The organism is Candidatus Accumulibacter aalborgensis, from assembly GCF_900089955.1.
Taxonomy (GTDB): Bacteria; Pseudomonadota; Gammaproteobacteria; order Burkholderiales; family Rhodocyclaceae; genus Accumulibacter; species Accumulibacter aalborgensis.
Genome location: NZ_FLQX01000127.1, coordinates 1 through 110,973, shown reverse-complemented (window position 1 = coordinate 110,973; position 110,973 = coordinate 1). Strand labels below are relative to the sequence as shown.

The 110,973-nt window shown below is 63.0% G+C and carries 109 protein-coding genes, 1 tRNA gene and 4 pseudogenes (1 of these 114 only partly in view); 57 read left to right on the top strand and 57 right to left on the bottom strand.

Annotation, left to right across the window (positions count from 1 at the left end; genetic code table 11):
- The 7 genes and pseudogenes from ACCAA_RS14450 to ACCAA_RS14420 form a co-directional block, all read right to left on the bottom strand.
- A protein-coding gene (locus ACCAA_RS14450; protein WP_186407941.1) for a restriction endonuclease crosses the window boundary here: on the bottom strand, positions 1-704 show its 5' portion. The gene continues 172 nt to the left of window position 1, outside the view; only the first 704 of its 876 coding nucleotides appear in the window; the start codon lies at positions 702-704; its stop codon lies beyond the left edge, outside the window.
- Between the two features lie 93 nt (positions 705-797).
- Positions 798-1,331, bottom strand: a complete 534-nt coding sequence (locus tag ACCAA_RS14445) for a hypothetical protein (RefSeq protein ID WP_186407940.1) — start codon at positions 1,329-1,331, stop codon at positions 798-800.
- A gap of 566 nt (positions 1,332-1,897) precedes the next feature.
- The gene (locus ACCAA_RS14440) at positions 1,898-2,479 is read right to left on the bottom strand and encodes a hypothetical protein (protein WP_186407939.1); all 582 of its coding nucleotides are present in this window, start codon (positions 2,477-2,479) and stop codon (positions 1,898-1,900) included.
- 410 nt (positions 2,480-2,889) lie between these two features.
- A complete protein-coding gene (locus tag ACCAA_RS14435) occupies positions 2,890-3,330 on the bottom strand; it encodes an NAD(+)--dinitrogen-reductase ADP-D-ribosyltransferase (protein WP_186407938.1) in 441 nt (146 codons plus the stop codon).
- Between the two features lie 23 nt (positions 3,331-3,353).
- Positions 3,354-3,577: pseudogene (locus tag ACCAA_RS14430) on the bottom strand (type II toxin-antitoxin system HicA family toxin).
- A 2-nt stretch (positions 3,578-3,579) separates the two neighbouring features.
- Positions 3,580-3,789: a type II toxin-antitoxin system HicB family antitoxin gene (locus tag ACCAA_RS14425; protein WP_186407971.1), complete on the bottom strand. Its 210-nt coding sequence runs from the start codon at positions 3,787-3,789 to the stop codon at positions 3,580-3,582.
- 288 nt (positions 3,790-4,077) lie between these two features.
- Positions 4,078-4,962 (bottom strand): NAD(+)--dinitrogen-reductase ADP-D-ribosyltransferase, encoded by an 885-nt coding sequence (locus tag ACCAA_RS14420; protein ID WP_186407937.1) that lies wholly within the window; start codon positions 4,960-4,962, stop codon positions 4,078-4,080.
- Between the two features lie 116 nt (positions 4,963-5,078).
- Here ACCAA_RS14420 and nifH point away from each other — a divergent pair, with 116 nt between their 5' ends.
- The 7 genes from nifH to ACCAA_RS14385 all read left to right on the top strand — a co-directional run bounded on the left by nifH (position 5,079) and on the right by ACCAA_RS14385 (position 11,500).
- Complete coding sequence (gene nifH / locus ACCAA_RS14415) at positions 5,079-5,981, top strand: nitrogenase iron protein (RefSeq protein WP_186407936.1); 903 nt, start codon at positions 5,079-5,081, stop codon at positions 5,979-5,981.
- A 93-nt stretch (positions 5,982-6,074) separates the two neighbouring features.
- The gene (gene nifD, locus ACCAA_RS14410; protein WP_186407935.1) at positions 6,075-7,547 is read left to right on the top strand and encodes a nitrogenase molybdenum-iron protein alpha chain; all 1,473 of its coding nucleotides are present in this window, start codon (positions 6,075-6,077) and stop codon (positions 7,545-7,547) included.
- 69 nt (positions 7,548-7,616) lie between these two features.
- The gene (gene nifK, locus ACCAA_RS14405) at positions 7,617-9,185 is read left to right on the top strand and encodes a nitrogenase molybdenum-iron protein subunit beta (RefSeq protein WP_186407934.1); all 1,569 of its coding nucleotides are present in this window, start codon (positions 7,617-7,619) and stop codon (positions 9,183-9,185) included.
- Positions 9,186-9,282: 97 nt separating this feature from the next.
- Positions 9,283-9,510, top strand: coding sequence for a putative nitrogen fixation protein NifT (nifT, locus tag ACCAA_RS14400; protein ID WP_186407933.1), 228 nt, complete (start codon positions 9,283-9,285; stop codon positions 9,508-9,510).
- A gap of 20 nt (positions 9,511-9,530) precedes the next feature.
- Positions 9,531-9,722, top strand: a complete 192-nt coding sequence (locus ACCAA_RS14395) for a 4Fe-4S binding protein (protein WP_186407932.1) — start codon at positions 9,531-9,533, stop codon at positions 9,720-9,722.
- Between the two features lie 87 nt (positions 9,723-9,809).
- The gene (locus tag ACCAA_RS14390; RefSeq protein WP_186407931.1) at positions 9,810-10,535 is read left to right on the top strand and encodes a dinitrogenase iron-molybdenum cofactor N-terminal domain-containing protein; all 726 of its coding nucleotides are present in this window, start codon (positions 9,810-9,812) and stop codon (positions 10,533-10,535) included.
- Positions 10,532-11,500 (top strand): hypothetical protein, encoded by a 969-nt coding sequence (locus ACCAA_RS14385; protein ID WP_186407930.1) that lies wholly within the window; start codon positions 10,532-10,534, stop codon positions 11,498-11,500. The genes ACCAA_RS14390 and ACCAA_RS14385 overlap by 4 nt, the downstream gene beginning before the upstream one ends.
- 133 nt (positions 11,501-11,633) lie before the next feature.
- On the opposite strand, the gene ACCAA_RS14380 is transcribed toward ACCAA_RS14385, so the two are convergent.
- Together ACCAA_RS14380 and ACCAA_RS14375 are read right to left on the bottom strand one after the other, a co-directional pair.
- On the bottom strand, positions 11,634-12,164 hold the full coding sequence (locus tag ACCAA_RS14380; RefSeq protein ID WP_186407929.1) for an REP-associated tyrosine transposase: 531 nt from the start codon (positions 12,162-12,164) through the stop codon (positions 11,634-11,636).
- Positions 12,165-12,296: 132 nt separating this feature from the next.
- On the bottom strand, positions 12,297-13,607 hold the full coding sequence (locus ACCAA_RS14375) for a glycerate kinase type-2 family protein (RefSeq protein ID WP_186407928.1): 1,311 nt from the start codon (positions 13,605-13,607) through the stop codon (positions 12,297-12,299).
- A 213-nt stretch (positions 13,608-13,820) separates the two neighbouring features.
- Here ACCAA_RS14375 and nifV point away from each other — a divergent pair, with 213 nt between their 5' ends.
- The 5 genes from nifV to nifM all read left to right on the top strand — a co-directional run bounded on the left by nifV (position 13,821) and on the right by nifM (position 17,599).
- Positions 13,821-14,960, top strand: a complete 1,140-nt coding sequence (nifV, locus tag ACCAA_RS14370; protein WP_186407927.1) for a homocitrate synthase — start codon at positions 13,821-13,823, stop codon at positions 14,958-14,960.
- Entirely contained in the window at positions 14,953-15,741 is a 789-nt protein-coding gene (gene cysE / locus ACCAA_RS14365) for a serine O-acetyltransferase (RefSeq protein WP_186407926.1), read from the top strand. The genes nifV and cysE overlap by 8 nt, the downstream gene beginning before the upstream one ends.
- 229 nt (positions 15,742-15,970) lie before the next feature.
- Positions 15,971-16,312 carry a nitrogenase-stabilizing/protective protein NifW gene (gene nifW, locus ACCAA_RS14360; protein WP_186407970.1) on the top strand — a complete coding sequence of 114 codons (342 nt, stop codon included), beginning with the start codon at positions 15,971-15,973 and terminating at the stop codon, positions 16,310-16,312.
- Complete coding sequence (locus ACCAA_RS14355; RefSeq protein ID WP_186407925.1) at positions 16,309-16,803, top strand: nitrogen fixation protein NifZ; 495 nt, start codon at positions 16,309-16,311, stop codon at positions 16,801-16,803. Before nifW ends, ACCAA_RS14355 begins: the two co-directional genes overlap by 4 nt.
- Positions 16,784-17,599, top strand: a complete 816-nt coding sequence (nifM, locus tag ACCAA_RS14350) for a nitrogen fixation protein NifM (protein ID WP_186407924.1) — start codon at positions 16,784-16,786, stop codon at positions 17,597-17,599. The genes ACCAA_RS14355 and nifM overlap by 20 nt, the downstream gene beginning before the upstream one ends.
- 230 nt (positions 17,600-17,829) lie before the next feature.
- Here the strand turns inward: nifM and ACCAA_RS14345 are convergent, their stop codons facing one another.
- The 8 genes from ACCAA_RS14345 to ACCAA_RS14310 form a co-directional block, all read right to left on the bottom strand.
- Positions 17,830-20,739 carry a putative bifunctional diguanylate cyclase/phosphodiesterase gene (locus ACCAA_RS14345; RefSeq protein ID WP_186407923.1) on the bottom strand — a complete coding sequence of 970 codons (2,910 nt, stop codon included), beginning with the start codon at positions 20,737-20,739 and terminating at the stop codon, positions 17,830-17,832.
- A 59-nt stretch (positions 20,740-20,798) separates the two neighbouring features.
- Complete coding sequence (locus ACCAA_RS14340) at positions 20,799-22,376, bottom strand: B12-binding domain-containing radical SAM protein (protein ID WP_186407922.1); 1,578 nt, start codon at positions 22,374-22,376, stop codon at positions 20,799-20,801.
- Positions 22,377-22,394: 18 nt separating this feature from the next.
- Entirely contained in the window at positions 22,395-23,708 is a 1,314-nt protein-coding gene (locus ACCAA_RS14335) for a patatin-like phospholipase family protein (protein ID WP_186407921.1), read from the bottom strand.
- A 249-nt stretch (positions 23,709-23,957) separates the two neighbouring features.
- Positions 23,958-25,682: a potassium channel family protein gene (locus ACCAA_RS14330; RefSeq protein ID WP_186407920.1), complete on the bottom strand. Its 1,725-nt coding sequence runs from the start codon at positions 25,680-25,682 to the stop codon at positions 23,958-23,960.
- A 13-nt stretch (positions 25,683-25,695) separates the two neighbouring features.
- Positions 25,696-26,079: a DUF6394 family protein gene (locus ACCAA_RS14325; protein WP_186407919.1), complete on the bottom strand. Its 384-nt coding sequence runs from the start codon at positions 26,077-26,079 to the stop codon at positions 25,696-25,698.
- Positions 26,080-26,303: 224 nt separating this feature from the next.
- Positions 26,304-28,106 carry a chorismate-binding protein gene (locus ACCAA_RS14320; protein WP_186407918.1) on the bottom strand — a complete coding sequence of 601 codons (1,803 nt, stop codon included), beginning with the start codon at positions 28,104-28,106 and terminating at the stop codon, positions 26,304-26,306.
- A gap of 92 nt (positions 28,107-28,198) precedes the next feature.
- Positions 28,199-28,426: a sulfurtransferase TusA family protein gene (locus ACCAA_RS14315; protein WP_186407917.1), complete on the bottom strand. Its 228-nt coding sequence runs from the start codon at positions 28,424-28,426 to the stop codon at positions 28,199-28,201.
- 19 nt (positions 28,427-28,445) lie between these two features.
- Positions 28,446-29,918 (bottom strand): M48 family metalloprotease, encoded by a 1,473-nt coding sequence (locus ACCAA_RS14310; protein WP_186407916.1) that lies wholly within the window; start codon positions 29,916-29,918, stop codon positions 28,446-28,448.
- Positions 29,919-30,096: 178 nt separating this feature from the next.
- Between ACCAA_RS14310 and moaC the strand changes: the two genes are divergently transcribed.
- Positions 30,097-30,579 (top strand): cyclic pyranopterin monophosphate synthase MoaC, encoded by a 483-nt coding sequence (gene moaC / locus ACCAA_RS14305; RefSeq protein WP_186407915.1) that lies wholly within the window; start codon positions 30,097-30,099, stop codon positions 30,577-30,579.
- Positions 30,580-30,681: 102 nt separating this feature from the next.
- On the opposite strand, the gene ACCAA_RS14300 is transcribed toward moaC, so the two are convergent.
- Positions 30,682-31,191, bottom strand: coding sequence for a DUF1269 domain-containing protein (locus ACCAA_RS14300; RefSeq protein ID WP_186407969.1), 510 nt, complete (start codon positions 31,189-31,191; stop codon positions 30,682-30,684).
- A 578-nt stretch (positions 31,192-31,769) separates the two neighbouring features.
- Between ACCAA_RS14300 and ACCAA_RS14295 the strand changes: the two genes are divergently transcribed.
- Entirely contained in the window at positions 31,770-32,891 is a 1,122-nt protein-coding gene (locus ACCAA_RS14295) for an alkene reductase (RefSeq protein WP_186407914.1), read from the top strand.
- Between the two features lie 63 nt (positions 32,892-32,954).
- Here the strand turns inward: ACCAA_RS14295 and ACCAA_RS14290 are convergent, their stop codons facing one another.
- Positions 32,955-34,406, bottom strand: a complete 1,452-nt coding sequence (locus tag ACCAA_RS14290; RefSeq protein WP_186407913.1) for a hypothetical protein — start codon at positions 34,404-34,406, stop codon at positions 32,955-32,957.
- Positions 34,407-34,445: 39 nt separating this feature from the next.
- Positions 34,446-35,348, bottom strand: a complete 903-nt coding sequence (locus ACCAA_RS14285) for a glycosyltransferase family 2 protein (protein ID WP_186407912.1) — start codon at positions 35,346-35,348, stop codon at positions 34,446-34,448.
- A 390-nt stretch (positions 35,349-35,738) separates the two neighbouring features.
- On the opposite strand from ACCAA_RS14285, the gene ACCAA_RS14280 reads away from it, so the two are divergent.
- The 9 genes and pseudogenes from ACCAA_RS14280 to ACCAA_RS22515 all read left to right on the top strand — a co-directional run bounded on the left by ACCAA_RS14280 (position 35,739) and on the right by ACCAA_RS22515 (position 43,525).
- Positions 35,739-36,638: a GNAT family N-acetyltransferase gene (locus tag ACCAA_RS14280; protein WP_186407911.1), complete on the top strand. Its 900-nt coding sequence runs from the start codon at positions 35,739-35,741 to the stop codon at positions 36,636-36,638.
- 123 nt (positions 36,639-36,761) lie between these two features.
- A pseudogene (locus ACCAA_RS14275) lies at positions 36,762-37,842 on the top strand (nitrogenase component 1).
- Complete coding sequence (locus tag ACCAA_RS14270) at positions 37,835-38,338, top strand: nitrogenase component 1 (RefSeq protein WP_186407910.1); 504 nt, start codon at positions 37,835-37,837, stop codon at positions 38,336-38,338. The pseudogene ACCAA_RS14275 and the gene ACCAA_RS14270 overlap by 8 nt, the downstream one beginning before the upstream one ends.
- Positions 38,339-38,415: 77 nt before the next feature.
- Entirely contained in the window at positions 38,416-38,913 is a 498-nt protein-coding gene (locus ACCAA_RS14265) for a SoxR reducing system RseC family protein (protein ID WP_186407909.1), read from the top strand.
- Entirely contained in the window at positions 38,903-39,328 is a 426-nt protein-coding gene (locus ACCAA_RS14260) for a NifX-associated nitrogen fixation protein (protein WP_186407908.1), read from the top strand. The genes ACCAA_RS14265 and ACCAA_RS14260 overlap by 11 nt, the downstream gene beginning before the upstream one ends.
- A gap of 75 nt (positions 39,329-39,403) precedes the next feature.
- Positions 39,404-40,100 (top strand): annotated as a pseudogene (nifU, locus tag ACCAA_RS14255) (Fe-S cluster assembly protein NifU).
- Positions 40,101-40,148: 48 nt separating this feature from the next.
- Positions 40,149-40,848 (top strand): annotated as a pseudogene (locus ACCAA_RS14250) (cysteine desulfurase family protein).
- A gap of 39 nt (positions 40,849-40,887) precedes the next feature.
- Positions 40,888-41,127 carry a hypothetical protein gene (locus ACCAA_RS14245; RefSeq protein ID WP_186407907.1) on the top strand — a complete coding sequence of 80 codons (240 nt, stop codon included), beginning with the start codon at positions 40,888-40,890 and terminating at the stop codon, positions 41,125-41,127.
- Positions 41,128-41,218: 91 nt separating this feature from the next.
- The gene (locus ACCAA_RS22515) at positions 41,219-43,525 is read left to right on the top strand and encodes a FecR family protein (RefSeq protein WP_186407906.1); all 2,307 of its coding nucleotides are present in this window, start codon (positions 41,219-41,221) and stop codon (positions 43,523-43,525) included.
- A 219-nt stretch (positions 43,526-43,744) separates the two neighbouring features.
- On the opposite strand, the gene ACCAA_RS14235 is transcribed toward ACCAA_RS22515, so the two are convergent.
- The 3 genes from ACCAA_RS14235 to ACCAA_RS14225 all read right to left on the bottom strand — a co-directional run bounded on the left by ACCAA_RS14235 (position 43,745) and on the right by ACCAA_RS14225 (position 47,323).
- Positions 43,745-44,719, bottom strand: a complete 975-nt coding sequence (locus ACCAA_RS14235) for a threonine dehydratase (RefSeq protein ID WP_186407905.1) — start codon at positions 44,717-44,719, stop codon at positions 43,745-43,747.
- A gap of 307 nt (positions 44,720-45,026) precedes the next feature.
- Positions 45,027-45,254, bottom strand: a complete 228-nt coding sequence (locus ACCAA_RS14230) for a hypothetical protein (protein WP_222104812.1) — start codon at positions 45,252-45,254, stop codon at positions 45,027-45,029.
- The gene (locus ACCAA_RS14225) at positions 45,239-47,323 is read right to left on the bottom strand and encodes a C13 family peptidase (RefSeq protein WP_186407903.1); all 2,085 of its coding nucleotides are present in this window, start codon (positions 47,321-47,323) and stop codon (positions 45,239-45,241) included. The genes ACCAA_RS14230 and ACCAA_RS14225 overlap by 16 nt, the downstream gene beginning before the upstream one ends.
- 157 nt (positions 47,324-47,480) lie before the next feature.
- Here ACCAA_RS14225 and ACCAA_RS14220 point away from each other — a divergent pair, with 157 nt between their 5' ends.
- A complete protein-coding gene (locus ACCAA_RS14220; RefSeq protein ID WP_186407902.1) occupies positions 47,481-48,014 on the top strand; it encodes a bacteriohemerythrin in 534 nt (177 codons plus the stop codon).
- A gap of 185 nt (positions 48,015-48,199) precedes the next feature.
- Here the strand turns inward: ACCAA_RS14220 and ychF are convergent, their stop codons facing one another.
- The 8 genes from ychF to ACCAA_RS14180 all read right to left on the bottom strand — a co-directional run bounded on the left by ychF (position 48,200) and on the right by ACCAA_RS14180 (position 55,130).
- On the bottom strand, positions 48,200-49,291 hold the full coding sequence (gene ychF, locus ACCAA_RS14215) for a redox-regulated ATPase YchF (protein WP_186407901.1): 1,092 nt from the start codon (positions 49,289-49,291) through the stop codon (positions 48,200-48,202).
- 8 nt (positions 49,292-49,299) lie between these two features.
- Positions 49,300-49,875, bottom strand: a complete 576-nt coding sequence (gene pth / locus ACCAA_RS14210; protein ID WP_186407900.1) for an aminoacyl-tRNA hydrolase — start codon at positions 49,873-49,875, stop codon at positions 49,300-49,302.
- 81 nt (positions 49,876-49,956) lie between these two features.
- Positions 49,957-50,574 (bottom strand): 50S ribosomal protein L25/general stress protein Ctc, encoded by a 618-nt coding sequence (locus ACCAA_RS14205; protein WP_186407899.1) that lies wholly within the window; start codon positions 50,572-50,574, stop codon positions 49,957-49,959.
- Between the two features lie 82 nt (positions 50,575-50,656).
- Positions 50,657-51,607, bottom strand: a complete 951-nt coding sequence (locus ACCAA_RS14200) for a ribose-phosphate pyrophosphokinase (RefSeq protein ID WP_186407898.1) — start codon at positions 51,605-51,607, stop codon at positions 50,657-50,659.
- Positions 51,608-51,693: 86 nt separating this feature from the next.
- Positions 51,694-51,770, bottom strand: a tRNA-Gln gene (locus ACCAA_RS14195).
- A gap of 104 nt (positions 51,771-51,874) precedes the next feature.
- The gene (gene ispE / locus ACCAA_RS14190) at positions 51,875-52,747 is read right to left on the bottom strand and encodes a 4-(cytidine 5'-diphospho)-2-C-methyl-D-erythritol kinase (protein WP_186407897.1); all 873 of its coding nucleotides are present in this window, start codon (positions 52,745-52,747) and stop codon (positions 51,875-51,877) included.
- Between the two features lie 5 nt (positions 52,748-52,752).
- Positions 52,753-53,292 (bottom strand): lipoprotein insertase outer membrane protein LolB, encoded by a 540-nt coding sequence (gene lolB, locus ACCAA_RS14185; RefSeq protein WP_186407896.1) that lies wholly within the window; start codon positions 53,290-53,292, stop codon positions 52,753-52,755.
- 80 nt (positions 53,293-53,372) lie between these two features.
- Positions 53,373-55,130 (bottom strand): tetratricopeptide repeat protein, encoded by a 1,758-nt coding sequence (locus ACCAA_RS14180; protein WP_186407895.1) that lies wholly within the window; start codon positions 55,128-55,130, stop codon positions 53,373-53,375.
- A 97-nt stretch (positions 55,131-55,227) separates the two neighbouring features.
- Here ACCAA_RS14180 and mutM point away from each other — a divergent pair, with 97 nt between their 5' ends.
- Complete coding sequence (gene mutM, locus ACCAA_RS14175; RefSeq protein WP_186407894.1) at positions 55,228-56,055, top strand: bifunctional DNA-formamidopyrimidine glycosylase/DNA-(apurinic or apyrimidinic site) lyase; 828 nt, start codon at positions 55,228-55,230, stop codon at positions 56,053-56,055.
- An 85-nt stretch (positions 56,056-56,140) separates the two neighbouring features.
- Complete coding sequence (locus ACCAA_RS14170) at positions 56,141-58,096, top strand: dynamin family protein (RefSeq protein ID WP_186407893.1); 1,956 nt, start codon at positions 56,141-56,143, stop codon at positions 58,094-58,096.
- A 49-nt stretch (positions 58,097-58,145) separates the two neighbouring features.
- On the opposite strand, the gene ACCAA_RS14165 is transcribed toward ACCAA_RS14170, so the two are convergent.
- From ACCAA_RS14165 to ACCAA_RS14150, 4 genes are all read right to left on the bottom strand, one after another.
- On the bottom strand, positions 58,146-58,466 hold the full coding sequence (locus ACCAA_RS14165) for a hypothetical protein (protein WP_186407892.1): 321 nt from the start codon (positions 58,464-58,466) through the stop codon (positions 58,146-58,148).
- Between the two features lie 124 nt (positions 58,467-58,590).
- A complete protein-coding gene (fumC, locus tag ACCAA_RS14160; protein ID WP_186407891.1) occupies positions 58,591-60,012 on the bottom strand; it encodes a class II fumarate hydratase in 1,422 nt (473 codons plus the stop codon).
- Positions 60,013-60,021: 9 nt separating this feature from the next.
- The gene (locus ACCAA_RS14155) at positions 60,022-60,699 is read right to left on the bottom strand and encodes an MBL fold metallo-hydrolase (protein WP_186407890.1); all 678 of its coding nucleotides are present in this window, start codon (positions 60,697-60,699) and stop codon (positions 60,022-60,024) included.
- 105 nt (positions 60,700-60,804) lie between these two features.
- Positions 60,805-61,818, bottom strand: coding sequence for a zinc-dependent alcohol dehydrogenase family protein (locus tag ACCAA_RS14150; protein WP_186407889.1), 1,014 nt, complete (start codon positions 61,816-61,818; stop codon positions 60,805-60,807).
- 432 nt (positions 61,819-62,250) lie between these two features.
- Here ACCAA_RS14150 and ACCAA_RS14145 point away from each other — a divergent pair, with 432 nt between their 5' ends.
- Positions 62,251-62,550, top strand: coding sequence for a BrnT family toxin (locus ACCAA_RS14145; RefSeq protein WP_186407968.1), 300 nt, complete (start codon positions 62,251-62,253; stop codon positions 62,548-62,550).
- Positions 62,540-62,830, top strand: a complete 291-nt coding sequence (locus ACCAA_RS14140) for a BrnA antitoxin family protein (RefSeq protein WP_186407888.1) — start codon at positions 62,540-62,542, stop codon at positions 62,828-62,830. Before ACCAA_RS14145 ends, ACCAA_RS14140 begins: the two co-directional genes overlap by 11 nt.
- A 180-nt stretch (positions 62,831-63,010) precedes the next feature.
- Here ACCAA_RS14140 and ACCAA_RS14135 read toward each other — a convergent pair whose 3' ends face one another.
- From ACCAA_RS14135 to ACCAA_RS14110, 6 genes are all read right to left on the bottom strand, one after another.
- Complete coding sequence (locus ACCAA_RS14135) at positions 63,011-64,000, bottom strand: NAD(P)H-dependent glycerol-3-phosphate dehydrogenase (protein ID WP_186407887.1); 990 nt, start codon at positions 63,998-64,000, stop codon at positions 63,011-63,013.
- A 6-nt stretch (positions 64,001-64,006) separates the two neighbouring features.
- Positions 64,007-64,441, bottom strand: a complete 435-nt coding sequence (locus ACCAA_RS14130; protein WP_186407886.1) for an SH3 domain-containing protein — start codon at positions 64,439-64,441, stop codon at positions 64,007-64,009.
- A 12-nt stretch (positions 64,442-64,453) separates the two neighbouring features.
- Positions 64,454-64,924 carry a protein-export chaperone SecB gene (gene secB / locus ACCAA_RS14125; RefSeq protein ID WP_186407885.1) on the bottom strand — a complete coding sequence of 157 codons (471 nt, stop codon included), beginning with the start codon at positions 64,922-64,924 and terminating at the stop codon, positions 64,454-64,456.
- A 51-nt stretch (positions 64,925-64,975) separates the two neighbouring features.
- On the bottom strand, positions 64,976-65,227 hold the full coding sequence (gene grxC, locus ACCAA_RS14120) for a glutaredoxin 3 (RefSeq protein WP_186407967.1): 252 nt from the start codon (positions 65,225-65,227) through the stop codon (positions 64,976-64,978).
- Positions 65,228-65,247: 20 nt separating this feature from the next.
- Positions 65,248-65,667, bottom strand: a complete 420-nt coding sequence (locus ACCAA_RS14115) for a rhodanese-like domain-containing protein (protein ID WP_245754583.1) — start codon at positions 65,665-65,667, stop codon at positions 65,248-65,250.
- Positions 65,668-65,806: 139 nt separating this feature from the next.
- Entirely contained in the window at positions 65,807-66,115 is a 309-nt protein-coding gene (locus ACCAA_RS14110) for an ArsR/SmtB family transcription factor (RefSeq protein WP_186407884.1), read from the bottom strand.
- A 62-nt stretch (positions 66,116-66,177) separates the two neighbouring features.
- On the opposite strand from ACCAA_RS14110, the gene ACCAA_RS14105 reads away from it, so the two are divergent.
- The 23 genes from ACCAA_RS14105 to ACCAA_RS14000 all read left to right on the top strand — a co-directional run bounded on the left by ACCAA_RS14105 (position 66,178) and on the right by ACCAA_RS14000 (position 87,826).
- Entirely contained in the window at positions 66,178-67,599 is a 1,422-nt protein-coding gene (locus ACCAA_RS14105; RefSeq protein ID WP_186407883.1) for a murein hydrolase activator EnvC family protein, read from the top strand.
- 22 nt (positions 67,600-67,621) lie between these two features.
- A complete protein-coding gene (locus ACCAA_RS14100; protein WP_186407882.1) occupies positions 67,622-69,034 on the top strand; it encodes a S41 family peptidase in 1,413 nt (470 codons plus the stop codon).
- 21 nt (positions 69,035-69,055) lie between these two features.
- The gene (locus ACCAA_RS14095; protein WP_186407881.1) at positions 69,056-69,475 is read left to right on the top strand and encodes a hypothetical protein; all 420 of its coding nucleotides are present in this window, start codon (positions 69,056-69,058) and stop codon (positions 69,473-69,475) included.
- 18 nt (positions 69,476-69,493) lie between these two features.
- On the top strand, positions 69,494-70,243 hold the full coding sequence (locus ACCAA_RS14090; RefSeq protein WP_186407880.1) for a HesA/MoeB/ThiF family protein: 750 nt from the start codon (positions 69,494-69,496) through the stop codon (positions 70,241-70,243).
- A gap of 109 nt (positions 70,244-70,352) precedes the next feature.
- On the top strand, positions 70,353-70,631 hold the full coding sequence (locus ACCAA_RS14085; protein WP_186407879.1) for a phosphopantetheine-binding protein: 279 nt from the start codon (positions 70,353-70,355) through the stop codon (positions 70,629-70,631).
- 73 nt (positions 70,632-70,704) lie between these two features.
- Positions 70,705-72,078, top strand: a complete 1,374-nt coding sequence (locus tag ACCAA_RS14080) for an AMP-binding protein (RefSeq protein WP_186407878.1) — start codon at positions 70,705-70,707, stop codon at positions 72,076-72,078.
- Positions 72,075-72,437: an ApeI family dehydratase gene (locus ACCAA_RS14075; protein ID WP_245754582.1), complete on the top strand. Its 363-nt coding sequence runs from the start codon at positions 72,075-72,077 to the stop codon at positions 72,435-72,437. The genes ACCAA_RS14080 and ACCAA_RS14075 overlap by 4 nt, the downstream gene beginning before the upstream one ends.
- On the top strand, positions 72,434-73,342 hold the full coding sequence (locus ACCAA_RS14070; protein WP_186407877.1) for a lysophospholipid acyltransferase family protein: 909 nt from the start codon (positions 72,434-72,436) through the stop codon (positions 73,340-73,342). The genes ACCAA_RS14075 and ACCAA_RS14070 overlap by 4 nt, the downstream gene beginning before the upstream one ends.
- Entirely contained in the window at positions 73,339-73,905 is a 567-nt protein-coding gene (locus ACCAA_RS14065; protein WP_186407876.1) for a LolA-related protein, read from the top strand. Before ACCAA_RS14070 ends, ACCAA_RS14065 begins: the two co-directional genes overlap by 4 nt.
- Positions 73,902-76,241, top strand: a complete 2,340-nt coding sequence (locus tag ACCAA_RS14060; protein ID WP_245754581.1) for an MMPL family transporter — start codon at positions 73,902-73,904, stop codon at positions 76,239-76,241. Before ACCAA_RS14065 ends, ACCAA_RS14060 begins: the two co-directional genes overlap by 4 nt.
- A gap of 82 nt (positions 76,242-76,323) precedes the next feature.
- Positions 76,324-77,136: a polysaccharide deacetylase family protein gene (locus ACCAA_RS14055; RefSeq protein ID WP_186407875.1), complete on the top strand. Its 813-nt coding sequence runs from the start codon at positions 76,324-76,326 to the stop codon at positions 77,134-77,136.
- A 45-nt stretch (positions 77,137-77,181) separates the two neighbouring features.
- Complete coding sequence (locus ACCAA_RS14050) at positions 77,182-78,375, top strand: beta-ketoacyl-[acyl-carrier-protein] synthase family protein (protein ID WP_186407874.1); 1,194 nt, start codon at positions 77,182-77,184, stop codon at positions 78,373-78,375.
- Positions 78,372-79,217, top strand: a complete 846-nt coding sequence (locus ACCAA_RS14045; protein WP_186407873.1) for a beta-ketoacyl synthase chain length factor — start codon at positions 78,372-78,374, stop codon at positions 79,215-79,217. Before ACCAA_RS14050 ends, ACCAA_RS14045 begins: the two co-directional genes overlap by 4 nt.
- Entirely contained in the window at positions 79,211-79,681 is a 471-nt protein-coding gene (locus tag ACCAA_RS14040) for an ApeP family dehydratase (RefSeq protein ID WP_483771142.1), read from the top strand. Before ACCAA_RS14045 ends, ACCAA_RS14040 begins: the two co-directional genes overlap by 7 nt.
- Positions 79,678-80,397: a 3-oxoacyl-ACP reductase FabG gene (fabG, locus tag ACCAA_RS14035; protein WP_186407872.1), complete on the top strand. Its 720-nt coding sequence runs from the start codon at positions 79,678-79,680 to the stop codon at positions 80,395-80,397. Before ACCAA_RS14040 ends, fabG begins: the two co-directional genes overlap by 4 nt.
- Positions 80,398-80,501: 104 nt before the next feature.
- On the top strand, positions 80,502-80,786 hold the full coding sequence (locus ACCAA_RS14030; RefSeq protein WP_186407871.1) for a type II toxin-antitoxin system Phd/YefM family antitoxin: 285 nt from the start codon (positions 80,502-80,504) through the stop codon (positions 80,784-80,786).
- 29 nt (positions 80,787-80,815) lie between these two features.
- Entirely contained in the window at positions 80,816-81,010 is a 195-nt protein-coding gene (locus tag ACCAA_RS14025; RefSeq protein WP_186407870.1) for a hypothetical protein, read from the top strand.
- Complete coding sequence (locus ACCAA_RS22510) at positions 80,991-81,125, top strand: PIN domain-containing protein (RefSeq protein ID WP_281193200.1); 135 nt, start codon at positions 80,991-80,993, stop codon at positions 81,123-81,125. The genes ACCAA_RS14025 and ACCAA_RS22510 overlap by 20 nt, the downstream gene beginning before the upstream one ends.
- A gap of 98 nt (positions 81,126-81,223) precedes the next feature.
- Positions 81,224-83,602, top strand: coding sequence for an EcoAI/FtnUII family type I restriction enzme subunit R (gene hsdR, locus ACCAA_RS14020; protein ID WP_245754580.1), 2,379 nt, complete (start codon positions 81,224-81,226; stop codon positions 83,600-83,602).
- Positions 83,603-83,788: 186 nt separating this feature from the next.
- Positions 83,789-85,261: a type I restriction-modification system subunit M gene (locus ACCAA_RS14015; RefSeq protein WP_186407868.1), complete on the top strand. Its 1,473-nt coding sequence runs from the start codon at positions 83,789-83,791 to the stop codon at positions 85,259-85,261.
- 120 nt (positions 85,262-85,381) lie between these two features.
- Positions 85,382-85,888 carry a DUF4160 domain-containing protein gene (locus ACCAA_RS22625; RefSeq protein ID WP_342674059.1) on the top strand — a complete coding sequence of 169 codons (507 nt, stop codon included), beginning with the start codon at positions 85,382-85,384 and terminating at the stop codon, positions 85,886-85,888.
- A 22-nt stretch (positions 85,889-85,910) separates the two neighbouring features.
- On the top strand, positions 85,911-86,165 hold the full coding sequence (locus tag ACCAA_RS14005; RefSeq protein ID WP_186407867.1) for a DUF2442 domain-containing protein: 255 nt from the start codon (positions 85,911-85,913) through the stop codon (positions 86,163-86,165).
- Positions 86,162-87,826, top strand: coding sequence for a restriction endonuclease subunit S (locus ACCAA_RS14000; RefSeq protein ID WP_186407866.1), 1,665 nt, complete (start codon positions 86,162-86,164; stop codon positions 87,824-87,826). Before ACCAA_RS14005 ends, ACCAA_RS14000 begins: the two co-directional genes overlap by 4 nt.
- Before the next feature lie 62 nt (positions 87,827-87,888).
- Here the strand turns inward: ACCAA_RS14000 and ACCAA_RS13995 are convergent, their stop codons facing one another.
- From ACCAA_RS13995 to glyA, 7 genes are all read right to left on the bottom strand, one after another.
- Entirely contained in the window at positions 87,889-88,734 is an 846-nt protein-coding gene (locus ACCAA_RS13995; RefSeq protein ID WP_186407865.1) for an FTR1 family iron permease, read from the bottom strand.
- 20 nt (positions 88,735-88,754) lie between these two features.
- Positions 88,755-89,084, bottom strand: coding sequence for a cupredoxin domain-containing protein (locus ACCAA_RS13990; protein ID WP_186407864.1), 330 nt, complete (start codon positions 89,082-89,084; stop codon positions 88,755-88,757).
- A 145-nt stretch (positions 89,085-89,229) separates the two neighbouring features.
- Positions 89,230-89,988 (bottom strand): glycosyltransferase family 2 protein, encoded by a 759-nt coding sequence (locus tag ACCAA_RS13985; protein ID WP_186407961.1) that lies wholly within the window; start codon positions 89,986-89,988, stop codon positions 89,230-89,232.
- Positions 89,989-90,003: 15 nt separating this feature from the next.
- The gene (locus ACCAA_RS13980) at positions 90,004-90,810 is read right to left on the bottom strand and encodes a lysophospholipid acyltransferase family protein (protein ID WP_186407863.1); all 807 of its coding nucleotides are present in this window, start codon (positions 90,808-90,810) and stop codon (positions 90,004-90,006) included.
- Positions 90,811-90,841: 31 nt separating this feature from the next.
- Positions 90,842-92,077: a bifunctional diaminohydroxyphosphoribosylaminopyrimidine deaminase/5-amino-6-(5-phosphoribosylamino)uracil reductase RibD gene (gene ribD, locus ACCAA_RS13975; protein WP_186407862.1), complete on the bottom strand. Its 1,236-nt coding sequence runs from the start codon at positions 92,075-92,077 to the stop codon at positions 90,842-90,844.
- Positions 92,077-92,547, bottom strand: coding sequence for a transcriptional regulator NrdR (nrdR, locus tag ACCAA_RS13970; protein WP_186407861.1), 471 nt, complete (start codon positions 92,545-92,547; stop codon positions 92,077-92,079). Before nrdR ends, ribD begins: the two co-directional genes overlap by 1 nt.
- A complete protein-coding gene (glyA, locus tag ACCAA_RS13965; protein WP_186407860.1) occupies positions 92,544-93,803 on the bottom strand; it encodes a serine hydroxymethyltransferase in 1,260 nt (419 codons plus the stop codon). The genes nrdR and glyA overlap by 4 nt, the downstream gene beginning before the upstream one ends.
- A 158-nt stretch (positions 93,804-93,961) precedes the next feature.
- On the opposite strand from glyA, the gene ACCAA_RS13960 reads away from it, so the two are divergent.
- A complete protein-coding gene (locus tag ACCAA_RS13960) occupies positions 93,962-94,441 on the top strand; it encodes a DUF7931 domain-containing protein (protein ID WP_186407859.1) in 480 nt (159 codons plus the stop codon).
- A gap of 111 nt (positions 94,442-94,552) precedes the next feature.
- Positions 94,553-95,443 carry a DMT family transporter gene (locus ACCAA_RS13955; RefSeq protein WP_186407858.1) on the top strand — a complete coding sequence of 297 codons (891 nt, stop codon included), beginning with the start codon at positions 94,553-94,555 and terminating at the stop codon, positions 95,441-95,443.
- 27 nt (positions 95,444-95,470) lie between these two features.
- Here the strand turns inward: ACCAA_RS13955 and ACCAA_RS13950 are convergent, their stop codons facing one another.
- Genes ACCAA_RS13950 through ACCAA_RS13940 form a run of 3 tightly spaced genes read right to left on the bottom strand, consistent with a single transcriptional unit; the run spans position 95,471 to position 97,790 of the window.
- Positions 95,471-96,229, bottom strand: a complete 759-nt coding sequence (locus tag ACCAA_RS13950) for an amino acid ABC transporter ATP-binding protein (RefSeq protein ID WP_281193199.1) — start codon at positions 96,227-96,229, stop codon at positions 95,471-95,473.
- A gap of 13 nt (positions 96,230-96,242) precedes the next feature.
- The gene (locus ACCAA_RS13945; protein WP_186407857.1) at positions 96,243-97,001 is read right to left on the bottom strand and encodes an amino acid ABC transporter permease; all 759 of its coding nucleotides are present in this window, start codon (positions 96,999-97,001) and stop codon (positions 96,243-96,245) included.
- 15 nt (positions 97,002-97,016) lie between these two features.
- The gene (locus tag ACCAA_RS13940) at positions 97,017-97,790 is read right to left on the bottom strand and encodes an ABC transporter substrate-binding protein (RefSeq protein ID WP_186407856.1); all 774 of its coding nucleotides are present in this window, start codon (positions 97,788-97,790) and stop codon (positions 97,017-97,019) included.
- Between the two features lie 338 nt (positions 97,791-98,128).
- Here ACCAA_RS13940 and ACCAA_RS13935 point away from each other — a divergent pair, with 338 nt between their 5' ends.
- Positions 98,129-101,845, top strand: a complete 3,717-nt coding sequence (locus tag ACCAA_RS13935; protein WP_186407855.1) for an AsmA family protein — start codon at positions 98,129-98,131, stop codon at positions 101,843-101,845.
- Between the two features lie 185 nt (positions 101,846-102,030).
- Here ACCAA_RS13935 and ACCAA_RS13930 read toward each other — a convergent pair whose 3' ends face one another.
- Complete coding sequence (locus ACCAA_RS13930) at positions 102,031-102,234, bottom strand: heavy-metal-associated domain-containing protein (protein WP_186407854.1); 204 nt, start codon at positions 102,232-102,234, stop codon at positions 102,031-102,033.
- Positions 102,235-102,477: 243 nt separating this feature from the next.
- On the opposite strand from ACCAA_RS13930, the gene ACCAA_RS13925 reads away from it, so the two are divergent.
- From ACCAA_RS13925 to ACCAA_RS13915, 3 genes are all read left to right on the top strand, one after another.
- Positions 102,478-102,729 (top strand): type II toxin-antitoxin system Phd/YefM family antitoxin, encoded by a 252-nt coding sequence (locus ACCAA_RS13925; RefSeq protein ID WP_186407853.1) that lies wholly within the window; start codon positions 102,478-102,480, stop codon positions 102,727-102,729.
- Complete coding sequence (locus ACCAA_RS13920) at positions 102,726-102,980, top strand: Txe/YoeB family addiction module toxin (protein ID WP_186407852.1); 255 nt, start codon at positions 102,726-102,728, stop codon at positions 102,978-102,980. Before ACCAA_RS13925 ends, ACCAA_RS13920 begins: the two co-directional genes overlap by 4 nt.
- Positions 102,981-103,144: 164 nt before the next feature.
- Positions 103,145-103,612 carry a YidB family protein gene (locus tag ACCAA_RS13915; protein WP_186407851.1) on the top strand — a complete coding sequence of 156 codons (468 nt, stop codon included), beginning with the start codon at positions 103,145-103,147 and terminating at the stop codon, positions 103,610-103,612.
- A 138-nt stretch (positions 103,613-103,750) separates the two neighbouring features.
- Here ACCAA_RS13915 and ACCAA_RS13910 read toward each other — a convergent pair whose 3' ends face one another.
- From ACCAA_RS13910 to ACCAA_RS13890, 5 genes are all read right to left on the bottom strand, one after another.
- Entirely contained in the window at positions 103,751-104,950 is a 1,200-nt protein-coding gene (locus ACCAA_RS13910) for a DUF3322 domain-containing protein (protein ID WP_186407850.1), read from the bottom strand.
- A complete protein-coding gene (locus ACCAA_RS13905) occupies positions 104,947-108,315 on the bottom strand; it encodes an ATP-binding protein (RefSeq protein ID WP_186407849.1) in 3,369 nt (1,122 codons plus the stop codon). The genes ACCAA_RS13910 and ACCAA_RS13905 overlap by 4 nt, the downstream gene beginning before the upstream one ends.
- Positions 108,308-108,949 (bottom strand): DUF4194 domain-containing protein, encoded by a 642-nt coding sequence (locus ACCAA_RS13900; RefSeq protein ID WP_425394486.1) that lies wholly within the window; start codon positions 108,947-108,949, stop codon positions 108,308-108,310. Before ACCAA_RS13900 ends, ACCAA_RS13905 begins: the two co-directional genes overlap by 8 nt.
- Positions 108,946-109,833 carry a transposase gene (locus tag ACCAA_RS13895; RefSeq protein ID WP_186407848.1) on the bottom strand — a complete coding sequence of 296 codons (888 nt, stop codon included), beginning with the start codon at positions 109,831-109,833 and terminating at the stop codon, positions 108,946-108,948. The genes ACCAA_RS13900 and ACCAA_RS13895 overlap by 4 nt, the downstream gene beginning before the upstream one ends.
- Positions 109,834-110,060: 227 nt before the next feature.
- A complete protein-coding gene (locus ACCAA_RS13890; RefSeq protein ID WP_186407847.1) occupies positions 110,061-110,648 on the bottom strand; it encodes a PEP-CTERM sorting domain-containing protein in 588 nt (195 codons plus the stop codon).
- Positions 110,649-110,973: the final 325 nt, after the last annotated feature.

The window sequence follows — 110,973 nt, the reverse complement described above, 5'->3', positions numbered from 1 at the left end:
CTATTCCCTACGGGCCCGCGATAATTTTTACACTGAATCGCCACCGATATGCCATTCTTCTTTGCCAGAATATCTACGCCTTGGTCGCCAGTCGGCGGAGTCAGCCTAGCTGACCAACCCGATTTCTGAAGTACGAGCAGACATGCATGTTCGAACGCAACCCCATCCGAGGGTTCAACATCAAGTAAGGCTGTTGCGGGTGCGATTTGCTCGTTTATGCGCTCGGCGACTGTAGATCTCCAGTTGACATTAAGCTCGGCTTCTTTGGTGGCCACCTCCAGACTTTTGACAGCTTGATCGACCGTGGGATTTCGCTGGATAAAGCGGAAGATTTCTTTGATCCACTTCTCATTGTCGACATTACCATAGTCGCCTAGAAATTCAGTTTGTCGACGTTTGATCGATAGTACTTCTCGATACTTGGCTATCGCATCATCAATTTCTGAGAGTCTTGCAATGAAAAATTGAGTGTCAAGAGGAGTAATACTTGCCTTGTCAGGTAATGCGTCCAAACGTGCAGCCAACTTAGATATTCTTTCGTCTTGACTTTCGTGGCCACACGGTCCGCCTGTGTACTTTTTCCAAGCGAGAATAGATGTGGTCAACTCCGACCGCGACCTTTCAAGTCTGGCTTGTTTGGTGCTCGCAAGATGGCTGTGTTGCTCTTGGAGAATATCGATGATTATCTGCTGGTAGTGTGTCATGGGTGAAGAACCTGCCGGAGTAAAGCCAACTAGCGCTGCACACGTTTATTGCAGAGCATCCAGAGAGCGAGGCGAACGGGGTGACGGACCAGCTTAGGCCGGTTTGAGTGTGAGCGAGAAATACTCATACATGGTCTCTATAGCGTGCTGAGCATCTTCTTCTAGCACAGATTTTGGATGCATTTTCCGGACACGAAAACGCGTGCTCAGATTTTGTGTATGGTCATCGGGCTTTCGATGAGCAAACGGGTTCCGAATCTTTCGAAGATCGTCAGTTGCAGCGAGTAATTCAACAGAAAACAATTCTGCCTTTCTGGCGGTCTCGGTTGCCTTGGCAAGTGTCTCGCGGGGTCCAATAATGGCTAGATCTTCGAGTTCCTCGACTAGAGTTTGCTCAATGAATGCGGTAGCTGTTAGCAGAACGGCTATATAGTGCCCATTGACGTAGCAAACCCGCGCTTCCTCAAGGAGACTTAATGGTTCAAGACGACCAGAAATGATCTCTGACGGCTGCATAAAGCGTGAAAGCCACACGAGTCTGTTAGCTCGGTCGCTTCGACTCTCCGCGTCGCTGTGTACGAGCGCGACTAACAACCGGTCTTTTAAATCGTCAGTGGCATCAATCATCGGAACCGCCTAACTTTGTTATCAGGAGCCGGTTTGCTGCACAACTCCGGCACCGGTTCCTTAAGTCGTCATACCTGAAACCCACTCTTCTAAATGTTTTACGCTGTATGTTGAGTATTCTTGAAGTACAAAAACACGTAAAGTAGCACGGAAGAATATAGGGCGCTAGCATACACCGAAAAGGCCTGAACGACGGCTTTATGGCAACATCGTCACCGTCTGCTGATCGCCGAAACCAGACCATTGCGAACACATCCACGTCGACGGCTACTTCCGGGCAGCGTGAATTCCCGCTTCCGACCCAAACCCGCGTCATGAATTTATCATGGGCAATGGCGGCTTACTGATCATAAAGCTGCCGGTCGCTGGAATCTGACGTCGGACTGCTCCTCGGCCAGAGCCGACGTTGGCGGCTTGTCGTAGCGAGGGGCCGGAGAACGCCGCTTTCGCGTTTCCTGAATGTCTGCAACCTACCCACAGCGGAAGTAGCCTGACTTGGAAAGCTGACAGTCAACGTTTGAGTTCAGGCCGCGGCCCGTCAGGATCGACGCGCCTGCAGCGATTTGTTAGCGAATAGCCGCATGAATGAACCTTACAGCTTCTCTGGTTACCAAGAAGCGACGACTTCCGCGACTAGCGATCTCAAGGTTAAGAAACCCATGACGGACAAGAGTATTCAAATCATCTTCCATGAATCTCGGCTCATCGTATTTGATCTTGCCATTCGCCCCGTTCATAAGCTGGTACTCGTCGGGCTCGCCCGACATAATCTCGTGCTCCATAAACAGCTTCGCACCGGATTCAACAAGCTGCCTAAGAACAGAAAAAGCTTGTTCTGATATCTCGACCTTCGGGTGAATAGATAAGGCGAGCCCAGAGAAACTCTCCATATGCGAAGCTACAGAGGACAGAATTTGGTCAAGGGAAGCCAGCCTTGCGATTAGTTCCTCATGGTTACTTAAAAAAATAGCAGTAAGTTGCTGAAAAAGGATCGCGTTACCTTCAATAACAGATGCAACGTCTTCGTGGCGCTTCTCCTTTAGCCACGCGATGAATTCCTTCAGATCAGCGCTCGATCGCTCGGAACTGAAATTACTTAGAAGCCCTACGATTGTTGCAAATGATCCGGCTACGACCGAAAGGTCCATCAAAATTCTCCCTGTTCGCCAACTTTGTTATCGGGAGCAGCTTTGCTGCATAACCCTGGCGTCTGCTCCCTAGGTCGGCACCATTGATCGCGCCAAAAGCCTCTCTAGTTTTACTGAAGGCTTTTCAGAACTTGCTTGTGTTGGCTATACAGCGCTATATAAAGGTGAAAAGCGGCAAGTCAAATACAGGGCATCAGCATACACCGAGAACGCGGGAACGGCAACTTTGTGGCGCTGTCGCCACTGGCTGCTTCTGGCCGATAGTACTCGTCTAGCTCTGCTTCCGCAAAGCGGACATGGGCGAACTGCCAGCGCCCCAAGACCGTCAAGCAAAGACCGAGCAACAGACACCCGCAGCAATCGCCCTCGCCGTCTACTCAGGTGGCTGCCGAAGAGTCGACTCCCGACGCTCAGATACCCCCACCGTCCCCTCGCAGCGTCGACAAGGTCACATCGACGACCCCGCCGATCACCAGAAATTTGTCCTCGCCCTGCAGGACTCCCGGCAGCAGGTCGCAGTGAAAGAAGATCTTGGTCAGCGGGACTTCCACCGCCAGGATGTAGTCGCCGAACTCGCCGGCGCGTTCGCGGCTGCAGGTGAAGGAACTGAGGTTGTTCAAGAGGATGACGTGCCGCCCGACGCCGCCTTGGGCGAGAATTTCGTGGTCCGCCATGCGATTGACGCCGCGGTAGAGCGTGACGTGCCGCACGCCCGGATGGCGTAACGCCAGTTCTACTTGGCAGAACGCGTAGACCAGGGCAAACTGCGCCTTGAGCCCGCTGGTGCCGTAGAGGCCATGCGAGCGCATTTCCAGGCAGCGACGATAGGCGTCGCCGGAAGGGTTGAACATCGGCTGGCATGTAGGGAGGTAGCCTATCTGTGCTTGATCAACTCATCAAGCGGGAGGCCGACGTCCTTGGCGATTTGACGGAGCAAGCTTGGGGAGATATCTCGACCTTGATGAAACGGCACCTGGTACAGCGACCGGTGGCATCGCGGAATTGTTTATGGGAACCGCGTTGGCGGACTTCCGTGAAGCCGAGTCTAACAAGAATTGCTGTGACTTGATCAGGTTTGAGAACCGGAACATTGCCCATAATCAAGCCACGGCGACGTTTTGAACTCCAACAAACTCTGACTCCAGTATTGGTTCGCCATCTTCCAGGAGCATTGCAATGACTTCCTGCAGGTTGCGGTTGACTTCATCGAGCGTTTCGCCTTGCGAGTGAGCGCCCGGAAAACCCGGAACATAACCAACGAACAGGCCAGTCTGGGCACACCGCTCAATTACCGCTGAATAGACCTTCATGGCTGACTCCACAATTGTTCGGAAGGGATAGCTCTCATTATTGCGCAGCACGACGCAATTTCGGTCGCCAGCATACACCCGGAGCACCTCAATGACCGCTTCCACGGAATTCTTCCCCTGGCTGGCCGATAGTCCCCGTTGAGCCCAGGTCCCGCCAAGGCGACATACGCGAGCTGCGAGAACATCTTTGTCACCCTCTGCCATGGCTGCGCAGCAACCCTCGCAGCAATCACAGGACCATCTCCTTGGGTCGCCACCCCGTAGCCAACGTCCGATGCCCCCCTCCCCTCACAGCGTCGACAAGGTCACATCGACCACTCCGCCAATCACCAGAAATTCGTCCTCGCCCTGCAGGACTCCCGGCAGCAGGCCGCAGTGGAAGAAAATCTTGGTCAACGGGACGTCCACCGCCAGGATGTAGTCGCCGAACTCGCCGGCGCGTTCGCGGCTACAGGTGAAGGAACTGAGGTTGTTCAAGAGGATGACGTGCCGCCCGCCTGCGCCTTTGGCCAGGATCTCGTGGTCGGCCATGCGATTGACGCCGCGGTAGAGCGTCACGTGCCGCGCGCCCGGATGGCGTAACGCCAGTTCCAGTTGGCAGAAGCCATAGACCAGGTCGAACTGTGCCTCGAGCGCGCTGGTGCCGTAGAGGCCATGCGAGCGCATTTCCAGATAGCGACGATAGGCGTCGCCGGCAGGGTCGAACATCGGCTGGCCGTGGTAGCGCGGCATCAGGCCGAAGCGCGATTCGACCCACCCTTTGAGCACGGCGCCGTCGCGGCTGTCGGAATCGAAACTCCAGCCGCGGATCAGACGCACGTAGTTGGCCTTGGCGCGGCTCTTGCGCAAGCCGGTAAAGCCCATTTCATCCGGACGTTCGAGGCGAAAGTGAACCGTCAGGTAATCGCGAAAAACGCCGGCCCGGGCGCCGGGAGCGGCGGCGTACAGGCGGTCGAAAAGGTTGCGGTGCAGTTCGGCGACGCCGTCGAGGAGCAGCGGCGTCGGGCTTTTCTGATAGCTCAGGCTGCCCAGCGCCACCGCCGGCAGGTTGCAGCGATTGATGGGCAGGCGCGCCTCGCGCGGCAACGTTGCTTTGTCGTCACCCCGACAAAGCAACGTTGATTTGTCACATCCCAGCGCCTCATCGGGCGCCACTCCAATTTCTGTTTTCATCTTTGCTTCAATAGCTTGCAGTCTGTCGGCCGACCTGGCACGCAATGTGCAGAAGTCAGGGTGCGACCCTCTCTGATTTCTTCGCAAATCGACTGACAGTACAAGGAGATTACACCATGGCTAAACTGCGTCAATGTGCCATTTACGGCAAAGGCGGCATCGGCAAGTCCACCACCACGCAGAATCTGGTGGCGGCGATCGCCGAAGCCGGCAAGAAAGTAATGATCGTCGGCTGTGACCCGAAGGCCGACTCGACCCGCCTGATCCTGCACAGCAAGGCTCAGACCACGGTGATGCACCTCGCTGCCGAAGCAGGATCGGTCGAAGACCTGGAACTGGAAGACGTCCTGTCGGTCGGTTTCGGCGGCATCAAGTGCGTTGAATCCGGTGGCCCCGAGCCAGGCGTCGGCTGTGCCGGCCGCGGCGTGATCACCGCCATCAATTTTTTGGAAGAAGAAGGCGCTTACGACGAAGACCTCGACTTCGTTTTCTACGACGTGCTCGGTGACGTGGTTTGCGGTGGCTTCGCGATGCCGATCCGCGAAAACAAGGCGCAGGAAATCTACATCGTCTGCTCCGGCGAAATGATGGCCATGTACGCCGCCAACAATATCTCCAAGGGCATCGTCAAGTATGCCAATTCGGGTAGCGTGCGTCTGGCCGGCCTGATCTGCAACAGCCGCAACACCGACCGCGAAGACGACCTGGTCAGTGCGCTGGCTGCCCGCCTGGGCACCACCATGATCCACTTCGTTCCCCGGCACAACGTCGTGCAGCACGCCGAAATCCGCCGCATGACGGTCATTGAATACGATCCGACGCACCAGCAGGCCGAGGAGTACCGGCAGTTGGCGCTGAAGATCGTGAACAACACCAACTTCGTCATCCCGACGCCGATCGAGATGGAGCAGCTCGAAGAGCTGCTGATGGAGTTCGGCATCATGGAAGTCGAAAACACGGCAATCATCGGCAAGACCGCCGCCGAACTGGCCGCCGAACTGGCCGCTGAAGCCGCCTGAGCCTTACCAGACCCGGCGGATTGCTGGCCAGCGAACCCGCCATTTTCAACCACTACGCCGACCACAGATGAGTGGCGGCGTCAGGAGGAAAGCATGACGACCCTGTCTCGCGAGGAAACCGAAGCCCTCATCGCAGAGGTGCTCGAGGTTTATCCCGAAAAAGCCAAGAAGGACCGCGCCAAGCATCTGACGGTCAATGATCAAAGTATCGAGCAATCCAAGAAGTGCATCACCTCGAACCGCAAGACGTTGCCCGGCGTGATGACCGTTCGCGGCTGTGCCTACGCCGGTTCCAAGGGTGTGGTCTGGGGTCCGATCAAGGACATGATCCACATCTCGCACGGCCCGATTGGCTGCGGTCAGTTTTCCCGCGCCGGTCGGCGCAACTACTACGTCGGCACCACCGGGGTGGACACCTTCGCGACGATGAACTTCACCTCCGACTTCCAGGAGAAGGACATCGTCTTCGGCGGCGACAAGAAGCTGAGCAAACTGATCGAGGAAATCGACCAGCTCTTTCCGCTCAACAAAGGCATCAGCGTCCAGTCCGAGTGCCCGATCGGGCTGATCGGTGACGACATCGAAGCGATCGCCAAGAAGACTTCGGCGGCGATCGGCAAGCCGGTCGTCCCGGTGCGCTGCGAAGGCTTCCGCGGCGTCTCCCAGTCACTCGGCCACCACATCGCCAACGACACGATCCGCGACTGGGTGCTCGACAAACGCGACGGCGTCACCATGGAGACGACGCCTTACGACGTGGCGATCATCGGCGACTACAACATCGGCGGCGACGCCTGGGCCACCCGTATCCTCCTTGAGGAGATGGCGTTGCGCGTGGTCGCTCAGTGGTCCGGCGACGGCACGCTGGCGGAAATGATGAACACGCCGAAAGTGAAGCTCAATCTGCTGCACTGCTATCGCTCGATGAACTACATCAGCCGCCACATGGAAGAGAAGTACGGCATTCCCTACATGGAATACAACTTCTTCGGCCTGACCAAGATCATCGAATCGATGCGCCGCATCGCTGCCTTTTTCGACGATTCGGTCAAGGAGAAGTGCGAGGCGGTCATCGCCCGCTATCAGCCGATGGTGGACGCGGTCATCGCGCGCTTCAAGCCGCGGCTGCAGGGCAAGAAGGTCATGCTCTACGTCGGCGGGCTGCGGCCGCGTCACATTATCGGCGCCTACGAAGACCTGGGGATGGAAGTCGTCGGCACCGGCTACGAATTCGGCCACAACGACGACTACGATCGCACGATCAAGGAGATGGGCAATGCGACGCTGATCTACGACGACGCCAACGGCTTCGAGCTCGAGGAATTCGTCAAGCGGATCAAGCCGGACATGGTCGGCTCAGGAATCAAGGAGAAGTACATTTTCCAGAAGATGGGCATTCCGTTTCGCCAGATGCACTCCTGGGACTACTCCGGCCCGTACCACGGCTATGACGGCTTCGGCATCTTTGCCCGCGACATGGACATCGCCCTGTCCAATCCGGTCTGGAACAACCTCCTGCCACCCTGGAAGAAGGTCACTGCCGAAGCAGTGAAAGAAGCCGCCTGAGAAATCGCAAAAAATCGTAAACCTTGCGCCGGTATCCGCAGATGGGCGGCACCGGCAAGGAGAAAAGCAATGCAAACTGCAGAAAAGATCAAGCCGTGCTACCCGCTGTTCGGTGACGACGACTACAGGAAGTCGCTGACCGACAAACGTGAGCTCTTCGAGGAAGGCCACAGCGCCGACAAGGTCCGCGAAACCTTCTTGTGGACCACCACGCTGGAGTATCAGGAACTCAACTTCAAGCGCCAGGCGCTGACGGTGGACCCCGCCAAGGCCTGTCAGCCGCTCGGCGCCGTGCTCTGCGCCTCGGGCTTCCACAAGACCCTGCCCTACGTGCATGGCTCGCAAGGCTGTGTCGCTTACTTCCGCACCTACTTCAATCGTCATTTCAGAGAACCGTGCTCGTGCGTTTCGGACTCGATGACCGAAGACGCCGCGGTGTTCGGCGGCCAGAAGAACATGTACGACGGACTGGCCAATGCCAAGGCGATCTACAAGCCGGAGATGATCGCCGTGTCGACCACCTGCATGGCGGAAGTCATTGGTGACGACCTCAATGCGTTCATCAACAACACCAAGAAGGAAGGCCACATCCCGCAGGAATTCCCTGTACCTTTTGCGCACACGCCGTCCTTTGTCGGTTCGCATACCACCGGCTGGGACAACATGCTCGAAGGCATCATCCGTTCCTTCACGCTGAACACGATGGCCGACAAGAAGGTCGGCGCGAACGGCAAGATCAATATCATCCCCGGCTTCGAGACCTACCTCGGCAACTACCGCGTCATCAAGCGCATGCTCGATGAAATGGACGTCGCTTACACCTTCCTGTGCGACCCGAGCGAAGTGTTCGATACGCCGACCGACGGTGAATTCCGCATGTACGCCGGCGGCACGACGCAGGACGAGATCAAGGACGCGCCCAACGCACTGACGACGCTCCTGCTGCAGCCAACGCAACTGGAGAAGTCGAAGAAGTTCATCGAGAACACCTGGAACCAGGAGATTCCCAAGCTGAACATCCCGATGGGCGTCGACTGGACCGACGAGTTCCTGATGAAAGTCTCCGAAGTCACCGGCAAGGAGATTCCGGAATCGCTGGCCAAGGAACGCGGCCGCTGCATGGATCTGATTGCCGACAGCCACGCCTGGCTGCACGGCAAGAAGTTCGCCCTCTACGGCGACCCGGACTTCGTCCTGGGCATGGTCAAGATCCTGCTCGAAGTCGGTGCCGAGCCGACGCACATCGTGTGCCACAACGCCCACAAACGCTGGGGCAAGGTGGTCGAGAAGCTGCTCGAAACGAGCCCGTTCGGGGTCAATGGCAAGGTCTATACAGGCTGCGACCTGTGGCACATGCGCAGCCTGTGCTTCACCGACAAGCCCGACTTCCTGATCGGCAACTCCTACGGCAAGTACATTCAGCGCGACACCCGCTACAAGGGTGAAGAGTTCGAAGTACCTCTGATCCGCCTCGGCTTCCCGATCTTCGACCGTCATCACCTGCATCGTCAGACGACGCTGGGCTACGAAGGAATGATGTCCATCGTCACGCAACTGACCAACGCGGTCCTCGAGCAACTGGACCGGGAAACGATCGGCATGGCGACCACCGACTACAACTTCGACCTGGTTCGCTAACCGCGACCCACCTGCCCCTCACCCGGTGACGCGTGAGGGGCTATTGCTGATTCCCCTGGCGTTGCTGTGGCGACCTCCACGGTGACAGGAGCTTTGCATGGCCAACATCATGATCCGTACGGCCGTCAGCGGTGGGCTGACGTTCTACCTTCCGAAGCGAGATCTGGAAGCGTCCATCTCGTCGATCGAGTTCGACACCCAGGAAAAATGGGGCGGCGAACTGAAACTCGACAATGGCGGAATTTATTACATCGACCCGATCGCCAGGCCGCCACGCCTGCCGATCTCACTGCGAGCCAGGCGCATCGGCGCCGCCGAAGACTAGAAAAACCAAGGAGAAACACCATGGCAATGAAGATCGACTCCGACATGTGCACCGCCTGCGGCGACTGCAAGCCGGTTTGTCCGACCAAATCAATCAGCTCCGGCAAAATCTTCTTCAAGATCGATGCCAGCACGTGTACCGAATGCGACGGCCACAACGACTCGCCATTGTGTGTCGACGTCTGCCCGTCGGGCTGCATCAGCTACGCCTGAAGACGATCGATTCGCCCGATCATTGAGTTCAATGATCGGGCCGCCTGTGCACCCACTCGAAACTGACCCACCGGCCCGGAGCCTGCCATGTCCGAACCCCCAATACCCCCAATAGCCTCCCGCGAAGCCGCGCTGCGCATCGCGCTGGCGGCCCGCGCCCTCAATTCCCTCGACGTCCGCGCGCTGGTCGACGCGCTACTGGAAAGCCTGCAAGCGCCGCTGACCGAAGCCAAGCTCGGCACGCTCACCGTCGAAGATCTGCGCGTCATCCTCGCCGGTGACTTTGCCGAACAGGGTTGCCATGTCGGCGTCGAGGCCGAGGCACTGAAGGAAGCCGTCCGTCTGCTCTGGGGTGAGGGCGTCGACCACCGCGATTTTCCGGCAGTGGACGCCTACACCAAGGGCGAAATGCCGGGCTCCATCCGCGTCGCCATCGCCGCCAACCGCGGCGAAAACCTCGATGGCCATTTCGGTTCCTGCGAGCGCTTCCTGATCTATCAGGTGGCTCAGCAGGCGGTCAAGCTGATCGGCGTGCGCACCACCGTCGAGGCCGATGCCGCAGAAGACAGAAACGCCGCCCGCTCGGCGCTGATCAGCGACTGCCAGATCGTCTATGTGCAATCGATCGGTGGCCCGGCGGCCGCCAAGGTGGTCCGCGCCGGCGTTTATCCGATCAAGAAAGCGGCCGGCGGCCCGGCCCGCGAAGTGCTGGTCGAACTGCAGCGCCGTCTCGCCAACCCGCCGCCCTGGCTGGCCCGGATCATGGGGGTTCCCGCGACGTCGCTGGCACGCTTCGCGGCGAATCCCCAATGAACGAAACCCAGGGCTGGTCAGAATACTGCAAATCGCTCGCGCCCGCGATCGTCGAAAGCTGTACCAAGGTGCCGGTCAGCAGCGGCCCCGGCGCCCTCGTCAAGGCCCTGAGCGTGGCCCTGCCCGACTGGAAATTCCGCCACGCGCTGAGCCGCGGCGGCTGGTATCGCCTCGGCGGAGTTATCGCCGTCAACGGCCATCGCTTGTCAGACAATCTCGAAGAGTGGGTCGAAAACGCGCTCGATCAACACAACGGCGATTTTGCCCTGCTGATCGACGACTTCGCCGATCGCCAGCTCTACGCCACCCGACTCGTTGGCCAGACGCATTACCTGGTCGCGGCCGCCGGCGAAGGCACCGACGCCTTCCTGCAGCTCGAAATCGAAGATCTGCAGGAAATGCGCGTCCATCAGCTTTTTGCCAACCACGCCAACACGCTGGACGAACTGCTCGACCCGCGCGGCGGTGCCGACAAGCCACTGCCGGTTGGTCTGCCCTTCTACAACTTCCGCCGCGTTCAGCACATCGGCGCTTTCCTGCACCGTATGCTGAGGCAAAAACCTGAACCCTCGCCGATCCACCGCATGCTGGCAGACTGGACCGGCAGCAGCGCCGGCCACACCAGCGAATACTGCAACCACTGGGTGATTGCCACCCGCGAACATCTCGACCGCTACCACCAGCCGATCTTCCGCGCCCAGCCGATCGCCACGCAAGGTGGCGGCGCACCGGACTGCGAAGCCACCGCCGGCACCAGCGGCCTGAAACTACAGGCCGTCCTGGCTCACTTCGACCGCCAGGCCGGCTACCCGATGGCCTGGTACTTCCACATGCTCGCCACCAAGGCCGTCCCGCACTGGGTCGCCGAGGCAGTCGTCGAAGACTCGCTGGCCGGCTTCGCCTACCTGCCCGAACGCGACATTGATGTCGTCCGCGGCTGGCTGCATCGGCCGTATTCGGTCTAGCCATTGGCGCAGCGGCCGTTTCGCCTTTGGCGCACCGGCGCAATGCCCTTCGGTTATTGCGCCCTACAGGCTACGCGCAAGAAACGCGGCGTAGGGTGCAATAAGCGAAGCGCATTGCACCACTCGTCACCCGTCAATCATCGTACGCCAACGACTTCCCCTCGGCGCCTGCCCAGTCCGCCGGATAGACACCCGCCGCCACCAACTGGTGAAAAGTCGAATAAGGCCAGTCAAGCACACGCCCAGCCAGCCCGTGCTTCACCGGATTGAAGTGGACATAGTCCATGTGCGCCTGGAAATCCGCCTGATCACGAATCAAGTGCTCCCAGTATCGTCGTTGCCAGATACCCCGCTCTCCCCGGCGAACACGCACCACGGACACTATTTCGCCACCGGGTATGGTCTTGGAGAATCCCATTTTGATCAGTCGCCAGCGGGTCGCGAAATCGGCGTCCGCAGGCGGCAGTTCGATCACACAGTGCAAGTGATCGGGCAAGACCACCCAGCCATGGATGTGGAAAGGGTGGCCTTGCCGTACCAAACGAACGCTTTCCCGCAACAAATCAACATGCCGCGTCAGAAGGTCATTGCCTTGCCGTTGCAGCAGGTTCACCGTGAAGAAATAGGTGCCGCCCGGATACCAGGCTCGACGGTAGTCAGGCATCAGGCGAGGATTGAGGCACGTGGAATCGGCGCAATGCCCTTCGGTTATTGCGCCCTACAGGCAACGAGCAAGAAAAACGGCGTAGGGTGCAATAAGCAAAGCGCATTGCACCAGAGTCATGAAAAGCCAATTTCAGGTGGCCTCGTCGGTGATCAGTACCGCCCGGAAGTCGTTGACGTTGGTCAGGGTCGGTCCGGTGATGACCGAGTCGCCCAGGGCCTGGAAGAAACCGTGGCCGTCGTTGTTGTCCAGGCTGACCAGCGGCTTGATGCCCTTGTCCCAGGCGCGGGCCAGGCTGTCCGGCGCGAGCCAGGCGCCAGCGATCTCCTCCTGGCCGTCCACGCCATCGGTGTCGCCGGCGATGGCGTGGATGCCGCGACTCCCGTCCAGCGCGACGCCGAGGGCGAGCAGGAACTCGACGTTGCGCCCGCCACGCCCGTTGCCGCGCACCGTCACCGTCGTCTCGCCGCCGGAAAGAAGGACGCAGGGTGCGGCGAAGGGTTGGCCACGGCCAGCAACGTGCAGCGCGATCCCGGCGATCACCTTGCCCACCTCGCGCGCCTCGCCCTCGATGCTGTCGCTGAGGATATGGGGAGTGACCCCGGCGTCGGCGGCGACTTGCGCCGCGGCTTCGAGCGCCATCTGTGGCGTGGCGATCAGGTGCGTCTCTGTTCTCGCCAGGCGTGCATCATCGGGCTTGATCGATTCGCCACGGCCGCTATCGAGCACCTCTCGAACCGTCGCCGGCAGTTCGATTGCGTAGCGCCGCACGATGGCCAGCGCATCGTCGCAAGTGGTCGCATCGCCCACCGTCGGACCTGAGGCGATGTCGCTGGGGTTATCCCCCGGCACGTCGGAAATCAGGAGCGTGATTACTTTCGCCGGATGACACGCTGCGGCCAGGCGGCCCCCCTTGATCGCCGAGAGATGACGGCGGACGCAGTTCATCTCGCTGATGCTGGCCCCTGATTTGAGCAGCGCGCGACTGACCGCCTGCTTGTCTTCGAGAGTAATGCCGTCGAGTGGCGAGACGAGCAGCGAAGAACCTCCGCCGGAAATCAGGCACAACACGGTGTCGTCCGGAGTCAGATCGCTGACCAGAGCGCAGATGCGTCCGGCAGCGGCCAGCCCTGCCGCATCGGGAACGGGATGGGCGGCCTCGACGATTTCGATTCGTGTGCATGGCACGCCATAGCCGTAACGCGTGACCACCAGCCCGCAGAGCGGACCCGGCCAGTTATCCTCAACGGCGCGGGCCATCGCCGCCGAGGCCTTGCCAGCACCGATAACGATCAGGCGGCCACTGGGCACTGGTTGTATTTCAGGCAGATGCGGCGGGATGCAATGCGCGGGCTGCGCCGCTTCAATCGCGGCAGCAAACATTTGTTGCAACAGGTCGCGCGGGTTCGGGCGCTCTGTCGTGCTACTCGTCGTTGTACTCATGGGTACTCCTTGCTGGTCATTCAAGTTGACGGGAAGTCATGCGCGCTGTCCTGGATCTGCCAAGCGTACAAGGATAGCCGATCGCTCCGGGTACGATTGTCGCATTCTCGACATCGTCCTCACATCAGCCCTGACAGGGAATCAACAATTGCATTGTTTCAAAGGCTTGTACGCTGGCATCATCCTTGCTGCAAGGGAGTCAAGGAGATTGCCATGACCGACCCGCTTTTCGTCACCATCAACGACACCACCCTGCGCGACGGCGAGCAGTCGGCCGGGGTGGCGTTCTCGCTCGCCGAAAAGCTCGACATTGCCCGCCACTTGGCGGCCATCGGTGTGCCGGAACTCGAAGTGGGAATTCCGGCGATGGGCGACGAAGAGCGCGAGTCGGTGCGCGCTGTGGCCGATCTCAAACTGCCGCCACGCCTGATGGTCTGGAGCCGCATGCACCTAACCGACATTGCCGCCTGCGCCGACCTCGGGGTACACCTGATCGACATTTCGGTACCCGCCTCCGACCAGCATCTGGCCTACAAGCTCGGCCGCGATCGCCGCTGGCTGCTGCGCGAGCTCCCGCTCTATATCGGCGCCGCGCTGAGCCTCGGGCTCGAAGTAGGCCTGGGTTGCGAGGACGCCTCGCGCGCCGACGTGAGCTTTCTCTGCGCGCTGGCCGAGACCGCCGAACGCGCCGGCGCCCGTCGCCTGCGTTTTGCCGACACGCTCGGCGTCCTGGAGCCTTTCGGCACTTTCGAGCGCATCAGCACCCTGCGCCGCAGCAGCGGGCTGGAAATTGAAATGCACGCGCATGACGACCTCGGACTGGCTACCGCCAACACGCTGGCCGCGTGCAGGGCCGGCGCGACGCATGTCAATACGACGGTCAACGGCCTCGGCGAACGCGCCGGCAATGCGCCGCTGGAAGAAGTCGTCCTCGGCCTGACGAAGCTGCACGGCATCGAAACCGGCGTCGATCTGAAAGGCTTCCCGGCAGTTTCGCAGCAGGTCGCCAGCGCCTCGGGCCGCGCCGTGCCGTGGCAGAAAAGCGTCGTCGGCGCTGGCGCTTTCACGCACGAGGCCGGCATCCATGTCGACGGACTGCTCAAGCATCCCGACAACTACCAGGGTTTCGACCCACAGGAAGTCGGCCAGTCGCACCGCATCGTGCTCGGCAAGCATTCCGGCTCGCGGGCGGTGCAAATGGTCTATGCCGGTTTCGGCGCCACGGTCGACGACCGCGAAGCGCAGGCGCTGCTGCCGCGTATTCGCAATTTCGTCGCCAGGCACAAGCAGCCGCCGGAGACGCCCGATCTGCGCGCGCTGCTCGCCTCGTTGAGGAGCTTGCCCCATGTCTGAAACCCTCACCCTCGCCGCCGGCGTCAGTCCAGCGCCCGGCCTGTGGGCCACTCTCAGGGAAGACCTGGCTTGCGTCTTCGAGCGCGACCCCGCGGCCCGCTCGACGCTGGAAGTCCTCACCACCTACCCCGGCGTACATGCCCTGTTCGGCCATCGTCTGGCGCATCGCCTGTGGCTCTGCGGCTGGCGCTTCTTGGCGCGCTTTCTGTCATTCATCGGGCGGACTTTGACCAACGTCGATATCCACCCCGGTGCGACGATCGGCCGTCGCTTCTTCATCGACCACGGCGCGGGCGTGGTGATCGGCGAAACCGCCGAAGTCGGCAACGATGTCACGCTGTACCACGGCGTCACACTCGGCGGCACCTCATGGAGCAAGGGCCGGCGCCACCCGACGCTGGCCGACGGCGTCGTCGTCGGTGCCGGCGCCAAGATTCTCGGCCCGATCAGCATTGGCGAACGCGTCCGCGTCGGCGCCAATTCGGTAGTCGTCAAGGATGTTCCCGCCGACCGTACCGTCGTCGGTGTTCCCGGCCGTATCGTCGCGACGCGTGTGGCTGGCGGAGGCGCCGGTGAGCGCCCCGAGAACGGCATCAGTCTCGACCACAACCTGTTGCCCGACCCGGTGGCCAAGTCGATCGCCTGCCTGATAGCGCGCATCGAACTGCTCGAAAGCGAACTTTCAACGCTGCGCGACGAACCACCAGCGGCCGACCGCAGCGGCGAATGCCGCATCTGCAGCGCCGGAGACCTGTGCTGCAAGAACGAATCTTTTCACTGAGGCGGCCATGGATCTACTCGACTTTTCCGACTGCAAACTCTGCTTCGAAGAAGCTCTGCCGGCGAGAGCCTCGCTTCTGCTCGACCAGGCGGCGCGCGAATACGGCCAGGAAACTGCCGAAACGGCGCTGTTGCGCGCCCACCTGCTGGCGCCGGAGAACCTGACGGTACGTTCCAGCAGGCCGATGAAGAGTTCGGCCTTTCCCTTGCCCTGGTCTGAGGAGACTGCCATGAACGAGACGCGCACCCTTGCCGAAGCCCTCGAAGAGCTCGCTTCGGCCGAGGATTTTCTCGATTTCTTTGCCGTTCCCTACGACACAGACGTCGTCCAGGTGAATCGTCTGCACATCCTGCAGCGCTTTCACGACTACCTGGCCAGGCAGGCCCCCGAGCTGCCGCAGGAGGAAGCTGCGCAGCACGCCATTTACCGCCTTTGGCTGGCACGCGCTTACCAGGATTTCGTCGCTTCCGACGCGCTGACCGAGAAAGTCTTCGCTGTCTTCCACCATGTTCAGAAGCCGGGTGGTGGCTCGACGTCCTTCGTTCCGCTGGACAAGGTGTTTCATAAATGAGCGACGCACACTGGCAACGCTGGCAGCGTTGGGATTTCGGCGAAGCGGTACGCCTGACGCGCAATGTCAGGAACGACGGCACGTATCCGGGCCTGGACTCCGGCGCACCGCTCGTCCGCCGCGGCAGCATTGGCTACGTGGTCGACGTCGGTACGTTTCTGCAGGACCAGATCATCTACTCGGTGAACTTTTTCGACGAAGGTCGAATCGTCGGCTGTCGCGAAGAGGAATTGATCGGTGCCGACGAACCGTGGATGCCGTCGCGCTTTGAATTCCGCGAGACCATCGCCGCCGCCAAGAACCTCTCGGTCGGCGGTGAAATGCTGGTCACCCGAGGCGCCATCGGCAAGGTGATCAAGGTGATCCGCGACGCACCGGGCGGCGTCGCCTATCACATCCACTTCGACGTCCTGCCGGGGCGCGTGCTGCAGATCCCGGAAGACGCACTGGCCGCGGCGGAGGTAGAGGACGATGCAGCGCGGCTACCTTGAGTTGAAACTCTCCTGGGAACTCTTCCAGAAGCCCCCTGAAGCACTCTCCGAAGCAGAACATCTGCGTGTCGCCGAGGTCGCTACGCGGCAGAACGCCATCGAGCAGCGTATTCTCAGCAGTTGCGAAGCGGCGAGCGTCGTCGTGCCGCCCGATACGCTCAGTACGCGACTCTTTGAAATCCGCCAGCGCTACCAGAGCGAGCGTGAACTCGCCGACGAACTCGAACGTGTCGGCCTCGACGAGGAACAACTCGCCGCTGCCGTCGAACGCGATCTCTCGGTCGAAGCGCTGCTCGACAAAGTCGCCGCGCGGGTCGACCGGGTCAGCGCGGTGGACGCCGAAATCTACTACCACCTGCACCCGAAAGCGTTCCACCGTCCCGAAACTCGCCGCCTGCGCCACATCCTGATCACCTTCGACACTGCTGGTGAAAGAATTGAAGCAGCAGCAAAACTCGAAGCGCTACGCACGACGCTGAAGAAGGCCAAGGAATTCGGCGAAGCTGCGCTCCGCCATTCGCAGTGCCCGACGGCGACGCAAGGTGGTCAACTCGGCGTCGTGAGGCGCAAGCAGCTTTACCCGGAACTCGAAGAGGTCGCTTTCCTGCTGAGTGAAAGCGAAATCAGCGCTGTTATCGAGTCACCGATTGGCCTGCACATCATTCGCTGCGATGAGGTTCTCCCCTGTGGAACGTTGCCCTTCACCGCGGTTCGCGAGAAGCTCATCGAAAGACTGACCGACGATCGCCGCCGCGAAGTGCAACGACGGTGGATCAAGGATCTCGTCGCAGCCTAGCGCAAGCCCCTGGAAGGTGGTGACGTACGAAGCGCATCAATCGCGACAGATGCGCTACGACACTCCACTGCCTGCGGCCATCGACCAACATCCCGCACTATGGTCCGCCTGAAACGCAAGCTCCCACACAGAGGCAGGCGTCAGTCAGCAATCCCCAGCACTCTGTCGGTACTCGCACCGGTATCTCTCGTACGCTTGTCGCTAGCGCGGTGTTTGCAGCGGAATCTGGGTCATTCTCCGGCGTTCTTTGCGGGCAGGTCGATGCGGCCGCGACGCAGGAGATCTTCGATCTCGTCTGGCGGCAGCGGGCGACTGAACAGGTAGCCTTGCAGTTTCGGGCATTGCGCACGCTGCAGAAAGTCGAGTTGTTCTCTGGTTTCGACCCCTTCGGCAATGACATCCAGATCGAGGCTGCGGGCCATGGCGATGATCGCCGTGGTGATCCCGGCGTCGTCGGCATTCTGCGGCAGGCCGCGGATGAAACTCTGATCGATCTTCAGCGTGCCTATCGGGAAGCGCTTGATGTAGGACAGCGATGAGTAGCCGGTGCCGAAATCGTCGATCGAGAAGTGCACCCCCATTGCGCGCAGACGATACAGTCCCGTGATTCGTTTGGCATCCGGCTCCATCAGGATGCTTTCGGTCAATTCAAGTTCGAGCCGGTCGGCAGCGATGCCCGTTGCAACGATGATCGCCGCAACGGTGTCCAGGAAACCCGCTGCACCAAGCTGGCGTGCGGAGACGTTCACCGCCACCCGCGGTACCGAAACGCCACTCTGCTGCCACTGCCGCACCTGGCTGCAGGCGGCATTGAGCACCCACTCGCCGATCGGGACGATCAGTCCGGTTTCCTCGGCAACGGGGATGAACAGCGCCGGCGATACCAGCCCTTGCTGCGGATGCTGCCAGCGAATCAGTGCTTCGATACCGATGACCGTCCCATCGGTGGCGCGCACCTGGGGCTGGTAGAACAGGCGAAATTCGCCTCGTTCGAGGCCCTTGCGAAGATCGCCTTCAAGAGCCAGGCGTGCCGTCGTTCGGGTAGTCAGCGTTCGCTCATACAACTGCCAGTTGTCACGCCCTTGCTCCTTGGCATAATACATCGCGGTATCCGCATGCTTTAGCAGCGTCGCTGCATCGTCGCCGTCGGCGGGGAAGAGCGCGATGCCGATGCTCGAGGTGACCGTGATCTCCTGTTCGCCGATCAGGGCAGGCCGTCTGAGCAGCGCCTGTATTCGCTGCGCGACCGCGCAGGCGGCCTCGGCGGTGTCGACATCGGGCAGAACGACGGTGAACTCGTCACCGCCAAGGCGTGCGAAGTGCAGGCCCGATTCATCGAGTGCCGGCCGGGCAATGAAAGCACCTGCGCGCAGTTTCTCCTGCAGGCGCTCAGCGACAGTCTGCAGCAGGCAGTCGCCGGCACTGTGCCCTAGCGTGTCGTTGATATGCTTGAAACCGTCCAGGTCGAGAAATAGCAGCGCCATCCGGCGATTGGTCCTGCGTGCCCGCAGTAATTCGCGGTCGAGGCGTTCGAGAAAACTCTGCCGGTTTGGCAAGCCGGTCAGCGTGTCAAAGTAGGCCAAGCGACGGATTCTCTCCTCGTTGTGTTTCTGGAGCGTGATGTCGCGCACTACGACTAGCACCTTGTTGGCTCCGTTTGGCGCGATACGCGCCTCGTAGTGGTGGATGTTGCCGTCCACCGGCAGCTCGACGAATACCGATTGCAGATTGCTTTCTTGCAGCACCTTCTCGATACCCCGCTGAATGGCACTCGCCGTCTCGGTTGGCAGAACTGCCGACACGTTCTTGCCGAGCAGCTCGCTCCCGGTAACGAAGAATCGCGTAGCGCAAGGCTGTTTATAGTCGAGGCAGATTCCTTGCCGATCGAAGACCAGGATCAAGTCAGGCATCGCCCAAATGATTGCAGCCTGCTGTCCTTCGAGTTCGTGCAAGTCCCGGTGCTCGCCCCGCAGCCGGATGATCAGCGCTGCGAGCCAGAAGGCCGCCTGAAACAGGCTGCCGATCGGAAATGCGAATGCCGCCAGGCGGCTCACTTCGACACCGCTGCCGATTACCGAAAAAGCCTGCACCCCCCCGCCGATCATCGTCGCGCCCAGCCCCAGCGTGAACAGGCGGATCGAGGCACTGCGCCTGAACACTCCCCTGGCGAGCAGCACGATGGTGGCCACGGCCAGGACAAAGAGAACGGCTGCCCCGGCACGGTAACCGGCGGCATGCCATGCCGAACTGAGGAAACAGAGCGCGCTGAGCACGACAAAGCCGCCAATGGCCAAGCGCACCCTGCCGCGAAGCTGCAAGAACTCCAGTACCGCGAAGCCAATGCCGAGCACCACGCCGGCTACCGAGATCGCCTGGAGGAACGGGAAGTATTGCGGGCCGGGCCAGCAGGGCACGAACGCAGAGCCGATGCCGAAATTCTGCACCAGCCAGATCTGCAGTGCGAAGCAGTAGAAGGCGTAGGCCAATGCGACGCGGCTGCCTGCGTAAGCATCGAAGCCGAGGGCGACGACAATCATCATCAGCAGGATGCCGCTGTAGGCACCCATGCCGATCCACAGCACGGTGTTATCGCGCACGAAGCTGGTTTCGTCGGCGAGCATGATCCACGGACGAATGGCCTTGTAGTCCTGCACGATCGCCGTGACTACCGCGCCTTCGGGCAACGCGGGAAGGTGCGCATAGGGGAATGGACTGACTATATCGCGGTGGGCGAAGGGCAAGCCACGACCAGAAATCGACAGCCAGGGGCAACCATTCACGTCGGTGGCGACGACAATGAAGAACTCGGCAATCGGTTCCTGCAGGTAGACAATTGGCGATCGAGCACCGAACTGCTCGCGCTCGACCTTGATCTGGAAAGCACGGGCTGGCTTGGTCAATGACAAGTCCGGCAGCTCAAGCTTCTCGCAACCCGCGCGCGGCAGGGCAACCGAATCACGGAGCCGGGTCAGCCAGCGGCTCGCATCGTCCGATCGACCGGGGCCTTGCGGGGCATCCCACAAAGTCGTCAATCCCGCCGAGAAGGTATGGGTCTCCGGCACCGCCCCGGGAAGCGTAAGGGCGATCACCACCAGAAGCACCAGACCTTTACAGAGCTGCTTGATAGTCACACGCGTCATTCCGTAGTTTTTCGGCAGCGACGCTTCCTGTCTTCGGAGACACAAGAAAGCTGCGCGTGTCAGGGCATCGCGGTTGCATTGTTCGCGATTGCAGTATAGGTGCGAATCGTCGCTTTTTCGTCGCTGGCCTGCGGCAGCAGACTGGCGGCGTCGTCAATCAGGTCATCGTGCAGCTCGCCATCGGCATCAGTGACGCAGAGTGCTTCGAAATGACCGCGGTACCGTTCGGGGATCCCGATCCGGGGGCGGTACAGTGACCCGAGTGGTTCAGAACTGGCAAGGTAGCTGCGGCAGCCGTCCCCGCCGGGTCGAATACCGTCGCGACCATTGCTGCCGAAACGCGGGTAGCTCATTGCCCAGGCATTTCCCAGGCCGCTCAGCAGCCCCCAGTTCGATAAGCTAGCGCGATAGCGGCGAAAGAATCGCCAGGCATGCAAGGCCAACTTGCGTTTCGCGATCAGACCTTTATCCATGCGCGCAGCAAAGGCGACGGCCTCCTCGATGGGGTCGACGGGGTGACAGACCAGTGATCGCCCATCCATGTCGCGCAGCCTGACATTCGGTAGAAACAGACCCTCGCACAGCCGACTGCCGAACAGCGGCGTGCCGAGCATCGGGATGGCAAAACTGAGAAAGCTGGGCAGGGTAATGTGCGGGTTGGCGGCGATGAAGTCGGTTTCAGCCAGCACCTCGTCGATCCTTTGGTCAGCCAGGTCGAAGATCAGCCCGTAATGGAAGATCAGACCGGCCTCCAGACACGAGCGGATGGTTTCCTCCTGCGGCAACACCAGATTCTGCTTCTTGTTGAAGGCGGTGACCTGCGCGCGGCTGAACGATTCGACGCCACTAAAAAAACCAATACAACCGGATTCGCTTGCCAGCGAGACGTTTTCGGCGCTGGTGAAGAAATCGGCGGTGACCAGCGCCGCCCAGCCGCCGAATTTCCCTTGCTCGAACAAGTCCTTGAGGAGTGCCATGCGGGCCCTGAAATAGGCGCGCGGGCCACCAAAGAAGTTCTGGTCAAGGAACATCACACACTGGCGGTAGCCAAGAGCGTCGATCTGCCTGCGTACATCGTCCAGGTCGTAGGTCATGAACTTGCGGTCTTCGGCGGTCATCGAGCAAAAGCTGCAGCGGAAGTTGCAATTGCGGGACGTTTCCGCGTAGCCGATGATGCGGCTCCGGGGCAATAGATCGTGGCGCGGAATGGGCACCTCGGCAGCGTGCCCCGGGCCAAAGACCGCATCGACCACCGCTACCAGTTGCTCGACATCGGCGCTGCAGACGTAATCGAAATAGCGGCGGCTGAGATTCGGCAGCATCCGCGCCAACGGGCCACCCATGGCGACGACAATGCGCGGATTGACCACTCTGGCATACGCCGTCACCTGCTTCATGCGGTCGAACGACGGGTTGAGTCCGGTCAGTACCAGCAGCTCTGCCCATTGCAGCGCGGCAAGATCCTCGAAAGGACCGTCGCGAAACTCGCAGCCGAGGCGGAGGTCGACGCGGGCGGGATCCAGCATTCCGGCCAGTACAGCCGGCGCGATGGACTGTGGAATGATCCAGGGGTTCCCCCGTGCACCGCGATGATTGTCGGAATAGCAGTTGACGATCAGGATTCGTGGATTGGCCATGGGCAGCTCGGTCCGCTGTCACTGAGCCGACATCGCGGTCCAGGCGGCCCTGGCGTCGCTATACCAGCGATGGCCAATTTCGCACAGGCGATCGGTGTTCGGCAAGGTGCGCGAGGGCGACTGCGCAAGCGGCGCCGCCCAGATCCCGCAACCCCGGACAGGCTGATTGTGCCAGCCATCGCGCAGCCACCCGTCGCCCAGCCGCTTGATCAGGTCCACGTCGTCCTGCGCGCTTGCGGAGATATCCATCTCGGCGATGCGGCGGAACTCGTCGATGCTCCAGCCCGCCGGCACGCTCCACTCTCCCGTCGCTCGATCGATGACCGGTTGAATGACCGGGTTCATGCGCACAATCGCCGTTTCCGTGTAGGGGCAACACGAAACGTCAAGCGGCAAGCCTCCGTCGAGCATGAGGTGGGCAATGAAAGTGTGAGCATCCGGAGGATCAGCGATGATTGTCTTGCCGACCTTGACCAGCTCGGGGAGGAAGCCGGTTCTGGCGCGCGGCCGGCACAGCGCATTTGGGATCCCTTCGGTTCCGCATTCGGGCAGAAAAACCGTGCTGGTGCCCAGCGACAGCACGCCGATATGGTGACGCGGCACGCCCAGCGCGATGGCTTCGACAACACCCGCCAGCACCGGATTGTTGTAGCCCGTCATGGCGCCGTCCCAGAAGCGGCAGCCGTCAAATTCAGCGGGCTTGTCGAACCAGTTGATCGGTGCAGTACTTGACGCATGCGCCGCCTCGGCCAGTGTCGCGCGCTGCTGCCGGTGCGGGAAACTGGCGGCAGGGCTGGTGACATTGCTGCGCATCATGCGGGCCCGGTCGCGGTCGAAGTCGTAGGTAACAAAAAGGAAGGACATTGGCCTGGTCGCTTCATCGCGCTGCAACCGTACGGAAGCGATACTGTCATTGAGAATTCCGTGCAGGTCCTGCAGCGATGTGGTGCCCATCGTGGGCAGTATTCGGTGCAAGAATTCAAGCTTGCCGTCGGTCGAAAAACGCTGGCCAACCGGGCTCGATGGTGAAAGAACTCCGGTAAGCAACTGCAACAGGCTCCGGTACCAGGGCAAGCGCCCAAAAAGTGCGTAGCGATTGACCGGGTTGTCGAACAGGCCGAATATTTCGCGTGGCGCATAGCCCTCGACCAATGCCGCAGCGACGATCGCCCCGCCCGAGCAAGCCGACACCAGGTCAAAGTGGCTGAGAACCTGATGTCCATCCTCGCCCGGGAAGAGGTCATCAAGCACCTTCGCCTGAATCAACGCAAAAGTACCGCCACCGTCGAGCGATAATATTCGGAAGGGCTTTCTGGCGGGCCTAGCTTCCATTGACACGGCTTCCAAACAGATCCTGAGTCCTCTTTTTCTTGCGCTTTCAAGCAAGTGATATTATGCGGCAAATTGCCCCGCATGCGCTAGGTTCCGGCAGGTGGCGCGCGATCGTCAGCGGGTTGGTTTGGCGGAGAGCTTTGGTCAGGAGCGAGTTGCGACACTTCGAGCTGACCCTGGGAAAGCGCCCGATGACCAAGACGGCAGGCGGCTTTGTGAACCGGCAACGCTGTCGTTGGCGTTCCTCCGTCACCCCAAAGGGCTCTCGTTGGCACCGGTGGACTTCCTTTTCTTCAGCAAGCCCCACAACCAGCCTGGGGTATCCTGACCGGTCAGCACATAGTCGAGCACGGTTCGATTGTCGAGCGTCAGATTCTGCGCCGCCTTTGCCGCCCGCGTGCCGGCAAACAGGACTTCGTCGCCCGCCTGCAGGATCGTCGCGTCGGCGGGTAGTTCGTCGTCGCACCCATCGCGCACCAGCAGCAGCGGCAGCAGCGCGAGCCACTCCTGGCGATCCGCCGGATCGCGCCGCAAGCTGTCCAAGGCCATCGTCGCCTGTTCGAACAGCAGGAATCTATGCACTGCCGGCGAGTCCACCGCATTCAGCCGAATGCCCCAGACCACCGGCACCCGCTTGTCGAAGAGTCGCTCGAGATCGCTGACGACGCCTGCTGCACGAGACTCCGGCCAGGCACGCACGAGGCGAAGAAAGCGGGACAGCAGCGGCGAGGTGATCAGTGCCAGGCACTCGCGCGCCACGATGTGCGACGGCACCATCGTGAAATCGGCATCGTAGGCGTCGAACAGGATCTGATTGGCAACGCTGTTCTGACGTACCACGACGAACAGCTTCGGGTTGACCTCCATTGCGGTCATGGCAATCGACAGGTTGTTGGTATCGTTATCGCTGGCGGCGACAATTCCCACCGCGGCTTCGACCCCGGCCTGCCGCAGCGGCTCCGCCTCCGTGCCCTGGCCAACGATGTGGTGGACATCGATCGGCAAATCGGGATTCGGATCGATCACCGTCAGCCTGACCCCTTGCCGCTGCAGATTGCGCACCACTGCCTGACCGAAACGCCCGTAGCCGCAGACTACCCAGTCGCCGACGGGCGGGTCGTGGCGCTCGGGAACTTCCCGACCCGGCAGGCCGGTGAGCAGGTCGACCAGACGAAACCAGTCCGGTGAACGAATCGCCTGTGCCAGATAGTCGGCGAACTTCTCGAAGTGATTGACCACATAGTGCGTGCCGAACGACATCATGTTGGCTTCGATCGACGGACTGGCAACACGGGCGACGATCCGCAGACGTGGATTGATCAGCCGGCTGCTGATCGCCACGGCAAGATTGGCCGCATCGTCATCGGTCATCGCCAGCACGCCGCGACAACTGCGATGCTTCAATCCGGCCATCAACAGGTGCTGCGGCTGCGCCGCATCGGCACCCAGGACAAGAATGTCGGCCGAGAAATCTTCCAGTTCGAGTTCCTGGATGCGCATCTCGTCGCGCTCCAGCGCGACGACGCGGATGCCCTCCCGATCGAGTGCACGGGCGATCAGCAAGCCGGTCTCGCCACACCCACAGATGATATAGAACGGCTCTCCCAACTGCCTGACGCGACGGGCAAAACGACTGCTCAGCAACACCTGCTGGAAGCCCTTGTCCTGGACGAGCGCCAGCAGGCTGATGATCGAATACGACCAGCCGACCACCGAAAGGTAGATGCATACCGTCACCCACATTCGCTGAGCATCGGAAAAGGCATTCGGCAACTCGCCGAAACCGATCGTCGTCGCCGTATAGCTGACGAAGTAGAAGGCATGAAAGAAGCTCATCGGCGCCGTCGGTTGGCCTTGCGCGTCGATGCCGGGAACCAGCGTCAGACCGAGAGTCGACAGCGCATAGATGACGATCAGCACGATCAGCGGCGCGCGCATCCGCCGCAGCCCAAGGAAGAATACGCTGGCGTTCATTTCGCCGCAGTCGTCAGCGACGCAACATCACGGTTTCCACAATCAGCAGGACGACCGAAACGACGTTGGCAAAGAGCGCCCCACCGCTCAGTGAAACGACACTGGTGGTGACATCGGCGGACATTCCATCGCCGCTCACATGCATTGCGAAAGCCCACACGCACGCCGCCGCAACGAGCTGCAGGTCGGCGACCAGACTGGTCGACAGGTGCACCGCGCCAATCTGCGTCCGATCGCCGAACTTCAGCACGGTGGCAATCAGGTTGACGACGATCGCGGCAAACAGCTCGTAGATGTGATGGTGCAGCGGTTGGTCGATCTCGCCGAGGAAGAAGCCGAAGTTCAGCGTGGCGGCCAAAACGATGAAGAAACCGAAAACCACTTTCTCTAGGTTCATGAGCGCCCCTTCCAGGCCAGGCAACACCGCCGCGCGAGCGGTAACGAAATGCGGTTCTTGCGTAGGAGGCAGCATACATCGGCGCTGAGCGCCGTGGTTCAACTCATGGTCGGGAATCTGGACTAGCCCAAACGGTCATCACTTCTCGATACACGGCCGATCATCAAAGTCATGACCATTTCCCTCCCTTGCCGGGAGGTTTCGCCCATGCGTCCTGGCAGCGGTCAGCGCTCCAGGACGACCGGCAGCAGGCCGCGCAAGGCATTGCCCACATACAAGACAGACCGCGGCCACAAATCCTCGATCCGCAGCACCTTCTCGACGGCGCGGCCTGACTCGAGCAGCGTTCTTCGCATGACTCCGGGAAGCAGGCCGCAGGCCAGAGGCGGCGTCAGCAATACCCCGTTGCGCTCGACAAAAACGTTGCTGCGCGCCCCTTCGCAAACCTCGCCGCGTGAATTCAGGAAGATCGCGTCGAACACCGTCGGCCGGTCGGCCAGTGCCGCCAGGACGCGATCATAGCGGGCACGTGCCGTCGTCTTGTGGCGCAGGAGATAGTCATCGTCAGCCAGCGTTTCAGCCGCCAGGAGCACGTGCCACGGTTTCTCTTGATGGACCTCCAGAGGTGACGACACGACATGGCAGCGGCCGTCATGCGCCAACGTCAGACGAACGCGAAACACGCCGCTCGGCCGACAGGCGGCTTCGGCGGCCAGTGCGGCAGAAACGGCCGGCAGCGTACAGGAAAAACCGAGCGTCCGCGCCGAGGCCTGCAGACGCTCGAGATGAAACACCAGCAATGAATAGGCGCCGCCTTCCAGGCGCAGCGTTTCGAGCAGCTCGAAGCGCGGATCGAAAGCGGTCAGAAAGCGCGCTTTCAAAAGGCACTCCGCGTACTCGCGCGCTGCGTCCGCGTCGGCCACGATGCCGCTCCCGACGCCGAGTCTCGCCTGGCGCCATGGGCTCCGCTGTGGTCCCCGATCTGGCTGCAACTCAATGGTCCGGATGGCGACATTGAAGCGGCAGTCACCATCCGGCGCCAGCCACCCCAGCGCCCCGGTATACAGCCCGCGCGGTGATTCCTCCAACTCGGCAATACGCTGCATTGCTCGTATCTTCGGCGCGCCGGTGATCGACCCGCAGGGGAACAGCGCGCCGAACAGGTCCGCCAGGCATGCCCCAGGCAGATCCGCGACCACCGTCGATACCAGTTGCCAGAGCGTCGGATAAGCCTCCGCGGTACACAGCGCTTCGACGCTTACTTTTCCCGGCCGCGCCAGACGGCCCAGGTCATTGCGCAGCAGATCGACAATCATGATGTTCTCGGCACGCTCCTTGGCCGAAGCGAGCAGTGCGGCCCGTTTGGCGTCATCTTCCAGCCGCGTGCGGCCACGCGCTGCGGTGCCCTTCATCGGCCGCATCAGTACGCGATTGCCACAGCGCGCGAAGAACAATTCCGGCGAGAAGGACAGGATCGTCTCTTCCGGCGTGCAGACATAGCCACCATAGCGGACCGGCTGGCGTTCGCGCAGGCCAGCATAGAGCGCCAGCGGATGGCCGTAGATCTCGAAGGTCAGCGGAAAGGTGAGGTTGATCTGGTAGCAATCGCCATCGGCGATCCAGCGACAGATCCGCCTGACCAGTGCGGCATGTTTCGCCGCGTCCAGGCCAAGAGACAGCCCGGCGATTCCCGCCGGACGCAGATACTCGGGCAAGGCCGCCAGTTGATCGGCCAGGAACTCGCCCACCGCTCTCGCATCGAGCCATTGGCCCTCGGCGAACTCCCAGGCGCGCAACACCGGACGGCCGCACAGGGCTGGCGCAACGGCCGCTTCGAAGCTGGCGCCGAGCGCGTAGTCGGCAGCCAAGGCGACCCACTGGCCGGCAGCAAGCGAGGCTTCGATCGCCCTGAAAACCACCGCCGGATCGTCGGCGACCTCGATTTGCCAGGATCGGCGCCGTTCGGTCAACAGCAGGACGCTGCCATCATCGCCATCAAACAGCGCAAAATCGGTGCCGAGGGGCATCACTCGCTGAGCTGGACGTCTGCGGCCCGGGGTGCCGGATTGCGCGCCATCATCCGGGCGGCCGCTGGTGCTACAGCCACCGAAACGGCCCTTTACTTGCGCTTGAGATAATACTCAAAGACGTCGTTCATCTCAGCGGAAGAGAGGAGATCATTGCCGGTCTGCCTGGCGAAGGCCTGAAAATCCTTGACTGAACCTGGATCGGTAGCCAGAACGTGCAGCACTTCGCCGGAAGACATCCCGGCGAGTGCTTTCTTGGTGCGCAGAATGGGCAGCGGGCAATTCAGCCCTTTGACATCGAGTTCTCGGTCGAAATGCATGGTCTGGTCCAGAACAAAACTAGGGTACATTGTAGCCGCCATTCTTCTTCTCTTTGGCCTCTTCCGCCTGCAGCTTGCGCAATTCGCGCAGGCGCGCGTCCACTGCCGACTGTTCGAAGAAGTTTCCATCAGTCGCTTTTTGCGCGAACTGCAACTGTTCTACGGCCGGCATCAACTGTCCCTGCAGGAGATAGTACTCGGCCTGAGCACGGTGCTGCTGCAGGCGCTTGCCGGCCGCCGAAAAAGTTCTCGCCTGCAGGCCGTACAGCTTGTAGTCCGAACCATGGAGCTGCAACTGTGCCTCAAGAAACGTCAGACTCTGTCCGTAGTGGCCGGCGGCGATCAGCGCTTCGGCATAGCCATAGATCAGCGCCGTGGACTGGGGATAGCGCTGCAGGGCGTCGCGGTAGATGGTCAATGCGCCGGGCAAATCGGCGGCGGCCATCCTGATCTCGGCTGCCAGGCCGGCGATCATGGGCGACGATACCTTGAGCGCGATGAGCGCATCGACTTCGCGCTGCGCAGCGGCCACATCCTTGGCCTTCCACAGCGCATACGCCAGGCCGTAGCGGGTCGCCGCCTCGGAGGCATATTTCCTGTCACGCAACTGCTTGCTGAACTCGCTGACCGCATCGGCAGGAGCGACCATTTGTGCCCTGAGCTTGGCCCGGACGAGCTGGAAGTCAAGGCTGTCGGCCACTTGCCGATAGGGCGCATTTTGCGCCCGGTTCTGCATATCCGAGATACGTTCGAGGGTCAGCGGATGCGAGCGCATATAGACCGGCGCGTTGTTCTCGTACACCCGCCCCGCTTGCTGTAGACGGCCAAAGAAGTCGCCCATGCCCTGCGCATCGTAACCGGCATTGGTCATCGTCTGGAAGCCCACGCGATCAGCCTCGCGTTCAAAATCGCGACTGTAGGCCAGTTGGGCCTGAACCGACCCGGCCTGCGCCGAGGCGATGGCCGCACTCGCCACCTGCGAGTTGGAGCGGGCGGCAAGCACACCGACCGCCATGGCGATCATCGTGGCGATCGAGTTCTGTTTCTCGCGGGCGATTTGCCGGGCGAGGTGATTCTGCATGACATGCGAGATTTCATGGGCCAGTACGCCGGCCAGTTCGGATTCCGACTGTGCGGTCAGCAGGGTTCCGGTGTTGACGCCGATGAAGCCGCCAAACATGGCGAAGGCGTTGACGCTGCCGTCGCGAACGGCAAACAGGTGAACGTTGCCTGTCGGGTTCAAGCTGCCGGCCACCAGGCGGCTGCCGAGCGCATTCAGGTAGTCGCTGATCTCGGGATCGTCCACATAGCTCGGCTCGTGCAAGCGGATTTCGTTGTAGATGCGCTCACCGATCTTCCGTTCGAGTTGCGGCGAGAACTCGGCACGCGCCGCCTCGCCGAGATCCGGCAGCTCATCAGCCAGCCCCCGCGAGGGACTGCCGAGCAAAGCGAGAACGGCCAGCGCTACGGTGGCAAAAACGATTCTGATCAAGGCGGCGACTCCCGGGTGAGCGTCAGCACGTGCTGACGAGGGTGATGCTATGATACTCAATCCTGAGCGGTCGAATTGTTACCACGCGTTACCAAGCGTTACCGTCGTCTTCAGGTAATCATCATCCCTCTTGCCGCGTGTGCTCCGGCGAGTTCTCCCACCTTCGGCAGTGAAACCCATGCCCCTTAGCCCGCTCACCCACTTCGACGCCCACGGCCAGGCGCAGATGGTCGACGTCGGCGAAAAGGCCGCCACGCACCGCCAGGCAAGTGCTGTCGGCAGCATCCTGATGAAGCCGGAAACCCTCGCTCTGATCATTGCCGGTTCGGCCACGAAAGGTGACGTTCTCGGCGTCGCTCGCGTCGCCGCGATTCAGGGCGCCAAGCGCACGGCTGAGCTGATCCCCCTGTGTCACCCGATCGCCCTGACCAAAGTCTCGGTCGATTTCGCGATCGACGGCGAGGCCAATGCGGTGCATTGTCTGACCCGTGCCGAATGCTTCGGCCGCACCGGCGTCGAGATGGAAGCGCTTTGTGCCGCCAGTATCGGCTTGCTGACCATCTACGACATGTGCAAAGCGGCTGACCGCGGGATGCGCATCGAAGGCATTCGCCTGCTGGAAAAGGTCGGCGGCAAGTCAGGGCACTGGGTAGGTGAATGATTCCCGCACCGTACCCTGAACACCGCGAAAGTCAGTGATGCCGTAACTGGCGCACGTCGCATTCCGCCCGGCAGGCAACGACCAGCCGAGCAGGAACGCTGCTCACGGAAATGAAGGGATATTCGGCTCGGTACCTTCCAGTTCCGCTTCCGGGTGATGCTTCTGGATCAGTTCGCTGATTTCCGGCACGCGTGATATCGGCACGTCGATGAGCATCAGGAGTTCGCCTCGCTCGATAGCGTCTTCGAATTTCTTGTGCCGCGTGTTGCCGACGCTCAGACCCACCATCCCGCTCAACCAGGCGCCGACTCCTGCACCGGCAAGGCTGGAACCCAGCAAAATGCCGCCGGCGATGACCACCGCGCCTGGCGTGAGCGCCAGGCCAACCAGGCCAGCCAACACACCCACGGCTCCCCCCAGCGCCAGTCCGCGATGGACTGCCGGAACGAAATCGGATTTTTGCAACATCGAGGCTTCAGGAAGTGCATGTAACTCTGTGTCACGCCTGGCCAGGATATGCATGTGCCTCTCCTCGACGCGCGCCAGGAGCAACTCATCCACTATCGTCTCGGCCACTTTGACGTCTGGTACCAGAAAATAGATTCGTTTGATCTTCACGTTGTCCCCCGACTTGTCTGAACTGCTCTCTTCTGCTACGCAATCATCTAAATATATGGCGAGAGCGGCCCCCTGTGTCAAGAAGAAATTGCACTTGTTTCCCGGTAAATTTGTTCTCCAGGGGGCTGGGCACCTGGGAGCAGGTTTTTGTTCATTCGCAAGGGGTCAGTCTCGAAGGGGGTAACCGGTCCGCGCGCGCAAAACGCAGCGTGTCCAGCACGAACACCGGTGGACAGCAACTTTGTTTCATGTGTCGAAGGTCAACGCCTTTCCCGGTGACGCGTTTGGTGAACCTTGGTCAAAGTCCTCGCCACGCAGTGGCGACCGGTCGCCATTTCGGGGCTGCTGGGGAACGCCGTACGCCAACTCGGCGTCAGAGTCGCTTTACAGACCAGCCCAGGAGTTATTTTGCGGACTGCTCCCGGGCTGCGGGTTTCTGCCCAGGGAGTGCCCGCGATCACTGACCGGGCCTCGCCGCTGCCATCAAGCCGACACGTGCGGAAGGCAACATTCTCCTGTCGATTCCAGCTTGAATGGTAACCGGTACAGGCATCAACGGAGGTACACCTACAATGTCCAGAATTCTGTTTTCTCGTTGTTCGCTCGGCGGGCTCTTGCTGCCGAACCGCGTCGTCATGGCGCCGATGAACCGTAACCGCGCGAGCGACGGGCAACTCGCACCGACGGCATTAACTGCCCGGTACTATGCACAGCGCGCCTCCGGCGGCCTGATCATTGCCGAAGGGACGCCGGTTTCTCCGCAGGCACGCGGCTGTGCGCGGACGCCCGGGATCTACAGCGAAGCGCAGATCGCCGGCTGGAGAAATGTCACCAGGGCGGTGCATCGCGCCAACGGCCGCATCTACCTGCAGCTCTGGCATGTCGGGCGTGTCGGCCATTGCAGCTTGCGTGTCGACGGGTCGCCACCCGTCGGACCGAGCACGCTCTGCCTGCGCGATGACCGGGTACCGATCCTGGCCGGGACCAGTGAGCCCGTGCTGGTTCGCTGCGACCCACCGCGCGCGCTGGCGACCGGCGAAGTCAAGGCGATCGTCGGCGATTTCGCGCGTGCCGCAGACAACGCGATGTCCGCCGGTTTCGACGGGGTCGAAATCCATGCTGCGAACGGCTATCTGTTCGACCAGTTCCGCTGCCCGTATCTCAACGACCGTACCGATGAGTACGGCGGCACGACGGAGGATCGCTGGCGCTTCCTCCTCGAAACCGCGGACGCCGTCGCCGACGCGGTCGGCAAGGCGCGTGTCGGCGTGCGTATATCGCCGCTGGGTACGGCGCACGAAATGAAGCCCGACCCGGACCCGCTGTTCACCTATGGCTATCTGGCCTGTCAGCTCGACCGGCTGGGGATTGGCTATTTGCACGTCTATGACCAGTCAGCGAGCTGGATGCACGATGCGCAAAATGATCTGCTGCAGCACCTGCGGTCGTGCTACTCCAGGACCATGATCCTCTGCGGCGGTTTTGACCGTCAGCGTGCGGAAGCCGCGCTACGCGCCGACTGCGGTGACCTGGTCGCCTTTGGCAAGCACTTCATCGCCAATCCAGATCTGGTCGAGCGTCTGCGCCTCGGGGCGCCGCTGGCACCCCTGAATGCAAAGACAATCTACAAGGGCGGCGCCAGAGGTTACATCGACTATCCCTCGCTGGAGGAGGAAGCCGTGGGTCAAACCTGAGCGCACGCTGGCTGCGTGCTCCGTGAGGAGACGCAGCCAGCCGGCCACCATGGCGTTGAGCACTCAGTCGCCGATGATCAGCACGGCGTCTCCCTTGCGATTGGCGAACTGGGTCAGAATCCGCTTGTGCTGTGCGGCCATCCAGAGCTGAAGAGCCGGATCGTCAGGTTTTGTGGTCAGCACGAGATAACGAAACTCGTCTCCTTGCCCGGCAGCCAACACTTGTTCGGCAGTGACGTCTGGCCGCGGGAATCCTCTGCCGGCGTAATAGGCGATTCGTGAATCGGCATAAAATATGGCATCCGCAGGCTGCGTATGTTGCGACACCCAAGTCGCCGCCTCCAGGTAGTGCGTTTTCTTGGCGCCGAACGAAACCACGTTATGCAGTGTAACGAGGGCTATCAGGACCATGAATACTCGCGACCAGCGCGGAAAGTGCCGGAAAAAAAGCATTGCCGCGACGGTCAGGAAGGGCACGGCGAGCAGATTCAGGAAGCTGACATAACGCGAATTGATGAAGCGTTGTTGAACAAAGAAGACCATCAAGACACAGAAGTACGCCAGCCAGCTCCAGGCAAAGGGCTTCAGCTCTCGCCAATAGTCACGCAGGCCGCGCCAGCTTGCGCGGTACAACAGCGGTAGGGAGAACGGCCCGTTGAGGACGAAGAACTTCATCAGCAGGGTGAGCGACAGGCCATAGAAAATGATCTCGCGGGCATCCTTCGCGGAGTATTTCTCAAGTGCTGCTGTGGCAAATCGGTTGGCCATCAAATCGAACTGCGTCTCTAGCTTGCGCGGATCGAGCATCTCCAGGTAAAAGGCCACCCGCGGCTGCGAACTCCCCTCGCCGGCGAACAGGCCGATCAGCCCGATCAGGCCGGCAGCAAGCGGCAAGGCGTTGAGCTGCAGCAGCATCAACCAGACGCGACGTGCAGGCAGTTCAGCCAGCAGGCAAAAGCACAGAACCGGCAGCAAGAGCACCGCCTCCAGGCGGAAGAGCGCGGCGCAGGCAATCGCAAGCTGCACCGCGGCCGCCCGCAGCCAGCCGTCGCGCTCCAGCCAGCGCAGTGCCAGGAACAAAGCCAGAATGCAGAAGAACCAGAATCCTTGCTCTCGGATGATGTCGTCGCGAAACTGGTTGAACGCCGGCAGCGACCACACGACGAGGCATGCCCAGTAGCCGCTGCCAACCGCGAATCGTTGCGTCACGGCGACCAGCAAGGCGCAGGTGCCGCCCATGAAGCCTGCACACCACAGGGTTGCGGTCAGTTCCAGTGGCAGGCCAAGAAACCAGTGAGTTCCCGCCAGCAGGAAAGAAAACCAGGGCCAGTTGAAAAGCTGGTAGGCGACCCTGGGTCCCTGGTCGACAGCCTGCTGCGCGACATGGAGGTAAAGCCCTGCGTCCCGGCCAACGATAACCGTGCCGGACACCGCGATCAAGGACAGCAACAGGCTGCCAAGGAAAGCCAGTGTCGGTGGCGAAACCCGGCCCGGCAGTCTAGGGAAATCAGGCATCAAGGCACTCTGCGCAAAGCGTGGATAGTTGATTCGTGATCAGGTGAGGGCGCGAATGGCTTTGCGTAAATACCTCCAGCGCAAAGCTTGGAAAAAGCTCAGGCGCAGCGCCGAACGATAGAAACGTCTCGCCGTGGGCCGATCATCCGCCTGCAGAGCAGCGCGAAACAGCGACAATTGGCGTTTCGCCTCGTAGCGTTGGCGCAGCGACTGACATTCGACGGGCAGTCCGGCGAACAATTCACGCACCATGATGGCGGCGCGCTCCTCTTCATTCGTCCGCTCGTGCCGCAGGCTGTCAGGATGTTTGTGGATCCGCGCCAGCGCTTGGTCGGTGGTGGCGACCGGGGCACTGACCAGCAGATAGGCAAACACCGCAATGTCCTCGCCGGCGCGCAGGCACTCCGGATAGGGACGCTGGAGCAGCAAATCACGGCGAAACAACGAGCAACCGTGCGAAATCGAGATGCGTCTGTCGAGCAGGTAGCGCTTGGCCAATTGCAAGGGCGAAGCGGCAGGCACCGGCGTCGGCCTGTGCAGGCGTTCGCGACCGTCCGGATAAACGGAAATCTGCGCGCCCAGGACCATGCCCGCGGCAGGATGCTTCGCCACTACGGCGCGCAAGGTCGCCAAGGCATCCGGAGTCAGCTCATCGTCAGCGTCCAGCAGGAGCGCATAAGCTCCGCGCGCGACGCGTATCCCGTGATTGCGGGCGGCGGCGGCACCCGCATTCACCTGTTGGATCACCCGCAAGCGGGCGTAGCGGGCGGCGTATTCCGCCAGCACCTCGCCGGTATGGTCCGTCGAGCCGTCGTTGACCACGATCAGTTCCACGTCCGCCGTCTGCTGCGTGAGTACCGATTCGAGCGCGCGCGGCAGCAGATGAGCGTAGTTGTACGCCGGAACGATGACGCTGATCAGGGGTTCACCGGCCTCTGTCATGCCACTCGACGCCGTTGCCGAAGAGCAGGACACGTTTCCCGGTGTGGCCGCCTGGCGGCAACCCGCAGAGTGTCGCCCTTGACACCGCCGGGTTGACTCTTCACAGCCAAGATCTGCCACCTCTCTGATAGGGAGCCTGCCCGGCGATGCCGGAGGCGATACCCGCATTGTCCACGATCCGCACTGCGATGCAACCCTTTGCGATCGACAGCGGCCGTCGCTGCCAGCCATGACATTACCCCCTTTCGGTCGCCGGTGCCTGCCAGCCCAGAGGCAAAAGAGGTACATTCTCTCCTTTTCTCTCTCGGCGAGGATCGCTCGAAGCATCATGTGGGATGACGGCCAATGGGTAATCGGCGGCGATGCCTCTGCTCCGGCGCAGGAACGTGCATGTTGAATCTGCTGCGCGCCTGGCGAGAGCGTGGCTGGACGCAAATCGATGCCGCCGCTTATGCGCAAGCCTGGCAGCATTTCGGTGGCAGCGTCGCCACTCACCCGGTCATCGTCGAGCGGCTGGCTGGTCTGGCGCGGATGCCTGTGCGTTACCTCGGCTGGTTCGCGGGCGGCGAACTGCTGGCCGCGGTTCCCTGCTGGGGGAGCCATCTCGCGCTGTCCAAGGAGGTGCTGAAAGAACGCCGCCTGCGCGGCGCGTTCGATCTGGGCAATGCCGAGGTTATCTTGCCGATCGCCGCACAGGCCTGTGTTCCGGTGCGGCAGCGCATGTCTTACGTCTCCGACCTCAATGCCGGGCAGGTCAGCAGCCGCCTGAAGGCACAGCCGGAAGGTCTGGCGCTGGCACGCACGCCCGAGGAGTACTCGAAGAAGTTTCGTTACAACCAGCGGCGCGAGCTGCGTCTGCTCGAGGAAGCGGGGGGCTGCGTGCGCCCGATGCTCGATTTTTCGCCGCTGCAGCAGGCGGCCATCTATGCCGACCTGTTCGAGCGCCGGTGGGGCTTTTCCCCCAGGGACAAGGCGCATCTCGGCGAAGTCTTTGCGCTGCTGCGTGAGTTCATGACCGGCGCCGTTCTGCTGCGCGACGAGCAGCCGATGGCCATCCAGATCCTCTATCGGGTCGAAGCGCCGAAGTGGATTTCGCTCGAATACATCAACGGCGGGTTCGATCCGCAAACTCGTGATTTCAGCCCCGGCAGCGTCTTGAGCTTCATCAATACGCAAGCCGCCTGGCAAGACGCGCGCGCGCTTGGCAAGCCCCTGCGCTATTCGTTCGGTCGTGCCGACCGTGGCTACAAGGAGCGCTGGTGCCAGCGCGTGCTGGTCTATCGGATCTAGCCGCCTGGCGATGTCGACATTGTCGCTTTTGCGACCAGCCGGGATGAAAAAACGTGAGTGAATACAGCGCGCTGTAGTTGGCATTTATCTTGCTTATGGTTATCCAGACATCTGGAGAACTGCATGAAAGCCAGCGAGATCCAGGCGCTGCTCGACGAGCCGGCCTGTAGCCACAACGAGAAGGACAAGTCGGCCTGCGCGCGACCAAAGCCAGGCGCCACGGCGGGCGGCTGTTCCTTCGACGGCGCGCAGATCACTTTGTTGCCCATCGCCGACGTCGCTCACATCGTGCATGGCCCGATTGCCTGCGCAGGCTCATCGTGGGACAACCGCGGCACGCGTTCGTCGGCGGTCAGCCTGTACCGCATCGGCATGACCACGGATCTGTCGGAGACCGATGTGGTCATGGGCCGCGGCGAAAAGCGCTTGCTCCACGCGATCAAACAGGCGGTCGACAGTTATTCGCCGGCGGCGGTCTTTGTCTACAACACCTGCGTTCCGGCGCTGATCGGCGACGATGTCGAAGCGGTCTGCAAGGCCGCCGCCGAACGCTGGGGAACGCCGGTCGTGCCGGTCGATGCCGCCGGGTTCTACGGCGTGCAGGGCATGTCCAACGCACTGCGCGATTTTTGCCAGGCTGATCAGCGACGCGGATCTGACGGCCCGCACCGAAGCGCTGATTGCCCGCGAGGAAGCCCGCTCGCAGGCCGCGCTCGCCCCCTGGCGGCAACGCCTGCAGGGCAAGCGGGTGCTGCTCTACACCGGCGGGGTCAAGTCGTGGTCGATCGTTTCCGCGCTGCAGGATCTGGGGATGACGGTCGTCGCCACCGGCACCAAGAAGTCCACTGAGGAAGACAAGGCGCGCATCCGCGAACTGATGGGCGAGAGCGCCCGCATGATCGACGACGGTAGCCCGACGGTACTGCTGTCGATCTACCGCGAATACCGGGCCGATATCCTGATCGCCGGCGGGCGCAACCTTTATACGGCGCTCAAGGCGCCGATTCCCTTCCTCGATATCAACCAGGAGCGAGAATTCGGCTATGCCGGCTATGCCGGCTACGACGGAATGGTCGAACTGGCTCGCCAGTTGGCGCTGTCGATCGAAAGCCCGGTCTGGGAAGCGGTCCGCAAGCCGGCGCCATGGGCGCGCGCCAGCGGGCAGCGTACTGGCGGCGTGAGCTGGGAAGGCACAGGTGGCTGAAATCGTCCATTCGAAGAAAGCGCTGGCGATAGAAGCACTGATCGAGACGCTGGTGCCCGAGACCCGGAGCGCGGGACAACGCCGGCAGCAGATCAATGTGCTCGCCTCGGCGATGTTGACACCGGGCGATATCGAGGCCATCAGAGAGTGGATCGAAGCCTTCGCTCTCTCGGCGGTCATCGTTCCGGACATCGGTGATTCGCTCGACGGCCACCTGATCGACGCGGAGTTTTCGCCGCTGACCATCGGCGGTACGCCACGCGCCGAGATCGTTACCGCGGTCAGCCCAGCGAAGGCGGAAAGCCTGGCCCATCTGCCGATCCCAACGGTCATCGTCGGCGATCTGGAAGAGCTGGAGAAAGACGCGCGCGCGGCTGGCGCGCAGCTCGTGATCGCCAGTTCGCACACCGTTGAGAGCGCACGGCGACTCGGTCTGCCGCTGTTGCGCGCCGGCTTCCCGCAGTACGACCACGTGGGCGCACATGCCCGCACCTAGGTGGGCTACCGTGGTACACGGCAGGCCCTCTTTGATGTCGCCAGCTTCGCGCGCATGGCAGAGGAGGGCTGGCAAGGATGAGCGCCAGAACGATCGAACATCGCGGCATCGTCCAGCGCGTCGAAGGCGACATGGCCATCGTCGCCATGGCCACTACCGGCTGCTCTTCCTGCGGCCAGGGCAGCAGTTGTGGCATCGGCAAGATGGCCAGCGGGCGCGCCACGACCTTGCTGACGCTGCCGGTGAGCGCCGAGATCAGGGCCGGAGACGCGGTCAGCATCGTGCTGCCGGAAAGCCGTCTGACCCTTGGCGCGCTCCTCGGCTATCTTTTCCCGGCCTTCGCCATGCTCCTCGGCGCCTGGTCCGGCGCCATGTTCGATGGCAGCGACGGTGCCACCGCGCTGGGCGCGCTGAGCGGCTTTCTCGGCGCGCTCTTCACCGCCCGCTTGGTGATCGCCAGGCTTCCCGGCCTGCTGCCGGTCCCACAACTGATTCACCCGCTCAACCGTTCGCCGATTGCCGGAATTGCCAAGCCTTTCAACCTTTCTCCGCAGGAGTTGCGCCATGACCGTTGATCCAGTCTTCGAAACCGATTTCGTCAGGGAAATGGCTCGCCAGATGCGCGCCCTCGACACCTACGGCACCTACAGTGACTGGAGCGTCGAAAAAGTCCTCGACCCCTACGTGCTGACCCGCGAACGCAAGGCAGGGATTCCGCTGATCGGCGACCCGGACGACGAAACAATCTCGCGCGTCAAGGCCTTCTACAACGCCATTTCAGTGCTCATCGAGAAGGAATGCAAGCTGCTTGCCGTGCCGCTGGTGCATCTGACGCACGAGGGTTTCGGCCGCGCCGTGATCACCGTCGGCAAGCTGGTGGCCGTCGATCGCACGCTGCGCGACGTCCATCGCTTCGGCTTCGCCAGCCTGTCGAAGATGAAGGATAAAGTCGACAAGATCCTCGCCGTGGCCCTCGAACCGACAACATGATGGTCATGTCACTGGCCAACGCCATGGACTGCAAAGGTTCGCGAACACTTCTTCAACCCGCGCAACTCGGGGCCCCTGAAGGACGCCAACGGTATCGGCGACGTCGGTTCGATCCAGTGCGGCGACGCTCTCCGGCTGATGCTCAAGGTCAATGACGAGAGCGAAATCATCGAAGACGCGCATTTCCAGACCTTCGGTTGCGGTTCGGCGATCGCCTCATCGTCGACACTGACCGAGATCATCAAGGGGTACCGTAGACCATGCACTGGAAGTCTCGAACCAGAACATTGCCGACTACCTCGACGGTCTGCCGCCGGAAAAGATGCACTGTTCGGTGATGGGCCGTGAGGCGTTGCAGGCGGAGATCGCCAATTACCGCGGAGAGGTCTGGTCCGATGATCACGAAGAAGGCGCGCTGATCTGCAAGTGCTTCGCCGTCGATGCCGTGAAGATTGAAGACGTGGTCAAGGCCAACAGCCTCAACACCGTCGAGCAGGTCACTTTCTACACCAAAGCGGGGGGTGGCTGCACGTCCTGCCACGAAGGCATCGAGGAAGTCCTCGAATCGGTTCGGCCGATGCTGCAACGCGACCACGGCGACGTCGAACTGGCCGACGTGCAGGGCAAGAAGATCTACGTCACGCTGAAGGGCGCTTGTTCGGGTTGCATGATGGAAGTCGCGACGCTAGGCGGAATCCAGCAGAAGATGATCGAGACGCTCGGTGAGCTAGTGCAGGTGCTGCCCGTTTCGCTCATGCCGGCCGAAGCCTGAGAATGAATTTCCCTGCTCACTGACCGCCCATACGCGAAGGACCCCGCCATGGAACCCATTTATCCGGACAACAACGCCACCACACGCTGCGACCCGGCCGTGGTCGAGGCGATGCTGCCCTTCTTCACCGAGCACTTCGGCAACGCGTCGTCGATTCATGCCTTCGGCAGCGAAGTGGGCAAGGCGCTCAAGAAGGCGCGCGCTCAGGTGCAGGCGCTGCTCGGTGCCGAGCACGATTCGGAGATCATTTTCACTTCCTGCGGCACTGAGTCCGACGCCACGGCCACTCTCTCGGCGCTGAAAGCGCAGCCCGAGCGTAACACGGTGATCACCAGTGTCGTCGAGCACCCGGCGATCCTGACGCTCTGCGAGTGGCTGGAAAAGGAAGGCTACATCGTGCACAAGCTCAGGGTGGACAAGAAAGGCCACGTCGACGTCGATGAATATCGCTCGCTGCTGCACGACCGAGTCGCCATCGTCTCGATGACGTGGGCCAACAATGAAACCGGAACGCTTCTTCCGGTCCTAGAAATGGCCGCAATGGCCGCGGCCAAAGGGAATTCCCTACACCGCAGCGCACGGCACCATCCGCTTCTCGCTGTCGCGCTACAACACCGAAGCCGAGGTCGATCGGGTCATCGAAACCGTCCCGGCGATCATTGCCCAATTGCGCCAGCTCTCGCCGTACTGGAGCGGCAAGGGGCCGGCGGCCAATCCCGAAGCGGCTTTTGCTCCGACTTGCGCTTGAGCATTCGTTGGGCACGCTGTGCTTTGCTCAGGCGCCGATGTGCCCATTCTCGTGGCCATTCTCCTGCGCGGCGAACATCAGCGTTTCCTGTCGACCAAGCTGCTTGACTTGGGTAGTGTGGAAGAGGTCTGTCTCATCGCTGTCCGCCCTGCGAATGGAAATGATGCGGATTGCCTCATCGGATTCGAGATGTACGATCAGCACTACCAGGCAATCGAGAAGGCCGATTCAAAGGGACTCTTCCTGAGCCTCACTGCAGCGAGCGTGGCAATTTTGTGACAGACTGTGTTTGCCGTCGGACCAAAGGTCCCGTCAAGAGTTAATCCTCTGGTCGGCACCTTGCTTGCCGCAACCTTCGGGATCAGAAGCCATGCCTCCTTGCCTTGCCACCGTGCGCCGCGCCTGCCGTTCTCTCGCCTTTCTGCTGCTCTCATTCCTGGCGATGTCGTCGCTGGCCGCCGATCCGTCTGGCCGGGTCGGGAGAATCGCCTGGCTGTTCGGGTCGGTCTATCTGCACCGGGCGGAGAGCGGCGAGTCGAGCGCTGCCTTACTCAACTGGCCGCTGACCAGTGGCGACACTCTGTCGACCGGTGCCGGAGGCCGCGCCGAGGTGCAGATCGGCTCGACCCTGCTCCAGCTCGACGCCGGAACCGTGCTGGAGTTCGTCCAGCTTGACGACCGGCGACTTGCGCTGCGTTTGCGCGATGGCAGTGTCATCGCCCGCTTCCTTTCCCCTGAAGCGGCGCGAGAGTTCGATCTCGCGACACGTGCAGGGCGTTTCGAGGTGCGTGCGGCGGGTCGCTATCGCTTCGACGTCGACCGCTCCAGCGTGGCTGCAACGGCCTATAGTGGAGGAGTCCGCTTCGTCGCAACGGAAGCGGACACTCCGCTCCTCATCAGCACCGGCCAGAGTGCCCGCATCTGGAATAACGGGCGGACCCAGTCCCAGATCTATGTGCCGGTCGATGACGAGTTTGCCGCCTGGAGTTCCGATCGCGACCGGCAGTACGGCTCTGCAGGCCCGCCTCGTTACGTGTCCACTGAGATGACCGGTGCCGCAGACCTCGACGCTCATGGCGACTGGTACCAGACGCCAGACTACGGTCCCGTCTGGTTCCCACGTTCAGTGGCCGCTGACTGGGCTCCATACCGCGCCGGCCGCTGGGCGTGGGTCGAGCCCTGGGGCTGGACCTGGGTGGGCGACGAAAGCTGGGGCTTTGCGCCCTTCCATTATGGACGTTGGGCGTACTTCCGTGGCGCCTGGGGATGGGTCCCGGGCAACCGGTTGGCACGACCGGTCTACGCCCCGGCACTCGTGGCCTGGGTGGGTGGGTCGAGCACCGCCGTGTCGGCGCCGGGTGGCGCCCGCCCCGCCGTCGGCTGGTTTCCCCTGGCGCCGCGCGAAGTCTATATTCCGGGCTACCGCAGCAGTCCGCAACACCTGCGCGACGTCAATTCCCCGCATGTCACGAATAACACCCACCTGACGGAGATCACCATGAACCCGGACGCGGTGGCAGCGCGTACGCGCTATGCCAATCACCGCCTGCCGCAAGCGGTGACGGCGATTCCCGAGGAGGCGATGGGGCAGCGCCGCCCGGTTCGCGAGTCGACGATTGGGCCAGCGGATCGTGCCGTATTGAGCAGCCAGCCGGTGCAGGTGCGGGCACCGGTTACCGGGCTCGGCCGTGAAGAGGACCGTCGCCGGGCGGCTCAGATGCAGTCGCCAGACGAACGGTCGCAGCGACCGGTCGGTGGCCCTCCCGCTGACGGTCAGCCGCCGGGCAGGCGTGGCGACGCGCGGCAAGCACCTCCGCCTGCTGCCTTGGCGTCACCGGCAGCCGCCGGCTCGTCGACCCCACCGCCAGCGTTGGCCCCGTCGCCACGGCCTACGGGGGTAGTTCCGCCACCGGCCCCCACACAGCTTCCGACACCGGTTCGCCTATCGGCACCCATTTCCCGGCCGACCATGCCGACACCCGCGCCCAGGCCTGTGCCGCCAGCCGAAGCCGCATTCCCGCCGGGGGCGCGAGATGCGCTGCCGCACCAGCCAGTGGCTCAGCCGCGCCCGGAAGCCGCGTCGAGCGGCGCCCGTCGCCCGGATGCCAGGCCGCCGCTTGCCGTACCGGCGTCGCCGATGGGACCTGGCGCGTCGCCGGTGATTCCCGGTGAGCGAAGGGATCAAGGACGCTTGCCTACGCCTGCGCCCGAGCGCCGCGAGCGCTCTGCCGATGCCGGTGAGCGGCCGCCCGCGCCACCAGCGTTCGAAGGGAGAGATCGGCGTCTGGCGCCTTCCGCGCAGGAGCCAGGCCGGGCACCGGCGATGAGCGCACCAGGCGTGGAGCGTCGCCCCGTGGCGGCGCCAGCGCCCTTGCCATTGCCGCGAACCGAGGCAGCAGGCCAGCATCCTGCAGCCGCCACGCCGCCACCGACCGTGGCCGCACCCCAACGCCTGGAGCGCCTGCCGGTGGAAGCCGCACGGCCAGCGACTGTGACGAGACCGGAGAGGACCGAACCTCGCCAGCCGGAGCGAGCACCGACCGCTCCGGGCAGGGTGGATACTCCCGTGCAGCGAGAGCGGCCGGGCGGCGAACACCAGCCGGGAGGTGGCCGGCCCAATGAGAAGCGGGGCGATCCGCGTGAAGAGCAGCGAGCACGTTTGCCGGGCACGCAATGAGGGTGGCGCCAAAAAGAACCGCACACGACACGGGATCGCGGGTCAGTCTGCGGCGAACCCGAGAGACCTGCCCAGGAGTAGCACGATCACCCACAGGCGAGTGACGCTCTCGGGCGAGAGGCCGGACAGGGCAATCGACAGGCCAATGGCGACCGTTGCCCAGAGACAATACAGTGCTGGCCCAGTGCCAAGCGTGGGAAGCAAAGCGAGGCGCGCAGCCTACGCCGCCGCGCCAGCCAGCACGCGTGCGAATACGGCGCTGTCGACGTTGCCCCCGCACAGCGTGATGCCAACGCTGCGCCCGGCCCAGCGGCCGCGCTGCTGCAGCACGCCGGCCAGCGACGCGGCGCCGGCGCCTTCGGCCGCGTTGTGGGTGTCGGCGAACAGCGCACGCATGGCCTGCGCCACTTCGTCGTCGGTGACTGCGAGCACGTCGTCCACCTCGCTGCGAATCAAGGCCAGCGCCTCATCGTCGGGCACGCGGCAGGCCATGCCGTCGGCAAGCTGCGTGGTAACCGGCACCTCGACCACATGACCGGCGCGGAAGCTGTCGCGATAGGCAGTGGCGTGCGCCGAGACGACACCGACGATCCGCGTCTTGGCGCCGAGCACCGCCCGCGCGCAGGCGCAGGCACTGATCCCCGATCCCTGGCCGATCGGAACGAAAACTACCTCGGGCGGGTCAGCCGCGCTGGCTTCGAAGAACTCCATCCAGTAGCTGGCCACACCGCGCACCAGGTCGCGGTGGAAGCTGGGAACGAAATGGAGGCCGCACTCGATGGCCAGTCGTGCCGCATGCTCGCGCGCCTGCTGGAAGTCATCACCGTGCTCGATCAGCGTAGCGCCGAGCGCGCGCATGGCGGCATTCTTCTCCACCGAATTGCCATGCGGAACGACGATCGTGGCGCCAATGCCGTGGCTCGCGGCAGCCAGGGCGATCGATTGACCGTGGTTGCCGCGGGTCGCACTGATCACGCCGTTGAGCCTGGGTTCGCGCTGCATCAGTTCATGCAGATAGACCGCTCCGCCGCGCAGCTTGAACGCGCCGACGCGGCTGTGGTTTTCGTGCTTGACCCAGGCCCGTAGCCCAAGCCGGATATCGAGCAGCGGCCAGCGCAGGGTGGGCGTCGGCGCTTGCATCGCGGCCACGACGGCGCGGGCAGTCGAGATTTCTTCGGCGCTGAGCAGCTCCATGCGGTCTCCGGAATCAGGATGATGAAAGTACGACTCTCCGCGCAGCGCGTGCAGCGTGGGGCAAAACACTGGCCTGCCGAGGAAGCGAGGCGGAAAGTCCAAGCGCATGCCGCGCTCGCTGCAATCCGGTGGGTCGCTTAGGCCCAAGGTCAGCGCGGTGCGCAGTAAGGATAGAACCTACAGCGGTGCCGGCAAGGGTATATGAGCCTGGATCAAGCCGCAACCACGAGTTGCCTCGGGAATTCCTTGCCAATGCTGAATTGCAAGCCTTGAGCCTAGTGTGTGCAAGCGCCCGATCGTCGGCGGATCAGGGATTTTCCTGCCCGGCCGCTCGCTGATCGCCACCTTTCCCGCTATCCCGCCGATACGACTCCATGATGCGCGCTTGTTCGGCTTGCAGCCGGCGCAGGCCCGCGGCGAGGAGGTGCGTTCGCGTTTCGCCGATGCGCTGCGGCGCGGCACGCGCGACTTCGTTCTGCGCGGCGATCCAGCGCCGTCCGGCCGGCGTCCGGAACAGCTTCAAAGCGGCGGACATGCCGCGCTCGGGCAACTTCTGTCGCCACAGGTCGAGGTAGACCTCGCGCAACGCCGCCTCACTGTCCGCTGCTCTGCCTCTGCCTGCCTCGCCAGGGCGAATGCTTCGAGCGGGCGCCGGATGGCTTCGCCAAGGTAGAGGCGTGGGTCGGACTCGAGGAAGTCCTCCTTGCTCTCGCGCACGGCGATGAGCGGCCGGGCTATTTTGAAGGCTTCGACGAACGAATACGTCTGGCGCAACGCTTCGTCGAAATAGGCTTTGCCAAAATAGGTGAAATCGGCCTCGTTGCTGCAGCCAAAGGAATTCTTGTCCGGCGCAGCCGCAGCAATCACCAGCGTGTTGTCGTCTTTCAGAGCATCGATGAAGCCGCCGGAATAGCACGCCGAGATGACCACGACGCGACGCTTGATCCCCGATTCGTCGAGCAACTCGCGCAAGCGTTTGGGATCGAGCGTGTTGAACCGCAAGGGCCAGAAGTCGAGGGCAAACCTGTGATCCTTCGAGCCATGCGAGGTGAGGAAGAGGAAGAGGATGTCCTCGTCGCGATCCATGATCTCGCCGATTCTCCGCAGCGTCAGGCCGAGGCTGGTTACGCTGGCAATCGGCGATTCGGCGACACTCTTCGGGTTGTTGATCAGGAGGACCGAACGTCCCTCGGTAGCGAAGCGTTCGCGGAACATGTCGGCGACCGAACGCACCTCGCGCATGAAAACGTCCTGCCCGGAATAGCCCGCAGCGCCGACGAAGTACAGATCGGTGACGCCTGGCCGCCCGGGCTTGAGGGCGGCCAATTCACGCTCGAGCAGTCGTGGTTGCAGGTAGAAAGCATCTTCGCCGAGCAGTGCCAGGTAGTTGCGGTCGAAGTCGCCGCCCGCCTGCTCGTGCGGAGCTTCGGTCCATAGCGAGCGGTCGTGGTACACGACGCTGGGTGGCAAACCCAGGAGCACGGCCGCAACGAGCGCGGTCGGCCCCCAGCGGCTGGCCGGTAACGCCAGGAGACGGATCGACCCGCTGGCGAAGGCCAGAGCGACCCACCACTGCGGCACGTAGTAGATAGCGTTGCGCCACGCTTTCGGCAGCAGACCGGTCGCCGCGACAGCCGCGTCGAAGAGCAGCAGGTAGGCGGCTTCGACGACGACAGTCAGTGCCGCCAGCATCACCAGCAAGGCCAGCGTCTGCCGCAGACGCCCGGCAAGGAGAGCCACCCCCCAGGCGGCAAAAAGCATCAAGGGCACGTGAAACAACGCGCCGGGTAAGGCCTCTTCAGAAAACACGCCGTCCGCCCCGACGCGAATCAGTGCCTCGATGACCGGCAAGACGACACCGAGCGCCGTCAAGGCGATGAACTGCGACCATGAGCCAGGCTGGCGCTCGGACGGCAAGGGCAGGAATGCGGCCAGACGAAGACCCAGCCGAACATTCAGAACGAACCCGCGCCAGCCGGGCAAGTTGCAGGATGATACTGAGGACCCTGCGTCGACGGCCGGCAAGTCGCGCGGCGCAGCCACGGGTTCGACGAGTTCAGCGGTCGCAGCGGCTATGCCCGCGATTCGCTGCCGCAGCAGCGCGACGAGTTCGGCTTGCTCGGCAGCCGAAGTAAAAGCGTTTGCCGGCACGGGGATGAAGCTGACGTCGTCGAGGTAGATCAGGAGATGCTCGTTGACCGTTTCCAGCGAGCGTATCGCTGGCCAGGCAACGAAGCTTTCGCTTTCGCCGTTGCCGCTTGCCCAGCGCAAGCCATCGTCGGCGACGTGCAGAACGCGTGGCCCGCGTACAAGACAGCTTCTTTCGGCTATCCCGCGCAACAGCTTGTTCTGGAACAGTGCGTGCTGGACGCCGAGAAGCAAGATGCCGACGAGCAACATCAACGCCGACCACTTCCCCTCGCCACTGCCGAACCAGCCCTCGCCAAGGAGCAGACCGACGGCCAGGCAGACCAGGAACAAGGTTGCCTGATAGATTGACCGGCGACCAAGCGACGATCGCTGGTGCATGAGACGCTGCTGGTTGTGTTTCAGTAGCGCCGCATACTGACTGGCATCGAGTTCGTAGGCTATCGCGGTACGCATTTGCTTCCTCGCCTGCTTGCCGGCAAATTTCCCGGCGACCGTGTCCAGAGCCGCCTTTCCATCATAACACGCGGGAAGAACGACCAAGCGACAGGGCTGCCATTCGTGCCCGACGGCGTTTGAAAAGCACCGGGAACCGGTCAACCGGTTGCGGTTGTTGTCGCTGACCGGTGACCATGCTTATCCCGCTGCTCACCGCAGCTTTCATCCGCAAGAGCAACGGAGTATCCTGAAAAATAGTAACCACACTGCGGAGAATGGCCCCATGGCACTGCTTTCCTGGTCCAACCAGTACTTGATCGGCAATGATCTCATCGATGGCGAACACCGTGAGTTATTTCGTCTGATCAACGCATTTCATGACCACTGGATCGAAAGACGTGACCATCGGTCCATTGCTCGCCTGCTCAATCAACTGGTGGCCTATGCGCAAGTGCACTTCCAGCACGAGGAAGCCATCATGCTCGATGCCGGCTTCCCCGGGCTTGCCGAGCACCAGCAAATTCATGAAGCGATGATTGACACCATCTTCAGGCTTTGCCAGTCGTTCGAAGACAAGAATCTCCACCTCGAGATGGATACGATGAAGTTCGTCAAGAGATGGCTGGTCGACCACATCCTCAACAACGATTACCTCTTTCGCAATTTTCTGGCGCGCAGGAAGCGTTCCGTTGCAGCGCCTGAGCAATAGACCACCCGCCAATCGCCCGCCGATCAACGACGGACTGCCGCTGGAATACCGGGTGCAGGCCACGAACAAAGCCGGTAGCGGGCCGGTTTGCGACGGCCGCGGCTTGCGACGCAGCGCCGCTATCGAGCGACCAGAGCCTCCCTATATCGGACAGGAAGCGCGTCGAAAAACAATGCGCCAGGCCTTTACACGTTGAACAGAAAATTCAGCACGTCGCCGTCCTTGACGACGTATTCCTTGCCTTCGGCGCGCATCTTGCCGGCTTCCTTGGCGCCCTGCTCGCCCTTGTAGGCGAGAAAGTCGGTGAGCGCGATCGTCTGTGCGCGGATGAAGCCTCGCTCGAAGTCGGTGTGGATGACGCCGGCGGCCTGGGGCGCGGTATCGCCGACGTGGATGGTCCACGCGCGCACCTCCTTGACGCCGGCTGTGAAGTAGGTCTGCAGACCGAGCAACTGGTAGGCCGCGCGAACCAGGCGATTCAACCCCGGTTCTTCGAGGCCGAGGTCGGCGAGGAAGGCCTGCTTGTCGTCGTCGTCGAGATCACCGAGTTCGGCTTCTATCTTGGCACACAGGGCGACCACCGGCGCACCTTCGGCGGCAGCATGTTCGCGCAGGCGGTCGAGGTGCGGATTGTTCTCGAAACCGTCTTCGAGGACGTTGCCGACGTACATCGTCGGCTTGATGGTCAGCAGGCACAGCGGTTTGAGCAGATCCTTCTCGTCAGCGGGCAATGACAGCGTGCGGGCCGGATTGCCTTCGTTGAGATGCGGCAGCAGACGTTCGAGAACGCCGGCCAGCTTCTGCGCGTCCTTGTCGCCGGCCCTGCCTTTCTTGCTCTCGCGGTTGAGCGTGCGCTCGACGGCCGCCAGATCGGCGAGCGCCAGTTCGGTGAGGATCGTCTCGATGTCCGATAGCGGATCGACGCGGCCCGAGACATGGACGACGTTTTCGTCCTCGAAGCAGCGGACGACGCTGACGATGGCGTCGGTTTCGCGAATGTTGGCGAGAAACTTGTTGCCCAGACCTTCTCCCTTCGAGGCGCCGGCGACCAGGCCGGCGATGTCGACGAACTCGACGATCGCCGGCTGGATGCGTTGCGGCTTGACGATCGCGGCGAGATCTGCGAGGCGCGGATCGGGCACTTCGACGATGCCGACGTTGGGCTCAATGGTACAGAAAGGGTAGTTCTCGGCGGCGATTCCCGCTTTGGTCAGGGCATTGAACAGCGTGGATTTGCCGACGTTCGGCAGACCGACGATTCCGCATTGGAGGCTCATTCGGATTCCTAGGTTGAAACGATCTTGACGTGCAACTGCCGCTGCGCGGCAGCGTAGTCGCCGGCGGCGAGTTCCGGCCAGGCCAGCAGACAGCGGTCGATGGCGCGCTCGATCAGCTCCTGCTCCTCACACCTTGGCGCCCTGAGAACGTAGCCGACGACCGCGTCGCGTTCGCCGGGATGGCCGATTCCCAGACGCAGACGCCAGAACTCGGGCGTCGCCAGGTGCGCCTGAATATCCTTCAGGCCATTGTGGCCACCATTGCCGCCGCCCTGCTTGAGGCGAATTCCCCCCGGCGGCAGGTCGAGGTCGTCATGTACGACCAGCGTCTCGTCGGCAGTGATCTTGTAGAACCGACTTAGCGCGGCGACCGCCTGGCCAGACAGGTTCATGAAAGTCATCGGCTGCAACAACCACAGGTCGCCGGCGCGGGCAACCCGGCCGAGGAACTTCCCTTGCGGCGTCAGCGGTGTCTGCAAGCGACGCGCGAGCTGGTCGACGAACCAGAAGCCGACATTGTGCCGGTTGTCTTCGTATTCGCCGCCGGGGTTGCCGAGGCCGACGATCAGGCGAGGTGGTGACATGAGGTCAATCGAGCGAGGGCAAAAACAAGCCGCCGCGGGCACCTGGGTGCCGGACGGCGGCCTGGCATCGAGCTCGGGCCCTTAGGTGGTCGCCGCCGCCTCTTCGCCCTCGGCTGCGTCAGCCTCGGCGCCGCCCTTCTTGGCCGGGATTGAGGCGACCACGTGATCTTCGTCACCGTGCGTCACCGGCTTGACTCCGGCCGGGAAGACGAGATCGGAAACGTGCAGGGCGTGGCCGGTGTCGAGGTTCTTCAGGTCGACTTCGATGTACGACGGCAGGTCCTGCGGCAGGCAGCTCACTTCGATCTCGTTGAGCACGTGCGAGACGCTGCCGCCGCCAATCTTGACGCCTGGTGCGATCTCGGCGTTGATGAAGTGCAGTGGCACATGCTGGTGGATGACGTGCCCCGTATCGACACGCTGAAAGTCGCAGTGCAGGACCAGCGGCTTCCACGGGTGCATCTGCGAGTCACGCAGGAGGACGTTCTGGGCAGCACCATCGACATTCAGCGTCAGGACGGTGGCGTGGAATGCTTCCTTGCGCAGGTTGAGCAGGATCTCGTTGTGATCGAGGTCGATCAGCAGTGGCGCAGCCGTTCCGCCGTATACGATGGCCGGGACTCTTTTTTCGCGGCGCAGGCGGCGGCTCGCTCCGGACCCCTGCAAGGTGCGCTGGCGCGCCTCAAGTTGAAATTTCATGGACAGCTCCTGTTTTGAAACGAACCCCGCCCGCGACCAGGCGGGGGGTTGAGAAATTCATCACCAGGGCGCACGCTGCACCCTACTCGATGAACAATGAGGAAACCGAATCCTCGTTGCTGATCCGGCGAATCGTTTCGGCCATCACCTCGGCGACCGAAAGCTGCCGAATGCGCGGCGAGTTCAGCGCGTCTTCGCGCAGCGGGATGGTATCGGTGACGACCAGTTCATCGAGATCGGAAGCATTGATCCGCGCGACGGCTCGACCCGAAAGGACCGGATGCACGCAATACGAGAGTACCTGCCGAGCGCCGTGCGCCTTCAGCGCGGTGGCCGCCTTGCACAGAGTCCCGGCGGTGTCGACCAGGTCGTCCATGATCACGCAGGTTCGTCCCTCGACCTCGCCGATGATGTTCATCACCTCCGACACGTTGGCTTTCGGACGGCGCTTGTCGATGATCGCCAGATCGCATTCGAGACGCTTGGCCAGCGCGCGGGCGCGGACGACACCGCCGACGTCGGGAGAAACGACCATCAGGTGGTCAAAGTTCCTTTTCCAGACATCGCCGAGCATGATCGGTAGCGAATAGATGTTGTCGACCGGGATGTTGAAGAAGCCCTGGATCTGCTCGGTGTGAAGATCCATGGTCAACACGCGGTGTACGCCCGCCGCGGTGAGCAGGTCGGCGACCAGCTTGGCGGCGATCGGCACACGCGCCGAGCGCACGCGACGATCCTGGCGGGCATAGCCGAAATAGGGGATGGCGGCGGTGATCCGGGCAGCCGAAGCGCGCTTGAGCGCGTCCGCCATGACCAGCAGTTCCATCAGGTTCTCGTTGGTCGGCGCGCAGGTCGATTGCAGGATGAACACGTCCATGCCACGCACGTGCTCCTGGATTTCGACACTGATCTCGCCATCGGAAAAGCGACCGACATGGGCGCGGCCAAGCGAGATGTTGAGACGCTTGACGACGTCGGCAGCCAAAGCGGGGTTGGCATTGCCGGTGAATACCATCAGGCTGTCGTAGGCCATGGTGTGCTTCCCTTGGCGCACGGCAACGGCGCCTATAACGCAAGACGGGCAGGTGAGTCACCCTGCCCGTGTTGACAGAAATGGAATGGCTGGGGAAGAAGGATTCGAACCTTCGAATGCCGGAATCAAAATCCGGTGCCTTAACCAACTTGGCGACTCCCCAGCTGTCGCTCGCTCGCCATGTCGGCGGACGAGGCGCGCATTATATCGGCAATTCGTCCGGAAAAAAAGCGCTGGGAGAAGAATCTGGCGTTTGCCGCTGCGAACTTACTCGGCGAGCGCCAGCAAGGGATGCTGGTCGAGTCCCGCCGCCAGCCAGCCGCGCATTTCGCTGGGCAAGTGTTGCAGGGCGCTCTCGGCTTCCTCGCGCCGGTCGAAGGCGGCGAAAACACAGGCGCCGGAACCACTCATGCGAGCTGGCGAGTGAGCCGGCGAGCAGGCGGACAGGCGGGCCAGATGCTCGGCAATGACCGGGAAACGAGCACACGCCACCGCTTCGAGGTCATTGCCGCCGAATCCCTGCCGCCACGCCTGAGCGCTGATCGGGAGGGAATCGCGCGTCAGCTCGGGGGCGCCAAAAATGGCCGCCGTCGGCACCTGGACGGGCGGTTCGACGACCACATACCAGCTTGGCGGCACGTCGACCGCCTGCAGTGTCTCGCCTATGCCTTCGGCAAAAGCGTTGCGCCCGAAAACGAAGACCGGCACGTCGGCGCCGAGCGCCAGTCCGATTTCCTGCAGCCGGCGGCGGGGCAGGCCAAGCTGCCAGAGGTGGTTGAGCGCGAGCAGGACCGTCGCCGCATCCGAGCTACCGCCGCCCAGGCCGCCGCCGAGTGGCAGTCGTTTTTCCAGGCGGATGTCGACGCCTGTCCGGCAAGCGGTTTGCGCCTGCAACAGACGCGCGGCGCGAACCGTCAGATCGCTTTCCGCCGGCACCCCGGGCAGCGGCGTTACCAGGTGCACGGCGCCGTCGGAACGTGGCACAAAACGCAAACTGTCACCGCGGTCAAGAAAACGAAAAACGGTTTGCAGCAAGTGGTAGCCATCGGCGCGGCGGCCGACGACATGCAGAAAGAGGTTGAGCTTGGCCGGCGCTGGATAAACGCTCTGCCAGTTCCAGAATTGAGCGGTGGCTTCCACGCCGATCAGTCTTCGCCAGGCAGAGCCTGCCACTGGTCGATTCGCAGGCGCAGTTCGAGAATGCCTTCACGTTCGACGAACAGGCGCCCGGGCAGCGCCTGTGGATCGTCGCTGTCGTACTGGTAGTCGATGCGCCAGTCTTGGTAACGCAACTGCAGCGGGCGTCCCAGAGCGTCCACGCTGATCTTGCCGCCGTCAGGACTGCGGCCGCGTACCCAGTCGACCAGCTTGCTCAGCGGCAGGGGATAACCCAGCACTGACTGCAGCAGGGCGTCCGGGGTCTCGGCGGTGCGCGAGGTGCCGTCACTGGCGGTCAGACGTGCGCCGCCCGCGTCACTGACGATCTCGGCCATTCCCTGCCCCAGGGGCGACGAGAGAAGCAACTCGTCGCGCTCACCGGCGTGTCGCCAGTCCAGTCGACCGGCATAGCCCTGGCCTTCCTGACGCAAGGCAAAGCGGCCGGCCAGCGCAAAACCCTGCAAACTCTCCCGCTGGGCGTTCCCCTGCCCTTCGCCATGCGGCCACGGGGAAACGCAGGCGGTCACCGCAAGCGCCCCGCAAAGTGCCAGCAGGGAGCGGCCTCTCCGCCTGAAGGCGGCGCTGGCGACGGCTTCAGGAAGCAAGCTCAGGGCGAGAACCTCTTCACCGCTTCCATCAGCACCTCATGCGAGGGATCCTTCTTCTGCGCCTCACGCAGTATGCTTCGCGCTTCGTCCTTGCGGCCCAGCGTCCACAAGACCTCACCGAGATGTGCTGCGATCTCGGGGTCTGGGCGTTCGGCGTAGGCTCGCTGGAGGTGAGTCAGGGCTCCTTCGAGATCGCCCTGGCGATAAAGTACCCAGCCCAGGCTGTCGAGAATGAACGGGTCTTTGGGCGCGAGCTGAGAAGCCTTTTCGATCAACTGGCGTGATTCAGGCAGCCGCAGCTTGCGATCGGCGTAGGAGTAGCCGAGCGCGTTATAGGCCTGGGCATTCTCGGGTTGCAGCTCGATCACTTTGCGCAGACGGGTCTCCATTACCTCGAGGCGGCCAAGCCTCTCGGCCAGCAGGGCCGACTCATAGAGCAGATCAGGCTGCGCTGCTTGCTGGCTCAGCGCCTGTTCGAGCAGATCGAAGGCGGCTTCGGTCTGCTTTGCATCGCGCAACAGGGCGGCTTCTGCGATCGTCAACTGGAGCCGCTGCGAGGGGCTCTTTTCGGCCGCCGCGCGTAGCTCGGCACGAGCTTCGTCCAGCTTGCCCTGATGGGCGAGGATGCTGGCACTACGGAGCTGCGCCGGAAGAAAGTGCTCACCCGCACCCACCTGGCGATAATAGGCCAGCGCTTCGTCACTGGCTTTGTGTTCTTCGGCAATCTGTCCCAGGTAATAATAGGGCGCGCTCTTGTCGGCCAGATCGAGCGTCACCAGGTGTTTGAGTTGCGCTTCGGCAAGCGCCTGGTCGTTTTCCTGGAGGGCAAGGATGGCCACCGGGAAAACGACGTCCGGGTTATTCGGGTAGGCCACGAGCAGGTGCTCGAACTGTCGCTTGGCTTCGGCATAACGCTTCTCGCCAACCAGGGCCCGGGCCAGATTCAGTTGCACGTCAACCGCCTTCGGATAGCGGTCGACAAAGCGTTGCAGCGAGGCAATGGCTTCGGCGGGGGACTTGCTGCCCAGGATCTGTGCCTCGAGCAGCGCCCCCGCCTCCCAGTCGGGGCGTAACACGAGTGCTTGCCGCGCTTCGCCGAGAGCGCGCTGCTGGTCCCCGGCCGAGCTGGCTGCCACCGCGACCGCGTAGTGCGCTTCGGCCAGACCAAGGAATGGCGCGCAGACCTTGCTGACCAACTGCAGGACCGCCTGGCGATCGGGGCTGCGGGCCAACATCCGGTTGAGCGCGAGAAGGTTGGCCGGCAACGACTCCTTGTCCGCCTCCAGCATGCGAATCAACTCCGGAGCGAGACCATCGAGCTGATTGGTCATGATCATCACCCCGGCGAGCACTTTTTGCGCGCGCTTCGACTCCGGTTCAATCTGAACCCACAACCGGGCAAGTTCAAGCACCCGGTCGAAACGGCGGGCGTAACTTGCCACCTCGATGGCCCGCTCGAGGATGGCCGGGTCACGGGTGCGCACCGCGAGGTCGGCATAGGCCTCGCTGGCGAAGTCGTTCTTGCCTCGCTGCAGCGCCACTTCGGCGAGCAAGACCTGGTAGACCACCTGCCCGGTCAACTCACCGCCGCTGCTATCGCCGGAACGCGGCTGGACCGCTTCGGGGACTATGCGCCGGGGCTCGCGGGTCGTCGGTTTCTGCGGCCTTCCTGGTAGGGCATCTCCGGCGGCGATGGCCGGCATGCCGACGGCCAGCGCGAGGGTGGCCCAGAGGAGTGTGGTCTTGATCGGTTTCATGGCTTCCTTGCTTGCTGCCAATAGTATCGAGAACGGACGAGGCAGTTTGCGTCATAATTCTTGTTGCGCATGTTATGGACTTTTCGCGGTAGCAGCAATGCCAGAACTCCCGGAAGTTGAAGTAAGCCGTCAGGGACTGATCCCCCACTTGTCTGGACAACGCATTCTCGGCGCCGTCGTGCGTACGCCAAAGCTGCGCCAGGACATCCCCCGCGGGCTGGCTGCACGGATCACCGGACTGCGGGTAGACGCCATCCGGCGGCGTGGCAAGTATCTGCTGCTTGACTGTGAGAGCGCCGCCGGGGGCGGTTGGCTGCTCCTCCACCTCGGGATGTCTGGCAGTCTACGCCTGGTGCTGCCGGCGACGCCCGCGCAGAAGCATGACCACGTAGACCTGGTGTTCGCCCAGACCGTTCTGCGTCTGCGCGACCCCCGCCGCTTCGGGGCGCTGCTCTGGCACGAAGGTGGCCAGGTCGAAAGTCACCCGATGCTCGCCGCGCTGGGCATCGAGCCGCTCTCGGATGGCTTTGATGGCGACTGGCTGTACGCGGCGACGCGGCGCCGCCGGGTGGCGATCAAGCCGCTGTTGATGGATGGTCGACTGGTGGTGGGCGTCGGCAACATCTACGCCGCAGAGAGCCTTTTCCACGCCGGCATTTCACCCCTGCGCGCCGCTGGTCGAATCGGCCGCGAACGTTGCCGCGTATTGGCTGCCGCCATCCGCTCGACGCTCGAAGCGGCTATCGCCGCCGGCGGCAGCAGTGTGCGCGACTACGTGCATAGCGATGGTGGCGCAGGTTGCTTCCAACTGTCCTGCACCGTCTACGACCGTCAGGGCGAGCCCTGTCCGACTTGCGGTGAACTGATACGCGTCATCCGACAGGCGGGCCGATCAACTTTTTACTGTCCCCGCTGTCAGCGCTGAACCCCGGCCCTCGGGCAAGGTCCAGGTCATTGAGAGACGATAACTTTGTGGTAGAGTGAAGCTTGTCCTTGCGCTGGAACTAGCCATGACGCTTGCCCAACATTTTGCCGCCTACAGCGAATGGCGCGCTGACCTCTCCGAGGTCCTGGAGAAGTTCGCGCTCTGGCTGGTCGAGAACGAACTGACCGACGCCCAGACGGACCGGCGTATCACCCACTTGCTCGACAAACTGCGCGAAGACCGGCTGCATGTGGCCTTTGTCGCCGAGTTTTCGCGCGGCAAGTCGGAGTTGATCAACGCCCTCTTCTTCGCCAATTACGGCAACCGCATATTACCCTCCACCGCGGGCCGCACGACGATGTGCCCGACCGAATTGATGTTCGACAGGAGCCGGCCGCCATCTATCGAGTTGCTGCCCATCGAGAGCCGGGAATCCAACGCCAGTATCAGCGAATACAAGCGCTTTCCCGACGAATGGGAAACCATTCCGCTCGACACGACCTCGGCGGAGGCGATGCAGGAGGCTCTGCGTCATGTCAGCGACGTCATCCGCATCGACTGCGCGACGGCGGAAAAATTCGGCTTTGCACTGGCCGACGGCGACTCTGCGCTGTTTCGCGTCGACGCCGACGGGACCGTGGAGATACCGCGCTGGCGCCATGCGGTGATCAATTTCCCGCATCCCCTGCTCGCGCAGGGACTGGTGATTCTCGATACGCCGGGTCTGAACGCCATTGGCACCGAGCCTGAGCTGACCTTGTCACTGCTGCCCAACGCCCACGCCGTGCTCTTCATACTGGCCGCCGATACGGGCGTCACGCAGTCCGACCTGACCGTCTGGCGCGAACACATCGGCACACCGGGTGGGCGCAAGAAGGGCCGCATCGTCGTTCTGAACAAGATCGACAGCCTGTGGGACGAACTCAAATCAGAGGCCGAAATCGATGCCGAAATCGCCAGGCAGATCGACACCTGCGCCTGGACACTCGAATTACCCGAAGGTCAGATCTTTCCAGTGTCAGCACAGAAAGGGCTGGTCGCCAAGATCAACGATGACCCGGAATTGCTTAAACGAAGCCGCCTGACCGATCTCGAGCGTGCGCTTTCCGAGGAGTTGATCCCGGCCAAGCAGGAAATCGTTCGCGACAGCACCGAAAGTGAATTCGCCGATTGTTATCTGCGCACGCGCAGCCTGCTGGAATCGCGTCTCGCCAACCTGCGCGAACAGGTCGCCGAACTGACCGAGTTGCGCGGCAAGAACAAGGGTGTCGTCGAGTACATGATGGGCAAAGTGCGCGTCGAGAAGGAGGAGTTTGAATCAGGTTTGCAGCGCTACTATGCCGTGCGCAGCGTTTTCTCGCAGCTCACCAACAAGCTCTTCGCGCACCTCGGTCTCGATTCGCTTCGTCTGTTGACCACAGCGACACGCGAGGCAATGCTCAATGCGACCTTCTCCAAGACGCTCACGACGGCGATGGCGCACTTTTTTGACGTCGCTCGCGGCAACCTCATTCGGTCCGAGAGCGAGGTGACCGAGATCCTGGCCATGATGGAGGCCATCTACCGGAAGTTTTCCGTTGAACACGGGCTCAAGCTGGGAGCGCCGATCGCTTTTTCGCTGATCCGCTACGAGAAGGAAATCGACCGTCTTGATGAATGGTGCAGCACGCACATCAACACCGTGTTCCAGTTGCTGATTCAGGAGAAGGGGCATCTCACGCAGCGATTTTTTGAGGAGGTGGCGATCCTGGTGCGCAAGACTTTCGAGCACGCCAACCGCGACGCCGAATCCTGGCTGAAGGCGATCATGGCGCCGATGGAGATTCAGATTCGGGAACACCAGATTCAGCTCAAGCGCCGCCTGGAGAGTATCAAGCGGATCCACCAGGCGACCGATACGCTGGAAGAGCGCATCGCCGAACTGGTCAGCGTCGAGGACAAGCTGGTCTCACAAATGCAGGCACTCAACAGAGTCGGGCAGAACATTCACCATGTCCTGCAGCAGACCGTCAGCCTCGACGGGGTGCGCAGCGCCGCCTGAGCGACCCAAGCGGCAGCCACCAGGGTGGTCCGCTCTCAGGTTCGGCAGCTCAATCCGACTTGAGATCGTGATAGTAGCGAGCCTGCAAATATCGCGTCACCTCGTCGACCTCTGCCCTACCCCACCCCAGCCCCTGGATTTCCTGCCAGCGGCGTACTTCGGCCCGCAGAGTTTCGCGGTCAGTGACGAGTTTCTTGTCCCGCCAATGAATCTCGGTGTCGTGGCAGCCAATGCAATGCGTTGAGTAAAGCAATTCGGCGCGTGTCGCGGCGCGTATTGGCTGGGCATTGACCGGGGCCAGCAGACTGCCGAATGCGCCCAAGACGCTGACCACGGCGAACAAGGCGACGGGTAGCAAACTGCGAACCATGGCGTTTCCTGTCAGTGTGGCGATGAGGTTCATCTTACACGCTGGGGAGCCCACCTTCAACGCGCCAGCGGCCTGGCTCGCTCCCGGCACTTGATGGCCGAGCCGAGCCAACCCGGCCGGGAAGTCATCCCGGTTGGCCGTCGCTCGCGCGACTTTCATCGTAATGCACCATATCCGCCGGCCGCACCCAGAGGTCGAACTCCTCGGCCGTCACCTGTCCCAGCGCCAGTGCCGCCGCACGCAGCGTGCTGCCGTCATGGTGCGCAAGCTTGGCGATCTCGGCAGCACGGTCGTAACCGATGTGGGGCGCAAGCGCCGTCACCAGCATCAACGAGCGCTCGAGCAGTTCGGCGATACGTTCCCGCCGGGGCTCGATCCCGCGTACGCAGTGTGCCTCGAAGCTCGTCATGCCATCTGCAAGCAAGCGCACGCTCTGCAGGAAGTTGTGAATGATCAGCGGCTTGAAAACATTGAGTTCGAAGTTGCCGGACGCGCCGGCAAAGCTGATGGCGACGTCGTTGGCCATCACCTGACAGCAGAGCATGGTCAGCGCCTCGCACTGGGTCGGGTTGACCTTGCCCGGCATGATCGAACTGCCGGGCTCGTTTTCCGGGATACTGATCTCGCCGAGTCCCGAGCGCGGCCCCGAGGCCAGCCAGCGGATATCGTTAGCTATCTTCATCAGCGCGACGGCCAGCGTCTTGAGCGCGCCATGCGCGGCGACGAGGCCATCGTTCGCGGCCAGCGCGGCAAACTTGTTGGCAGCGCTGACGAACGGTAGCCCGCTGCTGCGGGCGAGTTCGGCGGCGACGCGCGCGCCGAATTCAGGGTGCGTGTTGATCCCTGTACCCACCGCGGTGCCGCCGATGGCCAACGGATAGAGCGAAGGCAGCGCGCCAGTGACGATCGACTCGCCGTGTTCGATCTGCGCGACATAGCCCGAGAACTCCTGGCCAAGGGTCAGCGGTGTGGCGTCCTGCAAATGCGTGCGGCCAATCTTGACGATCTCGGCGAAAGCGGCGGACTTCGCCGCCAGCGTCGTGCGCAGTCGGGCGAGTGCCGGCAGCAGCGCGCGGACGATGCCGAGCGAGGCAGCCAGGTGCATGGCAGTCGGAAAGACGTCGTTCGACGACTGCCCGAGATTGACCTCATCGTTGGGATGAATGCGGCGCTGCTCGCCACGCTCGCCGCCGAGCAGCTCCGAGGCGCGGTTGGCCAGCACCTCGTTCACGTTCATGTTGCTCTGCGTGCCCGATCCGGTCTGCCAGACGGACAGGGGAAACTCCAGTGAGTGGCGACCAGCGAGCACTTCCTCGGCGGCGCTGACGATGGCCGCTGCCTTGTCCTCCGGCAACAGGCCGAGTGCTAAGTTGACCCGCGCGCCAGCGGACTTCACGGCGGCCAGCGCGTGCACCATCTCCGTCGGCAGACGCTCGGTCGAGATCGCGAAGTGTTCCAGAGACCGTTGTGTCTGCGCGCCCCAGAGCCGGTCGGCAGGCACCTCGATGACGCCGAAGGAATCCCGTTCGCTGCGTGTAGTGGCCATTGGGTGCCCTCAGTCTTCGATAAAACGTTCGATGAAACCGGCAATGGCCGCCGCGCCGACAAAGACGCCATGGTGGCCCTCACAGAGGATGTCCGCGTTCAGGGCTTCGAGCTTGCGCAGCGACGCCTGATAGTCGCGGCTGTTGGACAACAGGGTCGAGTGGAGCGGCCCATGGACATCCTGTGCGAAAACGACCCGCCGACCCTCGGACTCGACCAGAAAAGCGACCGAACCGGGAGAGTGCCCCGGAATGTGGAGTGTCCGAAGGGATCGATCGCCAAGGGGAATGTAATCGCCATCGGCGAGCCGCCGATCGACCGGGCACGGAGCCAGGTGGTCGCTGTACCACGATGCGGCGCTCACCCGGTTGTCGCCGCTTTCCAGATACGACGCCTCGAGTGCATGGAGGGCCACCGGCCAGTCGAATCGCTGGCGAAGTCCGGCAGCGCCACCACTGTGGTCGTAGTGGCAATGGGTGAGCAACAGGACCCGGATCTGCTCCGGAAGGACGCCGGCGGCTGCGATGTTGAGCAGCAGCCGATCGGTCGCATGACCGCAGCCGGCATCGATCAGCGCCGCAGCGTCGCCGAAATGCACGAGGTAGACCGCCGCGTCATTGGCATGTGTCAGCCCGGGGCCGCCGACCTGACTGATTTCCGAGGTGATCGCAACCGCGCGAGGTCCCATCCTTGTCTTTCCTGGTTCGCCTTCCGCTTCAGAATATTGACCGAATGCTGCCGCGGACCCCGCAGCCTAGTCGAGTCATTGTGCCTGATTTTTCTCCCGCCGGCTTCAGATGCCCATGCAGATCTTGCCGAAATGCTGGCCGGTGGACAGGTAGTCGAGTGCCGCGTGCAGCTCGGAGAACGAAAACACCCGGTCCACCACCGGCTGCAAGCGGTGCCGGGCGATCGCCGCACTCATCGCGAGAAAATCGTCGCGGCTGCCGACGGTGATTCCCTGGAGGCGCACGTGGCGGGTCACCACCAGCCCGAGCGACACGTCCATCCGGCCGCCCGACAGTACGCCGATCATGCTGATCGTGCCGCCCGGCCGGATCGCCCGCAGCGACTGACCGAGGGTGTTCTCGCCACCGACCTCGACGATGTGATCGACGCCTTCGGCGCCGGCGATCTCGCGTGCCCGGCGGCCCCATTCGGGCTGTGTTCGGTAGTTGATCGTCGCGTCGGCGCCGAGCGCACGGGCGCGCGCGAGCTTGTCGTCGCTGCTCGAAGTGACGATCACCTCGGCGCCGGCCAGCTTGGCGAACTGCAGCGCGAACAGCGAGACGCCGCCGGTTCCCTGCACCAGCACCTTGTCACCCGGGGCAATCCGTCCTTCGCTGATCAGCGCCCGCCAGGCGGTGACCGCCGCGGTCGGCAGCGTCGCCGCCTGTAGATCGTCGAGGTGCGCCGGCGCCGCAGCCACCCCACTCGCCGGCAGCACCCGATAGTCGGCCATCGTGCCGTCGATCTCGCAGCCGAGGCTTCGCCCGAGCCGCTCGGCGTTCGCCGGCCCACCCGACCAGTTCTGGAAGAACAGCGGGCAGACGCGATCGCCAGCCGCCACTGTGCTGACGCCAGGGCCAACGGCATCGACGACGCCGGCGCCATCTGACAGCATGATCAGCGGCAGCGCCTGCATCCGTGACCCGTAACCGTGCTGCGGCACGAGCAGGTCACGGTAATTGAGTGCTGCTGCGCGCAGCGCCACCCGCACCTCGCCGGGACCCGGCTGTGGATCGGGGTGGCTCGACAAACGCAGGTTGTCGCGCGTCCATTGCCCTTCGACTTGAAATACCTTCATGGCCGACTCCGATCAGAGGTTGAAAACAGGGTGGAATCGAGGTCGCCGACCGTCCGGCAACCGTGTCCCCGTCCTGCCCAGGTCATCATAAACCGCGCGCAATCATACTTTAAATCCACCGGCGTGCGCTTCCCGAATGGCGCGCACGTCCTCGACAAGTTCGTCATGCCACATGGTCTTCTGCCACGAGTTCTTCCGCCGTGCGGATGACTGGCAGAGACAGGCCTTTCTACTCCAGGAAAGCCGCAATCCATCTTTGCATCTCCGGATTGGCAATACGCCTGAACACTGGGCGCCTTGAGCGTCGCCATAGACTGCCCCTGAACGCGAACGTGAGACCCGACCGAACAGGTGGCAGGAGCCTTGTTGGCTATCAAACGCATCTACAAGTATTCCTTGACACGCACAATTAACGCATCTACGATTATCTGCATGGAAACCCAATTGATCTGGGACGAAGCCAAGCGACGCGAGAATCTGGCCAAGCACGGTCTCGATTTTGCAGATGCGGGCGAAGTGCTGGATTCGCGCTTCAGGATGGATACGCCGGTTCGGCGTGGTGGCGAAGATAGGATTGAATCAGTGTCCTACGCGCTCGGTTTTCTGGCAGTGCTGACGGTGGTGCATACCGAGCGCGACGGGGCGGCGCGCGTCATCAGCTTCCGCCCTGCAAACCGCGAACAACGGGAGATTTACGATGCCTGGCTCGAAAACGAATGCGATGAACCGTAACGAGGTGTTGGCGGCAGTGCGCGCCATTCCGCCATCCAGTGATTTCGTCTGGGATGGCAAGGATGAGGACAAGCGCCCGTCGACAGTGGAGGAAATGCAGGCCGCTAGCGAAGCTGCCCGTAAGGGGCGTGGCCGTCCAGCGGGAAGTGGCAACAAGGAGCAGGTGGCCATCCGTTTTGACAACGACGTGCTGGCAGCTTTCCGCGCTGCAGGCCCCGGTTGGCAAACGCGCATGAATGCCGCGCTGCGAGACTGGCTCAAGAACCATTCTCCAGCGTAGACAACCGCCACATTGGCGATCGAGAGGAGGTCGCGTTCACAACACTTGAGCCTTGCTCGAAGACTTCCAACGCGATGTCGACCACTGGAGGATTGATCGACAGACCCGAAGACTGAACGATTTCCGTGCCTTTCGATTCGGTCGAGATTCTCTTCCCTCTCGCACAGGTGGCCGAGCAGGCTAGCTGGCCTCGATCTTCGGATCGCGGCGCAGCAGCATCTCGACCGCCAGCGCCGCCGGTTCATCGCGATAGAGGATCGCGTCTACGGCGCTGGTGATCGGCATGTCGATTCCCATCTGCGCCGCCAGACGAGCGACTTCACGCGTCGTGCTGACGCCCTCGGCGACATGGCCGAGGTCATGCAGGATCTGCGGCAGGGTCTTGCCCTCGGCCAGCGCCAGGCCGACCCGCCGATTGCGCGACAGGTCGCCGGTGCAGGTCAGGATCAGATCGCCCATGCCGGCGAGTCCCATGAAGGTTTGCGGGTGGCCGCCGAGAGCCACGCCAAAGCGCGCAATTTCGGCCAGTCCGCGCGTGATCAGCGCGGCGCGGGCATTGAGGCCGAGGCCGAGACCGTCGCAGATGCCGGTGGCGATGGCCATGATATTCTTCACCCCACCGCCGACTTCAACGCCCGGCAGGTCATCGTTGGCATAGATCCGGAAGTGCGCACTGTGCAGGGCGCGCGCTGTGCGATGCCCGAAGTCCGTGTCGTTGGCCGCCAGCGTGACCGCCGCCGGCAGGCCACGTGCCACTTCTTCGGCGAAACTCGGCCCAGATAGCGCGCCACAAGGGGCCTGTGAGCCGAGCTCTTCGGCGATGATCTGGTGCGGGAGCTTTGCCGTTTCCGCTTCCAGACCCTTGCACGCCCAGATCAGCGGCTTTGCCAGGCCGGCATCACGAAGACGGCAAACCGTCGGGCGCAAGCCGGAAAGCGGCGTGGCGATGAGCAGCAGGTCGGCGTCGGCGGCTGCCTTCCCGATGTCGTCGCCGACAAGGAGCCGGTCTGGAAAGCGGTGCCCAGGAAGCAGGCGCCGGTTCTCGCGCTCTTCGCGCAGGAGGCTTCTGACTTCAGCCCTGCGCGCCCAAAGCGTCACCGTGTGCCGAGCGCTGAAAGCAATGGCCAGCGCTGTCCCCCAGGCGCCCGCACCGAGTACCGCTATTTTCATGGCCGTTCAGAAGCCCCAGATCTGGTTGGCACGCACGAAGCCGGACTGCCCGTCGCGATGGCGCACCTTGACCCAGCCGCCAGAGGCCGTTTCGAGATAGTCCAGCGAGACGTTCTTTTCCGCTTCGAAGACGACTGGCGCTGAGTCGTCACCACTTTGCCGGACCTGCGTCCGCGCCGCAGTGACGATCACCGCACGCCGCTTGGCGAGATACTTGGCCTCGATCCACGCCAGACCGCCGTCGGCGTCGCGGACCTTCGACCACCCTTCGAGGTTCACGACGAGTTCGACCGGTGTGCCACGCTTGATGACGAAAAGCTTGGCTCCCTTTTGCGACGGCGCGTCATAGAGGATCGCGGCCGCGTCGACGGTTCGATACTCGATCGCCAACGCCGGCATGGCGACGCTTGCGACAACCAGCAAGCTCAGCAGACGCTTCATTGATCGAACCGGTTACTGAATCGTCGCCTCGCCGGGGGCATCTTTGGCAGCTTCTTCCTGTTGCTGCAGCCGCGACATGTAGAGGGCTTCGAAATTGACCGGCTGCAGCATCACCGGCGCAAAGCCGGCGCGGGTTACGGCGTCGGAAACGACTTCGCGCGCGTAAGGGAAGAGGATGTTCGGACAGGCAATCGAGAGCAGGGGCTCCATGTTTTCACTGGGAACATTCTGGATGCGGAAGATGCCGGCCTGACCAACCTCGACGAGAAAGACCGTCTTCTCTTCGATCTTGGAGGTGACGGTAGTCGTCAAAGTCACCTCGAAAACCCCCTCGCCAATGCCCTGCGCATTGGTCTGCAACTGGATGCTGACCTTGGGGGACTCACGGTCCAGGAAGATCTGCGGGGCGTTGGGCACTTCAACCGAGAGGTCCTTTATGTAGATTTTCTCGATCGCAAAAACGGGGTTTTCTGGTTCGCTCATTTTCTTTTCTCAAGGTGTGTGTGAGGGGTGGGGAAACTTGCCGGGCAGGCGTCAAACACCTTCACCCGCGAGCAAGGGTAACAGCCTGCCGGCACGATCGAGAGCCATCAACTCGTCGCAACCGCCAACGTGGGAATCACCGATATAAATCTGCGGAACGGTCCGTCTGGCGGTCCGTTCGAGCATCTCGGTGCGCCGTTCGGGGTCGAGATCGATGCGCACTTTCTCGATGTCGGCAACGCCGCGCGCGCGCAACAGTTGCTCGGCGCGAATGCAAAACGGGCAGACACCCGTGGAGTACATCAGCACGTGCGGCGCAGCGCTCACTTCCGTGCTCCTTTCTTGAGCGGCAAGCCCGCCTCGGACCAGCCGGCAATTCCCCCCGCGAGGGTATGCACCCGGGAGAAGCCGAGCTTGGTCAGCGTCGAGCAGGCATCGGAAGAGCGCGCGCCCGACTGACAGAGGAGAATGATCGGCTGATCCTTCAATGCCTCCAGTTCGCCGGCGCGGGCCGCCAGCGAGCCGGCAGGAATGTTGCGCGCCTCGGACGGGTGCCCGCCCACGTACTCGTTCGGCTCGCGAATGTCGATCAACTGCGCGTTCTCGCGGTTGATCAGCATGGTCGCCTGAGCGGCCGTCAGCGACTTCGCGCCCCCCGAGCGAGGCAGCGAAAGCACCAGCAGCATCGTGCCACTGACGACGGCAACGGCTACCAGAAGAAGGTTTTGCTGTATGAATTCCAATCGAAGCTCCAGAAACTGACGCTGCCAGGGAGATCAAACCCGTTGGCTACCGACCGGCAGGGCCGAATATTTTACCGGCACGGAAGATAGCACGACTCGACATGACTGACCATGACTGACCATGACTGACCATGACTAACTATTCGCCGCAGAAAACCTCGCGCATCATGCTGATCAACTGCAGCGTACGCGCGTCGCCAACCCGATAGTAAACCCGGTTCGCGTCCTTCCGGGCGAGCAGAACGCCCTTTTCGCGAAGAATGGCCAGATGCTGGGAAATATTGCTCTGCGAAGTGCCCACCGCTTCGACGATCTCCTGCACACAAGCATCCTGATCGCCAATCACGCACAGGATTTTGAGGCGCAAGGGATGCGAAATCGATTTCAGCGCTCGTGCCGCCTGCTCGATATGCTCCTGCTTGTCGATGATGCTGGTCCGGATGGGCACGTACGCCAGACTCGCCGTTTATCATATAATCTGCCATTATAGAGTAAAAATCTGACGCCGGTGTGTTCTGCATTTTCCCTCCCGCCCTCTTCCTGACTGCAGCCACCGCTCGGACGATCCTTCGCCGGCCGGCCTGGCGCTTGCTGGCTGTCGCTTTGCTCGCCGCAACGCTGATGGTGCCAACAGTGGCGCCGTCACTCGCCGCCAGCGGCAGGCAAAGCGGCCGGGGTGCCGACACCGCCTCGACGAGTGAAGTGGCCGAAAGGGAAAGCGACTTGAAATCGCTGCACGGCCAGATCGAGACGCTGCGCAGCGAAATGGCCACCGCCGAGGGCTCGCGCAGAGACGCGCTTGATCAATTGCGTGACTCCGACCGCGCCATATCGTCCACCCAGCGCGATCTGCACCACCTGACGACCCAGAACGGCCGGTTGCAGGCCGTACTCAAGGATCTCGCGGCACAGTCTCGCGAGCTGGAACAGCGATTGGGCGCCCAGCAGGGCCAGTTGGAAAAGCTGCTTTATCGGCAGTACCTGCGCGGTAATCCGGATCCGCTGCGCGTGTTGCTCAATGGCGACGACCCCAATCAGTCGGCCCGTGATCTCTACTACCTGGAGGTGGTGGGTCGGACGCGTAGCCAGCTCCTGGTCGACATCGAGGCCTCATTGGAACGTAAACAGGCACTGGCCGGTGAGACGCGACAACAGGCCGAGCAACTGTCGGCCATTGAAGCCAGACAGCGCGAGGCACACGCCAGGCTGCTGGCCCAGCGTGAACAGCGCCAGGCGATGCTGGCCAAGGTCTCCGAACAGATCGCGACGCAGCGGCGCGAGATCGGCCATCTGCAACGTGACGAGAAGCGGCTGACGGAACTGATCGACCGTCTGGCGAAGATCATGGCCACGAGAGCCGCTGAAGCTCGCGAGGCTGCTCGCCGGGCAGCTCAGCGGCGGGAGCTGGCGAAGCCGGAAACGCGCACCGAGAAGTCTTCCCAGGCCAGCTCTCGGCCTGCCGACGGAGAGCGCATCGGAAAAGCGCCGACCACAGAGGTGCGTCCTGAGCCCGCGCTGGAAATGCCACCAACGGCCAATCTGGCGCGCATGAAGGGAGAACTGCGCTCACCGACCAGGGGCGCCGTGACCAATCGATTTGGCGCAGCGCGGCAGGAAGGCAGTACCTGGAAGGGTCTCTTTATCCGGGCCAGCGCGGGCGCGGAAGTGAAAAGCATTGCCGCCGGCAAGGTGGTGTTTGCCGACTGGATGCGTGGCTTCGGAAATCTTCTGATCGTCGACCATGGCAGCGGCTACCTGTCGATCTACGCCAACAACGATTCGCTCCTCAAGCAGGTCGGCGATGATGTCAGGGCTGGCGACACGGTCGCCACCGTCGGCAACAGCGGTGGGAATCCTGAATCCGGTTTATACTTTGAGATTCGTCATCAGGGAAAGCCGCTCGATCCGCTGGCTTGGGTCAACCTGAAATGAGGTGCGCACTGGAGTGAAGCAAATGGGTAAGTTGAAACAGGCCGGGCTGCTTTGCGCCGGTTTGGTGGGTGGCGTGCTGATCAGCCTCCAGTTTTCGGCGATCGCCGACAAGGAAACACGAGCCGGCCTGCCTGTCGAAGAGCTGCGGACCTTTGCCGAGGTGTTCAACGCCATCAAGCAAGGCTACGTCGAGCCGGTCGACGACAAGAAGCTGATCACCCACGCCATCAGTGGCATGCTCTCCAACCTTGATCCACACTCGAGTTACCTTGATGCCGACGCCTTCAAGGACCTGCAGGTCGGTACGCAAGGCGAGTTTGGCGGCATCGGCATCGAAGTAGGCATGGAAGACGGGCTGGTCAAGGTGGTCTCGCCAATCGAGGACACGCCAGCCGACCGTGCCGGGGTGAAACCGGGCGACCTGATCTTCAAGATCGACGACACGCTGGTCAAGGGTCTGACCTTGAACGAAGCCGTCAAGCGCATGCGCGGCAAACCGAAGTCGCCGATCAGGCTGTCGATCATCCGCAAGGGTGAGGCCAAACCACTCGAAATCACCCTGATGCGCGAAGTCATCAAGGTCCAGAGCGTCAAGTCGAAACTTCTCGAAGGCGGCTACGGCTACCTGCGCATCACCTCGTTCCAGGAGAATACCGGCGCTGCAGTGGTCAAGCATCTGAACGACCTCTTCAAGCCAGGACCGCTGCGCGGGCTGGTTCTCGACCTGCGCAACGACCCAGGGGGGCTGCTCAACAGCGCCGTCGGTGTTGCGGCGGCCTTCCTGCCACCGGACACGCTGGTCACTTCGACCGACGGACGCACTGCCGATGCCAAGCATCGCTTCTCGGTATCGCCCGCAGACTACCTGCGTGGCAGCCGGGATGATTACATCAAGACCCTGCCGCCGGAAGCGCGCAAAGTGCCGATGGTGGTGCTGGTCAACGGCGGTTCTGCTTCGGCGTCCGAGATCGTCGCCGGCGCGCTGCAGGACCACAAACGCGCGCTCGTGCTCGGCACGACGACCTTCGGCAAGGGATCGGTGCAGACCGTGCTGCCCTTGCCGGGGAACACCGCGATCAAGCTCACCACCGCCCGCTATTTCACACCGTCGGGCCGTTCGATCCAGGCCAAGGGCATCGCTCCCGACATCGTCGTCGAGGACAATGCCAACGGCAACTCAACGCAGCGTTTGCGCGAAGCCAACCTCGAACACCACCTGGACGCCAGCAAGGACCCTGCTGCACCGGCCAAGGAGACGTCCACCAAGCCGTCAACGAGCAAGGCGCCAGTCAAGCCGAAGGGCAGCACACCCAAGGAAGACGCCGACGAGTCAGTGGAGCTGCCAAGCCGAGAACTCGCGTCACCCAAGGACTATCAATTGACACAGGCTCTGAACCTTCTCAAGGGGATGCAGATCATGCAGACCATCCGGTAACCGTTCTCTCGGAGATGAACAGTGAAACGATTGGCCGCGCCGCAGCATCCGCCGATCCGCAAACAGCGGAACATCGTGTTCGCCAAGTTTCCTCCACGCCAGGTCTCCGAAGCGACGGACTTCCTCGCCAGAATCGAACAACTGGAAGTTGAACGGCGTGACCAGGAGCGCGCGGTAGGCGTCGCTTACGACCTTCACGACCACTGCCTGCAGGAACTCGAAGGCGCGCTCGAAGACAAGGGTTACCACCTCGACAACACCTTGATGAGCAAGATGATGCGAGCGCTGATCTACTACGTCGAAGAGACGCAGTTGCACAACCTCGACGCCCCTCTGCGGCCGCTCAAACGCTCGCAGTCCGAGGCCTATACCCATGCCTGGGAACGCCACCCGCACGGCGACCACGACGACACCCCGCCGGAGTGGCGCGAGTACAAGTAGCCAAGCAGCGACCGCCTGATGAACGACAATCAGTTGCTGCGCTACAGCCGGCATATCCTGCTCGACGAGATCGGCATCGAAGGACAGGAACGACTGGTCAAGGCGAAGGTACTGATCGTCGGAGCCGGCGGTCTGGGGTCGCCGGCCGCCCTGTATCTCGCCTCTGCCGGCGTGGGGCGAATCACGCTTGCCGACGGTGACACCGTCGACCTGACCAACCTGCAGCGCCAGATCCTGCACACGCTGGAGCGCGTCGGCCAAGCCAAAGCCCTGTCCGGGCAAACCGCGCTGCAGGGAATCAATCCGGAAGTGCGGGTCGACGCGATCACCACCCGCCTGGCCGGCGAAGCACTGGCGGAGCTGGTCGCCGACGCTGACGTGGTTCTCGATTGCTGCGACAACTTCGCGACACGACACGCGGTCAATCGGGCCTGCGTCAGACACCGGACGCCGCTGGTTTCAGGCGCAGCGATCCGCTTTGCCGGTCAATTGACGGTCTTCGACAGCCGCCGCGACGACACCCCCTGCTATCACTGTCTGTTTCCCGAAGGCGACGACGTCGACGAGGTGCGCTGCGCGGTGATGGGCGTGTTCGCACCGCTCACCGGCATCATCGGCGCGATGCAGGCCGCCGAAGCTCTGAAGCTGATCGTCGGCACCGGTGAGGTGGCCGTTGGTCGCCTCTGCTTGCTCGACGCGCTGGCGATGGAATGGCGCAGCGTGAAGTTCGGCCGGGACCCGGCGTGCCCGGTTTGCGCACCGCCTTAGCCCAGGTTGAAGATGCCCATGAAGAAATCACTCAATCCTTCGCCGTCGGCGGCAGGCATGCGCTGCTCGCCTGCCGCTCGGCGATCCGACCATTTCACGGAAACATACGATGTCTGAAGAAACCTCCCAAGCGGCAGCCATGCTGCCGGAAGTGGCCCAACTGATTGTCGCGGCGCTCAATCTCGATCTGGACCCGAGCGAGATCGAGCCCGATGCGCCGCTGTTTCGCGAAGGGCTCGGTCTGGATTCGATCGATGTCCTCGAGATCGCGCTCGTCATTTCCAGGCGCTACGGTTTCCAGTTACGTTCGGACGACGAAGACAATGTGCGCATTTTTTCGTCGCTGCGCACGCTGGCCGCGCACATCGCCAGCCAGCGCAGCGGATGAGCGGGGTCACCCCGGCTAGCCTGCTGCGTGGCGACCGGAGCCGCCGCCAGCCGCGCGCGCTGGCCAACGGCCGATGAGCCATGTGCCGCTGCTGGCGCACGCCAGCCTCGACGAGATCTTTGCCTACCAGCCCAGCGGCCCGGTGACGGTGCGCAGCTTCCTCGCCGCGGCCGCGACGCTGGCCGAGCGCTTGCCCGCGGGACGGCGCTTCCTCAATCTCTGCCGGGATCGCTATCGGTTTACGGTCGGGCTGGCGGCCGGGCTGCTCGACGGGCGCAGCAGCCTCTTGCCGACCTCACAATTACCGGCAACGCTGCGCCAGATCCAGCGCCAATGTCCCACCATTTTCTGCCTCTGCGACAGCCCGTTCGACGGCCCTTTCGACAGCCTCGACCTGCCACGTTTCGACTTTCCCGATTTGCCGATCGTCGACCCTGAAGAAATCGACGGCATCCCGGACATTCCGAGTGAGCTGGTGGCGATCACGGTCTATACCTCGGGATCGACTGGCCTGCCGGTAGCCCACGACAAGTCGTGGGGATCGCTGGTCCGCAATGCGCGGGCCGAAGCCAGTCGGCTCGGACTGCTGGCCGGGCCGCGTCACAGCATCGTCGGCACCGTTCCGGCGCAGCACATGTTCGGATTCGAATCGACGGTGCTGCTCGCCATGCACGGCAACTCACCGTTCTGGTCGGGCAAGCCGTTCTATCCGCAGGACGTGGCCGACGCACTGCAGGCCGTGCCACCGCCGCGCATGCTGGTCACCACGCCCTTTCATCTCGGCATTGTCCTCGCGGCCGAGGTCGAACTGCCGACGGTGAACCGGCTGCTGTCGGCCACCGCGCCGCTGTCGAGCCAGCTCGCCGCGGCGGCCGAGTCGCGTCTCGCAGCGCCCGTCGATGAAATCTATGGTTGTACCGAAACCGGCCAGGTGGCCAGCCGGCGCCTGCTGGTCGACCCGGCGTGGCTACCGCTTGACGGCGTCTGCCTGCAACGCGAAGCGCACGCAATCGTCGCCTCCGGCGGCCACATCGAAGTGCCGGTGGCGCTTGCCGACGAGATCGAGCTGTTGCCCGACGGGCGCTTCATGCTCCTCGGCCGCAACGCGGATGTCATCAACGTCGCCGGCAAGCGTAGCTCCCTTGCCTATCTCGACCACCAGCTCACCGCCATTCCCGGCGTCGTCGATGGCGCGTTCTTTCAGCCGGACGAAGCCTCGCCGGAGAGCATCACGCGCCTGTGCGCCTTCGCCGTCGCGCCGCAACTGAGCGAGCGGCAACTGCTCGCCCAACTGCGCCAGCGGGTCGATGCCGTTTTCCTGCCCCGCCCCTTGTGGCTCGTCGATTCGCTGCCGCGCAACCGTATCGGCAAGCTGCCGCGCGCGCAAATGCAGGTGCTGTACGCAGCGCATGCAGCCCATGAAACCCATCAAGCAATGAGGCCATGAACTCGGCCGCCAAGCGCGCCATGCGCCGCGCTGATTTCGAATGGATCGTTCCTGCCGGCCACCCGGCCTTCGCCGGGCATTTCCCCGGCAGTCCCATCGTTCCCGGTGTCGTCCTGCTCGACCGAGTGCTGCTCTTCGCTGAAGCCTTCTCGGGAAAATCGGCCATCACCTGGCAGATCGCCGAGGCAAAGTTCTATCGTCCGGTCGGCCCCGGCGAGAAGCTCGCTTACCACTTGCACGAGAGAGTGCACGCAAGAGCGTACGACAAAGCGCCGGCAGGCGCCGGTGCAGTGATCGCCTTCTCCATCCGGGCAAACGCGCATGAAGTCGCTGCCGGTCGCCTGCAAGCCACCCCATGAGCCGGCAGGCGAGCGCCGCCTGGCTGCGCCAGCGGGAACGCAGCAATCTCCCGATCCTGCGCCTGATGGTGTGGATTTCCTTGACGCTGGGGCGACGGATCGGACGCCTGCTCCTCTACGCGATCGCGCTCTACTTCCTGCTCCTTGCACCGCAAGCGCGGCGCGCCAGCCGGCTCTATCTCGGCCGTGCCCTCGGCCACCGCGCCGAATGGTCGGACGCCTATCGCCACATCCTGTCGTTTGCGAGTACGATCCACGACCGCATCTACCTGCTCAATGACCGCTTCGACCTGTTCGACATCGAGGTATACGGTGCCGAAGCCGTGCACGCCGCGCTCGCCAGGCAGCCGGGCGTGCTGTTGATCGGCGCTCACCTCGGCAGCTTCGAAGTCCTGCGCGCCGTCGGCCGCGGACGCGCCGGGCTCAAGGTGGCGATGCTGATGTACGAGGAAAATGCGCGCAAGATCAACGCCGCGCTGGCGGCGATCAACCCGGCCGCCGGCCGGGACATCATTGCCCTGGGCCGCCTGGAGTCGATGCTCGAAGTCCGCGACAAGCTCGCCAGCGGCTACCTGGTTGGCATGCTTGCTGACCGCGGACTGGCCGACGAAACGACGCTGGAACACGACTTCCTCGGCCAGCCGGCAGCCTTTCCGATCGGGCCCTTTCGCGTTGCCGCGCTGCTCCGCCGGCCGGCGTTCTTCATGACCGGGCTGTACCAGGGTGGCAACCGCTACCGTATCCACTTCGAGCTGCTGACCGATTTTTCGCAGGTGCCACCCGGTGAACTCAACAGGGTCATCGGCGAGGCGCAGGCCCTCTACGTGGCGCGCCTCGAACACTATTGCCGTCTTGCCCCCGACAACTGGTTCAACTTCTTCGACTTCTGGCAGAAAGCTCGATGAAGCGGCTGCCCGCTGGCCTGCTGATGATCTCGCTGGCGATCCCGGCGCTGGCCGCCTGGGATCTGCCGCAGTTGATGGACGAACTGGCTGGAGCAGGGGGCGGCAGGGTGCGTTTCGTCGAGACCAGGTACCTCGCGCTGCTCGACAAGCCGCTCGTTTCAACCGGCGAAATGCGCTTCACGGCGCCCGACCGGCTGGAAAAGCAAACCTTGACTCCGCGCCCGGAAACCCTGTTGCTCGACAAGGACCGCCTGACGATAGCGCGCGACCGGCAGAAGCTCGCCGTCGATCTGGCCAGCCAGCCGGAAGCCCTGGCCTTCGTCGACAGCATCCGCGGCGCGCTCACCGGCAACCGCCAGGCGCTCGAAAAGCATTACGCGCTGCACCTGGCCGGCAGCCGCGAGCACTGGACGCTGACGCTGCTGCCCAGCGCGCCGGCGATTGCCGCGATCGTTCAGAAAATCACCCTTACCGGCCAGCGCAACAGCATCCGCAGCATCGAATACCTGCAGACCGACGGCGACCGGGCGCTGATACGCATCGAACCCCTTCCCGACCAGTGACCACCACCGCCCGCCGCACCTTGCTGCTCTGGTCGATGGCCATGCTCGCCGGCGCGGCAATCGTCTGGAACAGCCGTTTCTCGGCCGACATCTCGTTCTTCCTGCCGGCGCACCCGAACGCCACGCAGCAGGTCCTGGTCGAGCAACTGACGGAAGGCGCGGTAGCGAGGCTCCTGATGCTTGCCGTCGCTGGCGGTGACGCGCGCCAGCGCGCGGCGCTGTCGCACGACCTGCGCGCGCGGCTGGCCAGCAGACCCGAGTTTGCCGCAGTCAACAATGGCGAAACACAGGGCCTGGCCACCGACCAGGAGTATCTCTTCGCTCATCGCTACGTTCTGAGTCCGGCTGTAACACCTCAGCGCTTCAGCGTCACCGGCCTGCGGGCCGCGATCGGCGAGAGCATCGACCTCCTCGCTTCGCCCGTTGGCCTGCTGGTCAAACGCCTGCTGCCGCAGGACCCGACCGGCGAATTCGCGGGCCTTGTCGCCGGGCTCGATTCCGGCAGGCAGCCGAACAGCCGCGAAGGAGTCTGGGCTACTCGCGACGGCGAGCGAGCCTTGCTGCTGGCGCAGACCGCTGCCCTGGGCTCCGACACCGATGGACAGGCCACGGCCATCGACGCCGCCCGCGCAGCGTTCGCTGCGGCGGCCAGCGCCGCCGGGGCTGCTGATCTCAGCCTGCAAATTGCCGGTCCCGGCGTCTTTGCGGTGCACGCCCGGGCGATGATCAAGGAAGAGGTGACGCGGCTGACCATGATCAGCGCGCTCGCCATCGTCGCCCTGCTGTTCTTCGTCTATCGCTCGTTCACGCTGGTCAGCCTCGGCCTGCTGCCGGTCGCCAGCGGCGCGCTGGCCGGCGTCGTCGCGGTCAGCCTCGCTTGCGGAACGGTCTTCGGGATCACCGTCGGTTTTGGCTCGGCGCTGATCGGCGAGGCGGTCGATTATTCGATCTACTACTTCGTCCAGGCGGAGCGCAACGACGCCTTGGCCTGGCGTTCCCGTTTCTGGCCGACGGTCCGCCTCGGCATGCTGACCTCAGTCTGCGGATTTGGCGTTCTCCTCTTCTCCGGCTTTCCCGGCCTCGCCCAGTTGGGCCTCTATGCGCTGAGCGGTCTGGTCACGGCCGCCGCCGTCACCCGCTTCGTCCTGCCGCAACTGGTTCCGGCCGGTAGCGCGCCACGCGACCTCGACGCGCTCGGCCATTCCGTGGCGCAAGTCGCCGCCGGGTTGCGCCGGCTGCGCTGGCCGGTGCTGCTCCTCGCGCTACTCGCCGCTGCGCTGCTCTTGGCCAATCGCGGCGAGTGGTGGAACAGCGAACTCTCGGCGCTATCCACCGCCAGCGCCGAAGACCTGGCCACCGACAGCGCGCTGCGCGCCGAACTCGGCGCGCCCGACGCGCGCCTGTTGATCGTTCTTCGCGCCGCCGACCGCGAAAACGCCCTGCAGTCCGCCGAGCGTGCCGGCCACCAACTCGACCGCCTGGTCGCCGCCGGCGTCATTGGCGGCTACGACTCGCCAGCCCGCTATCTGCCCAGCGAGGCGACGCAGGCGGCGCGGCGCGCCAGCCTGCCGACGGTCGCCGAACTGCGCGAGCGCCTGCCGCGAGCGCTGGCTGGTTCGCCGCTCGCCGCCGGCAAGCTCGACCCCTTCCTGCGCGACGTCGACGCCGCGCGCGTCGCGCCGCCCGTCGGGCCGCAAGCGCTGCACGGGACGACGCTGGCGCTGGCCGTCGACGCTCTGCTGCGGCAAGGCGACGGCGGCTGGAGCGTGCTGCTGCCGGTGCGCTCGCCGCCGGGCGAGGACGCGCGCGCGATCGACGCCGACGCCCTGCGCGCGGCGCTGGCCGGCTCCGGCGCGCTGGTGATCGACCTGAAAAGCGAGCTTGACGGCCTTTATACCCAGTACCTCGCCGAGGCCAGGCTGCTCTCGCTAATCGGCCTGGCCGCCATCGTCGGCCTGCTCGCCGCGACGCTGCGCTCGCCGCGTCGTGTGCTCGGAGTCATCGTGCCGCTCCTGCTGGCGGTGCTGATCGTTACCGCCGGCCTTCATCTCGCTGGCGTTCGCCTGCAACTTCTGCACCTCATCGGCTTGCTGCTGATCGTCGCCGTCGGCTCGAACTACGCGCTTTTCTTCGACCGCATCGGCGAGCACCTGCAGCGCGAACCGCGGACCGCCGCTTCGATGCTGGTCGCCTGCCTGACGACGACGATCGGCTTCGGTACGCTGGCCATGGCCAAGGTACCCGTCCTGCAGGCACTTGGCGTCACCGTCGGCCCGGGTGCGATCCTGGCGCTCGTTCTCTCGGCATGCTTCGCACCGGCGGCGCGCCGGCAATGACGCTGCGCACCGTCGGCGTGGCCACCGGCAAAATCAGCGGCACCCGGCCGCTGATCGGTCGACTTCGGTCACTTTGACACTCATGCCGCAAGCCTGGAGACCCTCGCCGACGCTGCGGATTTCGTTCGCCGTGCACGCTGGAGCAGCGCTTGGCGCGCTGCTGGCGCCGGGCGTCTGGCCGTGGGCACTCGGCGCCTTTGCTGCCAACCAGGCGCTACTCACCGCCGCCGGGCTGCTGCCGCGCAGTTCCCTGCTTGGCGCCAACCTGATCCGCTTGCCGGCAGCCGCCAGCGCGCGCCGTGAAATTGCGCTGACCATCGACGATGGCCCTGATCCGGAGGTCACCCCGCGCGTTCTCGACCTGCTCGACGCTGCCGGCGCCCGCGCCAGCTTCTTCTGCATTGGTCACCGGGCCCGACGTTTTCCCGCGCTCTGCCGACAAATCGTCGCCCGTGGCCATCGCGTCGAGAACCACGGCGACTCACACTCGCTCATTTTTGCCACCTTCGGAATGCGTCGCCTGCGCGCCGACATCGCTGCCGCGCAGGCGACGCTGGCCGACATCACCGGCCAGGCGCCGTGTTTCTTCCGGCCGACGGCCGGGCTGCGCAGCCCGCTGCTCGACCCCGTGCTGGCGCAGCTCGATCTACGACTCGCTGCCTGGACGCGGCGCGCCTACGACACCCGCGAAGGCGATCCGCAGCGCGTCTGCCAACGCCTGACCCGCGGTCTGGGCCCCGGCGACATCCTCCTGCTGCACGACGGCAACGCCGCCCGCAGCCAGGCGGGCGAAGCGGTCCTCCTCACCGTGTTGCCGCAGTTGCTGCAGACGATCGCCGAGAATCGCCTCGAACCGGTCACGCTGGCTGCTGCCCTGAGCTTGAGATCAAGCTGAATGGTCCTCTGCTACTATCCGGAGCTGACCAACTGAAGGACTCTCTTGACGCCCCTGCTTCTGTCGCGTTACACGCTGACCACCTCGCTCGGCCGCGGGCTTGCCGCCACGCTGTCGAGCCTGCGCCGCGGGGACAGTGGCCTCGCACCCTGCGCTTTCGAAAGCGTCGACCTCGATACCTGGGTCGGCGAGGTGGCGGGCGTCGACGAGCAGACGCTGCCGGAGCCGCTCGCTCGCTACGATTGCCGCAACAACCGCCTGGCGCAGCTCGCCCTCGAAAGCGACGGTCTTGACCAAAGCGTGCGCGCGGCAAGCGCCCGCTATGGCCCGGACCGCGTCGGTGTCTTCCTCGGCACCAGCACCGCCGGCATCCTGCACGCCGAACTCGCCTACCGCCGGCGTGATCCGCAGACCGGCGCACTGCCCGCCGATTTTCTCTACCACAGCACGCAAAATCTCTTCTCGCTGGCCGAATTCGCCCGCGACTACTTTGCCCTCGAAGGCCCGGCGGCGACCGTGTCAACCGCCTGCTCGTCGAGCGCCAAGGCCTTTGCCGCTGCGGCGCGGCAGATCGCCTGCGGCAGAATCGACGCCGCGCTGGTCGGTGGCGTCGATTCGCTGTGCCTGACCACACTGTACGGCTTCGCTGCGCTCGAACTCACCTCCAGCCACCCGTGCCGGCCGTACGACGTGGCGAGGAAGGGAATCTCGGTGGCCGAAGGCGCTGCTTTCGCGCTGCTCGAAGCCCTCCCGAGCGCAGCGCCGCGGGGTTCGCTTGTCCTGCTCGGCTATGGCGAATCGAGCGACGCCTACCACATGTCGGCGCCACACCCGCAAGGATTCGGCGCCCGCCTGGCGATGGCGGCAGCCTTGCGCTCGGCCGGCCTTGAGCCGGCCGACATCGACTACATCAACCTGCACGGCACCGCGACGCCGGCCAATGACGCCGCCGAAGGCCGGGCGGTAGGCGCGCTTTTCGATGCCCACGTCCCGTGCAGCTCGACCAAGGGTGCCACCGGCCACACGCTAGGCGCTGCCGGCGCCGTCGAAGCGCTGATCTGCGCACTGGCGCTGACCGACGACCTGCTGCCCGGCAGCCCACATACCGCGACTCCCGACCCGGCGTTGCCGCTGAACTACGTGCTCGCGGCACGTTCCGGCCGCGTTCGCCGCGTGCTGAGCAATTCCTTCGGCTTCGGCGGCAGCAACTGCAGCCTCGTTCTCGGCCTGACGCCGTGAGCCAGGAGTCGCTTTGCGCCTGGATCGACGGCGTCGGCTTCCTCGCTCCCGGCTTGCCCGACTGGCCGACGGCGCGCGCCGTGCTGCGCGGCGAAGAGACGTACCGTGCAGCGCCGTCGCTCCTTCCGGTCGCCAGCCTGCTGCCGCCGGCCGAACGCCGTCGCGCCAGCCGCGTCGTCAGGCTGGCCCTGGCGCTCGGACTGGAAGCCGCCGCGGCTGCCGGAGCCGTTGAGGCGGCCAATCTCGGCGATCTGGCGACCGTTTTCGCCGCCTCCGGCGCCGACGGCCACAACTGCCACGCGCTGTGCGAGCAACTGGCGACTGCCGACCGCCGGATTTCGCCGACCCGTTTCCACAATTCCGTCCATAACGCCGCCGCCGGCTACTGGGGGATCGCCACCCGCTCGATGGCGCCATGTCAGGTCCTGTGCGCTTTCGACGCGAGCTTTGGCGCCGGCCTGCTCGACGCACTTGCGCAGGTGCTGGTCGATCGACGGCCAACCCTGCTGATCGCCTACGACAGCGAATATCCGGAGCCTCTGCACAGCAAGCGGCCGATTCCCGATTGCGCCGGCGTGGCGCTGCTGCTGGTACCCGCCAGAACGCCGCGCTCGCTGGCCCGGATCACGCTCTATCCAACGCAGCAGGCCGCGACGACCTTGCCCGATGCCATGCTCGAAGGTCTGCGCACGACGATTCCGGCGCTGCGCAGCCTGCCGCTGCTGCAACTGCTGGCCAGGCGCGAGAGTGGGAGTGAAAGGGACGCCAACGGCGGCAGCGACAGCGTCTGCCTCGACTACCTGCCGCCATCGCAACTAGGCGTGGACGTCGAAGCGTGCTAGACCGCGACTGGATTGCCGCCCACATCCCGCACCACGGCGCGATGTGTCTGCTCGATGCGGTCATCGACTGGTCAGCGGCGGCCATTTCCTGCCGCGCCGTCAGCCATACCGACCCGGCCAACCCGCTGCGCGCCGACGGCCGCCTGGGCGCAGCCATCGGCATCGAGTACGCGGCGCAGGCAATGGCGGTACATGGCGCGCTGCTTGCCGACGCCGCCGGGGCCAGCGATGCCGACAACGGCCCTCGCCACGGCTACCTGACCAGCCTGCGCGGCGTCACTCTGCACGTCGCCCGGCTCGACGACCTGTCGGGCGAATTGAGCGTTTACGCCGAGTGCATCGCGGGCGACGGCCAGTTCATCCTCTACCGATTCTCGCTCGGTCACGCCGGCCGGTGTCTCGTCGAAGGGCGCGCCACCGTCGTTCTCAACGCAGAGGCGATGATCAGCGCAGCGCGGTCATGAAACGCGCGCTGGTCACCGGCGGCAGCGGCGGCATCGGCGCGGCAATCTGCCGGCGGCTGGCGGCCGACGGCTGCCACGTGATCGTGCACGCCAACCGCAGCCACGAAACGGCGGCCGCGCTGGTCGGTGAAATCGTCGCCAGCGGCGGCAGCGCCGAAGCGGTCGCTTTCGATGTCACCGACCGCGGGCTCAGCGGCGCGGCGCTCGCCGACCTCCTCACCGGTGGCCCAATCCAGATCCTGGTGAACAACGCCGGCATCCACGCCGACGTGGTCTTTCCCGGCATGTCCGGCGAACAGTGGGATAGCGTCATCGACGTTTCGCTCAATGGTTTCTTCAACGTGACGAGGCCGCTAATCCTGCCGATGATCCGCACCCGCTGGGGGCGAATCGTCAACATTTCATCGCTGGCCGGAATCACCGGCAACCGCGGTCAGGTCAATTACTCGGCGGCCAAAGGCGCTTTGCACGCTGCCAGCAAGGCGCTGGCGCTGGAAGTGGCGAGCCGCGGAATCACGGTCAACGTCGTTGCGCCGGGGATCATCGCCACCGCGATGAGCGAGAGCACTTTCAATGACCAAGCGATCAAGACGCTGGTGCCGATGCAGCGCGCCGGCAAGCCAGAGGAAGTCGCCGACCTGGTCGCCTTCCTGGCGTCGCCGCAGGCAGCCTACATCTCCGGCCAGGTCATCTCGATCAACGGCGGGCTGATCTAGCATCCCGGCATGATGACTGGGTGCATCGTGGATGCGGCTATCATTCACCCACGCCGTGGTCGTTGGACTAAACTTGGTCCATCGCTTACCCGAAGGAGGCCAGCATGCAAACCATCGACATCCACGCCGCCAGGACCCAGTTCTCGCAGCTCGTCGAGCAGGCCGCTGCCGGAGAGGAAATCATCATCGTCAAGGCAGGCAAGCCGGTCTGCCGCCTGATACCGCTGGAGCTGGAAAAGAAAGAGCTCCGCAAGCTGGATATCGCCACAGGTGAACGGCTTGTGCCAGACGACGTCGATGCGATGTTTGCGCAGAAAATCGAAGAGATTTTCTACGCCGAGCGCGAATCGTCAAGCAGCAGCGGGACTGGCGAGCTGCACAGGCCATGATTGCCCGCTTTGCCAGGTGCTGGGCGGACATGAGCGACGAAGAATTCGCAGCATTCGAAGCAGAACGCGAGGGACGGCGTCGGACAGCGTTCGGCGGAAGGCGAGTTGGCGACTTCGACGCGGAGAAGGAAGCCACAAAATTCAAGGCACTCGAAGCCGCGCGCCAGGAGCCGCAGCATCGTCAATTCGTCAGGAGGCGTGTTGATGAAGCCGATGCTGGTTGATACCGACATCCTCTCTCGCTATTTTCGCAGCGACCAGGCGGTGGTGACTCGCTTCGGCAGCTATGTCGAGCGGCATGGTGCCATCAACCTGTCGATAATTGTCGGAGGAAGGTGAACGGTTGGCAACGCAGGCGTTCTGCCTTCCATGCCGGGCAATGCTCGCGTAGTATGCCGGGCAACCAGCGATACCATCATCACCACAGGTTGTCCCGAGTGCCAGACAAGAAGAATCTCTCCGAGCGAGACATCTGCACGCAATACATCAACCCTGCGCTGCAGCGCTCGGGGTGGGACTTCGCGACGCAGGTCCGGGAAGAGGTCAGCTTCACCAAAGGGCGCGTCATCGTGCGCGGCAAGCTGCACAGCCGGGGCCAGCAGAAGCGCGCGGACCACGTCCTCTACTTCGCTCCCAACCTGCCCATCGCCGTGATCGAGGCCAAGGACAACAAGCACACGCTCGGCGACGGCATGCAGCAGGCGCTGGGCTACGCCGAGACGCTTGACACGCCTTTCGCCTTCAGCAGTAACGGCGACGGCTTTCTGATGCACGACAGAACCGGGCAACGCACCCCGATCGAGCAGGAACTTGCCCTCGACGAATTCCCCGGCCCGGAGGAACTCTGGCAGCGCTATTGCTGCTGGAAGGGCATCGCCAGCAGCGAAAAGCGCACAACGGTCGAAACGCCGTACTACGACGACGGCAGCGGCAAGGCTCCGCGCTACTACCAGGTCAACGCCATCAACCGCAGTATCGAAGCCATCGCCAAGGGGCAGAAGCGCATTCTGCTGGTGATGGCGACCGGGACGGGCAAGAGCTACACCGCCTTCCAGATCATCTGGCGGCTGTGGAAAGCGAAGGCGAAGAAGCGAATCCTCTTCCTCGCCGACCGCAACATCCTGGTCGACCAGATCCGGACCAACGACTTCAAGCCCTTCGGTCCGGCCATGACCAAGATCGTGAACCGGCAGGCCAACAAGGCCTTCGAGATTTACCTCTCGCTGTATCAGGCCGTCACCGGCACCGAAGAAGAGCAGAACATCTACCGGCAGTTCTCGCCGGACTTTTTCGATCTGGTGGTCATCGACGAATGCCACCGTGGCAGCGCCGCCGAAGATTCGGCCTGGCGTGAAGTACTGGACTACTTCTCCGGCGCCACGCATATCGGTCTCACCGCGACGCCCAAGGAGACGCGCGAGGTTTCCAACAGCCACTACTTCGGCGAACCGGTGTACACCTACTCGCTGCGCCAGGGAATCGACGACGGCTTCCTGGCGCCCTACAAGGTCGTGCGCATCGACATCGACAAGGATCTCCAGGGCTGGCGCCCCGAAAAAGGCCAGACCGACAAGAACGGCAGGCTGATCGAAGACCGCATCTACAACCAGAAGGATTTCGACCGCACGCTGATCCTCGAACTGCGCACCGAACTCGTCGCCCGCAAGATCACCGAGTATCTCAAGGCCATCGACCCTTACGCCAAGACGATCGTCTTCTGCGAGGACATCGACCACGCCGAGCGCATGCGCCAGGCGCTCGTCAATCTGAACCCCGAGCGCATCAGGGAAAACCGCAAGTACGTGATGCGCATCACCGGCGACGAAAAGGAAGGCAAGGCCGAACTCGACAATTTCATCGACCCGGAAAGCCGCTATCCCGTCATCGCCACGACCAGCAAGCTGCTGACTACCGGCGTCGATGCGCAAACGTGCAAGTTCGTCGTCCTCGACCAGCGCATCGTGTCGATGACCGAATTCAAGCAGATGATCGGTCGCGGTACCCGCATCAACGAGGACTTCGGCAAATACTGGTTCACCATCATGGACTTCAAGAAGGCGACCGAGCTGTTTGCCGACCCGGCCTTCGATGGCGATCCAGCGCAGATTTTCGAGCCGAAAGTCGATGAGTCTCCGGTCCCTCCCGATGAGCCTGATCTGCGAGGAGAAGAAGAGATTCTGCCGCCGCCCGATCCGCCGCTGCCATTGCTGCCATTGCTGCCGCCGGAAGCGCCGGGGGAAAAGCGTATCAAATACGTAATCGGCGGCGAAGTCACCGTCTACGTCGTCGCCGAGCGGGTGCAGTACTACGGCCCCGACGGCCGGCTGATCACCGAATCGCTCAAGGACTACACCCGCCGTGCGGTGCGCAAAGAGTTCGCCTCGCTCGATGACTTCCTGCGCCGCTGGACAAGCGCTGACCGGAAGCAGGTCGTCCTCGAAGAGCTGGAAGCCCAGGGCGTACTGCTCGAAGCGCTGGCCGATGAAGTCGGCAAGAAATACGGCAAGACCTTCGACCCCTTCGACCTGATCTGCCACGTTGCCTTTGACCGTCCGCCGCTCTCGCGGCGAGAACGGGTGGAGCAGATCAGGAAGCGCGACGTTTTCAGCCAATATGGCGTGCAGGCGCAGCGTGTCCTCGCCGGATTGCTGGACAAGTACGCCGATGCCGGCATTCAGGACCTCGAAAACATCGGCGTCCTCACCCTCGACCCCTTCAGCCAGCTCGGCACCCCGCACGAGCTGGTCCGCGCCTTCGGCGGCAAACCGGCCTACCTCAAGGCCGTCCGTGATCTCGAACAACAACTCTACGCCTGAGAGCCTGTGAATAAATCAGTGAATCGCGGTTCGGTATCTCGTCATTCCCGCGCAGGCGGGAATCCAGCCTGTTTATCTCATTGTTTTCAAGCAAATAATGAACACGCACTGGATTCCCGCCTGCGCGGGAATGACGGTCAGGTGGGGCTGCGGCAAATTTTTCACAACCTCTGAGCCGCCCACGCCATGTCCATCAGCACCACCCTCAAAACCATCCAGGACATCATGCGCAAGGATGTCGGCGTCGATGGCGACGCACAGCGCATCGGCCAGCTCGTCTGGATGTTCTTCCTGAAGATCTACGACGATAAGGAAAGCGAGTACGAGCTGCTCGAAGCGAACGATGGCGACTACCGCTCGCCGATTCCCGAGTCCCTGCGCTGGCGTAACTGGGCTGCCGACGCCGAAGGCATCACCGGCGACGAACTGCTCGACTTCGTCAATAACCGCCTCTTCCCGACGCTGAAGAACCTGCAGCCGGCGCAGCACGACAAACGCGGCTTCGTCATCCGCAGCGTTTTCGAAGACGCCTACAATTACATGAAGTCTGGCCACCTGATGCGTCAGGTGATCAACAAGATCGTCGGCGGCGTCGACTTCAACAAGGCGCAGGACCGTCACCTCTTTGGCGACCTCTACGAGCAGATCCTGCGCGACCTGCAGAACGCCGGCAACGCCGGCGAGTACTACACGCCGCGGCCGATCACGCAGTTCATCGTCGATAGGGTCGACCCGCAGCTCGGCGAGAAGATCCTCGACCCGGCCTGCGGCACCGGCGGCTTCCTCACCTGCGCCATCGAACACCTGCGCCGGCACCAGGTGAAGACCGTCGACGACGAGCATCGGCTGCAGCAGAGCATCCACGGCGTCGAGAAAAAGCCCCTGCCGCACCTCCTGTGCACCACCAACATGATCCTGCACGGGCTGGACGTACCGACCAACGTCCGCCACGACAACACGCTCGCCCGCCCGCTGCGCGACTACGGGCCGAGGGACCGCGTCGACGTGATCGTCACCAACCCGCCGTTCGGTGGCATGGAAGAAGACGGCATCGAAAACAACTTCCCGGCCACCTTCCGCACGCGCGAAACCGCCGACCTCTTCCTGGTGCTGATCATGCACCTCCTGAAGGACGGCGGCCGCGCGGCGCTGGTGCTGCCCGACGGCACGTTGTTCGGCGAGGGCATCAAGACGCGCATCAAGGAGCAACTGCTCCAAACCTGCAATCTGCACACCGTCGTGCGGCTGCCGAACGGCGTCTTCAGCCCCTACACCGGCATTAAGACCAATCTGCTCTTCTTCAGCAAGGGAACGCCGACGCAGGAAGTCTGGTTCTACGAGCATCCCTATCCGCCGGGCGTCAAGAACTACAACAAGACCAAGCCGATGCGCATCGAGGAGTTCGACGCCGAGAAAGCGTGGTGGAACGAGCGCGTCGAGAACGAGCACGCCTGGAAAGTCAGCGCCGAAGAGATCAGGGCACGCAACTACAACCTCGACATCAGGAACCCGCACAGCCCGGACGCCATCGTCCACGACCCGGAGGAACTGCTTGCCGACTATGCGAAGCTGCAGCAGAGAATCGCCAGTACCCGCGATCAGCTCAGGGCGGTGCTCGCCGCCGCATTGGAGACCAATTGTGACGCCGCCGACAGGTAAAGCGCCCGACCCGATTCCGGCTGAATTTTGGCAAGTCAAGAGGCAACTGACGGCCAAGCGGGATATGATATCAAACGCGTGGCGCAAGCCGCGCACGAATCGGCCATAAGGATACGGCGAATGTTCGACGATGCAGGCCATGGTGAAATCACTGCGGCAATGGTTCAAATGGCACTGGCGGAAGGGGGCGAGATGACGAAGAAGGCAACACTGACAGTTGATGTTCCCGACGATATCGCGGCTCGCTTCAACCGCGCTTTTGCGAACGATGACAAGGACCTAATCGTCACCCACTTGCTTGAGCAAGCGATAGCGCGTGCCGGCCTGTTTTCTGGCACCACAACAGGATTACTGACCATGCCAATTCTCAGCGCTTTCTATGGCATCATCATCCGCATGTATTTCTTTGACAACCAGCAGCATCATCTACCGCATATTCATGCCGAATACCAGGGCAACAAGGCGGTCTTTGCGATAGAGAGTGCCGATCTGATTCAAGGCACCCTGCCGCGCAAACAACTGCGGCTCGTGCAAGCCTGGATGGAGCTTCGGCGTGACGAGTTGACGGCCGATTGGCAGCTTGCCGTCAATGGCGAAGAGCCGGTCAAGATCGCGCCACTGAACTGACTAAAGTAGGAGATCTCCCCACATGAACCCCTATGTCAAAGCGGCCTCAGCACTGCCCGACCATCGCCTGCTACTGACTTTTGAAAATGGCGACGAACGCATCTTCGACGTAACGCCCTACCTTGAACGCGGCGTATTCGTGCGACTGAAGAATCCTTCGCTCTTCAAGCTCGTCAAGGTCGTTGCCGGCTCGGTCGAATGGCCAGGTGAAATCGACCTGAGCTACGACACACTCTACCTTGGGTCGCAAGCCGCACAGCACCCCCACGCCGCGTGAGTGCTTGCCTGAGCGAACACCTTCCTCTGCTCGCCAGCGCCCCCGGTGGTATCCAGAAACTGCGCGGGCTGATTCTCGAACTGGCGGTACGTGGCAAGCTGGTGCCGCAAGACGCGAATGACGAACCGGCCAGCGAACTGCTCAAGCGGATTGCGAAGGAAAAGGCGCGGCTGATGGCGACAGGGAAGATCAGGAAGGACAAACCTTTGGCAGCAGTGGCCGAGGATGAGCAACCGTCTGCACTACCGAGTGGGTGGGAATGGTCCCGACTGGCTGCCGTATCGCTTATCAACCCGAGGAACTCCGCGGCGGACTCGACCATTGCATCGTTTGTCCCAATGGCCATGATTGGCACTGGTTTCGACGGAGCACACTCACAAGAGCCTCGCAAGTGGGGCGAAATCAAGCAAGGCTTTACTCATTTCGCCGAAGGCGACATTGGCGTCGCAAAGATCACACCCTGCTTCGAGAACAGCAAGGCTTGCGTGTTTGCGAAGCTGCAAAACGGACTCGGTGCAGGAACAACTGAACTGCACATCGTTCGCCCTTTCGCTCAGACCTTGGTGCCACGCTTTGTCTTGGCATACCTCAAGGCACCAATGTTCTTGCTGGTCGGCGAAACACGCATGACCGGAACGGCGGGCCAGAAACGGCTGCCGAAGGGGTTTCTCGAACTCAATCCATTCCCGCTCCCGCCCCTCGCTGAGCAACACCGCATCGTCGCCAAAGTCGATGAACTCATGGCCCTATGCGATCGGCTGGAGGCGGAGCAGGCGGACGCGGCGAATGCCCATACCACCCTCGTCGACACCCTGCTCGGCACACTCGCGAAAAGCCGCGACGCAGCCGAACTCGCCGCCAACTGGCAACGCCTGAGCCAGCACTTCGACACCCTCTTTAGTACCGAAGCCAGCCTCGACGCACTCAAGCAAAGCATCCTCCAGCTCGCCGTCATGGGCAAGCTGGTGCCGCAAGACCCCAACGACGAACCGGCGAGCGAACTGCTCAAGCGGATTGCGGTGGAGAAAAAGTGGTTCCTAAAAAATGAAAAATACCGTGGAGGCACTACGGTTACACCTATTCCAATTGACGAAGCACCAGCCCCCGCTCCGTTTAACTGGGCTTGGGTTCCGTTCGGCGAAATCATGGTTTCGCGGGACAGTGAGCGTATTCCAGTATCGAAAGATGAGCGCAGCACCCGCGCGAAATTCTATGACTATTACGGCGCATCGGGTGTAATCGACAAAATCGACTCCTACTTGTTCGACAAACCCCTGCTGCTGATCGGCGAGGACGGCGCAAACCTAGTTAACCGTTCAACTCCTATCGCCTTTATTGCACGCGGTCAGTATTGGGTAAATAACCATGCCCACGTGCTCGATGGTATTTCCGAGGGATTCCTTCGATTCATTGAGCTTTACATCAATGCGATTGACTTGAAGCCCTATGTTACCGGTACAGCTCAACCGAAAATGAATCAGGCAAAAATGAACAGCATTCCAATTGCCTTGCCTCCCGAGAGCGAGCAACGCCGCATCGTCGCCAAAGTCGACGAACTGATGGCCCTCTGCGACCGCCTCAAGTCCGACCTCGCCGAATCCCGCACCCGGCAGGCGCGGCTGGCTCGCACCCTGATCGAATCCGCGCTCAAAGCCGCCTGAGCCAGCAACCACGATACTGTCGACAAGATGATAGCTCGACTGGATTCCCGCTGTCAGACCATTTAATGGGCATCGGCCAGCGTGTGCTGCCGTGCTTCACGTCGCTTGCGAGAACCCGCCCAGTACATCCCGGCGGCGATGGCCAGCAGCACCATCACGTAAGAAATGATCTGCATGCCGGCCGGTTGCGCCTCGTAGCCGATCAGCCCATGCAACAGAAGTCCCAGCGCTGAGGTCTGCGACAGGGTCGCCGAGGTATCCCACAACGGGGCGCCATAACTCGGCAGGAGGTCGGCCTGAATCAGGAAACGCGCCGCCTGCGAGGCCATGCTGGCAGCGAGCAGCATGACCAGAACTCCGGTAATCGAGAAGAACCAGCGCAGCGGAATGCGCAGCAATCCAGCGTACAGGAGAACGCCGACCAGCGATCCGGCTGCCAGACCGCTCAGGCCGCCGCCAATCGTGGTGCGCAAACCATCCTCACTGCTGGTCGCCAGGCTATACAGGAAGAGCACCGTTTCCGCGCCTTCGCGCAACACCGCCAGGGCAATGACCAGAAAGATTACCGAGCCTTCACGGGTCCCCTCCTTGACCGAACGCGCAGCACTCTGCGCTTTTGCGGCCATTTCGCGGCCATGGATCGACATCCAGATGTTGTGCCAGGCAAGCATCCCGACCGCCAGGATCAGGATTGCGGCATTGAACAGCTCCTGGCCCATCCCTTCGGCCATATCGGACATCGCTCCCATGCCCGCTGCCACGACCGTCGCGCCGCAGAGTCCGGCCAACACCCCGGCCAGCATCCACCGTCCGCGCGAAGGAATGCCACGCGTAGCGGCCGCCATGATGCTGATGATCAAAGCGGCTTCGAGGGACTCACGAAAAACGATGAGGGCTGCGGCAAACATGGGCTCTCCTGCTCAGTGGCTCACTCGACGATGATCACGCCCTGGGCGGCAGGATCGTTTTCGTGATATTCCTCCACGAAGGGATAGCGGCCTGGTTTCAAGGGGCCAAGGTTGACCGTCCCGGTGGACTTGCCGGGTATGACCTTCTCCCGGCCCAGCGCTTTGCTCTCGAACTCTGCCGGGGTGGCATCCTGGTTGATCACCAACAGCTTGACCTTCTTTCCGGCAGGAAGCGTGATCTCCTTCGGCACAAAGGCGTGATCCTTGATCGTAAGCGTGAATTCATCGACGGCCGCCAAGGTGGCGGTAGCAGCAAGCAACAGCACGGTGAGCGACAACAGGCGTTTCATGGCGACATCCTGGAAAGGTCTCTTGGGAGCTCAATGATAATCATTCGCATTGTTTCTGTAAAGACCCTTGCTCCTCAGGTGAGCTTAATGTGAAAGTCGCGCCTGGCGGCATGGGCGCGAACTTGTTCAGATCACCGACTGGATCTCAGCCGGCCAACTTCCTGACCAACAGCCGTGGCAGGCGGAGGAGGAAGCCGAGAATGAGCCTGGTATGCATCCAGGTGAGCAGGGCATTGTCGCGCAGGTAGCGGAAATGCGAAACGCCGCCTTCTTCGCGGCGCAGGTAGCGCACCGGCGCGGCGCGATTGAGCGGCGCTACGCCGGCCCAGCACAGGCGCACGGCGGCTTCCGGGTCGAAATCGAAGCGGCGCATCCAGCGGTTGGCGTGCATGATCCGCAGCAGCGGTTCGATCGGGTAGACGCGAAAACCGTAGAGTGAATCACCGATTCCCATCCACAGCGTTTCGAGATTCGCCCAGGCGTTCGAGACTTTTCGGCCATTGACGCGCAGCGCCGGCGCGTCGGCTGCGAAGACCGGCTTGCCGAGGATCATGGCCTGCGGGCGGGCCAGCGAGGCAGCCATGAAGTCGGCAATGAGATCGGTCGGATGCTGGCCGTCGGAATCCATCGTCAGCGCGTGCGTGAAGCCGGCGGCACGCGCCTGGCCGATTCCTTCCAGAACCGCCGCTCCCTTGCCGCGGTTTTCCGGCAGCACGATGACGTGCAGCCCGGCGTCGTCGCGGGCGAGGTCCTGCAAGGTTTCGCAACTGCCGTCGTTGCTGCCGTCAACGACCACCCACACCGGCGCCCACTCTGCGCGCGCGGCACGTACCGTGTCGGCAACCTGGGCGCCGGGGTTGTAGCTCGGAATGATGACCAGATGGGTCGATGACGGCGCGGGCATGAAGGGCAATGGCGATCAGTGCGCGCGCCGGGAATGGGAAGAATCCGCCTGCGCGCCGCGGACAGCGAACGCCGGCTGGGTCAGTTCGGCGCGGAAATAGCTCTCCAGCTCGATCGTGAAAGCGGCGGCGTTCTGTGGCGGAGCAAAGCAGCGTCCCAGACGGATGCGGCAGTGCAAGGGCAAAATCGGCCTGGTGAACAATCCCCAGTGCTTGCCGAGGTAGGGCGTCGAGAATTCGATCAGCAGCGTTTGTACCGCGACCTTGCTGCGACGGGCGATCACGCCGGCAGTTCGCAGACAGGGGTTGACCGGAAAGGTGGTGGTCCGCGTACCCTCGGGGAAAATCAGCAGACAAGCGCCGCGCCGTAGTTCCCCGCTGGCGCTGGTGATCATCGCCAGCGCACTGTCGTTGCGGATGAAGTGCGCCAGCCGTGCCGCCGCGCCAAAGAGCGGGTTGTCCATCAGCGCTGCTTTCATCACGCAGACGGTATTGGGAACGCGAGCGAGCACCAGCACCGCGTCGAGCAGCGACGGGTGATTGGCGACCAGCACCAGGGGCCCCTCGTCGCGCAAGCGATCGAGGTCGTCGAGATCGAAGCGGCAGGCACAGAGCAGGCCGAGAATCCCGAGGTAGACCCGGAAGCAGATGCGGGCGACGAAGCGCCCGAGGGGCTGGCCGATACGGCGCGGCAGCAGCCAATCGAGAAGCATCGCGAACGGCAGCCACAAGAGGCAGATCAGCGCCAGTGTGCCCAGCCCCAGCGCCATGGCCAGGTATTCATAGGCCGCCCACAAGGCGTTGCGCGGGCGCGAATCAGTCATTGACCCCTTCGGCAAAGGAATGGTGGGCGCCCTAAACCTGGTTGAAACGGGCCAGCAAGCGCAGATCGGGGCCCAGCGAGCGCAAGTCGTGGATGGCCAGATTGCGCCGGCCGGCCAGTGATTCGAGCGGCGGCAGGTCGAACATTCCGCGCGCAGCGTCACCGAGCAGACAGGGCGCCAGGTAGAGCAACAATTCGTCGACCAGGTCGGCAGCGAGCAAGGAACCACTCAGGGCAAAACCGGCCTCGGCATGCACTTCGTTGATCCCGCGCCGGGCGAGTTCCTTGAGCAACGAGAGCAGATCGACCCGCCCGCCGGGCCCGGGCAGCAACACGACTTCGGCGCCACGCTCGGCAAGCGCCTCGATCTTGCGTTGATCAGCCAGTGCAGCGGCGACCAGGACATGGCCATCACACAACACCCTGGCGTCCAGCGACAGTTCAAGCCGGCTGTCGACCAGCACCTTCAGAGGCTGACGCAAACGGCCATCACTGCTGAAGACACCCGCGACGACGGAAGTGGTGACCGTTCCCCTCTCCCCCGGCCCCTCTCCCGCATGCGAGAGAGGGGCGATTTGTGAGTCGCGGGCGCGACTTTCATGGAAAGCACTCGTCAGCAGGTCAACACCGCGCACATTGAGCTGCGGGTCGTCGTGGCGGACCGTGCCGATGCCGGTCAGGATGGCGCAAGCGCGCGCGCGCCAGCGATGCCCATCCTGCCTTGCCGCCGCGCCGGTCAGCCACTGGCTGGCGCCATTCTGGAGCGCCGTCTTGCCGTCGAGGCTGGCGGCGAGTTTCAGGCGCAGCCATGGACGCGAACGCGTCATGCGGGCGACGAAGCCGATGTTGATCTCCCGCGCCTCGGCAGCCATCAAGCCACACTCGGCCAGCACCCCGGCGTGCTGCAACATCGCCAGCCCCTGTCCCGCCACCTGCGGATTGGGGTCCTCCATGGCCGCGACGACGCGCGTCACTCCCGCCGCCAGCAGTGCTTCGGCGCAAGGTGGCGTGCGGCCATGGTGACTGCACGGTTCGAGAGTCACATAGACGGTTGCCCCGCGTGCCGCCTCGCCGGCCGCCTGCAAGGCGTGAATTTCGGCATGGCGGCCGCCGGCACGCAGATGCCAACCTTCACCGACGACGCGGCCCTCGCTGACGATGACGCAACCGACACGCGGATTGGGGGTGGTCGTGAACAAACCGAGTTCGGCAAGGCGGAGCGCACGCGCCATGAAATCGTGGTCGGCGACGCTGAAACCCTGCGCCATCAACGACCCAGAGGCTGCGGCGAAAGGGAGACTTCGCGAATGACTTGCGAAAACTCGTCTACATCCTCGAAATTCCGATAGACCGAGGCGAAGCGAACGTAGGCCACCTTGTCGAGCTTCTTCAACTCGCGCATGACCAGCTCGCCGACCTTCTCCGAGGCCACTTCACGCTCGCCAAGGGCCAGCAGCTTTTCCTCGATGCGCACAATCGCCGCTTCGACCCCCTCGGCGCTCACCGGCCGCTTGCGCAGCGCCAGAGTCAGACTGGCGGCCAGCTTCTCGCGATCGAAGTCGACCCGCGAACCATTCTTCTTGATGACTTGCGGCAGCCGCAGTTCTGCCCGCTCGTAAGTCGTGAACCGCTTGTCACACGTGAGACAGCGTCGCCGCCGACGGACGATGTCGCCATCGTCGTTGATCCGGGTGTCAGCGACCGCCGTTTCGTCAGCGGCGCAGAACGGACACTTCATCCCGCCGACGGACCATATACCGGGTAGATCGAGCACAGCGCCGACACCTCGCGGCGCACCCGACGGAGAACCTCTTCGTCGCCGGGAGAATCGAGCACATCGGCAATCAGGTGCGCAACCTGCTCGGATTCGATCTCGGTGAAGCCGCGCGTGGTCATCGCCGGCGAACCGACGCGGATGCCCGAGGTGATGAAAGGTTTTTGCGGATCGTTCGGGATCGCGTTCTTGTTGACCGTGATGTGCGCTGCACCGAGCGCGGCTTCGGCTTCCTTGCCGGTGATGTTCTTGGCGCGCAGATCGACCAGGAAAACGTGCGATTCGGTACGACCGGAGACGATGCGCAGGCCCCGCTGCTCCGAGAGGACGCGCGACAGGACGCGGGCGTTGGCGATCACCTGCTCCTGGTAAGCGCGAAAACCGTGCGTCAGTGCTTCCTTGAAGGCCACCGCCTTGGCAGCGATCACGTGCATCAGCGGGCCACCCTGCAGCCCTGGAAAAACCGCCGAATTGATCGCTTTTTCGTGCTCGGCCTTCATCAGGATGACGCCACCGCGCGGCCCGCGCAGCGTCTTGTGCGTCGTCGAGGTCACCACATCGGCGTAGGGCACCGGGCTCGGGTAACAATCGGCAGCAATCAGGCCAGCGTAGTGCGCCATGTCGACCATGAAAATCGCGCCGATCTCCTGAGCTACTTTCGCAAAACGCTCGAAGTCGATGCGCAAGGAATACGCCGAGGCGCCGGCGATCAGGATGCGTGGCCTGTGCTCGCGGGCCAGCGCTTCCATCTTGTCGTAATCGATCGCTTCATGCTGGTCGAGACCATAGGCGACGACCTTGAACCACTTGCCCGACATGTTGAGCGCCATGCCATGCGTCAGGTGACCGCCTTCCGCCAGACTCATTCCCATGATCGTATCGCCAGGTTTGGCAAAGGCCATCAGGACCGCCTGATTGGCCTGCGACCCCGAGTTTGGCTGCACGTTGGCGGCCTCGGCGCCGAACAGCTTCTTCAGGCGCTCGATGGCCACCTTCTCGGCCACATCGACGTGCTCGCAGCCGCCGTAGTAACGCCTGCCGGGATAGCCTTCGGCATACTTGTTGGTCATTTGCGAGCCCTGCGCGGCCATCACCGCGTGGCTGACGTAGTTCTCGGAAGCGATCAGTTCGATGTGCTCTTCCTGACGACGATTTTCGTTCTGTATCGCCTGCCAGATCTCGGGGTCCACTTTCGCCAGGGTGTCTTTAGCGGAAAACATCGTACGCCTCACAAGCCTTGAAAAGATGGGGATTGTAGCACGCAGCGACGGTCCTGTCCCTGGGCCGGCCAGCCGGAGCCGAGCAAGCGCTGCCCTCTTGCTTCCCGGCACGTTTGTTACTATGTGTGCTTCGGCAGCAAACAAACGGACCGCCACCAATGACCAGCAAGCTGATCACCACCTGGAGCGAACACGACAGCGCGGTACAGGAAATCCTCGACCTGTCCCCCACCGCGCTACTGGTTTTTGATGAGAATCTGTCGCCGCTCAAACTCGAACGTCCCGAGAGAATCGCTGCCCTGCGTCGCTTGCTGCGCGCCAGGCAACCCACGACGCGGCTGACGATCATCGTGCAGAAGACCGATTTCGTCCGCCAACACAGCCCCTTACTGATGATGCTGCTGACCGACTATGCGCCGGCGATGACGATCATCCACTCGCCGCCGCATCTCGATGCACGCAAGGATTCGCTGCTCATCGCCGACGGCCGACACGCACTCGTTCGCTTCCACCAAGACCACGCCCGTGCGCGCCTGATCATCGATGACTTCGAGGAATGCGCGCCCTACCAGCAGCTCTTCGAAGAGATTCTCGGCGAAGGTGGCGACTCCCTGAGTGCGATGACGCTGGGGCTGTAAGCCGGCGGACAGGATCCGAACATGTCGTTGCGATCCGCTGCGGGCAAGGCCGGGGTGGCATTGCCGCTGGCAGACGACTAAACTGAGCCGCTTTTTCAGGGACGCGCCACCTTGAATCGCTTTCGGGCCAACCTCTTGCTGCTCGCCGTCGCCGTGATCTGGGGTTCGGCGTTTGTCGCCCAGGCAGAGGGCATGGCCGGCGTCGAACCGCTGACCTTCACCGGCATTCGCTTCCTCCTCGGCACGGCCATCGTCAGCCCGTTGGCGTGGCGCGAGTGGTGCGCGCTGTCATCGCGCGGCGCCCGACCGCTACCTACCGACGCGATCGGCGTCGGCTTGCTGGGCGTTCTGCTGATGCTCGGCGCGGCTTTCCAGCAGATCGGCCTGGTCAGTACGAGCGTCACCAACGCCGGCTTCCTGACCGCGCTCTATGTACCGCTGGTGCCGCTGCTCGCCTGGCTGATTCTCAGGACGCGGCCGCACTGGTCGGTATGGCCGACGTCGATCGGCTGCCTGGCCGGGACCTGGCTGCTCTCGGGCGCCGCGGAAGTCGATCCGGTGGTCGGCGATGCCTGGGTGATTGCCAGCAGCGTGTTCTGGGCCCTGCATGTGCTCCTGGTCGGCAGGATCGCCGAGCGTATGGCGGCACCCTTCCTGGTCGCCTGCGGACAGTTCCTGGTCTGCGGCGTGATCAGCCTGATCTGGGCCGCAGGCAGTGAAACGATCACCCTGGCCGGGATTCACCAGGCTTCGCTGGCCATCGTCTATGCCGGGGTCGTCTCGGTGGGCATCGGCTTCACCGCGCAGGTCGTCGGACAGCGCTATGCGCAGCCGGCCGACGCGGCGATCATCCTCTCCGCCGAAACGGTCTTCGCCGCCCTGTTCGGCTTCCTGCTGATGAATGATCGCCTGAACGCGAGCGGCATCGCCGGGTGTGCGCTGATCCTGGCCTGCATCATCGCCGTCCAGATCGCGCCGCTAACCCCGAGAGCTTGCGAATAAATCAGTCAATCAGCACTGAAGCGCCGATCAAAAGCCGTGCCGCACCTGTGACAGGAAGGCCTTGGCGCGGTCGTGATCCGGGTTCGAGAAGAAGCTCTCGGGGGTCGTGTCTTCGAGGATGACGCCTTCGTCGAAAAAGATGATCCGATCGGCAACCTCGCGGGCGAAGCCCATCTCGTGCGTGACGACGAGCATCGTGATGCCGCTATAGGCCAGTTCACGCATCACGGCGAGGACTTCGTTGACCATTTCAGGGTCCAGCGCCGAGGTCGGCTCGTCGAACAGCAGGACCTTGGGGTCCATCGCCAGCGCACGGGCGATGGCCACCCGTTGTTGCTGACCACCGGACAGTTGCACCGGATACTTCGCCGCCTGGTTCTTCAGGCCGACCCGCTCGAGCAGGTTCATCGCCTTGGCCTCGGCGTCGGTCTTGCTCATCTTCCTGACCCGCATCGGCGCCAGCGAGACATTGCGCAGGATGGTCAGATGCGAGAACAGATTGAAGCTCTGAAACACCATCCCGACCTCGCGGCGGATGGCGTCAAGATTTTTCAGGTTGTCGTTGAGGACGATGCCGTCGATCACGATGTCGCCAGAATCATGCGCTTCGAGGCGATTCAGGGTGCGCAGAAAAGTCGATTTCCCCGAGCCCGAAGGGCCGACGATCGCCGTCACCTGCCCCTCGTAGAAGGTCGCCGAAACGTCCTTCAGCGCATGAAAAGTACCGAAACGCTTGGTCACCTGGCGCGCTTCGATGATCGGCCGCAATTCAGCCTGGGTGTTCATGCCGACGCCCTCATCAACGCTTCTGGCCCACATCGAGCTGCGCTTCCAGCGCTGCCGTGAGCGTCGTGAAGGCGGTGGTCAGGATCAGGTAGATCGCAGCCACGGTGACGAAGACCGGGATCGGCTGGTAGCTCTCGGCCTGCACCCGGTAGCCGACCATCGTCAGTTCGACGACGCTGATCGCGTAGGCCAGTGACGAATCCTTGACCAGCGAAGCCAGGTTGTTGGCCAGCGCGGGCAGCGCGACACGCATGCTTTGTGGCAGGACGACGTCCATGAAGGTCTGCATGGGGGTCAGGCCCAGCGCGCGCGCCGCCTCCACCTGGCCGTGCGGAACGGCGAGGATGCCGGCGCGGACGCATTCGGTGTTGTAGGCGCCGATATTCAGCGAAAGGGCAATCGCCGCACAGGCGAAGTCGGACAGCTCGATGCCCTCCGGCATCAGCAGGGGAAATGCCAGCCAGACGAACAGAATCTGCAGCAACAGGGGCGTGCCGCGAATCAGCCAGACGTAGCTGTCGCACAGCCAGCGCAGCGGCCAGAACTTCGACAGCTTGCCCAGCCCGGCGAGGACGCCGATGAGCACGCCGACGGTGCCGGCGATCAACGTCAGCCCGACGGTGACCCTCGCCCCGTCGGCGAACTGCTCGGCCGCCGGCCCGATCGGCGCCGGTGCCGCCGCTAGCGGTACCGCCATCCCCCAGAGAAAGGCGAGCAGCCCGATCATCGCGGCAAACATCGCCCACCCCGGATATTGCCTGGTCCAGTTCATCTGGCTTGGCTAGCGTCAGGAGCGGCAGGAAATGTCTTCCTTGAAGTATTTCTCCGACAGCGCCTTGTAGGTCCCGTCCTTCATCACCTCGGCCAACGCCCCGTTGAGCTTCTCCGCCAGTTCCTTGTTGTTCTTGCGCAGGATCATTGATACGCGCTCGACGAAGACCATCTCACCCGCGCTTATGCCGGCGTCCGGGTTTTTGTCGAGCGTCGCCTTGACCGTGAATTTGTCGGAGATCCAGGCATCCACCTTGTTCGCGCGCAGCGCGGCAAACGCTTCCGGGTCGCCCTTGTAGGTCTTGATCGCCTTGAGTCCCTTGAGTTTCTTGGCCGCATCGGCGTAGGTCGTGGCGAGCTGCACGCCGACGCTCTTGCCGTCGAGCGCAGCGACGGTCAGCGGGCCATCCTTGTGCGCGGCGATCTGTCCGCCGGTGCAGTAATGCGGATTGGCGAAATCGACCGACTTGGCGCGCTCGGCGGTGTACCCGTGCGAAGCAATGGCGAAATCGAAACGATCCTGCTTTAGCGCCGCAATCTGTCCATCGAAGGGCACCACGCGCCATTCGAGCTTCAGGCCAAGTTTCTTGGCGATCGCTTCGGCGAGATCCACTTCAAAGCCGGTCAGCTTCGGGCCATCATAGTAATTGAACGGTTGAAAGCCCCCTTCCGTGGCCGCGATGATGGTTCCGGACTGCTTGATCGCATTCCACTCACGCGCCTCGGACGGACCGACAAGCATCAGCGAGAGAGGAATGACGGCACTCAACAACCTGGCTAGAAAACGCATGACACCTCCTGTGGAAAAAGATCAGAGCCAGCAAACAAGGAATCGCCGTCGCGCCACGCCTTTGCCTTGACCCGGCGAAGACGGCGAAGACGGCGCACAGAGTACAACAAACCGCGGTTCAGGAGAACTTCGCATTTGCGCTCAATGCGCACCGCGGCGGGGCGGATCCCAAGGCCAAGCCGATGACCGAGGACGAGATCGCGGCGGACCTGGAGCCTTCATCGAGCAGCAACCAAAGTGGCCCCCTGAGCAGCACGCGGGCCATTGATGTGCCGTGCGGCGGTTACGGTATCCTTGCATCCTCGACTTGGAGACTCCCTATGAGAGGTTCTTGATCCATGCACGCAGCGGGTTCGTCGACGATCAGACGTTCAGGAAAACTGTTGCTGTGGGGCGTGGGGTTGCTGCTCGCCGCCACGGCTGGGGTTATGCTCCTTTTGGCAACGCTCGACGCTGGCGTATACCGGCGAGCGCTGGAACAGCAACTGTCGGCGGCTCTGGGCCGTACGGTGTCGGTCGGCAGTCTGTCGATCAGCTGGTCCCTACCCGCGACCTTGTCCGCACGCGATCTGCGCATTGCCAACCCACACTGGGCGTCGCGGCCGGACTTCGTCATCGCCGCCAGCAGCGACGTCCGCGTCGACCTCATCGGCCTGTGGTATGGCCAGGTCGTGTTGCACGCATTGCGCCTGCGCGGTGTCGACATGCTGCTCGAACGCAATGCGGACGGCGCGAGCAATTGGACCTTCGGCTCGCCCGATCGCAGTGCTTCGTCCGTGGTCCTGCCCGACTTCGACTCGGTGTCCCTGGCCGAAGCGCGCATCGCCTGGCGGCAAGGCGACGGATCAACGGCGCAGATTCAAGTCGACAGCGCCGAAGCCAGGATTCGCACCGATGCCCCCTTCGAACTGCACGGGCAAGTGCGCTATGGTGAAACGCCGATGCGCCTGGCCGTGAAGGCCGACAAGTCGCTACAGGCCGCACTCGAAGGCAAACCGTGGCGTCTCTCCATGGCTCTGGAAGCGAAGGATGCATCGCTCACGCTCGATGCACGGCTCCCTGCGCTCAACTCGTTCAACTCGCTCGAAGGCGCCGAACTCGGATTCAACGTCAAGGGCGAGCGCCTCGACGCGTGGTCCGGCGTCGTCGGACAGGCATTGCCCCGATGGGGTCCCTATCGTTTGTCAGCGCGGGCACACTACACTCAAGCGAGCCTCCAGGTCGAGGATCTGCGCCTCTCGCTCGACGGGCTGCCGATGCAAGCATCGCATCTGGAGATTGGCAGCGGCACGGCAGTGGTCGGCGCGAACATCGACAGCCGGCTGACGGTCGAGGGCAAGATCGGCGACACGGCGTTCTCGCTCGATGCGGGCAGCGCGCCACTGCCCACGCTGTGGAGCGCCAGCGGTACGCAGCCCCTCACGCTGCGAGGGTCGCTGGCGCAGTTCACACTGAGTGCCGAGGGCAGCGTCGCGCTGACCGACGCTGTCCCGCACTTCGACCTGGCTCTGACAGCGCAGGGCGACGCACTCGAGCCGGCGCGCGTGTTCGCCGGCGTGCTCTCGCGCCAACCGATGCCGGTGGATCTAGCGGCGCGCTTGACGCACTCGCACGAAGGCTATGCGGCCAGGAACATCCGTGGCCGCTACGTCGGCACGACGGTGGCAGGCGACCTCGTGTACGCGAACGGGCCGCGCGCGCGGCTGAGCGGGACACTGAACCTTGGCCTCCTGGACGTCTGGCAGGCCGAGGTCAAAGGGCCGGAAGGCGTCCCCGGCGCTCGGGCACTGGCGACCACCGAGGTCGGCGCGCCGCGCTGGCTGGAGCGCGTCGATACGGACCTGTCGCTGCGCATCGCGACCATTGCCGGCCTGCCCGTGACGGCGCGCAATGTCTCTGGACGCGTGCAGTTGCGCGGGGGCGTGATCGAGCTGCCCGGCTTTGCCGCCATCCTTGCTGACACGCCGGTTACCGGCGACGGCACCCTACGCTGGAAGGACGGCCGGCCGCTGGTCGCTGGCAATGTGCGTATCGCGCTGCTCGACCTGGCCAGGCTCGGCGTAAGCGGCGCGAGCGGTGCACGTTCCGGACCCGGCAGCGCAGTCGACGAGGCGCTGCCGCTGACCCAGTTGCGTGCGTCGGATGCCAACCTGCAGTTCGACATTGCCCGCATCGTGGGTGCCCACGTGCCGATCGGCAAGGTTGCAGCGCTCGCCCGCCTGCAGGGCGGCAAGCTTGCCGTCGAGTTGGCCTCCGCCATGGTGGCCGATGTCCCTTTGCAGGGCCAGGCCACCCTCGATACCAGCGGCAGCGCGTGGCGCCTGGACGCCAGCGCGACGGCCGAGCGCATCGACCTGGAGGCGCTGCTGCGCTCGCTGAAGCAGCCGGCGACGACGAGCGGCGTGATCCCTGGGCTGCAACTGCAGTTCGCTGCGCAAGGGACGAGCGCACGCGCCCTGCTGGCGCAGGCGACGCTGAACGTGCGCAGCGCACCCTTTTCGCTGGCGGTGGGTCGCGACCGCTCTCCGGTAACAGTGCGGAGTGCGAGTATCGACGTAGAGCCAGGCGGCCCGGTGCGTGCGAGTGCGGCTGGAAGCGCACTGGGTACGCCGATGGATCTGACCGTGGTCGGTGGAACGTTGGTCGAACTGCTGAATTTCGAGAGTGCGTGGCCGAAGGTGGAGGCGAACCTGCACACGACTGCAGGCAAGGAATCGCTCCACGTCACCCTGAGCAGCGGGCCATTGCGGCGCCTGATCGGCCTGCGCGACGTGCCACTGGTGCTGCAGGCGACACTGCCTGGCGCACAAGCAAGCCTGCAGGGCACCGTGAACAAGCTTGCGGCGTCCGCAGCCACGCCGCTCACCGGCCGGGTCGAGATCGCCAACCTGGCACAGACCGCGGCACTGTTCACGACAGCGACCCTGCCCGCGATCCCCTTCACCGCTGCGGGGCGCATCACGCTGGGCGACGGCGAGGTGGCGATCGACCAGCTCAGCGCACAAGCCGGCAAGTCGGATGCGACAGGCCGGCTGCGCCTTCGTTGGCGGGGCCGCCCTGCGTTGTCCGCGGACCTCAGCTCCAGGCTGATTGATACCACGCAGTGGGGCACCACCGATGAGGTTTCCGTAGTCGACCGGCCAATCGCCGTAAAGGCTCTGCTGTCACAGGACGCGCAGCTTCGCCTGCGCGCAGAGCGCTTCATTCTGCCCGGCTACGACCTCGCGAAATGGCAGTTCAACGGCACGCTCGCGAACGGGCTGATCGAGTTTTCGACGGCGGCGGCCGAAGGCGACCTGCGCGGCGAACTGCGCTTCGATGTGCGCCGCGACCTGCCCGGCGTGGCCTTGCGCTTGTCTCTCAAGGAGGTCGAGGTGCAGACGCTGTATACGGCGGCGGCCCGGCCAACCGGCGCCACGGCGCCGCGGCTGTCGATGCGCGCACAGCTTGCCGGTTCCGGCGCCACGCTGCGCGACATGCTCGCGACCGGGCAAGGGGAATTGCTGCTCACCGCGAGTGCCGGCACCCTGCCCATGGGTGCGGCCCACGGTCTGGAGAGACTCGCCGGCAACCTGCTCCTGGTGCTGTTGCCGGGTCGCAGGGGAGGTGACGACGCACAGCTCGAGTGTGCAGCCGCGCGCTTCAGCATAGCCAACGGCATCGCCACATCGAGCGATGGCATCGCGCTACGCCTGAAGTACATTGATGTGCTGGGCGGCGGCGCGGCAAACCTGAAGACGAGCGAGATCCTGTTCGGCTATCGGGCAGTGCGGCGCGAGTTGTTCAGCCTCAACTTGCTCAGCCTGACGAGCGGCTTCGCCAAGGTTAGCGGGACGATTGGCCACCCCACCGTCACCCTGGACCCCCGCGGCCTGCTGATCCAGGGCGGCGCGGCCTGGGCCAGCGCCGGACTGTCGTTGCTGGCCGGTGACCTCTGGCGCAAGCTTGAGTCGAGCACCGACCCCTGCGCACGCATCGCCGCCGGCGCGCAGTCGATGGGGGATCCACTGGAGGCAGTGATGCGCGCGGTACCGCCGCTCAAGCCTGCGCAGTGACCGCTTTCGCCCGGTCCGGAGATGAGACGGTGGGACGGCGTCATGCAACAACGGTGCGGCTGGAATGACAGGCACGACCTCATCCACCCGGCTCTTCTGGCTGGCCCAGCGGCCTGCTACTCTCTCCTGACTTGATGGCTTGTGCACGCGATCATTCTTTGGGCCTCCCTGCCAGGCCGCAGCCGCTACTCCGTCGGGTAGCCAGCGTCCTCGATGATCTGGCGAATATCGGCCTCGGAGACCATCGTCGTGTGCTCGATGGTCGCCACGCCGGTTTCCAGCGAGACGTCGACATGGCCGATGCAGGGCAGGTCCTGGATCGCATTCATGACGCTGCGCAGGCAATCGTCGGATTTCATCCCGGTGACTTTGAGGGTAGTGGTGGGCATCAACGGCTCCTGACATGGGTGGCCGCTCATTGTATTCGGTGATGTGGCCTTCGACTGCATCAACCTAAAAACCTCGGTTGGCGAGGGAAAATCCCGTTCATGCTTCGGCTACCGCCACCTTGATCTCCAGAATCTTCCACCCTGCAGGTCGGCATCGACCATTGCCTTCCGTTGGAAAAGGCTGGCAGTGGACAATCGGTTGCCGTGCATGTACATTAAGGCGTACATACCGGGAGACCTACTATGGATGCAATTACCTACACCTCCGTTCGTGCAAACCTCGCCAGCGCCATGGACCGCGTTTGCAACGACCACGAAGCTTTGATCATTACGCGAAACGGAGAACAGTCTGTCGTGATGCTCTCGCTCGAAGACTTCAAGGCACTCGAGGAAACCGCCTACCTCTTGCGCACCCCCGCCAACGCCAGGCGCCTTCTGGCGGCCGCCGCACAACTGAACGCTGGCCAGGGCGTTGAGCGGAAGCTCGTCGAGTGAAGCTGATTTTCGCTGACGAGGCGTGGGAAGACTACCTGTATTGGCAGAAGCAAGACAAGCGCATGGTCGACAGAATCAACAAGCTGATACGTGAGACACAGCGCGAGCCATTCACAGGAGTAGGCAAACCCGAACCGTTGAAGCATGCGCTTTCAGGATTCTGGTCACGCCGGATAACCGATGAGCATCGCATCGTATACCGCGTCGAGAACGATGCGCTGATGATCGCTCAGTTGCGCTTCCATTACTGACGCGCACCCCCAGACGTATGCGCTTCCCTCCGTTGAAGTTGCTTGATCACTCATCGCCCATTGCCCAGAATGCGCATTGCCACCATGATGGACGGCGCGGCACACTGGATCTCGCCACAAGGCGCGACGGAACGATTTTTCTTGACTTGAAGGAGACATGCACCATGGGCTTACTCGATTCGGTACTGGGCTCGGTCCTCGGCGGCCAACAGCCTTTGCAGGCTGGTCAGGGCGGTGGTCTGTCCGGCCTGCTGGGGACACTGTTCAGCAACCCGCAACTGCTGCAGGTGCTCACCGGCTTGCTCGCCAATAATGGCTCCCAGGGTGGACTGGGCGGCCTGATGGCCAAATTCCAGCAGGCCGGTCTCGGGGAGGTAGTGGCTTCCTGGATAGGTTCGGGTCAAAACCAGCCCATTTCCGGCAACCAGCTCACCGACGTGCTGGGGTCGGACGTGATGGCGGATCTGGCTGCCAAACTGGGAACGAACTCCGGTGAAGCGGCTGGCCAGTTGTCGCAGGTTCTTCCGGGCCTGATTGACCAGCTCACGCCTTCCGGTCAGGTCCCGCAGGAGGGCCTCGGTAACGCTGGCGAGCTGATGGGCATGCTGGGCGGCTTGCTGGCCAGACGCTGACCGGCCAAAACGCGACCCTGGTCAGAAGATCATCATCGCGCTGATGATCTCCAGAACCCCAGGGCCTGCCCGTTGACCTCGGCCAGAGAGAGTTGCTCGCCCTCTCCGCTACGGCAGCGACGCGCCTGGAGGGCGCGCTCACCGACTCGGGCGAGCGCGCGAATCGAGCAGCGCCGCAATCGCCGACTCGACCCGGCCGAAAGCGATCCTTTCCTGTTCAAGACGCACATTCCTGCGCAGGCGGTTGTCACGCAGTTCGTCATAGACCGCTCGCTCGCCTTCGTTCAGTCGCGGCAGGTCGCGCAGTGTCTGCTGCAACTCCTCTCCCCACAGCGCTTCAAAAGTCAGCAAGGTCGCGCGATCCATCAGGAACGACTGGACATGGTCGAAGTGCGCGCGCAACTGATCGAGAATCGCGAAGCCATGAGTGTCGAGGTCGCCCCAGTAGTGGATATCGCAGCGCGACAGCCACTCGGCCTGCGCCAGCGTCTCGAAGCCGTAACCGGCGCCGAAGATGATCAAGCTGTCGCTCACTGCCGGGAAAGCGAGGAAATTGACCTCGTTCTCGGTGACGAAAACCCGCGACACGCGCAGGTTGAGGTGGGCAAAACTGTCGGCATCGAGGGTGACATCCTGTTCACGGTCGCCGGGGAGCAGCGCGAGCCGGCGATCCAGAATTCGGAATCGGATGCGCGTCGGTTTGTCGCGAAAACCGTAGCGCCGAGCGAACTGGCTCACTCCCGACGCCGACGGATCGATCGCCGCGGCCGGCAGGGAGAGATCGAGCAGCTCGCTGAGAACACCGCGCTGGCCTTCGATGAACTTGCTGTGCACGCCGGCGATGTCCACCTGCCGCAGGTAGACGCCGGGACGAGGATGGGCCTGCAGCCAGGCGACGATGTCGAGCAGGCGGCTCCATTCTGCGGACAGTTCAAGCGCCCGCAGTGGCCGTCTGGCCAGCCAGTCGAGCAGTGACGGTTGCCGCTGACGCGTGCCGTCTACCAAGGACATGAAACGGTTGACCTCTCGCCGCTTGCCGATCAGCGCCAGCGCGTCGTCCAAAGTATCGACCCAGGCCTCGTTCGGAACCGCATTGGCGCCGAACAGCCGATGACTGAAGTCGCGCATTTCGACCCGGCAGTGCGCCATCGCGCGCAGCTCGCCGACCCAGCCGCGCACCTCGTCGAAGCGTTCGGCCATCTCGGCCGAGGTCGGGACTTTGAGTATCAGACGCCTGGGAAAAAGCGCCTCGCCGGTCACCAGACTGGCGAGCACGTCGCCACGCTCCCACAGCTTCTGTAACTGGGAACGCAGGCCAGCGGGCCTGGTCCAGTTCATCCCGCGGCCTTCGCTTTTTCGGCGTGGTACTCGTCGATCGACAGGTTGCGCAGCCTCGAGGTACGACCCTCCTCGTTGTGCACGAAGCCGACGCTGGCCACGAAGGGCTCGATGATGTGGATCTTCTGCAGCGGCGTGACGATCAGCAGTTGCAGATTGAGCTGCGCGAAAAGGCGCAAGCCGTATTGCGCCGACTCGTCGGAGCCGCGCCCGAAGGCCTCGTCGATGACGACGAAACGGAACGAGCGCGAACGTACGGCGCCCCACTCGAGACCGAACTGATACGCGAGGCTGGCCGCCAGGATGGTGTAGGCCAGCTTTTCCTTCTGCCCGCCCGACTTGCCTCCCGAGTCCGAGTAATGCTCGTGCTCGCTGTCGTCTTCGCGCCAGCGTTCGCTGGCGGCAAAGACGAACCAGTAGCGCACGTCGGTGACCTTGGCTGCCCAGCGGCGGTCCTGCTCGGACAGCCCTTCGCGGCCGCGCAGGCGCTCGATGATCTGCCGCACCTGCAGGAACTTGGCTTCCGAGTACTGCGCGTCTTCCGATCCGGTCAGCGTCCCTTCGGTGCAGGCGCGCAGCTCGCCCTGGAAATCACGGATGTCGGCGTCCGGCGTCGGCTGTGCTTCGAGCGCGATGTAGCGGCCGGGGTTGTAGTCGATCTGGGTCAGCGAAGCGTTGATGCGCGTGATCCGTTCCTTGATCGTCTCGCGCCACATCGCCAGTTGCGCGTTGAAGTTCGCCACCTCGCGGATGGTGTTCTCGTTGAGCAATTCCTTGAAACGCAACTCGAAGCGCGGCAGGTCGTCGGACTGCAGCCTGGTGAGCATCGACCGGTACTCGTCGACCGCTTCGATGGCGACATCGACTTCCTGCGTGTCGAGCGGAAAAGCGAGGCAATAGGCGCGCATCGCGTCGATGAGCTTGTCGCGCAGCTTCCTGAGGCTAACGCCGTAGGCATCCATCCGGCCCTGCAACCAGTCGCGCATTTCGCGCTCGCGGTTGTCGCACGATTCGACGGTGAGCTGGTGCTCGCCGAGCGCTTCGCTGCGCACCGCGTCGAGGCGCTCAAAGTGCGCGGCATGCAGCGCCGGGTCACTGATCAGCACCAGCGTCTGCTGCCGCAATCCCTCGGCAGCCTCACGTCTGGCCTGAGTGGCGCCCAGTTCGCGCGTCTTCTCGGCCAGCGCCGCTTCGCTCTGCGCGAGTTCGGCCTGCAAGCGGGTGAGGCGCGCCGTCAGGCTCTGCAACAGGTCGGACGCCGATTCGAGAAGTCGCTTCTCGTCTTCGAGCTTGGCCACCTCGCTGGCCAGCGACTGCCAGTCGAGTTCCTGATAGTCGCCGTACTCGTCGAGTTTCGAGAGCGCGGTCAGACGCTCCTTGAGCGTCCTCTGTTCGGCCAGGATCCTGCCGATGCGGCTCCCCAACTCGCCGAGCTGCGTCGCTAGCGTCCTGGCCTTGGTTTCGAGCGCGTCGATCTTGGCGGCGTTGGTCCAGCCGAGCACATAGCGACTGCGGTCGTCGATCCGATGGCGGTCGTCTTTCTCGTGCCGCTCGCCGGGGGCCTTGATCTGGCCGGCGCGCGTGATCGCCCGCAGCTCGCGCCGAAACTGCTCTTGCGTCGCGCAGCAGGCGACGTCGAAACGGTGCGCAAGCTCACGTTCCAGCCAGTCGTAATACGGCGAATCGGGCTTGACGGCCAGCTTCCTGACCAGCGAGTCGCGGTGCAGACTGGCCATTTCGCTGCGCGCACTGTGGCGCACGCGGAAATAGACCAGACGTCCCTTGAGCTGGGTCTTGTCCACCCAGTCCGCCACTTGCGCGTAATCGGCATCCGGCACCAGCAGCGACAGGCCGAAGTTGCGCAACAGCCGCTCGGCGGCGCCCTCCCAGTCGCGCTCGTCGGCACGCACCTGCAGCAGCTCGCCGGCAAAAGGCATCTCGCCTTCCGACAGGGCGAGTGCCTGGCACAGCGCCACGCGCATCATGACCTGGTCGGCCGGAATATTGCTGCGTCTCGCTTTCAGGCTGGTGATCTCGGCGGCCAGCTCGTCGTGCTCCTGCTTGCCCTGACGCAGGCTGACGCCCAACTCGGTGAGGTCGTTCTGCAGGCTCGCGTCGCGCTCGCGCGCCGTTTCGGCCAGCGCCGCCAGACGCTGCCGCTGGTCGAGGAAAGCGGACTCGTCCGCAGCCGGTCGCTCGCCGACGGCCTGCACCAGATCGGCGTGGCGCTGCGCCCTGCGTGCCCGCGCCTGGCGCTCCTGATCCTTGCGCCGGATTTCACTCGCCAGGCGGTCGAGACGATCGCCGCCGTTGTCGGCAATATTGCGCTTGAGTTCCGCCTCTTCGCCGCGCTGCCCGTCGCGGCGCTCTTCGTAGCGTTTGAGCTGCGTGTCCTGCCGTCGCCACTCGTCGGCCAGTCCGGCGATGCGCTTGTCGAGCAAGGCCAGCTTCAGGCCGGCAAAGTAGGGTTTGAGCGCCTCGCGGCAGGCGCGCAGTTCCTCGACCTGGGCCACCAGCGACGCGTGCCGCTCGCCATCGGCGACCAGCGGCGAGAGCAGCGCCACCTGCCGCTTGGCCTTCAGCACCGCCTCGTGCGCCCGGTTGAGGTCGTCGAAGTGGCCGATCAAGGCGGCGATGCGCGGCGCCACATCGAAAGGTTCGAGCATGTGGCTGCGCACGAAGTCAGTCAGGTTACCGACCGATTTCATCGACACCGTCTGGTGGAAGAGGTCGAGCGCCTGCTCGTTGTCGATGCCGAAGCGCCGGCGGAACCAGGCGCCGTAGGGCGGAAAGCTGTCGAAGACCTCGGTCCCAGGGCGCCGTAGCCGTTTACGTAGCGCGCCGATGTCGGCGCCGAAGTGGGCAAAATCGACGGCAATCGACAGGTCGCGTTCAGTGGCGACGAAGAAGCGCGCCGGCTGCCCCTGCGCATCCTTGATCCAGAAAACCTGCGCCAGCGTCACCGTCTGGTCGTAGCCGGCGTTATGAAAGACGCCGAGGATCACCGAGTAGTTGTTGTGGTCGCGCAGAGCCACCGGCCTGGCCGTGCCGCTGACTTCGTTGCGCTCCGACTTGTAATGACCGAGCACGTACGAGCGCAAGGTACGCTCGCGGCTGTCGGCGCCAGCGGCCTTGTTGTAGGCGATGCGCTGCGCCGGCACCAGCAAGGTCGTCACCGCATCGACCAGCGTCGACTTGCCCGAGCCGATGTCGCCAGTCAACAGCGAGTTCTTGCCGTCCGGATTGAGCATCCACACGCGGCCATCGAAAGTTCCCCAGTTGAAGACTTCGAGACGCTGCAAACGGAAACCCGAGAGCGCGTCATCGGCGACGAAGTCGAGGCCGAGACTCTGCGTTTCACTCATCCGCCGCCCCCTGCTGGCCGGGCAGCAGCGCGCGATACGCCGCCAGCCGCTGATCGAATTCGGCCAGCCACTGCGCGTCGACAAAGGACTTGAGAATGCGTCGCACCTCGACCATCGCCGGCTGACCATGCTCAACCTTCAGGCGGCGCAGGAAACCCAGCTCGACGACCTTGCCGATATAGAAGTCGATCTGGTCGATGAGCTTCGCCTCGTTGCTGCCTTCGCGCAGGAAAACCCGCATCAGTTCGGCAACCTCGTCGCGCGACAGGACCAGGCGCGTGTCGCCGCCGCCGGCATCGAATTCGGCCAGTTTCTTGCGCAGCAGCGCGAGCAACAGACTGACCGGAAACGACAGCGGACGCCGGGCAACGAGACGCGGCAGCCTGGCCACCGCGCCGTCCGGCGCTTCGGGGCGTGCGCGCAGGAAAGCATAGCCTTCGGCTTCGTCAAGCACCAGTTCGAGGTCGAGCACCGCGACATAGTCGCGCACCCGGCTCTGGAGAGCGAGCAGGGAATTCCACAGACCGGCATCGGATTCCTGATAGATCACCCCCTTGAGCAGGGGAATCACCAAGGCCGACAGGTCGGGGCTGGCCGCCACCGCCACAGAGGCCTCGACATCTTCCTGCATCATTCCGCTGGCGCCTGTTTGACGATCACTGCGACGATCATTTTCTTTCGGTCTTGTTCAAACTTCCGCACCGCGCGACTTACGGTCATGTAGTGGACCGCGAAATGGCGCCCGATCTCGGCCATCGTATAAGCACCGCATAGGTAAGCCTCAGCCATCGCCTGATCCCGATCGGCGTGACGCGCCCGGTACTCATCCAGCGATAAAGCGATCGATCGTCGGTGCGCCCTGGAAACTTCGCGCAGATCCTCTGCGTTTCTTGTCTGCCGGTGGCGCCCCTCGAACGCCTGGTCACCCAGCAACAGTTGATGACGAGTGGCCAACATTGGACTAGGCAAGCCCTCGCCCGCCATCACGAACTGCCCATAGCGCTCAAGCGCTTCGCCGCGGTTTGCAGCAAACTGACCAAGCAGCCCATCCGTATCCAGCCACGACGGCGGTGCCTCCTGGCCGGTAGTGAAAGGGTAACTGCTCCAGCGCCAGTCCTCAAGCGATTCCACCAGCTTGGCGCGCAGTGGGTTGAGCACGACATAGCGAGTCAACTCCAGTAAGTAGGCTTCCTTTTGTACGAGGATCGCCTTGTAGCGCCCCTGAAAGAGATGGCCAACCAGGCTATGGCGGCGGTTGAAACGCTGCGTATAAAGGCCGTTCAATTGCCGCATCCCACCGGAGAGATTGCCATCCACCGTCTCGACCAGCAGATGATAGTGATTGGTCATCTGACAAAAGGCATGCACCACCCAGTTGAACCGCGCGCAAACCAGGCCCAGCACCTCCAGCCAATCACTGCGATCATCGTCGCTCAGGAAAACATCTTCCCGACGATCACCGCGCGAGGTAACGTGATAAACGGCGCCCGGAAATTCCAGCCTCAATGGTCTAGCCATCTGTGGAGTATAACAGAGATTGCTGGAATGTTAGAACTGACCCCGGAAGCACTGCTGACCCCGGAAGCACTGATCCCCAGAAGCAGAAGTTCACGCCACCTCGGGTAATAGCGGGGGTGCGCCGTGGACATGTACGCGGGAAGGCAGAGCATCATGCCCGCGACAAGAAAAACGGCCACTCCGCAGAGTGGCCGTTTGTTTTCAGTTCAGAACCGCGTCGTGTCGTGTCAGACTGACGCTGCCTTCTTCATCTGTCGCCGGCTGTTGGCGAGCAGGCCGGCCAGGGCGATGGGGAACAGAAGCGCAGTGGCGGGCTCGGGAATGTCAGACTGCACGTAGATGCTTACGTTGCCCCCTTGGTCATTGGTGTAGTTCAAGACATTTTGGAGACTTCCCGTTTCAACCACGGTGGCGAAGGGCGCTACGCTCGTGACAAACTGAGCCGGGTCGGAAATGAAATCAATAACCGTAAAGACACTATTGATATGGTGAAGCCAGACCTGGTCTGATAAGGGGCCTCCCGGGCTTTCCAGGATATTGATCAGGGCTTCAAAGCCACTGGTGCTGGTACCTATCTGATTCACAGTAGCATCTACAGGGTATCCACTGGGAACGAAAGGCGAGGAAAGGTAAAAAACTTCAGAACCAAGCTTGGTTACGTCAGCACCGTTGTCGGCTGTCATACGAATACCGGCCTCGTTAGCTAGCTCAATGAAATTCACAACCCTGGCTGATGCACTACCGGCCGTCAACGCAAGCGTCGCGAATGCGGCTAGGACAACTTTGACAGGTTTACCGAGACGAAGAGAAAACATGATTTACACCCTCCTAAAAGATGAAGATTACGATGAACCCGGCGAGAACTCCCGATTGAAAGCGGTGCCAGTCTGACCGAACAGCGTCGCGATGCTGGCCAGCCTTGCGAAGACTCAAGCAAGGTGCGTGCCACGCCGGCTTGTTTTGTGGCAATCTATTGATTTTGGTAAATAATATTATGCCTGATCAACGCCCCCCGATCTCCTGGGGATCTCGGTGTAAAGATTTTCGACACTAACCTGAACGGAAGTTTAGCCGAAGCTAACGAATAGCGTTTATCTGCCGCCCCGAGGACGTTCGGTCCAAGCGCAGGCGTATCGCGGC

What these genes read in the sequence shown, in the direction of transcription:
- pth (WP_186407900.1), bottom strand. Translation starts at nt 49,875, where the DNA reads ATGTCACCACCTCGCCTGATCGTCGGCCTCGGCAACCCCGGCGGCGAA.
- ACCAA_RS13890 (WP_186407847.1), bottom strand. Translation starts at nt 110,648, where the DNA reads ATGTTTTCTCTTCGTCTCGGTAAACCTGTCAAAGTTGTCCTAGCCGCA.
- ACCAA_RS14180 (WP_186407895.1), bottom strand. Translation starts at nt 55,130, where the DNA reads ATGAAACCGATCAAGACCACACTCCTCTGGGCCACCCTCGCGCTGGCC.
- ACCAA_RS14055 (WP_186407875.1), top strand. Translation starts at nt 76,324, where the DNA reads ATGCCGCAAGCCTGGAGACCCTCGCCGACGCTGCGGATTTCGTTCGCC.
- ACCAA_RS14170 (WP_186407893.1), top strand. Translation starts at nt 56,141, where the DNA reads ATGACGCTTGCCCAACATTTTGCCGCCTACAGCGAATGGCGCGCTGAC.
- ACCAA_RS14285 (WP_186407912.1), bottom strand. Translation starts at nt 35,348, where the DNA reads ATGACAGAGGCCGGTGAACCCCTGATCAGCGTCATCGTTCCGGCGTAC.
- ACCAA_RS13940 (WP_186407856.1), bottom strand. Translation starts at nt 97,790, where the DNA reads ATGCGTTTTCTAGCCAGGTTGTTGAGTGCCGTCATTCCTCTCTCGCTG.
- ACCAA_RS14420 (WP_186407937.1), bottom strand. Translation starts at nt 4,962, where the DNA reads ATGAAAACAGAAATTGGAGTGGCGCCCGATGAGGCGCTGGGATGTGAC.
- ACCAA_RS14380 (WP_186407929.1), bottom strand. Translation starts at nt 12,164, where the DNA reads ATGCCTGACTACCGTCGAGCCTGGTATCCGGGCGGCACCTATTTCTTC.
- ACCAA_RS14200 (WP_186407898.1), bottom strand. Translation starts at nt 51,607, where the DNA reads ATGGCCTACGACAGCCTGATGGTATTCACCGGCAATGCCAACCCCGCT.
- ACCAA_RS14080 (WP_186407878.1), top strand. Translation starts at nt 70,705, where the DNA reads ATGAGCCATGTGCCGCTGCTGGCGCACGCCAGCCTCGACGAGATCTTT.
- ribD (WP_186407862.1), bottom strand. Translation starts at nt 92,077, where the DNA reads ATGGCGCAGGGTTTCAGCGTCGCCGACCACGATTTCATGGCGCGTGCG.
- ACCAA_RS14140 (WP_186407888.1), top strand. Translation starts at nt 62,540, where the DNA reads ATGAACCGTAACGAGGTGTTGGCGGCAGTGCGCGCCATTCCGCCATCC.
- ACCAA_RS22625 (WP_342674059.1), top strand. Translation starts at nt 85,382, where the DNA reads ATGTTCGACGATGCAGGCCATGGTGAAATCACTGCGGCAATGGTTCAA.
- ACCAA_RS14345 (WP_186407923.1), bottom strand. Translation starts at nt 20,739, where the DNA reads ATGACGCGTGTGACTATCAAGCAGCTCTGTAAAGGTCTGGTGCTTCTG.
- ACCAA_RS13945 (WP_186407857.1), bottom strand. Translation starts at nt 97,001, where the DNA reads ATGAACTGGACCAGGCAATATCCGGGGTGGGCGATGTTTGCCGCGATG.
- ACCAA_RS13995 (WP_186407865.1), bottom strand. Translation starts at nt 88,734, where the DNA reads ATGTTTGCCGCAGCCCTCATCGTTTTTCGTGAGTCCCTCGAAGCCGCT.
- ACCAA_RS14100 (WP_186407882.1), top strand. Translation starts at nt 67,622, where the DNA reads ATGGGTAAGTTGAAACAGGCCGGGCTGCTTTGCGCCGGTTTGGTGGGT.
- ACCAA_RS14130 (WP_186407886.1), bottom strand. Translation starts at nt 64,441, where the DNA reads ATGAAGCGTCTGCTGAGCTTGCTGGTTGTCGCAAGCGTCGCCATGCCG.
- ACCAA_RS14315 (WP_186407917.1), bottom strand. Translation starts at nt 28,426, where the DNA reads ATGCATTTCGACCGAGAACTCGATGTCAAAGGGCTGAATTGCCCGCTG.
- nifV (WP_186407927.1), top strand. Translation starts at nt 13,821, where the DNA reads ATGACCGACCCGCTTTTCGTCACCATCAACGACACCACCCTGCGCGAC.
- ACCAA_RS14340 (WP_186407922.1), bottom strand. Translation starts at nt 22,376, where the DNA reads ATGGCCAATCCACGAATCCTGATCGTCAACTGCTATTCCGACAATCAT.
- ACCAA_RS14165 (WP_186407892.1), bottom strand. Translation starts at nt 58,466, where the DNA reads ATGGTTCGCAGTTTGCTACCCGTCGCCTTGTTCGCCGTGGTCAGCGTC.
- ACCAA_RS14290 (WP_186407913.1), bottom strand. Translation starts at nt 34,406, where the DNA reads ATGCCTGATTTCCCTAGACTGCCGGGCCGGGTTTCGCCACCGACACTG.
- nifH (WP_186407936.1), top strand. Translation starts at nt 5,079, where the DNA reads ATGGCTAAACTGCGTCAATGTGCCATTTACGGCAAAGGCGGCATCGGC.
- ACCAA_RS13925 (WP_186407853.1), top strand. Translation starts at nt 102,478, where the DNA reads ATGGATGCAATTACCTACACCTCCGTTCGTGCAAACCTCGCCAGCGCC.
- mutM (WP_186407894.1), top strand. Translation starts at nt 55,228, where the DNA reads ATGCCAGAACTCCCGGAAGTTGAAGTAAGCCGTCAGGGACTGATCCCC.
- ACCAA_RS14385 (WP_186407930.1), top strand. Translation starts at nt 10,532, where the DNA reads ATGAACGAAACCCAGGGCTGGTCAGAATACTGCAAATCGCTCGCGCCC.
- ACCAA_RS14390 (WP_186407931.1), top strand. Translation starts at nt 9,810, where the DNA reads ATGTCCGAACCCCCAATACCCCCAATAGCCTCCCGCGAAGCCGCGCTG.
- nifM (WP_186407924.1), top strand. Translation starts at nt 16,784, where the DNA reads ATGCAGCGCGGCTACCTTGAGTTGAAACTCTCCTGGGAACTCTTCCAG.
- ACCAA_RS14320 (WP_186407918.1), bottom strand. Translation starts at nt 28,106, where the DNA reads ATGCCCCTCGGCACCGATTTTGCGCTGTTTGATGGCGATGATGGCAGC.
- nrdR (WP_186407861.1), bottom strand. Translation starts at nt 92,547, where the DNA reads ATGAAGTGTCCGTTCTGCGCCGCTGACGAAACGGCGGTCGCTGACACC.
- ACCAA_RS14150 (WP_186407889.1), bottom strand. Translation starts at nt 61,818, where the DNA reads ATGAAGGTATTTCAAGTCGAAGGGCAATGGACGCGCGACAACCTGCGT.
- ACCAA_RS14355 (WP_186407925.1), top strand. Translation starts at nt 16,309, where the DNA reads ATGAGCGACGCACACTGGCAACGCTGGCAGCGTTGGGATTTCGGCGAA.
- ACCAA_RS13985 (WP_186407961.1), bottom strand. Translation starts at nt 89,988, where the DNA reads ATGCCCGCGCCGTCATCGACCCATCTGGTCATCATTCCGAGCTACAAC.
- ACCAA_RS14070 (WP_186407877.1), top strand. Translation starts at nt 72,434, where the DNA reads ATGAGCCGGCAGGCGAGCGCCGCCTGGCTGCGCCAGCGGGAACGCAGC.
- ACCAA_RS14330 (WP_186407920.1), bottom strand. Translation starts at nt 25,682, where the DNA reads ATGAACGCCAGCGTATTCTTCCTTGGGCTGCGGCGGATGCGCGCGCCG.
- ACCAA_RS14065 (WP_186407876.1), top strand. Translation starts at nt 73,339, where the DNA reads ATGAAGCGGCTGCCCGCTGGCCTGCTGATGATCTCGCTGGCGATCCCG.
- ACCAA_RS14015 (WP_186407868.1), top strand. Translation starts at nt 83,789, where the DNA reads ATGTCCATCAGCACCACCCTCAAAACCATCCAGGACATCATGCGCAAG.
- ACCAA_RS14260 (WP_186407908.1), top strand. Translation starts at nt 38,903, where the DNA reads ATGACCGTTGATCCAGTCTTCGAAACCGATTTCGTCAGGGAAATGGCT.
- ACCAA_RS14395 (WP_186407932.1), top strand. Translation starts at nt 9,531, where the DNA reads ATGGCAATGAAGATCGACTCCGACATGTGCACCGCCTGCGGCGACTGC.
- ACCAA_RS14205 (WP_186407899.1), bottom strand. Translation starts at nt 50,574, where the DNA reads ATGAAATTTCAACTTGAGGCGCGCCAGCGCACCTTGCAGGGGTCCGGA.
- ACCAA_RS22515 (WP_186407906.1), top strand. Translation starts at nt 41,219, where the DNA reads ATGCCTCCTTGCCTTGCCACCGTGCGCCGCGCCTGCCGTTCTCTCGCC.
- ACCAA_RS14030 (WP_186407871.1), top strand. Translation starts at nt 80,502, where the DNA reads ATGCAAACCATCGACATCCACGCCGCCAGGACCCAGTTCTCGCAGCTC.
- fabG (WP_186407872.1), top strand. Translation starts at nt 79,678, where the DNA reads ATGAAACGCGCGCTGGTCACCGGCGGCAGCGGCGGCATCGGCGCGGCA.
- glyA (WP_186407860.1), bottom strand. Translation starts at nt 93,803, where the DNA reads ATGTTTTCCGCTAAAGACACCCTGGCGAAAGTGGACCCCGAGATCTGG.
- ACCAA_RS14145 (WP_186407968.1), top strand. Translation starts at nt 62,251, where the DNA reads ATGGAAACCCAATTGATCTGGGACGAAGCCAAGCGACGCGAGAATCTG.
- ACCAA_RS13910 (WP_186407850.1), bottom strand. Translation starts at nt 104,950, where the DNA reads ATGAACTGGACCAGGCCCGCTGGCCTGCGTTCCCAGTTACAGAAGCTG.
- ACCAA_RS14135 (WP_186407887.1), bottom strand. Translation starts at nt 64,000, where the DNA reads ATGAAAATAGCGGTACTCGGTGCGGGCGCCTGGGGGACAGCGCTGGCC.
- ACCAA_RS14225 (WP_186407903.1), bottom strand. Translation starts at nt 47,323, where the DNA reads ATGCGTACCGCGATAGCCTACGAACTCGATGCCAGTCAGTATGCGGCG.
- ACCAA_RS14335 (WP_186407921.1), bottom strand. Translation starts at nt 23,708, where the DNA reads ATGGAAGCTAGGCCCGCCAGAAAGCCCTTCCGAATATTATCGCTCGAC.
- ACCAA_RS14325 (WP_186407919.1), bottom strand. Translation starts at nt 26,079, where the DNA reads ATGAACCTAGAGAAAGTGGTTTTCGGTTTCTTCATCGTTTTGGCCGCC.
- ACCAA_RS14085 (WP_186407879.1), top strand. Translation starts at nt 70,353, where the DNA reads ATGTCTGAAGAAACCTCCCAAGCGGCAGCCATGCTGCCGGAAGTGGCC.
- ACCAA_RS14005 (WP_186407867.1), top strand. Translation starts at nt 85,911, where the DNA reads ATGAACCCCTATGTCAAAGCGGCCTCAGCACTGCCCGACCATCGCCTG.
- ACCAA_RS14155 (WP_186407890.1), bottom strand. Translation starts at nt 60,699, where the DNA reads ATGGGACCTCGCGCGGTTGCGATCACCTCGGAAATCAGTCAGGTCGGC.
- cysE (WP_186407926.1), top strand. Translation starts at nt 14,953, where the DNA reads ATGTCTGAAACCCTCACCCTCGCCGCCGGCGTCAGTCCAGCGCCCGGC.
- ACCAA_RS13950 (WP_281193199.1), bottom strand. Translation starts at nt 96,229, where the DNA reads ATGAACACCCAGGCTGAATTGCGGCCGATCATCGAAGCGCGCCAGGTG.
- ACCAA_RS13895 (WP_186407848.1), bottom strand. Translation starts at nt 109,833, where the DNA reads ATGGCTAGACCATTGAGGCTGGAATTTCCGGGCGCCGTTTATCACGTT.
- fumC (WP_186407891.1), bottom strand. Translation starts at nt 60,012, where the DNA reads ATGGCCACTACACGCAGCGAACGGGATTCCTTCGGCGTCATCGAGGTG.
- grxC (WP_186407967.1), bottom strand. Translation starts at nt 65,227, where the DNA reads ATGTACTCCACGGGTGTCTGCCCGTTTTGCATTCGCGCCGAGCAACTG.
- ychF (WP_186407901.1), bottom strand. Translation starts at nt 49,291, where the DNA reads ATGAGCCTCCAATGCGGAATCGTCGGTCTGCCGAACGTCGGCAAATCC.
- ACCAA_RS14090 (WP_186407880.1), top strand. Translation starts at nt 69,494, where the DNA reads ATGAACGACAATCAGTTGCTGCGCTACAGCCGGCATATCCTGCTCGAC.
- ACCAA_RS14230 (WP_222104812.1), bottom strand. Translation starts at nt 45,254, where the DNA reads ATGTCCGCCGCTTTGAAGCTGTTCCGGACGCCGGCCGGACGGCGCTGG.
- nifD (WP_186407935.1), top strand. Translation starts at nt 6,075, where the DNA reads ATGACGACCCTGTCTCGCGAGGAAACCGAAGCCCTCATCGCAGAGGTG.
- ACCAA_RS13980 (WP_186407863.1), bottom strand. Translation starts at nt 90,810, where the DNA reads ATGACTGATTCGCGCCCGCGCAACGCCTTGTGGGCGGCCTATGAATAC.
- ACCAA_RS14375 (WP_186407928.1), bottom strand. Translation starts at nt 13,607, where the DNA reads ATGAGTACAACGACGAGTAGCACGACAGAGCGCCCGAACCCGCGCGAC.
- secB (WP_186407885.1), bottom strand. Translation starts at nt 64,924, where the DNA reads ATGAGCGAACCAGAAAACCCCGTTTTTGCGATCGAGAAAATCTACATA.
- ACCAA_RS14265 (WP_186407909.1), top strand. Translation starts at nt 38,416, where the DNA reads ATGAGCGCCAGAACGATCGAACATCGCGGCATCGTCCAGCGCGTCGAA.
- ACCAA_RS22510 (WP_281193200.1), top strand. Translation starts at nt 80,991, where the DNA reads ATGAAGCCGATGCTGGTTGATACCGACATCCTCTCTCGCTATTTTCGC.
- nifT (WP_186407933.1), top strand. Translation starts at nt 9,283, where the DNA reads ATGGCCAACATCATGATCCGTACGGCCGTCAGCGGTGGGCTGACGTTC.
- ACCAA_RS14445 (WP_186407940.1), bottom strand. Translation starts at nt 1,331, where the DNA reads ATGATTGATGCCACTGACGATTTAAAAGACCGGTTGTTAGTCGCGCTC.
- ACCAA_RS13915 (WP_186407851.1), top strand. Translation starts at nt 103,145, where the DNA reads ATGGGCTTACTCGATTCGGTACTGGGCTCGGTCCTCGGCGGCCAACAG.
- ACCAA_RS13960 (WP_186407859.1), top strand. Translation starts at nt 93,962, where the DNA reads ATGACCAGCAAGCTGATCACCACCTGGAGCGAACACGACAGCGCGGTA.
- moaC (WP_186407915.1), top strand. Translation starts at nt 30,097, where the DNA reads ATGCCCCTTAGCCCGCTCACCCACTTCGACGCCCACGGCCAGGCGCAG.
- ACCAA_RS14075 (WP_245754582.1), top strand. Translation starts at nt 72,075, where the DNA reads ATGAACTCGGCCGCCAAGCGCGCCATGCGCCGCGCTGATTTCGAATGG.
- nifK (WP_186407934.1), top strand. Translation starts at nt 7,617, where the DNA reads ATGCAAACTGCAGAAAAGATCAAGCCGTGCTACCCGCTGTTCGGTGAC.
- ACCAA_RS14280 (WP_186407911.1), top strand. Translation starts at nt 35,739, where the DNA reads ATGTTGAATCTGCTGCGCGCCTGGCGAGAGCGTGGCTGGACGCAAATC.
- ACCAA_RS14235 (WP_186407905.1), bottom strand. Translation starts at nt 44,719, where the DNA reads ATGGAGCTGCTCAGCGCCGAAGAAATCTCGACTGCCCGCGCCGTCGTG.
- ACCAA_RS14435 (WP_186407938.1), bottom strand. Translation starts at nt 3,330, where the DNA reads ATGTTCAACCCTTCCGGCGACGCCTATCGTCGCTGCCTGGAAATGCGC.
- ACCAA_RS13990 (WP_186407864.1), bottom strand. Translation starts at nt 89,084, where the DNA reads ATGAAACGCCTGTTGTCGCTCACCGTGCTGTTGCTTGCTGCTACCGCC.
- nifW (WP_186407970.1), top strand. Translation starts at nt 15,971, where the DNA reads ATGAACGAGACGCGCACCCTTGCCGAAGCCCTCGAAGAGCTCGCTTCG.
- ACCAA_RS13935 (WP_186407855.1), top strand. Translation starts at nt 98,129, where the DNA reads ATGCACGCAGCGGGTTCGTCGACGATCAGACGTTCAGGAAAACTGTTG.
- ACCAA_RS13905 (WP_186407849.1), bottom strand. Translation starts at nt 108,315, where the DNA reads ATGAGTGAAACGCAGAGTCTCGGCCTCGACTTCGTCGCCGATGACGCG.
- ACCAA_RS13930 (WP_186407854.1), bottom strand. Translation starts at nt 102,234, where the DNA reads ATGCCCACCACTACCCTCAAAGTCACCGGGATGAAATCCGACGATTGC.
- ACCAA_RS14425 (WP_186407971.1), bottom strand. Translation starts at nt 3,789, where the DNA reads ATGAAGGTCTATTCAGCGGTAATTGAGCGGTGTGCCCAGACTGGCCTG.
- ACCAA_RS14025 (WP_186407870.1), top strand. Translation starts at nt 80,816, where the DNA reads ATGAGCGACGAAGAATTCGCAGCATTCGAAGCAGAACGCGAGGGACGG.
- ACCAA_RS14440 (WP_186407939.1), bottom strand. Translation starts at nt 2,479, where the DNA reads ATGGACCTTTCGGTCGTAGCCGGATCATTTGCAACAATCGTAGGGCTT.
- ACCAA_RS13900 (WP_425394486.1), bottom strand. Translation starts at nt 108,949, where the DNA reads ATGATGCAGGAAGATGTCGAGGCCTCTGTGGCGGTGGCGGCCAGCCCC.
- ACCAA_RS14295 (WP_186407914.1), top strand. Translation starts at nt 31,770, where the DNA reads ATGTCCAGAATTCTGTTTTCTCGTTGTTCGCTCGGCGGGCTCTTGCTG.